Annotated in this window: 91 protein-coding genes and 1 tRNA gene; 52 read left to right on the plus strand and 40 right to left on the minus strand. The window is 71.9% G+C overall.

Going from position 1 to position 88,056, the window contains the following annotated elements:
- The first annotated feature begins 43 nt into the window (after nucleotides 1-43).
- Nucleotides 44-790: an oxidoreductase gene (locus B0E54_RS14915; RefSeq protein ID WP_234584131.1), complete on the plus strand. Its 747-nt coding sequence runs from the start codon at nucleotides 44-46 to the stop codon at nucleotides 788-790.
- A gap of 6 nt (nucleotides 791-796) precedes the next feature.
- On the opposite strand, the gene B0E54_RS14920 is transcribed toward B0E54_RS14915, so the two are convergent.
- The 7 genes from B0E54_RS14920 to B0E54_RS14950 all read right to left on the minus strand — a co-directional run bounded on the left by B0E54_RS14920 (nucleotide 797) and on the right by B0E54_RS14950 (nucleotide 7,585).
- A complete protein-coding gene (locus B0E54_RS14920) occupies nucleotides 797-1,429 on the minus strand; it encodes a TetR/AcrR family transcriptional regulator (protein WP_234584132.1) in 633 nt (210 codons plus the stop codon).
- The gene (locus tag B0E54_RS14925) at nucleotides 1,324-2,688 is read right to left on the minus strand and encodes a methyltransferase (RefSeq protein WP_234584133.1); all 1,365 of its coding nucleotides are present in this window, start codon (nucleotides 2,686-2,688) and stop codon (nucleotides 1,324-1,326) included. The genes B0E54_RS14920 and B0E54_RS14925 overlap by 106 nt, the downstream gene beginning before the upstream one ends.
- Nucleotides 2,685-3,617 carry a hypothetical protein gene (locus B0E54_RS14930; RefSeq protein WP_234584134.1) on the minus strand — a complete coding sequence of 311 codons (933 nt, stop codon included), beginning with the start codon at nucleotides 3,615-3,617 and terminating at the stop codon, nucleotides 2,685-2,687. The genes B0E54_RS14925 and B0E54_RS14930 overlap by 4 nt, the downstream gene beginning before the upstream one ends.
- Nucleotides 3,618-3,807: 190 nt before the next feature.
- Nucleotides 3,808-4,611 carry an HAD family phosphatase gene (locus B0E54_RS14935; RefSeq protein ID WP_234584135.1) on the minus strand — a complete coding sequence of 268 codons (804 nt, stop codon included), beginning with the start codon at nucleotides 4,609-4,611 and terminating at the stop codon, nucleotides 3,808-3,810.
- A gap of 595 nt (nucleotides 4,612-5,206) precedes the next feature.
- Nucleotides 5,207-5,926, minus strand: coding sequence for a hypothetical protein (locus B0E54_RS14940; protein ID WP_234584136.1), 720 nt, complete (start codon nucleotides 5,924-5,926; stop codon nucleotides 5,207-5,209).
- A 208-nt stretch (nucleotides 5,927-6,134) separates the two neighbouring features.
- Complete coding sequence (locus B0E54_RS14945) at nucleotides 6,135-6,671, minus strand: hypothetical protein (protein WP_234584137.1); 537 nt, start codon at nucleotides 6,669-6,671, stop codon at nucleotides 6,135-6,137.
- Nucleotides 6,672-6,877: 206 nt separating this feature from the next.
- On the minus strand, nucleotides 6,878-7,585 hold the full coding sequence (locus B0E54_RS14950; protein WP_234584138.1) for a DUF4240 domain-containing protein: 708 nt from the start codon (nucleotides 7,583-7,585) through the stop codon (nucleotides 6,878-6,880).
- A 303-nt stretch (nucleotides 7,586-7,888) separates the two neighbouring features.
- On the opposite strand from B0E54_RS14950, the gene ssd reads away from it, so the two are divergent.
- The 7 genes from ssd (at nucleotide 7,889) to B0E54_RS14985 (ending at nucleotide 13,128) form a co-directional block, all read left to right on the plus strand.
- Nucleotides 7,889-8,992 (plus strand): septum site-determining protein Ssd, encoded by a 1,104-nt coding sequence (gene ssd, locus B0E54_RS14955; RefSeq protein WP_234584139.1) that lies wholly within the window; start codon nucleotides 7,889-7,891, stop codon nucleotides 8,990-8,992.
- Nucleotides 8,989-10,200, plus strand: a complete 1,212-nt coding sequence (locus B0E54_RS14960; RefSeq protein ID WP_234584140.1) for a TadA family conjugal transfer-associated ATPase — start codon at nucleotides 8,989-8,991, stop codon at nucleotides 10,198-10,200. The genes ssd and B0E54_RS14960 overlap by 4 nt, the downstream gene beginning before the upstream one ends.
- The gene (locus tag B0E54_RS14965) at nucleotides 10,197-11,384 is read left to right on the plus strand and encodes a type II secretion system F family protein (protein WP_234584141.1); all 1,188 of its coding nucleotides are present in this window, start codon (nucleotides 10,197-10,199) and stop codon (nucleotides 11,382-11,384) included. Before B0E54_RS14960 ends, B0E54_RS14965 begins: the two co-directional genes overlap by 4 nt.
- Nucleotides 11,384-12,067, plus strand: a complete 684-nt coding sequence (locus tag B0E54_RS14970) for a type II secretion system F family protein (protein WP_374109274.1) — start codon at nucleotides 11,384-11,386, stop codon at nucleotides 12,065-12,067. The genes B0E54_RS14965 and B0E54_RS14970 overlap by 1 nt, the downstream gene beginning before the upstream one ends.
- A gap of 22 nt (nucleotides 12,068-12,089) precedes the next feature.
- A complete protein-coding gene (locus tag B0E54_RS14975; RefSeq protein WP_234584142.1) occupies nucleotides 12,090-12,257 on the plus strand; it encodes a DUF4244 domain-containing protein in 168 nt (55 codons plus the stop codon).
- A gap of 113 nt (nucleotides 12,258-12,370) precedes the next feature.
- Nucleotides 12,371-12,685 (plus strand): TadE family type IV pilus minor pilin, encoded by a 315-nt coding sequence (locus B0E54_RS14980; protein WP_234584214.1) that lies wholly within the window; start codon nucleotides 12,371-12,373, stop codon nucleotides 12,683-12,685.
- Nucleotides 12,685-13,128, plus strand: coding sequence for an Rv3654c family TadE-like protein (locus B0E54_RS14985; RefSeq protein ID WP_374109275.1), 444 nt, complete (start codon nucleotides 12,685-12,687; stop codon nucleotides 13,126-13,128). Before B0E54_RS14980 ends, B0E54_RS14985 begins: the two co-directional genes overlap by 1 nt.
- A 124-nt stretch (nucleotides 13,129-13,252) precedes the next feature.
- On the opposite strand, the gene B0E54_RS14990 is transcribed toward B0E54_RS14985, so the two are convergent.
- From B0E54_RS14990 to B0E54_RS15000, 3 genes are all read right to left on the minus strand, one after another.
- Entirely contained in the window at nucleotides 13,253-13,831 is a 579-nt protein-coding gene (locus B0E54_RS14990) for a hypothetical protein (protein ID WP_234584144.1), read from the minus strand.
- A 119-nt stretch (nucleotides 13,832-13,950) separates the two neighbouring features.
- Nucleotides 13,951-14,154, minus strand: coding sequence for a hypothetical protein (locus B0E54_RS14995; protein ID WP_234584145.1), 204 nt, complete (start codon nucleotides 14,152-14,154; stop codon nucleotides 13,951-13,953).
- Between the two features lie 99 nt (nucleotides 14,155-14,253).
- Entirely contained in the window at nucleotides 14,254-16,632 is a 2,379-nt protein-coding gene (locus B0E54_RS15000) for a DEAD/DEAH box helicase (protein ID WP_234584215.1), read from the minus strand.
- 188 nt (nucleotides 16,633-16,820) lie between these two features.
- Between B0E54_RS15000 and B0E54_RS15005 the strand changes: the two genes are divergently transcribed.
- The 7 genes from B0E54_RS15005 (at nucleotide 16,821) to B0E54_RS15035 (ending at nucleotide 26,282) form a co-directional block, all read left to right on the plus strand.
- Nucleotides 16,821-17,177, plus strand: a complete 357-nt coding sequence (locus B0E54_RS15005; protein ID WP_007454668.1) for an STAS domain-containing protein — start codon at nucleotides 16,821-16,823, stop codon at nucleotides 17,175-17,177.
- A complete protein-coding gene (locus tag B0E54_RS15010; protein WP_234584146.1) occupies nucleotides 17,177-17,611 on the plus strand; it encodes an ATP-binding protein in 435 nt (144 codons plus the stop codon). Before B0E54_RS15005 ends, B0E54_RS15010 begins: the two co-directional genes overlap by 1 nt.
- Before the next feature lie 338 nt (nucleotides 17,612-17,949).
- Nucleotides 17,950-20,310, plus strand: coding sequence for a sodium-translocating pyrophosphatase (locus B0E54_RS15015; protein ID WP_234584147.1), 2,361 nt, complete (start codon nucleotides 17,950-17,952; stop codon nucleotides 20,308-20,310).
- 102 nt (nucleotides 20,311-20,412) lie between these two features.
- Entirely contained in the window at nucleotides 20,413-20,955 is a 543-nt protein-coding gene (locus B0E54_RS15020) for a hypothetical protein (RefSeq protein WP_234584148.1), read from the plus strand.
- On the plus strand, nucleotides 20,946-21,695 hold the full coding sequence (locus tag B0E54_RS15025) for a hypothetical protein (RefSeq protein ID WP_234584149.1): 750 nt from the start codon (nucleotides 20,946-20,948) through the stop codon (nucleotides 21,693-21,695). Before B0E54_RS15020 ends, B0E54_RS15025 begins: the two co-directional genes overlap by 10 nt.
- A 434-nt stretch (nucleotides 21,696-22,129) precedes the next feature.
- Nucleotides 22,130-24,976: a type I DNA topoisomerase gene (gene topA, locus B0E54_RS15030; RefSeq protein WP_234584150.1), complete on the plus strand. Its 2,847-nt coding sequence runs from the start codon at nucleotides 22,130-22,132 to the stop codon at nucleotides 24,974-24,976.
- Nucleotides 24,977-25,055: 79 nt separating this feature from the next.
- Nucleotides 25,056-26,282 carry a CapA family protein gene (locus B0E54_RS15035; RefSeq protein WP_234584151.1) on the plus strand — a complete coding sequence of 409 codons (1,227 nt, stop codon included), beginning with the start codon at nucleotides 25,056-25,058 and terminating at the stop codon, nucleotides 26,280-26,282.
- A gap of 44 nt (nucleotides 26,283-26,326) precedes the next feature.
- Here the strand turns inward: B0E54_RS15035 and B0E54_RS15040 are convergent, their stop codons facing one another.
- Nucleotides 26,327-27,643, minus strand: coding sequence for a D-arabinono-1,4-lactone oxidase (locus B0E54_RS15040; protein ID WP_234584152.1), 1,317 nt, complete (start codon nucleotides 27,641-27,643; stop codon nucleotides 26,327-26,329).
- A gap of 226 nt (nucleotides 27,644-27,869) precedes the next feature.
- Between B0E54_RS15040 and B0E54_RS15045 the strand changes: the two genes are divergently transcribed.
- A complete protein-coding gene (locus B0E54_RS15045; RefSeq protein ID WP_234584216.1) occupies nucleotides 27,870-28,475 on the plus strand; it encodes a TetR/AcrR family transcriptional regulator in 606 nt (201 codons plus the stop codon).
- A gap of 22 nt (nucleotides 28,476-28,497) precedes the next feature.
- Here the strand turns inward: B0E54_RS15045 and B0E54_RS15050 are convergent, their stop codons facing one another.
- A complete protein-coding gene (locus tag B0E54_RS15050) occupies nucleotides 28,498-29,703 on the minus strand; it encodes an amino acid deaminase/aldolase (protein ID WP_234584153.1) in 1,206 nt (401 codons plus the stop codon).
- Between the two features lie 344 nt (nucleotides 29,704-30,047).
- Here B0E54_RS15050 and tmk point away from each other — a divergent pair, with 344 nt between their 5' ends.
- The 6 genes from tmk (at nucleotide 30,048) to B0E54_RS15080 (ending at nucleotide 35,948) form a co-directional block, all read left to right on the plus strand.
- Entirely contained in the window at nucleotides 30,048-32,111 is a 2,064-nt protein-coding gene (tmk, locus tag B0E54_RS15055) for a dTMP kinase (protein WP_234584217.1), read from the plus strand.
- Nucleotides 32,111-33,385 (plus strand): DNA polymerase III subunit delta', encoded by a 1,275-nt coding sequence (locus B0E54_RS15060; RefSeq protein WP_234584154.1) that lies wholly within the window; start codon nucleotides 32,111-32,113, stop codon nucleotides 33,383-33,385. Before tmk ends, B0E54_RS15060 begins: the two co-directional genes overlap by 1 nt.
- A 122-nt stretch (nucleotides 33,386-33,507) precedes the next feature.
- The gene (locus B0E54_RS15065; RefSeq protein WP_007454690.1) at nucleotides 33,508-33,837 is read left to right on the plus strand and encodes a YbaB/EbfC family nucleoid-associated protein; all 330 of its coding nucleotides are present in this window, start codon (nucleotides 33,508-33,510) and stop codon (nucleotides 33,835-33,837) included.
- Nucleotide 33,838: 1 nt separating this feature from the next.
- Nucleotides 33,839-34,144, plus strand: coding sequence for a hypothetical protein (locus B0E54_RS15070; RefSeq protein WP_234584155.1), 306 nt, complete (start codon nucleotides 33,839-33,841; stop codon nucleotides 34,142-34,144).
- Nucleotides 34,144-34,824: a hypothetical protein gene (locus tag B0E54_RS15075; RefSeq protein ID WP_234584156.1), complete on the plus strand. Its 681-nt coding sequence runs from the start codon at nucleotides 34,144-34,146 to the stop codon at nucleotides 34,822-34,824. The genes B0E54_RS15070 and B0E54_RS15075 overlap by 1 nt, the downstream gene beginning before the upstream one ends.
- A 284-nt stretch (nucleotides 34,825-35,108) precedes the next feature.
- Nucleotides 35,109-35,948 (plus strand): regulatory iron-sulfur-containing complex subunit RicT, encoded by an 840-nt coding sequence (locus B0E54_RS15080; RefSeq protein ID WP_234584157.1) that lies wholly within the window; start codon nucleotides 35,109-35,111, stop codon nucleotides 35,946-35,948.
- Between the two features lie 83 nt (nucleotides 35,949-36,031).
- Here B0E54_RS15080 and B0E54_RS15085 read toward each other — a convergent pair whose 3' ends face one another.
- Nucleotides 36,032-37,768, minus strand: a complete 1,737-nt coding sequence (locus B0E54_RS15085) for a metallophosphoesterase (RefSeq protein WP_234584158.1) — start codon at nucleotides 37,766-37,768, stop codon at nucleotides 36,032-36,034.
- 143 nt (nucleotides 37,769-37,911) lie between these two features.
- On the opposite strand from B0E54_RS15085, the gene B0E54_RS15090 reads away from it, so the two are divergent.
- Nucleotides 37,912-37,988, plus strand: a tRNA-Thr gene (locus B0E54_RS15090).
- 233 nt (nucleotides 37,989-38,221) lie between these two features.
- Here the strand turns inward: B0E54_RS15090 and B0E54_RS15095 are convergent.
- Nucleotides 38,222-39,274 (minus strand): aldo/keto reductase, encoded by a 1,053-nt coding sequence (locus B0E54_RS15095; RefSeq protein ID WP_234584159.1) that lies wholly within the window; start codon nucleotides 39,272-39,274, stop codon nucleotides 38,222-38,224.
- An 89-nt stretch (nucleotides 39,275-39,363) separates the two neighbouring features.
- Here B0E54_RS15095 and B0E54_RS15100 point away from each other — a divergent pair, with 89 nt between their 5' ends.
- Nucleotides 39,364-39,969, plus strand: a complete 606-nt coding sequence (locus tag B0E54_RS15100; RefSeq protein WP_234584160.1) for a TetR/AcrR family transcriptional regulator — start codon at nucleotides 39,364-39,366, stop codon at nucleotides 39,967-39,969.
- Between the two features lie 141 nt (nucleotides 39,970-40,110).
- Here the strand turns inward: B0E54_RS15100 and B0E54_RS15105 are convergent, their stop codons facing one another.
- From B0E54_RS15105 to B0E54_RS15115, 3 genes are all read right to left on the minus strand, one after another.
- On the minus strand, nucleotides 40,111-40,719 hold the full coding sequence (locus tag B0E54_RS15105; RefSeq protein WP_234584161.1) for a nucleotidyltransferase domain-containing protein: 609 nt from the start codon (nucleotides 40,717-40,719) through the stop codon (nucleotides 40,111-40,113).
- Between the two features lie 146 nt (nucleotides 40,720-40,865).
- Complete coding sequence (locus B0E54_RS15110; RefSeq protein WP_234584162.1) at nucleotides 40,866-41,396, minus strand: 2'-5' RNA ligase family protein; 531 nt, start codon at nucleotides 41,394-41,396, stop codon at nucleotides 40,866-40,868.
- 16 nt (nucleotides 41,397-41,412) lie between these two features.
- Nucleotides 41,413-42,228, minus strand: coding sequence for a helix-turn-helix domain-containing protein (locus tag B0E54_RS15115; protein WP_234584163.1), 816 nt, complete (start codon nucleotides 42,226-42,228; stop codon nucleotides 41,413-41,415).
- Between the two features lie 76 nt (nucleotides 42,229-42,304).
- Between B0E54_RS15115 and B0E54_RS15120 the strand changes: the two genes are divergently transcribed.
- Complete coding sequence (locus tag B0E54_RS15120) at nucleotides 42,305-43,510, plus strand: MFS transporter (protein ID WP_234584164.1); 1,206 nt, start codon at nucleotides 42,305-42,307, stop codon at nucleotides 43,508-43,510.
- Entirely contained in the window at nucleotides 43,507-43,701 is a 195-nt protein-coding gene (locus tag B0E54_RS15125) for an ATP-binding cassette domain-containing protein (protein ID WP_234584165.1), read from the plus strand. Before B0E54_RS15120 ends, B0E54_RS15125 begins: the two co-directional genes overlap by 4 nt.
- Here B0E54_RS15125 and B0E54_RS15130 read toward each other — a convergent pair whose 3' ends face one another.
- Together B0E54_RS15130 and B0E54_RS15135 are read right to left on the minus strand one after the other, a co-directional pair.
- Nucleotides 43,702-44,346, minus strand: coding sequence for a class I SAM-dependent methyltransferase (locus tag B0E54_RS15130; protein WP_234584166.1), 645 nt, complete (start codon nucleotides 44,344-44,346; stop codon nucleotides 43,702-43,704). It abuts the gene before it with no gap.
- A gap of 78 nt (nucleotides 44,347-44,424) precedes the next feature.
- The gene (locus tag B0E54_RS15135) at nucleotides 44,425-44,583 is read right to left on the minus strand and encodes a hypothetical protein (RefSeq protein ID WP_234584167.1); all 159 of its coding nucleotides are present in this window, start codon (nucleotides 44,581-44,583) and stop codon (nucleotides 44,425-44,427) included.
- Between the two features lie 108 nt (nucleotides 44,584-44,691).
- Between B0E54_RS15135 and B0E54_RS15140 the strand changes: the two genes are divergently transcribed.
- Genes B0E54_RS15140 through B0E54_RS15150 form a run of 3 tightly spaced genes read left to right on the plus strand, consistent with a single transcriptional unit; the run spans nucleotide 44,692 to nucleotide 46,393 of the window.
- Nucleotides 44,692-45,138, plus strand: a complete 447-nt coding sequence (locus B0E54_RS15140) for a VOC family protein (protein WP_234584168.1) — start codon at nucleotides 44,692-44,694, stop codon at nucleotides 45,136-45,138.
- On the plus strand, nucleotides 45,135-45,983 hold the full coding sequence (locus B0E54_RS15145; RefSeq protein WP_234584169.1) for an SGNH/GDSL hydrolase family protein: 849 nt from the start codon (nucleotides 45,135-45,137) through the stop codon (nucleotides 45,981-45,983). Before B0E54_RS15140 ends, B0E54_RS15145 begins: the two co-directional genes overlap by 4 nt.
- A gap of 53 nt (nucleotides 45,984-46,036) precedes the next feature.
- Complete coding sequence (locus B0E54_RS15150) at nucleotides 46,037-46,393, plus strand: VOC family protein (protein ID WP_234584170.1); 357 nt, start codon at nucleotides 46,037-46,039, stop codon at nucleotides 46,391-46,393.
- 93 nt (nucleotides 46,394-46,486) lie between these two features.
- On the opposite strand, the gene B0E54_RS15155 is transcribed toward B0E54_RS15150, so the two are convergent.
- On the minus strand, nucleotides 46,487-47,341 hold the full coding sequence (locus B0E54_RS15155) for a helix-turn-helix transcriptional regulator (protein WP_234584171.1): 855 nt from the start codon (nucleotides 47,339-47,341) through the stop codon (nucleotides 46,487-46,489).
- A 96-nt stretch (nucleotides 47,342-47,437) separates the two neighbouring features.
- Between B0E54_RS15155 and B0E54_RS15160 the strand changes: the two genes are divergently transcribed.
- A complete protein-coding gene (locus B0E54_RS15160) occupies nucleotides 47,438-48,160 on the plus strand; it encodes an SDR family oxidoreductase (RefSeq protein WP_234584172.1) in 723 nt (240 codons plus the stop codon).
- Between the two features lies 1 nt (nucleotide 48,161).
- Nucleotides 48,162-48,479 (plus strand): Atu4866 domain-containing protein, encoded by a 318-nt coding sequence (locus B0E54_RS15165; RefSeq protein ID WP_234584173.1) that lies wholly within the window; start codon nucleotides 48,162-48,164, stop codon nucleotides 48,477-48,479.
- A gap of 187 nt (nucleotides 48,480-48,666) precedes the next feature.
- Here the strand turns inward: B0E54_RS15165 and B0E54_RS15170 are convergent, their stop codons facing one another.
- Nucleotides 48,667-49,284, minus strand: a complete 618-nt coding sequence (locus B0E54_RS15170; protein ID WP_234584174.1) for a pyridoxamine 5'-phosphate oxidase family protein — start codon at nucleotides 49,282-49,284, stop codon at nucleotides 48,667-48,669.
- A gap of 164 nt (nucleotides 49,285-49,448) precedes the next feature.
- Here B0E54_RS15170 and B0E54_RS15175 point away from each other — a divergent pair, with 164 nt between their 5' ends.
- Genes B0E54_RS15175 through B0E54_RS15185 form a run of 3 tightly spaced genes read left to right on the plus strand, consistent with a single transcriptional unit; the run spans nucleotide 49,449 to nucleotide 51,612 of the window.
- A complete protein-coding gene (locus B0E54_RS15175) occupies nucleotides 49,449-49,949 on the plus strand; it encodes a DUF2231 domain-containing protein (protein ID WP_234584175.1) in 501 nt (166 codons plus the stop codon).
- Nucleotides 49,946-50,497: an Hsp20/alpha crystallin family protein gene (locus tag B0E54_RS15180; RefSeq protein WP_234584176.1), complete on the plus strand. Its 552-nt coding sequence runs from the start codon at nucleotides 49,946-49,948 to the stop codon at nucleotides 50,495-50,497. Before B0E54_RS15175 ends, B0E54_RS15180 begins: the two co-directional genes overlap by 4 nt.
- Nucleotides 50,498-50,505: 8 nt before the next feature.
- Entirely contained in the window at nucleotides 50,506-51,612 is a 1,107-nt protein-coding gene (locus B0E54_RS15185) for a glycosyltransferase family 9 protein (protein ID WP_234584177.1), read from the plus strand.
- Nucleotides 51,613-51,619: 7 nt separating this feature from the next.
- On the opposite strand, the gene B0E54_RS15190 is transcribed toward B0E54_RS15185, so the two are convergent.
- Together B0E54_RS15190 and rfaE2 are read right to left on the minus strand one after the other, a co-directional pair.
- A complete protein-coding gene (locus B0E54_RS15190; RefSeq protein WP_234584178.1) occupies nucleotides 51,620-52,498 on the minus strand; it encodes a glycosyltransferase family 2 protein in 879 nt (292 codons plus the stop codon).
- Complete coding sequence (gene rfaE2, locus B0E54_RS15195; RefSeq protein WP_234584179.1) at nucleotides 52,495-54,291, minus strand: D-glycero-beta-D-manno-heptose 1-phosphate adenylyltransferase; 1,797 nt, start codon at nucleotides 54,289-54,291, stop codon at nucleotides 52,495-52,497. Before rfaE2 ends, B0E54_RS15190 begins: the two co-directional genes overlap by 4 nt.
- 181 nt (nucleotides 54,292-54,472) lie before the next feature.
- Between rfaE2 and B0E54_RS15200 the strand changes: the two genes are divergently transcribed.
- Nucleotides 54,473-55,015, plus strand: a complete 543-nt coding sequence (locus B0E54_RS15200) for a type 1 glutamine amidotransferase domain-containing protein (RefSeq protein ID WP_234584180.1) — start codon at nucleotides 54,473-54,475, stop codon at nucleotides 55,013-55,015.
- A gap of 140 nt (nucleotides 55,016-55,155) precedes the next feature.
- Nucleotides 55,156-56,832 (plus strand): MDR family MFS transporter, encoded by a 1,677-nt coding sequence (locus tag B0E54_RS15205; protein ID WP_234584181.1) that lies wholly within the window; start codon nucleotides 55,156-55,158, stop codon nucleotides 56,830-56,832.
- 62 nt (nucleotides 56,833-56,894) lie between these two features.
- On the opposite strand, the gene B0E54_RS15210 is transcribed toward B0E54_RS15205, so the two are convergent.
- The gene (locus tag B0E54_RS15210) at nucleotides 56,895-57,527 is read right to left on the minus strand and encodes a TetR/AcrR family transcriptional regulator (protein WP_234584182.1); all 633 of its coding nucleotides are present in this window, start codon (nucleotides 57,525-57,527) and stop codon (nucleotides 56,895-56,897) included.
- A 127-nt stretch (nucleotides 57,528-57,654) separates the two neighbouring features.
- On the opposite strand from B0E54_RS15210, the gene B0E54_RS15215 reads away from it, so the two are divergent.
- The gene (locus tag B0E54_RS15215) at nucleotides 57,655-58,689 is read left to right on the plus strand and encodes an aldo/keto reductase (protein WP_234584183.1); all 1,035 of its coding nucleotides are present in this window, start codon (nucleotides 57,655-57,657) and stop codon (nucleotides 58,687-58,689) included.
- A 3-nt stretch (nucleotides 58,690-58,692) separates the two neighbouring features.
- Here the strand turns inward: B0E54_RS15215 and B0E54_RS15220 are convergent, their stop codons facing one another.
- On the minus strand, nucleotides 58,693-59,184 hold the full coding sequence (locus tag B0E54_RS15220; protein WP_234584184.1) for an NUDIX domain-containing protein: 492 nt from the start codon (nucleotides 59,182-59,184) through the stop codon (nucleotides 58,693-58,695).
- Between the two features lie 56 nt (nucleotides 59,185-59,240).
- Here B0E54_RS15220 and B0E54_RS15225 point away from each other — a divergent pair, with 56 nt between their 5' ends.
- Nucleotides 59,241-60,890 (plus strand): fatty acid--CoA ligase, encoded by a 1,650-nt coding sequence (locus B0E54_RS15225; protein WP_234584185.1) that lies wholly within the window; start codon nucleotides 59,241-59,243, stop codon nucleotides 60,888-60,890.
- Between the two features lie 187 nt (nucleotides 60,891-61,077).
- On the opposite strand, the gene B0E54_RS15230 is transcribed toward B0E54_RS15225, so the two are convergent.
- The 6 genes from B0E54_RS15230 to B0E54_RS15255 form a co-directional block, all read right to left on the minus strand.
- Complete coding sequence (locus tag B0E54_RS15230) at nucleotides 61,078-62,088, minus strand: NADPH:quinone reductase (protein WP_234584186.1); 1,011 nt, start codon at nucleotides 62,086-62,088, stop codon at nucleotides 61,078-61,080.
- 28 nt (nucleotides 62,089-62,116) lie between these two features.
- The gene (locus tag B0E54_RS15235; protein WP_255787054.1) at nucleotides 62,117-62,806 is read right to left on the minus strand and encodes an HAD family phosphatase; all 690 of its coding nucleotides are present in this window, start codon (nucleotides 62,804-62,806) and stop codon (nucleotides 62,117-62,119) included.
- Nucleotides 62,803-63,627: a hypothetical protein gene (locus B0E54_RS15240; protein ID WP_234584218.1), complete on the minus strand. Its 825-nt coding sequence runs from the start codon at nucleotides 63,625-63,627 to the stop codon at nucleotides 62,803-62,805. Before B0E54_RS15240 ends, B0E54_RS15235 begins: the two co-directional genes overlap by 4 nt.
- 189 nt (nucleotides 63,628-63,816) lie before the next feature.
- Nucleotides 63,817-64,533: an FKBP-type peptidyl-prolyl cis-trans isomerase gene (locus B0E54_RS15245; protein ID WP_234584188.1), complete on the minus strand. Its 717-nt coding sequence runs from the start codon at nucleotides 64,531-64,533 to the stop codon at nucleotides 63,817-63,819.
- Between the two features lie 100 nt (nucleotides 64,534-64,633).
- Nucleotides 64,634-65,272 (minus strand): DUF4241 domain-containing protein, encoded by a 639-nt coding sequence (locus B0E54_RS15250; protein WP_234584189.1) that lies wholly within the window; start codon nucleotides 65,270-65,272, stop codon nucleotides 64,634-64,636.
- A gap of 74 nt (nucleotides 65,273-65,346) precedes the next feature.
- The gene (locus B0E54_RS15255) at nucleotides 65,347-66,369 is read right to left on the minus strand and encodes a Ku protein (RefSeq protein WP_234584190.1); all 1,023 of its coding nucleotides are present in this window, start codon (nucleotides 66,367-66,369) and stop codon (nucleotides 65,347-65,349) included.
- A gap of 85 nt (nucleotides 66,370-66,454) precedes the next feature.
- On the opposite strand from B0E54_RS15255, the gene ligD (B0E54_RS15260) reads away from it, so the two are divergent.
- The 3 genes from ligD (B0E54_RS15260) (at nucleotide 66,455) to B0E54_RS15270 (ending at nucleotide 69,739) form a co-directional block, all read left to right on the plus strand.
- Nucleotides 66,455-67,396 carry a non-homologous end-joining DNA ligase gene (gene ligD / locus B0E54_RS15260; RefSeq protein ID WP_234584191.1) on the plus strand — a complete coding sequence of 314 codons (942 nt, stop codon included), beginning with the start codon at nucleotides 66,455-66,457 and terminating at the stop codon, nucleotides 67,394-67,396.
- Nucleotides 67,386-68,303 (plus strand): non-homologous end-joining DNA ligase, encoded by a 918-nt coding sequence (gene ligD, locus B0E54_RS15265; RefSeq protein WP_234584192.1) that lies wholly within the window; start codon nucleotides 67,386-67,388, stop codon nucleotides 68,301-68,303. Before ligD (B0E54_RS15260) ends, ligD (B0E54_RS15265) begins: the two co-directional genes overlap by 11 nt.
- Nucleotides 68,304-68,671: 368 nt before the next feature.
- Nucleotides 68,672-69,739 (plus strand): hypothetical protein, encoded by a 1,068-nt coding sequence (locus tag B0E54_RS15270; protein ID WP_234584193.1) that lies wholly within the window; start codon nucleotides 68,672-68,674, stop codon nucleotides 69,737-69,739.
- A gap of 6 nt (nucleotides 69,740-69,745) precedes the next feature.
- On the opposite strand, the gene B0E54_RS15275 is transcribed toward B0E54_RS15270, so the two are convergent.
- Together B0E54_RS15275 and B0E54_RS15280 are read right to left on the minus strand one after the other, a co-directional pair.
- Nucleotides 69,746-70,486, minus strand: coding sequence for a hypothetical protein (locus tag B0E54_RS15275; RefSeq protein ID WP_234584194.1), 741 nt, complete (start codon nucleotides 70,484-70,486; stop codon nucleotides 69,746-69,748).
- Nucleotides 70,487-70,563: 77 nt separating this feature from the next.
- Nucleotides 70,564-71,472, minus strand: a complete 909-nt coding sequence (locus B0E54_RS15280) for an NAD(P)-binding domain-containing protein (RefSeq protein WP_234584195.1) — start codon at nucleotides 71,470-71,472, stop codon at nucleotides 70,564-70,566.
- Nucleotides 71,473-71,530: 58 nt separating this feature from the next.
- Between B0E54_RS15280 and B0E54_RS15285 the strand changes: the two genes are divergently transcribed.
- Nucleotides 71,531-71,929 carry a MerR family transcriptional regulator gene (locus B0E54_RS15285; protein WP_234584196.1) on the plus strand — a complete coding sequence of 133 codons (399 nt, stop codon included), beginning with the start codon at nucleotides 71,531-71,533 and terminating at the stop codon, nucleotides 71,927-71,929.
- Here B0E54_RS15285 and B0E54_RS15290 read toward each other — a convergent pair.
- Entirely contained in the window at nucleotides 71,895-72,929 is a 1,035-nt protein-coding gene (locus B0E54_RS15290) for a hypothetical protein (RefSeq protein ID WP_234584197.1), read from the minus strand. The two genes, B0E54_RS15285 and B0E54_RS15290, sit on opposite strands and share 35 nt — an antisense overlap.
- A gap of 142 nt (nucleotides 72,930-73,071) precedes the next feature.
- Between B0E54_RS15290 and B0E54_RS15295 the strand changes: the two genes are divergently transcribed.
- Complete coding sequence (locus B0E54_RS15295; RefSeq protein ID WP_234584198.1) at nucleotides 73,072-73,824, plus strand: TIGR03089 family protein; 753 nt, start codon at nucleotides 73,072-73,074, stop codon at nucleotides 73,822-73,824.
- Between the two features lie 112 nt (nucleotides 73,825-73,936).
- On the opposite strand, the gene B0E54_RS15300 is transcribed toward B0E54_RS15295, so the two are convergent.
- Complete coding sequence (locus B0E54_RS15300; protein ID WP_234584199.1) at nucleotides 73,937-74,422, minus strand: carboxymuconolactone decarboxylase family protein; 486 nt, start codon at nucleotides 74,420-74,422, stop codon at nucleotides 73,937-73,939.
- A gap of 176 nt (nucleotides 74,423-74,598) precedes the next feature.
- Here B0E54_RS15300 and B0E54_RS15305 point away from each other — a divergent pair, with 176 nt between their 5' ends.
- The 3 genes from B0E54_RS15305 to B0E54_RS15315 all read left to right on the plus strand — a co-directional run bounded on the left by B0E54_RS15305 (nucleotide 74,599) and on the right by B0E54_RS15315 (nucleotide 77,624).
- Nucleotides 74,599-75,504, plus strand: coding sequence for an RNA polymerase sigma-70 factor (locus B0E54_RS15305; RefSeq protein WP_234584200.1), 906 nt, complete (start codon nucleotides 74,599-74,601; stop codon nucleotides 75,502-75,504).
- Nucleotides 75,505-75,670: 166 nt separating this feature from the next.
- Nucleotides 75,671-76,621: a zinc metalloprotease gene (locus B0E54_RS15310; protein WP_234584201.1), complete on the plus strand. Its 951-nt coding sequence runs from the start codon at nucleotides 75,671-75,673 to the stop codon at nucleotides 76,619-76,621.
- A 280-nt stretch (nucleotides 76,622-76,901) separates the two neighbouring features.
- Nucleotides 76,902-77,624 (plus strand): hypothetical protein, encoded by a 723-nt coding sequence (locus B0E54_RS15315; RefSeq protein ID WP_234584202.1) that lies wholly within the window; start codon nucleotides 76,902-76,904, stop codon nucleotides 77,622-77,624.
- A gap of 121 nt (nucleotides 77,625-77,745) precedes the next feature.
- On the opposite strand, the gene B0E54_RS15320 is transcribed toward B0E54_RS15315, so the two are convergent.
- Nucleotides 77,746-78,117 (minus strand): DUF4267 domain-containing protein, encoded by a 372-nt coding sequence (locus tag B0E54_RS15320; protein WP_234584203.1) that lies wholly within the window; start codon nucleotides 78,115-78,117, stop codon nucleotides 77,746-77,748.
- Between the two features lie 87 nt (nucleotides 78,118-78,204).
- Between B0E54_RS15320 and B0E54_RS15325 the strand changes: the two genes are divergently transcribed.
- Nucleotides 78,205-78,777, plus strand: coding sequence for a TetR/AcrR family transcriptional regulator (locus tag B0E54_RS15325; protein WP_234584204.1), 573 nt, complete (start codon nucleotides 78,205-78,207; stop codon nucleotides 78,775-78,777).
- Between the two features lie 60 nt (nucleotides 78,778-78,837).
- Here the strand turns inward: B0E54_RS15325 and B0E54_RS15330 are convergent, their stop codons facing one another.
- Nucleotides 78,838-79,674: an alpha/beta fold hydrolase gene (locus tag B0E54_RS15330; RefSeq protein WP_234584205.1), complete on the minus strand. Its 837-nt coding sequence runs from the start codon at nucleotides 79,672-79,674 to the stop codon at nucleotides 78,838-78,840.
- A 58-nt stretch (nucleotides 79,675-79,732) separates the two neighbouring features.
- On the opposite strand from B0E54_RS15330, the gene B0E54_RS15335 reads away from it, so the two are divergent.
- Nucleotides 79,733-80,431, plus strand: coding sequence for a TetR/AcrR family transcriptional regulator (locus B0E54_RS15335; RefSeq protein ID WP_234584206.1), 699 nt, complete (start codon nucleotides 79,733-79,735; stop codon nucleotides 80,429-80,431).
- A 32-nt stretch (nucleotides 80,432-80,463) separates the two neighbouring features.
- On the opposite strand, the gene B0E54_RS15340 is transcribed toward B0E54_RS15335, so the two are convergent.
- Nucleotides 80,464-82,143 carry a DNA repair helicase XPB gene (locus B0E54_RS15340; RefSeq protein ID WP_234584207.1) on the minus strand — a complete coding sequence of 560 codons (1,680 nt, stop codon included), beginning with the start codon at nucleotides 82,141-82,143 and terminating at the stop codon, nucleotides 80,464-80,466.
- Nucleotides 82,144-82,316: 173 nt separating this feature from the next.
- Here B0E54_RS15340 and B0E54_RS15345 point away from each other — a divergent pair, with 173 nt between their 5' ends.
- The gene (locus tag B0E54_RS15345) at nucleotides 82,317-83,207 is read left to right on the plus strand and encodes a L,D-transpeptidase family protein (protein ID WP_234584208.1); all 891 of its coding nucleotides are present in this window, start codon (nucleotides 82,317-82,319) and stop codon (nucleotides 83,205-83,207) included.
- A 95-nt stretch (nucleotides 83,208-83,302) separates the two neighbouring features.
- Nucleotides 83,303-83,539 (plus strand): hypothetical protein, encoded by a 237-nt coding sequence (locus B0E54_RS15350; RefSeq protein WP_234584209.1) that lies wholly within the window; start codon nucleotides 83,303-83,305, stop codon nucleotides 83,537-83,539.
- Between the two features lie 30 nt (nucleotides 83,540-83,569).
- On the opposite strand, the gene B0E54_RS15355 is transcribed toward B0E54_RS15350, so the two are convergent.
- Nucleotides 83,570-86,053: a helicase-associated domain-containing protein gene (locus B0E54_RS15355; RefSeq protein WP_234584210.1), complete on the minus strand. Its 2,484-nt coding sequence runs from the start codon at nucleotides 86,051-86,053 to the stop codon at nucleotides 83,570-83,572.
- A gap of 84 nt (nucleotides 86,054-86,137) precedes the next feature.
- Here B0E54_RS15355 and B0E54_RS15360 point away from each other — a divergent pair, with 84 nt between their 5' ends.
- Both B0E54_RS15360 and B0E54_RS15365 read left to right on the plus strand, forming a co-directional pair.
- Nucleotides 86,138-86,761, plus strand: coding sequence for an HAD family hydrolase (locus B0E54_RS15360; protein WP_234584211.1), 624 nt, complete (start codon nucleotides 86,138-86,140; stop codon nucleotides 86,759-86,761).
- A 27-nt stretch (nucleotides 86,762-86,788) separates the two neighbouring features.
- Complete coding sequence (locus tag B0E54_RS15365) at nucleotides 86,789-87,175, plus strand: cold-shock protein (RefSeq protein WP_088986676.1); 387 nt, start codon at nucleotides 86,789-86,791, stop codon at nucleotides 87,173-87,175.
- Here B0E54_RS15365 and B0E54_RS15370 read toward each other — a convergent pair.
- Nucleotides 87,136-87,966 (minus strand): 1,4-dihydroxy-6-naphthoate synthase, encoded by an 831-nt coding sequence (locus tag B0E54_RS15370; protein WP_234584212.1) that lies wholly within the window; start codon nucleotides 87,964-87,966, stop codon nucleotides 87,136-87,138. The two genes, B0E54_RS15365 and B0E54_RS15370, sit on opposite strands and share 40 nt — an antisense overlap.
- Between the last annotated feature and the right edge of the window lie 90 nt (nucleotides 87,967-88,056).

Genomic DNA, 88,056 nt, shown 5'->3' on the forward strand with positions numbered 1-88,056 from the left:
GGGTGCGGCCCGCCGGGCCGGGCCGGGTCGCTAGCGTGGCGGGGTGACCACCGACCCGCTCGCCCCGCTGCTCGCGCTCACCGACGTCGCCGCTGCCGTCGACCGGGCCCGTGAGCGCTTCGACCAGGCGCTCGGGCACCGCGCGCTGCGCCGCAACGGTGGCCAGGTCGCGGCCGAGGTCAGCCTGCGGTCGGCGGTGGCCAGCGCCGCGCTCGAAGGCGCCGTCCACGAGCGTGAGGAGGTCCGGGCCGGCACCGTCACCGACCCGGTGCTCCAGGGGGCGCTGCGGGTCGCCGGGGCGCTGCCCGGCCTGAGCGAACTCTGGCCGAAGGCACCCCGGCAGGCACTCGCCCGGCTGCACGTCCTCGCCGCCCGCGACATCGTGGGCGAGGCCGAGCTGGGCCGACCGGTGCCCGACCCGGTGGTCGCCGCCCGCCTCGACGGGCTCGCCGCTCTGGTGGCCGGCGGCACGAAGGTCTCGCCGCTGGTGCTCGCCGCCGTCGTACACGGGGAGTTGCTGAACCTGCGTCCGTTCGCCGGGCCGTCCGGCGTGGTCGCGCGCGGTGCCGCCCGACTGGTGCTGCTCGCCAGCGGCCTCGACCCGCGCGGCCTGCTCGGCGTCGACGTCGGTCACCGGGAACGGGAGCCCGAGTACGTCGGCTCGGCCGGCGCGTTCGCCACCGGCACCCCGGACGGGCTGCGCTCCTGGCTGCGCCACTACATGGCGGCTCTCGAGGTGGGCGCCGACCAGCTCACCGCCATCGGCGACGAGATCCTCGCGGCCGCCTGAGGTCGTTCAGGCCCGTCGTACCGCCCGGTTGACCTTGGCTTGGAGCGCCCGGCGGGCGATGGGCCCGAGGTCGTCGACGACCTCCAGCAGCAGCGCGAGTTGGTCGAGCGCGGCCATCGCCTGGTCGGCGCCGGCCCGGTCCACCCCGTCGTAGAGTTCCAGCCCGATGAACGCGGCCGAGACCGCACGGGCCAGGCCGGGTACGTCGGCGACCTCGGCGAACGGGGAACCGGCGAGCAGCCTGCGCAGGACCGCCTCGATCTCGTCCACCCACAGTTGGAGCGCGCCGGCGGTGGGGGCGGCCATCCGCTGGTCCGCCTGTGCGGCAGCCAGCATCTGGGCCAGGAACGTGACGTTGCCGAGTTGGCGTTCCTCCTCGTGCAGCGCACGCCCGACCGCGAGCAGCTCGCGCAGCGACCCGGCCGAGGCCAGACGGGCGGACCAGTGCTCGACCCGCTTCGCGGTGCTGTCGCGGCAGGCCGCCGCGAGCAGGTCGTCGACAGTGCCGTAGTGGTAGAAGACCAGGGCCTGGTTCACCCCCGCGGCAGCGGCGATGGTCCGTGCGGAGACGCCCGCGATGCCGTGTTCGCGGATGGCGGCGATGGCGCCGTCAAGGAGACGCTGCTTGGTGTCGGACATGGCGCTCCTCGCGGGCGGGCCGGGTGCGGTGGTGCGATCATCGCATCGGTGACCAGTTGGGCGAGCCAGGCGACACCCGGTAGCCGGACGGCCCAGCCGACCACCGCCCAACCGAGGTGCACGTGTTCGAGCGCGCGGGCGACGGCGGCCACCCCCCGTTGCGCGTGACCGTCGCCGCCCACGTACTCCGCCCGCCACAACACACGGTCGTTTTCCCGGGCGGGCCGGATGCGCAGCCCCACCGGGTGGCGCCGGGCCAGCATCCGCCAGATCGCCGCGCAGGGTCCGCAGTCGTCGTCCAGCCAGAGCACCGCGGATGGCCCGGGCGCGTACGGCCGCCACCGGGGCCACCAGTCACGAACCTGCCGCCGGTACGACAGCCAGGAGTCCCCGTACCGGGCTCGCAGGTCGTGTCGCTCGTGCGGCCCGGCCACCGCCGCGCCGAACGCCACCGCCGACACCGCCGCCAGAACGAGCGTGGCGCTGCGCGTCACCGCTGCGGTGAGCAGCAGCAACACCACCGCGCTGAGTTGCATGGGGTTGGCCAGGTAGGCGTACGGGCCGGTGGTGACCAGTCGACGCGGCGGGTCCCACGGGTACGGCGTGCCGCCTCCCCGGGTGGCGAACTCCGCGACGGCGGCCAGCGCCGGGGTGGCCGTCAGGAGGGCCAGTTGCGCCAGCACCAGCAACTCGGTGCGGTTCAGCCCGGTCAGTCGGGCCCACGACCCGTCGCCGAGTTCGAAGGCCAGGCTGGGCAGGAACCAGAGGAGCAGCGCGGTGAAGAGCCCTACCTGCAGGAGCGTCCTGGTGCGCAGGCGCCGCCGGTCGGCGCCGGACCGACCGAGCAGTTGGGCGGGTAGGGCCACCAGGAGCAGCCCGGCCACCTCCCCGACGAGCCAGTGCGGGCCGAGGTGGACAAGCGGGTGCAGCGCCGGCATCGCCACCACGTCGACCCAGAGCAGCAGACCCAGTGCGACAGGCAGGGGCAGCAGGCGGCGCAGCAGCACGGGCAGCGGCCCCCAGAGCACAGCCCAGCCGATCCACAGGTCCACCGGCATCCCCCGGTACGCGCCGTCGACCGGGGCGAACGCGTACCAGCCGGCCGTCCGGGCGACCTCGTGCAGTGCGGCGATGCCGACCCCGGCGGCCACGAACGCCAACAGCGCGGCACCACGGGCGGCGCGGTCCCGCTCCCGCGCGCCGACGGCGAGCACCGCGAGAAGCGGCACCCCCAGGCTTAACCACCTGGCGACTGTCACTTGAGTGCCAGCATGTCGAGCAGGTGGCCGACCCCGGCGCCGAGCAGTGCCTGCTGGATGGGGCCGAAGTACCAGGACGGGTCCAGACCCCGCGTGTAGTCGACCCGGATCTGGACCTCGGTGTGCCCGGCGTCGGTCGCCCGCCAGGTCAGCTGCGCGTGCCGCCAGGTGAACCAGCGCGCGGTGATCGAACTGTCCTCGACGAAGCGGAAATCCACACGTCCCGGCGTTACGTTCTCGACCTCGGCGAGCAGATGGCCGCCCGGGCCGTGCGCGCTGCCGTGGTAGCCGAACATCCACCTGTCGCCGGGATCGAGCCCGTCGCCGCTGACCTGCCCGGGTGTGGGCACGCCCAGCAGGCGCAACGGCGCAGACCGTACGGCGGTCGGGCGTGGACCGGCGGCAAGGCGCTCGGCCACCCGGTCGGCGGGTAGCTCGACGACGCGGGTCACCTCCACCGTCTGCTCCGGACCGAGCCGGGGAGCCATGCCACTGCCCTCCAGGCCGGGCAGGAGCAGCAGTGGCACGGCGACGAGCACGTAGGGCCGGTTGGCCTCCCGCAGGGCGCGGATCAGCGCGGTGGTGCCGTGGGCCACCGCGTACACCAGGGGGGCCGCCAGGATGACGCAGATCGCTCCCTCGTGCAGCGCCACCGCCGCCAGCAGCAGGGCCACGGTGGTGGCGGCGAAGACCTGGCCGTGGGCCGTCCGGCGCGGGGTCAGCGCGAGGGCGGCGGCCAGCAGCACCGGGAGCGCCACGAAGAGTACGGCGCTGTCGGCGCGGCCCTCACGCACCACCGCGACGAAGACCACCAGCCCGAAGAGCGTTATCAGGCCGGCCAGAGTCCAGTGGGCGGCGGTGCGCTGTGGTGGTGGTTCGGTGGTGTTGGTCCATCCGGACGGTTCGGGTGTCTCGTCGACGTCGGCCATGCTGATCTCCCCGTTTTAAGCGATCGCTCAAATCGGAGCGTACGACGATTTGAGCGATCGCTCAAGACGTTGCTGAGGGGAGGTGAGAAGGTGGGGCGGGTGGCTGGGTCCGCCCATGCGGTGGTCGGCTATTGCCGCCCTGCTGTTGCCGGATCGGTCCCCGGTCTGGTCGGGCTGCTGCCTGAGGTGGTCAGGCGGTGGTGGCGGCGCGGGTCCGGCGATGCCTGCCGTACCAGGCGATGCCGATGGCCACCCCGACCCCCACGCCCAGGGCCGCCGCGGCGACCGGAACGGCCGGCCGCTCCCGCAGCCGGCGACCCAGCGGAATCGGGTGCCGGAACTCCAGCACCGGCCAGGCGTTCTCCGAGGCCAGCTTGCGGAGCTGCCGGTCCGGGTTGACCACGCTCGGGTGACCCACGCACTCCAGCAGCGGACGATCGCTGTACGAGTCGGAGTAGGCGTACGAGTCGGCCAGGTCGTAGCCGCGCACGGCGGCCAGCTCGCCAACCGCCTCGACCTTGCTCGGACCGGCCGCGTAGAACTCGACCTCGCCGCTGTACCGGCCGTCCTGCACCGCCATCCGGGTGGCGATCACGTCGGTCACCCCGAGCAGCTCGCCGATCGGCCGGACCATCTCCTCGCCGGACGCGGAGACCAGCACCACGTCCCGCCCGGCTGCCTGGTGCTCCTCGATCAGAGCGGCAGCCTCGGCGTACACATAGGGGTTGATCAGCTCGTGGAGCGTCTCCGCGACGATCTGGCGGACCTGTTCCACCTGCCAGCCCTTGCAGAGCGCGGCCAGGTAGTCCCGTGTTCGGGCCATGGTCTGCTCGTCGGTGCCGCCCAGCCGGAACATCAGCTGCGCGTACGCCGACTTGACCACGTCACGCCGGGTGATCAGCCCGTCCCGGTAGAACGGCCGACCAAACGCCAGGGCGCTCGACTTGGCGATGACGGTCTTGTCCAGATCGAAGAAAGCGGCACTTCGGCCCACGGCGCGAAAGTCTAGCCGGATGGTCTATCGTCGGCGGGTGCCCGGGGTCAGGCCACCCCTCGGACCTGCGGGCGGGTGCCTCCAACTCCGCTGGGCGTGACCGTGCTCACACTCCGCGAGGAGAATTTCGCGCTGAGTGGAGTGAACACCACTCGACGTGACGGTTCCGCTCAGGCAGACTTGTCCGCACGACAAGCTCTCACATCCCCGAAACAGACAGACCCTCAGCGGTTGCACCCCCCGTGACCGCTGAGTGGTTCGGCTCGACCCCCCCGGAGCCGAACCGTCGACGACCCCCGTCTCCCCCCGACGGGGGTCGTCCCTTTGTGGGGAGCGCTCCCGCCCTGGTGTGGAAGCGCCTTAGCCGGCTCGGTCGGGCCCGACGCCGGGCGGAAGTCAGCGAATCGTCAGCGAACGTCAGCCGGACCCGGTCGGCGTAGTCGCTGGGCGTGTGCGTGTACCGGTCCAGCGTCGTCGACGCCTTCTCGTGGCCCGCCACCCGCCGCCGGAAGTTCGACCGCCGTTGCGGCCTACCGTGTCGGTGATGAGGCCAGCGTCCGCAAGGACACGTCCGCAAAGACACGGGGCACCGGATTCAGTGGTCATCAGCGGGCCGAATGGCGGCGAGGTTCGTTCCGTCGGTGGTCTTGGCGATGAGTTCCTTGAACCGGGCCGGGTCGGATTCAGCGATCGCGCGGGCCGCAGCCACCCCGCGGTGCAGGCTCGCCGGATAGTAGGACTCATCCAGAATGAAGCCTCGGGCCAGCCATTCACGTGTGGCGTCGTGATCGCACTCGACGAAGGCGGTGAGACAGGCTGCGCGGTACCACCCGCGCAGGTCAGCAACCTCATCATCGTGGGCTTGGCTACCCGTTGTTGGCTGTCCGCCAGTCAGCGCTCGAGGCGACTCGTACACGAGCACGGCCTGCGACCAATACCAGGCGCGGACTGCGCAGACGCGTTGCAGTAGCGGACCGGAGGTGACGACCGAGATGAGGTACTCCTGGACCCGGCGACGGCCGACCGCCGTCAACACCGGTTCGATGAGTTGACGATTGGCGGCCACATCTTCGTCGCAGACCACTGCGGCCAGGACTCGGCTAGCCAGGGTGGCGGCCAGGTCAGGACGTTCTCGAAGAACGCAGGCAAGCTGCCAGCGCTTGCCGTTCCTCCGGTGGTAGCGACGGAACGACTCGTTACTGGCGAACCTCGGCTGCAGTTCGGGCTCTACCCAGGCTGAGTCCAGCTCGGCTAGGAGGTCATCAAGCTGCCGCTCGAACTCGTCAGCCAGGTCGCCGTCCACCCATGCGTCCATGTCGACATCATCTGCGCCGACCCCCTCCGTCATCGACTGGCCGAACGGATCTTGTAAAGGGCGCGGGACGCAAGTGGTCAAGCATGTCCGGTGACCGGACCACGTCCGCAAGGACACCACTGCCGAAACACCCGGACGAGTGCGGACGCGATGCAGAGAGCTTGTAAGCGAGACGTCGGGTCACTGTCGTTGCTGGCCGACGAAACGCTCACCGCAGCTCCGTCTGAGTAGCCCGGTCGGCTTCCAAGTCATCGTCATGCAAAACCGCTTCTGGGTCTTCTGCGCCGAGTTGGGCGCGGACCGCGCGGTAGAACTCTTGGAGAGCGTCGTTGAGGCGAGCTGTTGGCGACTTGGAGGGGTACTCCGCTGCCCGAGGGTCACGGCCGTCCTCGGCCTGAACCCGCACAGCATAGGCATGGCGAGTTACTACCCGTGCCGCAGTCTGGACCCTCTTGTTGCCCAGTAGCCGAAGCTGCTCGCAGGCTACCCGCATCCCCTGGTGCGCTTCGTCTAGCGCCTTCCGGTGACTGTTCTCATCCTCGCTACGCGAGGGATGCTCTGCCAGGTGGCGCAGGGTGCGCGCCGAAGCGACGAAGGCGCCGCTTCGCTCAAAGAGCGCGCTGTCCCAGCGAGCCCGGACCTCGGCGGCCATCCGCTGGTTGTTCGTCCTCACCACGACATAGGCGGCGACGGACGCCGAGATCAGGCCGCCGACGAACGACAGGACGACGGTCAGCCATTGCATCCACAGAGTGTCGCCTCGATCACGCATGAAATCTAGACAGAGGCAGCGACGAGGCAGCAGACCCTCCCTTGTGGAGTAGCACCAGTTCTCACCTGACGATCCTCCCTACCTGCCAGTCGACACTGTCTGATGAGCACCGACACTGGCCGGCAAGCTGAGACCGCATCCCCCGGCGGGGGTCGTCTGTTCCCGATGGGAGCGCCCCACTAATCCAGCGCGAGTCGGCGGGCGCCGAACAGCTCGAAAAGCCTGGGCAGCCGCTTTCGCCACTCGGCCTCGTCGCTGAGGTCCCAGCGCTCGTCGGCTGGCTCCGGGCTCGGCGGTGGCGCAGTGGCCGCGGACTCCGCTGATTCGACGGCGTCCCAGAAGGCCTCATCGTCGCCGGTCAGCTGCTCGTACGCCTGCTGCGCGGCGAACTGGAGGGCTTCGTCGCCGATCCACAGGTCGCGGCCTTCCGATGCGCTGATCTGCCGTACCGCGGGATGGTCGGCGAGCGAGTCGGGGTCCCGCGCGGCTGACTCGAACGCCACTCTGCCCAGGCCGACCAGCCCTGCCTGGAAATCGGAGAACCCGTCGTCGGAGAGGAACCCGTACTCGACGATCCAGCACGCCGCGCAGAGATCCCAGGTGTCGGCCTGGTCCATCACCTCGTTGAGCGTCTGGTCGAACGCCACGATGTGTGACAACGGGAGTCGCGTCAGCTCCGCGACCAGGGCGTCAGCGACCACATCCGGCTGACCGTCGGGGCGGGGTTGGTCCGCCGCTGCGCCGGCCGCTGCTCGGGCCCGCTCCACGATGCTCCAAAACTCTTCCAGCTCCACGGCCAGGAGTGTCCCCGACGGCTGTGACAGTCGATCTCGGCGGCTTAGTCTCTGCTGATCTTCGATCCGGCGACGGGTGAGCTGCTCGCCCACGAGTTGCTGACGCTGGCTCCGGTGCGGATCAGCGCGTACCAGCTGATCCTGGAAACGACCTGGACCGACCGGATCGGCTGACCGCCGACTTTGTGGGGCCGCTCTCTCGGGAGCGGCCCCACGGTGTTTTCCCGGCAGCCGCCCTAGCTGCGCGGCGACCCGCGCGCATAGCAGATCGACCGTCTCGGCGGGCGTTGTCCACAGGCCCCGGAGTTGTCCACAGGCGAGGCGTCGGGGGGAGTGCGCGAGGCCGATCGCGAGCAGGGTCGGCGGTGCATCCGATCCCGACCGCTGGAGGCCGCGATGGCACCCCGTACCTCCGTTCCGCCGATCCGACGGCTCCCACTGGTCGTCACGGGGGACGGCGACCTGCTCGACGACCTGCTCCGGCTCGCCGCTGCCGGCGGCACCGAGGTGGAGCTCGCCGCCGACCCGGCCGCCGCCCGCACTCGCTGGGGTCCCGCGCCGCTGGTGCTGCTCGGCGCCGATCAGGCGCAGGCGTGCCTGCGCGCCCGACTGCCGAAGCGACCCCGGCTGGTGCTGGTCGGCCGGGCCGGTCAACTCGACCCCGGCTGGCACATCGCCGAGCTGATCGGAGCCGAGCACGTCGCCGCACTGCCCGCCGCCGAGCCCTGGCTGGTGGACCGCCTGGCCGAACAGGGCCCCGACCAGCAGAACGGTCCGGGTGCCCGGGTCGTCGCGCTGTTCGGCGGTCGGGGCGGTGCCGGCGCGAGCGTCCTCGCGGGCGGGCTCGCCGTGACCGCAGCGCGGGCCCGACTGCGCACCCTGCTCATCGACGCCGATCCGCTCGGGGGTGGCCTGGACCTCGTGCTCGGCTGGGAGCAGTTGGAAGGGCTGCGCTGGCCGTCGCTCACCGACGCGGACGGGCGGGTGGACGCGCCCGCGCTTGTCGATGCGCTGCCCAGCCGGGGCGACCTGGTGGTGCTCTCCTGGGACCGCGGCGAGATGCTGGCACTGCCCGCCTCCGCGATGGCCGCGACAGTCGACGCCGCGCACCGTGGCCGAGACTTCGTGGTGATCGACCTGCCCCGACAGTTGGACGACGCCGCCGTGGTCGCGTTGCAGGCAGCCGACCAGGCGTACGTCGTCGTGCCGGCGGAGCTGCGTGCCACCGCGGCCGCCGCCCGGGTGGTGGCCTCGGCCGCACCACACTGCGCCGCGCTCTCGGTGGTGGTGCGTGGGCCCGCCCCGGGCCGCCTGCGCGCCACCGAGGTGGCACGGGCACTCGGGCTTCCTCTCGCTGGCACGCTACGTCCCGAACCCGGGCTCTGCCGCGGGCTCGAACGCGGCGAGGCACCGGCTGCGGCCGGCAAAGGCCCGCTCGCCACGCTCTGCCGACGGATCGTCGCGGACCTCACCGGCGTCCCCGCGACGGGTGCGGCATGAGCGGCCGGCCGGAGGACGGCACCTTCGCGGCCCGGGTGCGCCAGCGGATCGCCGCCGCCACCGACCCCGTCACCCCGGCGGCGATCGTGTCCGCCGTACGCGCCGAGCCCACCGCGGCGGTGTTGGGCGACACCGCAGTACTGCGGATCGCCGACCGGGTGCACGACGACCTGGTGGGCGCCGGGCCGCTGGCCCCGCTGCTGGCCGATCCGGAGGTGACCGACGTCCTGGTCAACGGTGTCCGCGTCTGGGTCGACCGGGGCGCGGGGCTGCACCAGGTAGCGGTCCCGGTGGGCTCGGTCGAGGACGTCCGCCGGCTGGCGCAGCGACTGATCGCCAGCGCCGGGCGGCGGCTCGACGACGGCTCCCCGTACGCCGACGCCCGGCTTCCCGACGGCACCCGCCTGCACGCCGTGCTGCCGCCGGTGGCGACCGAGGGGCCCTACCTGTCCCTGCGGACGTTCCGGCACCGCCCGTTCACCCTCGACGAACTGGTGCGCCAGGGGACGGTGCCGCGACCGGTGGCGCCACTGCTCGCCGCCGTCGTCGCGGCCCGGCTGGCATACCTGGTCACCGGCGGCACCGGCTCGGGCAAGACGACCCTGCTCAACACGTTGCTCGGTTTGGTGCCCGCCACGGAGCGGATCGTCCTGGTGGAGGACGCGGCCGAGTTGCAACCGGGACACCCGCACGTGGTCGGGCTCCAGGCCCGTACCGCCAACGTCGAGGGGACGGGCGTCGTCAGCCTCGGCGACCTGGTCCGGCAGGCGTTGCGGATGCGCCCGGACCGGCTGGTGGTCGGGGAGTGCCGGGGCGCGGAGGTGGTCGACCTGCTGGCCGCGCTGAACACCGGCCACGACGGCGGCGCCGGCACGCTGCACGCCAACACCCCGTCCGACGTGCCGGCCCGGCTGGAGGCGCTCGGCATGCTGGGCGGGCTGCCCCGCTCCGCGCTGCACGCCCAGGTGGTCGCGGCGCTCCAGGTGCTGCTTCAGGTACGCCGAGGGGACCGCGGTCGTGTCCTCGAGTCGATCTGCCTGCTGCTCCCCGAGGGGCCCGAACGACTGGCCACTGTGGTGCCCGCCTGGATACGTGGACGTGGGTTGGGGTTGGCCGCACGTACCTTCGGCACGCTGCTGCGAGACCGGGGCGTGGCGGTGCCGCCGATCCTCCGCGAGCCGTGGCCTGGATCGGCGGGCCCGGCATGACCGGCGGAACGGCGCTCGTGGTGGCGCTCCTGCTGGCCGCCGCGGTCCTGGTGGCCTGGCCGGTGCAGAGCGTCCGGGCACGCCGCCGCCGAGTGCTGGCACCGGGCCCTGGCGCCACCGGCGCTGATCCGGACGACGCTCTGGTGGAATGGATCAGGGGCCTCGCTCGAGCGCGGGGCGGGCCGACCGATGAGCTCGGTGGGTTGCCGGACCCGGTCCACCCGGGTGCCCTCTCGTACCCGCCGGGAGCGTCGACGTCCGTCAGCGGGCGGACGGTTGTCGCCTGGTCCACTCGGGACCTCGATGACAGCCCGAGCCGCCCGAGGGCGACCGGCGGGCCGGGGGGATCCACGCGACCGGCAGGTCCGGCACGGCCGCCGATCCGTCGGGATCCTCGCCGCCCGGCTGCCACTGCTCGACCGGAGACCGAGACCATCGAGGCCGTCGAGCATCCGGGCCACAGCAGGGCCGACCCCGCGGACCATCGCACCGTTGGCCCGCCGGACCAACGCCTCGTTCGCCCGGTGGACCGAACGGCCGGCGCGTCGTACGAGGCCCGTCGGCTACGCGTGCGTCGGTCGCCGAGGCGTGTGCTGCTGCTGGTTGGCCTGGTGGGGGCAGGGGTCGGTGCCGTATCCGCCGGGCCGGTGGCCGCGGTAGCGGTGGCCGGCTACGGCACGCTGGCCGTGCGCGCCCTGCTCCGCTGGAGAGCGGGCCGGCACGCCGACCTGGTACGGCGGCGCGGCCTGGACCTGCTCTGCGGTCTGGCAGCCGACCTCCGGGCGGGCCTGCCCGTCCCGCCAACCCTGGAGATCGCCGCCGTCGAGGGGACGGGTCGATCCGACCGGCTTCGCGAGCTCACCTCGGCCGCCGTGCGGCTGGCGGACCGGACCGGCGCACCGCTGGCCGAACTGATCGAGCGCATCGAGGCGGACGCCCGGGCGACCGACCGGGGCCTGGCCGCCGCGGCGGCACAGGCGGCGGGCGCCCGCGCCACGGCCTGGTTGCTGGCGGCCCTGCCGGTCGGCGGGATCGCGCTCGGCTACGGGATCGGAGTCGACCCCTTGGCGGTGCTCCTGCACAGCACTGTCGGAGGGGTCTGCGCGGTCATCGCGGTCGCCCTGCAGATAGTCGGCCTGTTCTGGGCCGAGCGGTTGGGCGCGGCGTCGGGGCGGGCCGCCTGATGTCCCCGGTGCGCCTGGGCGGCTCGGTCGGTCGGCGCGGCTCGCCGCACCGGGCCGGCTCGGGTGGCGGCGGTGTGGAGAGTCGGCGCCGACCGGACGCGATCCGCCTCGCGGCAGGGATGGCCGGGCTCGCCGTGGCGGTGGTCGTCGGGGGCTGGTTCGGGCTGCTCGGTGCGGTTCCGACCGCAGTCCTGCTGGACGTGCTGCTGCGGCGGATCGAGTCTCCGGCGGCGCGCGTCCGGCGACTTCGGGAGGCCGCCGACCTGCCGCTCGCCGCCGACCTGCTGGCGGCGGCGATGCGGGCGGGTGCGCCGGTGGACCGCTCGGTGCTGGCCGTGGCCGAGGCGCTGGACGGCCCGCTCGCGAGCCGGCTGGCCCGGGTCGGTCGCACCCTGCTCCTCGGCGGTGGCCAGGCCGAGGCGTGGTCGGCGTTGGACGGGGTGCCGGGAGCCGAGCGGATGGCAGCGGCGGCCTTCCGCTCGGCCAACAGCGGCGCCGCGCTGGCCGGTGCGCTGACCCGTCTCGCCGACGACCTGCGGGCCGACCGGGCCACCGCCGCCGAGGCGTCGGCCCGCCGGGCTGGCGTCCTCATCGTGCTGCCGCTGGGGCTGTGCTTCCTGCCCGCGTTCATTCTCGCCGGCCTGGTGCCGGTGATCGTCGCCGTCCTCGGCGACGTGCTCTGACCCATCGAGAAAGGAAAGACGCATGCGCAAACTCATCGCCCGACTCCGCGGCGACGACGGGATGAACACCGCCGAGTACGCCGTGGGCACGCTCGCCGCGGTGGCCTTCGCCGGGATTCTGTTGAAGGTCCTGACCTCCGGCAATGTCCAGTCGGCGCTGACCGCGGTCATCGACCGGGCGCTCAAGTGAGCGGGCGCCGGCAGGTCGGCCATGGTTGGAAACCGGGTACCCCCGGGCGAGCGTGCGACGGCAACCGGTGGGCCCATTTCGTCGGCGGCGACCGGGGCTCCTTCACCGCCGAACTGGCGGCCGGCCTGCCGGCGCTACTCCTGCTGCTGCTCGCCGGCCTGACCGCGGTCAACGCCGTCAGCACCCAGGCGAGCTGTCTGCACACGGCCCGGGAGGTGGCGTTGGCCGCCGCCCGGGGAGCCGACAGCGCGGATGGGGAGCGTGCGGCGCCACCGGGGGCAGAGGTGTCGGTGGCGGTCGACGGCGACCGGGTGCAGGCGACGGTCCGCGCGCCCGTCCGCGCGCTGGGCGGCCAGCTACCGAAGATCACCGTCGTCGCCACCGCCGTCGCAGCCGTGGAACCGGGTGCGGACGAGGGGAGGTGGTGATGCGGCATCCCGACACTCGGTCGCGTGGACACGGCCCGGACGCCGAGCGACACGACGGCGACCGACCGGACGCCGAGCGACACGACGGCGGCCGACCGGACGCGGAGCGAGGTGGTGCAACCGTGCTGCTGCTCGCGTTGGGACTGGTCTTCGTGCTGGTTGGGACGTTCGGCGCCGCTGTCACCGCCGCCGGGATGGCGGCTCAGCGGGCGGCGGTGGCCGCCGATCTCGGTGCGCTGGCCGGGGCTGCCCGGGCGCTTGACGGCGACGCGGTGGCGTGCGCGTCCGCCGCGGACATCGCCCACCGCAACGCTGGCCGGCTGATCGACTGTCTCCTCGACGGGCTGGACGTGCTGGTGACCGTCGAGGTGGCGTTCACTCCGCTTCCGGGCGTGACCCGGGTCGCCGCGTCGACGGCCCGCGCCGGCCCGGTACGCGGCTGAGTCGATGGTCCGCGTGGACCGCGCCGGGCTGTTCGACCGCGGCCGGCTGGCCGGGACAGGCTTGGGGGTCCTGTCCCGGCCAGCGGCCGAGAGGGTGGGTCGCCGGGTGCGAGCCGGGGTTGCGTCAGCGGGACTGGAGCGCGTCGAGGGCGACGGCCATCGCGATGACGAGACGACGGTCGATCTGCGGGTTCTGCACCTCGACGACGTACTTGTCGCGCAGGCCCCACTTCTTCACCACCGAGAAGATCGGCTGACCGCCGGCGGTGAAGTCGAAGTGGTACGGCAGCCAGGACAGCGAGTCGACGAACCGGCGCAGCAGCGCCACCGGCAGGCTGCGCTCCTGACCCGTCACCTGCGGCAGGCCGGCCTGCTCGACGTGCCAGGTGGAGCGGAGCAGCGACTGGGCGAAGTCCTTGCGGAACAGACCGATCGCGTTACCGGCCGCGTCGGTGACGTCGTACGTCGCGCCGAGGTCGATGCGCTGGCGGGCCTTGAAGCCGAGCAGGGGCTGCTGCTTGGAGTCGTCGGTGTAGATCGTCACCTGCTCCTTGAAGGCGAGCCGCTTCTGCTGCGCGAACGCCAGCAGCTCACCCTCGGTGCCGTCCGGCGCGACCGCCCGGACCTCGTACTGGTTGACCATCATCCGCAGCCGCTGGCGGATGTGGAACTGCTGCAGGGCCTGCAAGTTGTCGAGCTGCATGTGTTCTCCTCAGGGGGATGGTGCGCCGGAGTCTCGCACAGCCAGGCAACCACCGTCCGCCCGTGCCCCTGGCGCTCCCACCCCCACCGGTCCGCCCCACGGGACCGGTCCCGCGAAGGTCAGCGACCGTCCACGGTCACGCGCAACGACCAGGTGTTGAGCACCTGGTGGATGCTGCGCAGCCGTTCGTTGATCTGCTCCAGCCGTTCCGCCTGGGCCAGGGCGGCCAGCGCCGCACCGAGCGCGATCTGCTGATCAAGGGTGAGGTGGTCCTGGTCGATGGTGTAGAGCAGGTCGACGGTCTCAGCGATCGTGTCGGCCACGGCTTCTCCTCGGGCGCGGGGGCTAACTGGAACACAAGCATCGATGGAAGCGCTCCCATGCCATTGTGCCCAGTGCCGCCGGGATTCATGCAAGGTGCGTCAGGCGGGCAGATTCTCCAGCACCACGTCGAGCACCCGGATCGCGTCCGGCTTGGAGAGCGGGTTGTTGCCGTTGCCGCATTTCGGCGACTGCACGCAGGACGGGCAGCCGGTCTCGCAGCCGCACTCCGCGATGGCGTCCCGCGTAGCGCGCAGCCACGCCGACGCCGTCCCGTACGCCCGCTCGGAGAAGCCGGCGCCGCCCGGGTGCCCGTCGTAGACGAAGACCGTCGGCGCCTCGGTGTCCGGGTGCAGGGCGGTGGAGAGCCCGCCGATGTCCCACCTGTCGCACGTCGCCATCAGCGGAAGCAGGCCGATCGCGGCGTGTTCGGCAGCGTGCAGCGCACCCGGCACGTCGGCCTGCTGGACCCCTGCGGAGGCCAGCGACCGCGGTGACAGCGTGAACCAGACCGCCACCGTGCGCAGCTCCCGGGTGGGCAGGTCGAGCGGCCGGGTGTCGATCACCTCGCCGGTGGCGATCCGACGCCGCTGGTACGACACGACCTGGCTGGTCACGTCCACCTCGCCGAGGAACATCCCGACCGGCCCGGCGTCCACGTAGGAGCGCACCGACACCACGGACAGGTCCGTGACGTCCCGGGCGTGGGTGGACCAGTCCGGCTCCTCGACGTGCACCAGCGCGCAGCCGTCGGCCAGATCGAGGTCGTCGACCACGTACGAGATGCCCTGGTGCAGGTAGACCGCGCCGGGGTGGAGCAGGAAGTGCGACGAGCCGCCGTCGACGGTGCCGAGCAGCCGGCCCGTGGCGGATTCCACCACGCACACCGGGGCGCCGCCCTCACCGCGCAGGTCCACCTCGGGGCGCTCGCGGTGCCGCCAGTACCAGCCGGTGGGCCGCTGCCGCAGCGCACCGGCCTCGACCAACTGGTCGATGGCCTCCTTCGCCCCGTCGCCGAAGAGCGCCAGGTCGGCCGGGGTGAGCGGCGCCTCGACTGCCGCGCAGGCCAACTGCGGCGCCAGCACGTACGGGTTGGCCGGGTCGAGCACCGTCGCCTCGACGGGCGCACCGAAGATCGCCTCCGGGTGGTGCACCAGGTAGGTGTCCAGCGGGTCGTCCCGCGCCACCAGTACGGCGAGGGCCTCCTGCCCGGATCGCCCGGCACGGCCCGCCTGCTGCCACAGCGACGCCCGGGTGCCCGGATAGCCGCAGATCAGCACGGCGTCCAGACCGACCAGGTCCACGCCCAGCTCCAGCGCGTTGGTGGAGGCGAGACCGAGCAGGTCACCGTGCAGCAGGGCACGTTCCAGCTCGCGCCGCTCCTCGCGCAGGTAGCCGCCCCGGTAGGCGGCGACCCGGTCACCGAGCCCCGGGACCGCGTCGTCCAGGGCCCGGCGCGCGTTGGCCGCCACCACCTCGGCGCCCTTGCGGGATCGCACGAACGCGAGCGTGCGTACGCCCTCGGCGACCGTGTCGGCGAGCAGGTCCGCGGTCTCGCGCAGCGCCGACCGGCGGACCTGGACGAGGTCAGTGGTGGCGTCGTGGTCGCCGGCGGCCTGCGCGGGCACCGCGGGGGTGGCCGAGTCGGGTGGGAGCAGTGGCGGCTCCCAGAGCGCGAAGGTCACCCCGCCGCGCGGTGAGGCGTCCTCGGTGACCGCCGTCACCGGCAGGCCGGTCAGTCGGCCGGCGGCGGTCGCCGGGTCGCCGGACGTCGCCGAGGCGAGCACGAACACCGGGGTGGCGCCGAAGCGGGCGCACTGCCGGCGCAGTCGACGCAGCACGTGCGCCACGTGCGAGCCGAACACGCCCCGGTAGGTGTGGCACTCGTCGATCACCACGTACGCCAGCCGGCGCAGGAAACCGGACCACTGGGCGTGGCCGGGCAGGATGCCGTGGTGCAGCATGTCGGGATTGGTCAGCACGAAACGGGAGTGCCGGCGGATCCACTCCCGTTCGGCGCGCGGCGTGTCCCCGTCGTAGCAGGCGGGGCGTACCCCCTCCAGTTCCAGGCCGGCGACGGCGCGGAGCTGGTCGGCGGCGAGGGCCTTGGTCGGCGCCAGGTAGAGGACTGTGGCCCGGGGGTCGGCGAGCAGGGTGGCCAGCGCCGGGAGCTGGTACGCAAGCGACTTGCCGGACGCGGTGCCGGTGGCGACGATCACGTGGCCGCCGTCGTACGCCAGGGTGGCCGCCTCGGCCTGGTGCTGCCAGGGCGCGACCACGCCGCGACGGGCGAACGCCGCCCGCAGCTCCGGTGGTGCCCACGCCGGCCAGGGTGCGGGCACGCCGACCCGGGCCGGCACCCGCTCGACGTGGGTGACCGGGTCGCCGGCGCCCCGGGCGCGTAGCCGGCGCAGCAGGTCGACCGGCGCTGGTCCGACGTCGTGACCTGCGGATACGGTGGGCGCGGCGGACGACTCCAGGTCACGGCGCGGCGTAGGCCGCGCCGAGAGGAAGTCGTTGGAGGTCACGTCCTGCACTCTCGCACTGGTGTTCGGAGATGAAAAGCCGGGGCCGGGGGTAAGGGGAAGCCTCCGCCGGTGACCGCAGGGTGTCCCGGCGGTAGTGGTTAGATGCCCAGGAGAGTTTACGGCTCTGGCGAGGAGGACCGATGGAGCTGTCGCTGGCGACGCGCACCGTGGGCGAGCACACGGTGCTCGAGGTCGGCGGTGAGGTGGACGTCTACACCGCGCCCCGGCTCCGTGAACGACTCCTCGAGCTGATCGACGGTGGCGCCCGGCACGTGGTCGTCGACCTCGGGCGGGTGGACTTCCTCGACTCCACCGGTCTGGGCGTGCTGGTGGGCGCGCACAAGCGGCTGCGTACGGCCGGCGGCTCGTTCGCCCTGGTCTGTGACAAGGAGCCGCTGCTCAAGATCTTCCGGATCACGGCGCTGGACCAGGTGTTCCCGCTGCACCCCACGGTCGAGGCTGCGGTCGGTGCGGGCCCGACCGGCGCCAACGCGTGATGGCGACGGTCCGGCTCTCCTTCTCTCCGGCGCCGGTGCACGTGCGTACCGCCCGACTGGTCGGCGTCGCCGTCGCCCGGCGTGCCGGTGTCCGCGAGGATCTGCTGGACGAGGTGCGCCTGGCCATCGGTGAGGCCTGCACCCGCGCGGTCGCCCTGCACCGGCAGTACGGCCTGGCCGATCCGGTGCTGGTGGAAATGTCCGACGGCGGCACGTACGCGGTGCGGGTGGTGGACCGTGCGCCGATCGAGGCCGGCATCGGGTTGGCGGCGCTGCCGCCGGACGAGTTGGCCAACGAATCGCTGACCGACGAGGCGCTGACCACTGGCGTCGGGTTCGCCCTGCTGGCGGGCTTCGTCGAGGATCTGCAGGTGCGCCCGGTCGACGAGGGCATCGGCACCGAGGTGCGGATGGTGTGGCCGGTCGGCCGCTGAGCCGAGGAACCGCTCAAGCCCGAGAACCGCCGAAGAAGGCCGTATCCCCGCTGAGGGTGCGGCCTTCTCGTCATGGATCGGGCCCTATATCAGATTTCGTTTCATAACACAGCGACGAAGATCATCGAGACACGGTGCCACCTCGGTGTGACCTCGAACACTGTGGAGGGCTACAGTACCCGGGTTGTCAGCAAGTGATCCAACCCGCAGCCAGCGGGTATGGGTGGTCATCGCTGGTCCGCTGGGGTGGGTTGGCGCGCGCTTGCGAGTCCGCATCCAGGCGTCGACCGGTGCGTCTCCACCCGTCGACGCGAGTGTTCGGTAACAGGAGGACACAGATGTCCGAGACCTTGGCCGCCGATGGCGGCGGGCTTTCCCTTACCGGAAGCAATGTCACATACGTCGTCATCGCCGCGGTCATCGCGCTGGTGGCGCTCGTCTTCGCCGCCGCGCTGACGAAGACGGTGCTGGCAGCCGGCAAGGGCACCACGAACATGCAGGAGATCTCGGAGGCGGTCCAGGAGGGCGCCTCGGCCTACCTGCTCCGCCAGTTCCGCACCTTGGCGATCTTCGTCGTCGTCGCCGTGGTGCTGCTCTTCCTGCTGCCGGTGCACGACACCGACGGCAGCGAGGTGGCCGTGAAGCTCGGCCGCTCGCTCTTCTTCATCGTGGGCGCCGTGTTCAGCGCGTCCATCGGCGGCGCCGGCATGTGGCTGGCGACCCGCGCCAACCTGCGTGTGGCCGCCGCCGCCCGGGAGCGACAGGGTGGCCGCGAGGCGGCCATGAAGATCGCCTTCCGGACCGGCGGCGTGGTCGGCTTCCTCACCGTCGGCCTCGGTCTCTTCGGCGCCGCGCTCGTCGTCCTGGTCTACCGGGGTGACGCGCCGACGGTGCTGGAGGGCTTCGGCTTCGGCGCCGCGCTGCTGGCGATGTTCATGCGGGTCGGCGGCGGCATCTTCACCAAGGCCGCCGACGTCGGCGCCGACCTGGTCGGCAAGGTCGAGCAGGGCATCCCCGAGGACGACCCGCGCAACGCCGCCACCATCGCCGACAACGTGGGCGACAACGTCGGTGACTGCGCCGGCATGGCCGCCGACCTCTTCGAGTCGTACGCGGTGACGCTGGTCGCCGCGCTGATCCTCGGCCGCGCCGCCTTCGGCGAGGACGGTCTGGTCTTCCCACTGATCATCTCCACCATCGGCGTGCTGGTCGCCATCGTCGGCGTCTTCATCACCCGGCTGCGCGCCTCCGACCGCAGCGGCCTCACCGCGATCAACCGAGCCTTCTACATCTCTGCCGTGATCTCCGCGGTGCTGGTGGCGATCGCCGCGTACGCGTACCTGCCGGCGACCTTCGCCGAGCTGGAGGGTGGCCTCACCGACGTCGACCGCAACCCGCGACTGGTGGCCATCGGCGCGGTCGTGATCGGCATCGTGCTGGCCGCGGCGATCCAGGCGCTGACCGGGTACTTCACCGAGACCAACCGTCGGCCCGTGCAGGACATCGGCAAGAGCTCGCAGACCGGCGCCGCCACCGTGATCCTCGCCGGCATCAGCATCGGGCTGGAGTCGGCGGTCTACTCGGCGCTGCTGATCGGCGCCGGCGTGTTCGGGGCGTTCCTGCTCGGCGGCAGCTCCATCACGCTGTCGCTGTTCGCGGTGGCGCTGGCCGGCACCGGCCTGCTCACCACTGTCGGCGTCATCGTCGCCATGGACACCTTCGGGCCGATCTCCGACAACGCCCAGGGCGTGGCGGAGATGTCCGGCGACATCGACGAGCACGGCGCGCGGACGCTGACCGAGCTGGACGCGGTCGGCAACACCACCAAGGCGATCACCAAGGGCATCGCGATCGCCACGGCGGTGCTGGCGGCGACCGCGCTGTTCGGCTCGTACACCGACACCCTGCGCACCTCGTACGCGGACGCCGGTGTGGGCGACGTCGGGACCGAGATCCTCAACTCGCTGAACGTGGCCAACCCGCGCAACCTGGTCGGCCTGATCATCGGTGCGGCTGTCGTCTTCCTCTTCTCCGGGCTGGCCATCAACGCGGTGTCCCGCTCGGCCGGGGCCGTGGTGATGGAGGTGCGCCGGCAGTTCCGTGAGCTGCCCGGCATCATGGACCGCACCCAGCGCCCGGAGTACGGCAAGGTCGTCGACATCTGCACCCGGGACGCGCAGCGCGAGCTGATGACCCCCGGTCTGCTCGCCATCCTGGCGCCGATCGCTGTCGGCTTCGGCCTCGGCCCCGGCGCGCTGGCGGCGTACCTCGCCGGTGCGATCGGCGCCGGCACCCTGATGGCGGTCTTCCTGGCCAACTCGGGTGGCGCGTGGGACAACGCCAAGAAGCTGGTCGAGGACGGCGCGTACGGCGGTAAGGGCTCCGAGGCGCACGCCGCCACGGTCATCGGCGACACCGTCGGCGACCCGTTCAAGGACACCGCCGGCCCGGCGATCAACCCGCTGATCAAGGTGATGAACCTGGTCTCGCTGCTGATCGCGCCCGCCGTGGTGGCGTGGAGCGTCGGCGACGACCGCAACGTCGGCCTGCGGGTGACCATCGCGCTGGTGGCGACGGCGATCATCGTGGCGTCGGTGGTGTTCAGCAAGCGCAAGGGCATCGCGATGGACGACTCCGACGCCGGCGGCAACACCGGCGCGGGCAGCGCCGACCACCGGCCGGAGGCGGTCAACGCCTGAGCGACACCGGCACCGGGGTCCCCGTCCGACGTACCCGTCGGGCGGGGACCCCGGCCATCCGGACCGGTGCCAGGCCTGGCCGCAGGCCGTACGCTGCAACGCATGCGTACGTGCCGGGCGTCTGCCGCCGGAAAGCTCACGGTGGTCCTGGCCACGATCGTCGTCGTCCTCTCCGGTTGCGGTGGTGGGCCCAGCCCGCGGGCCTGGGCGGCGTCGGTCTGCGGCGCGCTCACGCCGTGGCGCTCCGAGATCAGCAAGTTGACCAGCAGCGCCGATCAGCAGATGACGGCGCAGACCACTCCGGCGCAGGCCAAGGAGAACCTGGTGCGGCTCTTCGGCGGTGCGGAGCAGGCCAGTGAGACCGCGCGCCGCAAGGTCGAGCAGGCCGGCGTCCCGGAGACCGACAACGGCGAGGCGATCTCCGCCGGGTTCCGCAGCTCGCTGAGCAAGATGCGGGACGCCTACGGCCGGGCCCGGGACACCATCGAGGGACTGGGCACCGGCGAGCCGGCCGCCTTCTACGACGGCGTGCGGGCCGCCGTCGAGACGCTGAACAAGGAGTACGACGCCAGCGCCCTGGACACCAGCCAGCTCAACTCCGAGGAGTTGAAACAGGCATTCGACGAGGTGCCGGAGTGTCGCTGAAGGGGCTCGGTGACTCTCCGGCGGCGCAGCCGCTGCCGGCGCTGTTCCCCGCACCCGAGCCCGATCCGCCGGACACCGGCGCGGCGACGTCGGGTGCCGGCCGGCGACGCGGCGGCCCGGCCCGACCGGAGTCGAGTCGTCCCGGGCAGCCGCACGCCGACGACGCGGGGCGGCAACTGGTCTTCTTCGGCGCGGATGCCGCCGAACCGGCGGTCGCCGATCTGGCCGGCCTGCTGGCCGGGCCGGGCGAGGTGGTCCGGATGGGCGGCACGGCCCGGCTCGCGGTGCGGGTGGACGCCGCCTGGCGGGTGCACGTGCTCGTCGCCGAACTGGCGCTGCGCGGGCTGGCCGCGAGTTGGGAGCCGACCGAGGACGAGCGACACACCGTCCGGACGTCGTACACCCGGCTGTTGAAGCCGCTCGCGGTCGCGTGGCTGCACGGCTCGGCGAAGCGCCCGCCGGAGGTCTTCCACCTGACCGGCCGGCGGCTGCGGCTCTGGCTCGCCGCCGCCGGGACCCCGGAGCCGCCCGGCGGCTTCCTGCTGCGGCTCGGCGAGGGCGATCAGGAGTCGTGGGACGCGATCGGCGCCGCCCTCGCCGCCGCCGGCCTGGACGGCACGTTGCTCGGCCCCGGCGAGGGCGGCCCGGCGTACCGGATCACCGGCCGACGCCGGTTGGCGCGGCTCGCCGAGCTGGTCGGCGAACCGCCACCGGCCGCACCACCAGACGCCTGGCCCTGACCCGCCGCCCGTGACCCCGCCCCCTCGTTGCCGATCATGGAGTTGTGGTGGTGGACTTTCCTCTCCTTCGGGGCTGAACGCCCACCACAACCCCATGATCGACGCGGGTGGGGGGTATGGGACGGGGTGTCCGGTGGCGGACAGCTGGCGGGCCGATCCAGAGGAAAACAGTCGGGTCGGGCCTCGGCCGAGGGTCCGCCATCGTCACAGTGACCCGCTTCGAGCCCTACTCACGGTGTACGGTGGCGCCGTCCGGCAGTGCCGAGCGCGGCGGGGCGGTGAGCGCCGCGCCGCAGCGGATTGCCGCCCGCGAAACCCGAAACGCGGACGGCGGGTTACGTTGGACATCCGGACCGCCGGTGCCACGGCGGGGTCGAGAGCGGTCGCTGTCCGGGCGCCGGAAGGCCACGAGCAGGAGTGAGGTCGACAGAGACGTGCCGAGCAAAGCTGGAACCACCCGTCTGGTCATCGTCGAGTCACCGGCGAAGGCCAAGACGATCTCGGGCTACCTCGGCCCGGGGTACGTCGTGGAGGCCAGCTTCGGTCACGTCCGCGACCTGCCGCGCAACGCCGCCGACGTGCCGGCCAAGTACAAGGGCGAGTCCTGGGCCCGCCTCGGGGTGGACGTGGACAACGGGTTCCACGCGCTCTACGTCGTCTCCGCCGACCGCCGCCAGCAGATCAGCAAGCTGGTGAAGCTGGCCAAGGAGGTCGACGAGATCTTCCTGGCCACGGATGAGGACCGCGAGGGCGAGGCGATCGCCTGGCACCTGGTGGAGACGCTCAAGCCCAAGGTGCCGGTCAAGCGGATGGTCTTTCACGAGATCACCAAGCCGGCGATCCAGGCGGCGGTGGCCAACCCCCGGGAGATCGACCGCGACCTGGTCGACGCCCAGGAGGCCCGGCGGATCCTCGACCGCCTCTACGGCTACGAGGTCTCCCCGGTGCTGTGGAAGAAGGTCATGCCGAAGCTCTCGGCCGGCCGGGTGCAGTCCGTGGCGACCCGGATCGTGGTCGAGCGGGAGCGGCAGCGGATGGCCTTCCGCACCGCCGAATACTGGGACATCCTGGCCACCCTCGCCGTGGCGAACGCCGGTGAGGGGCCCCGGGCCTTCAACGCCACCCTGATCGCGTTGAACGGCGACCGGATCGCCACCGGTAAGGACTTCGAGCCGACCACGGGTCGGGTCCGGGCCGGCGCCGGCGTCGTCCACCTGGACGAGGGCGGTGCCCGAGGGCTCGCGGCCCGCCTCGAGGGCCGGCCGTTCACCGTCACCCGCGTCGAGGAGAAGCCCTACCGTCGCCGCCCGTACGCGCCGTTCATCACCTCGACGCTCCAGCAGGAGGCGGCCCGCAAGCTGCGTCTGTCCTCGCAGCAGACGATGCGTACCGCGCAGCGGCTCTACGAGAACGGCTACATCACCTATATGCGTACCGACTCGGTGAACCTGTCGGAGACCGCCATCTCGGCGGCCCGCCGGCAGATCGTCGAGCTGTACGGCGAGCGCAGCGTTCCGCCGGAGCCGCGCCGCTACACCGGCAAGGTGAAGAACGCGCAGGAGGCGCACGAGGCGATCCGCCCGGCGGGGGACAACTTCCGTACCCCGGGCGAGGTGGCCAAGGAGCTGTCCGCCGAGGAGTTCAAGCTCTACGAGCTGATCTGGCGGCGGACGATCGCCTCGCAGATGACCGACGCGGTTGGTTCCAGTGTGTCGGTGCGCATCCGGGCGGTCTCCACCTCGCAGGAGGAGGCCGACTTCGGCGCGACCGGCAAGACCATCACCGACCCGGGCTTCCTGCGCGCGTACGTCGAGTCCAGCGACGACGAGAACGCCGAGGCCGAGGACGCCGAGCGTCGGCTGCCCACCCTGGTCAAGGACCAGCCGCTGACCGCCGACGAGCTGGCCGCGCAGGGTCACCACACCCAGCCGCCGTCGCGCTACACCGAGGCGTCACTGGTCAAGGCCCTGGAAGAGCTGGGCATCGGCCGTCCGTCGACCTACGCGTCGATCATGCAGACGATCCAGGACCGGGGGTACGTCACCAAGCGCGGCCAGGCGATGATCCCGACGTTCCTGGCCTTCGCGGTGATCGGGCTGATGGAGCGGCACTACCCCCGCCTCATCGACTACGACTTCACCGCCAGCATGGAGAACGAGCTGGACGAGATCGCCGGCGGTGACCACGCGGCCGTCGACTTCCTCACCGCGTTCTACTTCGGCAGCTCCAACGGTGCCGGTGACCAGGACATCGCCCGCTCCGGCGGGTTGAAGAAGCTGGTCACCGAGAACCTCAGCGACATCGACGCGCGCAGCGTCAACTCCATCCCGCTCTTCACCGACGAGGACGGCCGCGAGGTCGTCGTCCGGGTCGGCCGGTACGGGCCGTACCTCCAGCGGGAACTGCCCGGCGGTGAGCAGCCGACGCCGGCCGCCACGGGTGAGGGCGAGGAGAGCGGCCCCCAGGGCGACCGGGCGCCGATCCCCGAGGGCCTCGCCCCGGACGAGCTGACCCCGGAGAAGGTGCACGAGCTGTTCCTCGGTGGCAGCGGCGAGCGCAAGCTCGGCGACGACCCCGCCACCGGCGAGCCGATCGTGCTGAAGTCCGGCCGCTTCGGCCCGTACGTGTCCAGTGGCGAGCGCAAGTCGTCGCTGCTGCGGTCGCAGACTCCGGATTCGCTGTCCCTGGAGGAGGCGCTGCGGCTGCTCAGCCTGCCCCGGTTGGTGGGCGTGGCGCCCGACGGCGTCGAGGTGTTCGCCAACAACGGTCGCTACGGCCCGTACGTGAAGCGGGGCGAGGAGTTCCGCTCGCTGGAGTCCGAAGAGCAGATGTTCACGGTCAGCCTGGATGACGCGTTGGCCCTGCTGGCCGCGCCGAAGACCCGGGGCCGGCGGGCCGCCGCGCCGCCACTGCGCGAGATGGGCGTCGACCCGCTGACCGAGAAGCCGCTCGTGATCAAGGACGGGCGTTTCGGTCCGTACGTCACCGACGGCGAGTTCAACGCGTCCCTGCGGCGCGGGCAGACCCCGGAGGCGTTGAGCCTCGAGGAAGCCTCGGAGATGCTGGCCGACAAGCGTGCCAAGGGTCCGGCGCCGCGCAAGAAGGCGGCGGCGAAGAAGGCCCCCGCGAAGAAGGCGACGGCCACCAAGAAGACGGCCGCCGCCAGCAAGTCCACTGCCGCGAAGAAGACCACCACCGCCAAGGCGACGGCGGCCAGGAAGGCTGCCCCGGCGAAGAAGGCGGCCCCGAAGAAGGCCACCGCCAGCCCCGCCGAGGAGTGACAGCCAGCACGCCGCCCCTAATGGGTTAAATGTCCGATTCGGCGGCGGGGCTCTGGTGTGGACTGCCTAACGTGAGGGGATGTTCGCAGCCCCGGTCCCGCGCCGCCGCGTGCTCGTCGGTGCTGCGGCGGGTGCGCTGCTGCTCGCCGTGGCCGCGGTCGGCATCCGGACGATGGACGCCGACAGCCCCTCGCCGGCCGGCGCCACCGCGTCGCACGCTTCCCCGCAGACCGTCGCCCCCGGGTCGTCCACCGGGCCGACCCGGGATCCCGCCAACCGGCGGACCGTGCGACTGGTCGCCGCGGGTGACGTTCTGATCCATCCAGCGGTGACCGAGCAGGCACGCCGGGACGCTGCCCGTGCCGGCGGCATGGACTTCGCCCCGATGTTCGCCGGGGTCGCCCCGGCGGTCCGCGGCGCCGACCTGGCGCTGTGCCACCTCGAGACGCCACTGGCCGATCCCGCCGGCCCGTTCGCCGGCTACCCGTCGTTCAACGCGCCCCCGCAGGTGCTCGACGGGCTGCGCGCCACCGGCTTCGACGGCTGCTCGACCGCCTCCAACCACACGCTCGACCAGGGCGCCGACGGGGTGGCCCGGACAATCCGCGCACTCGACGCCGCCGGGCTGAGGCACACCGGCAGCGCCCGCAGCGCCGCCGAAGCGGCCCGGCCCCGGATCTACCAGGTCGGCGACGTCCGCGTCGCCCACCTGGCGTACAGCCTGAACTTCAACGGGCTCAGCCGCCCCCCGGGCCAGCCGTGGCTGGCCAACCTGATCGATCCGCCCGCGATCCTCGCCGCCGCCCACAAGGCGCGCGCCGCCGGCGCCGACATCGTCGTGCTCAGCCTGCACTGGGGTACGGAGTATCAGCACCTGCCGGACGCCGACCAGCGGGCCTGGGCCCAGCAGTTGATCTCCTCGCCCGACGTGGACCTCATCCTGGGCCATCACGCCCACGCGGTGCAGCCGTTCCAGCGCTTCGGCGACAAGTGGGTGGTCTTCGGCATGGGCAACGAACTGGCCCGGCACGAAGAGCCGATCAACGACAACCGCGAGGGTGTGATGGCCCGGGCGACCTTCACCGAGACCGCCCCGGGGCGCTGGACGGTGACCCGGATGGAGGCACTGCCAACCTGGACCGACCTGGCACCGGCCCTCCGGCTGGTTGACCTGACCGCGGCACTTGCCGACCCGGGCACCCCGCCAGGTCTGCGGGGCGACTACCGGGCGGCGTGCCGGCGGGTGCTCGGCTACGTCCGGGCCCTGGGTGCCGGCGCGGACCAGGTGGTGGCGTCGGGCGGCTGAGCGCCGCCACCGAGGACGCGGTCGCGACGCCGGTCTGCGGAATCTCAGACCCCGAGGACGTGGGTCAGGTGGGGGCTGGTGAAGACCCGGTTCGGGTCCAGGCGGTCGCGGACGGCCTGGAAGTCGGCGAAGCGGGGGTACGCCGTGGCGAGTGACGCGGCGTCGCGGTAGTGCAGCTTGCCCCAGTGCGGGCGGCCACCCAACCCGGCGGCGACCTTCTCGAAGGCCTGGAAGTACGGCTCGTACGGCATGCCGACGTACTGGTGCACGGCGACGTACGCGTTGTCCCGGCCGTAGCCGTGCGACAGCCAGATGTCGTCGGCGGCGGTGAAGCGCACCTCGACCGGGAAGAGGACCTTGAACGGCAGCCCGTCCACGATCCGTCGCAGCGCGGCGAGCGCCTCGGGCAGCGCCTCGCGGGGCAGGCCGTACTCCATCTCGACGAAACGGACCCGGCGCGGGGTGCAGAACACCCGGTCGGAGCGCCCGGTGTACTGCCGTTCGGTGAGCGCGCGGGCGGAGACGGCGCTGATGCCCGGTGCCAGCGCCGGCACGGCTCGGCCGAGACGGCAGGCGCCGGCGAAGACCGTGTTGGACAGGAAGTCGTCGTCCAGCCAGCCGCGCCAGCGGGGCAGCGGCCGATCGTTGGCGGGCGCCCGGTTGTTGGTCTTGACCTGGACCCGGGACGTGTAGGGGAACCAGTAGAACTCGACGTGGTCGTGGCCGCCGATCAGCGTGGGCAGGTCGCCGAGCACGTCGGCCAGCGCGGCGGGGCGTTCGTGGGCGTGCAGGACGAAGGCGTCCACGCAGCGCAGGGTCACCTCGACCAGGACGCCGAGCGCGCCGAGCGCGACCCGGGCGGCGGCGAAGACGTCGGGATGCTCGTCGGCGGAGCAGCGCAGCACCTCGCCGGTGCCGGTGACCAGGGTGAGGGCCTCGACGAAGGTGGACAGGCAGCCGAAGCCGGCGCCGGTGCCGTGGGTGCCGGTGGAGATCGCGCCGGCGACTGTCTGCGCGTCGATGTCACCGAGGTTGGGCAGTGCGAGGCCGTGCCGGGCGAGCAGCCCGTTGAGCGTGTGCAGCGTCATTCCCGCCGGTACCGTGACGAGTCGGCGCGCGACGTCGACACTGACACCGGTGTCCAACTCGGACAGCTCCATCCGCCGGTCGTCGGCCAGGGCGACAGCGGTGAAGGAGTGGCCGCTGCCGGCGACGCGGATCCGGCCTCCGGCGGCGGCGGTGGCGCGTACGGCTTCGGCGACGTCGTCCGGCGAGCCGGGGCGCAGGATCGCGGTGGCGCTGCCACGCTGGTTGCCGGCCCAGTTGGACCAGCGGGCGGTGAGCGGTGCGGTGCCGACCATGCGCGCTCCTCGTTCATGAATATGAACTGACTTCATATCAGGAACGTTGTACCTGGTAAATACCGCAATTGCGATCCGCTCGTTGTACCGGTAGTCACGGACTCGTGACGTGGAGATATGTTCATCCGTCGAAGGGGGGTGGCGCCGAGTGTCCACACCAGCCGCCACGACCGGGCCGCTGCGCCGCGTACCGGTGCAGGGTCGAAGTGTCGCGCGGGTACAGCGCATGTTGGATGCCTGCGCCGAACTCGTCGACGAGGTGGGGTACGAGGGTCTGACGACGACCCTGCTCGCCGAGCGGGCCGAAGTGGCGATCGGGTCGGTCTATCAGTTCTTCCCGGACAAGCGGGCGATCGTGCAGGCGTTGACCCTGCGCACGATGGAGTCCTACCTGCAGCGGCTCGACGAGCGCTTCGCCTCCGACGAGATGACCCACTGGTGGGACGGCGTCGACGCGGGCATCGACGAGTACATCACGATGCACCGCACCGTCCCCGGCTTCCGTACTCTGCACTTCGGCGACGTGGTCGACCTGCACCTGCTCGATGAGCAGCGGGACAACAACGGCGTGATCGCCGACCAGTTGGCGCGGGTGCTCACCGAGCGCTTCGGGCTCACGGACGTGCCGAAACTGCGCTTCGTCCTGGAGATCGCGGTGGAGGCCGCCGACGCGTTGATCAAGCTCGCGTTCCGGCGGAAGTCCGACGGCGACGAGCGGGTGCTGCTCGAGGCGAAGGCGCTGATCCGGGAGTACCTGCATCGCCAGGTCGACGGGCGCGACAGCGGTCGACCCGCCGCCGAGCAGCAGGCCGAGGCCGTCCAGCACGCCTGAGCCGGCGCGCGGGGGCGGCCCGTCAGAGGAACGCGTGGCCCTCGCCCCGGTAGGTGGGCACGGTCGCCACGATCGCGTCCCCCTCGACCAGGTGCAGCTCGTTGACCCGTTCGCACAGCTCACCGGCCTTGGCGTGCCGGAACCACACCCGGTCGCCGACCTTCAGGGTGGCCGCCGCCGCGCCGGACAGCGGAGTCTGCACCTCGCCGGCGCCCTCCGTGGCGACGAGCTTCAGGCCGGCCGGCAGCCACGGCCGGGGCAACCGGCTGTCGGCGGCCTGGCCGGAGGCGATCCAGCCCCCGCCCAGCACCGTCGCCAGCTCCGGCGTCGGCCGGCGGACCACCGCGCAGGCGAAGAACGCCGCAGGGGTGGGCCGCCAGGCGCGGTACGCGTCGAACAGCGTCGGCCCGTACAGGCCCGATCCCGCGGTGACCTCGGTGACCGCGGGATCGGCGCTTGTCGCGGCCACGCTGCCGGTGCCGCCGCCGTTGACGAACTCCAGGTCGGCGTGCTCGCGTACCGCCGCCACCGCCGCGCCCCGGCGGGCCAGCAACTCGCGGTACGACCCGCGCTGGGCCAGCCGGATCGCGCCGGCCAGCAGCGTCCGCCCCGGCGGAGCGTCGCCCAGGCCGGCGATCTGCGCCTCGTACGACATGAGCCCGACCAGCCGGAAGCCGGCGCGGCCGGCGACGGCGGCGGCGAGCGCGCCGGCAGCCCGGGCGCTGTGCACCGGCGAGCGGCGGACGCCGACGTGCACCCCGCGCAGTGGTCGCCAGGAGGCGTCCAGGTCCAGGCAGAGCCGCAGCTCGGCGCGCTGCCCCGGGGCGCGGACGGCGTCGATGAAGTCCAGCTGCCCGGTGCCGTCGATCATCAGGGTGATCGCGGCGGCGAGCGTCGGGTCGGCGGCCAGCTCGGCAAGGGCCGTCCGGTCGGCGCTCGGGTACGCGACCAGCACGTCGTCGCTCATGCCGGCGCGGACCAGCCAGATCGCCTCGGGCACTGTGAACGCCATGACGCCGTGCCAGCCGGGTCGGGCGAGTGCCCGGCCGATCAGCTCCCGGCTGCGCACCGACTTGCTGGCCAGCCGGAGCGGTTTGCCGGCGGCGCGGTCGGTCAGGGCCGCCGAGTTGGCGTCGAAGGCGGTGAGATCCACCACGGCGTACGGGGGGTCGAGATGGGCGGTCGCCCGGTCCAGGCGGTCGCGCAGTTTGTCGCTTTCGATGGCCACGTGTGCACGCTAACTGTCCGACGGTGAATGCGAAATACCCTCGCGTACGTCCCGGGCTGCGGTCGGTGCCTTTGGCGGCCTAGGCTCAGCGAGCAGGAGAATGTCGCCGGTGGGGCGGCCCCCACCGGGTCTAGAGTGTTCCACCGGGGGTGCCCAGCGATGGGCCGGCACGTGGAGGTACGGCCATCGAAAGCCAGAACAGCGGCGAGTCGCCCGGCGTGTCGCGCGCGGGTGACCAGTCGGGCAACGCCGCCAACCAGTCCAGCTCCGGTCAGGTCGATCCGTCCGGCTACGCCGCGATCCGCTCGGTTCTGCGGATCAGGCCGTTCCGGCGGCTCTGGATCGTGCTCGGTGCGGCCTCCTTCGGCGACTGGCTCGGTCTGCTGGCCACCGCTCTCTTCGCCGCCTCCCAGGTGCAGGGCAGCACCGCCCAGGGCGCCGCGTTCGGCGGTGTGACAGCGATCCGGCTGCTGCCCGCGCTGGTGCTCGGCCCGGTGGCCGGCGTCTTCGCCGACCGGTTCGACAGGCGCTGGACGATGGTCATCTGTGACCTCCTGCGCTTCGTCCTCTTCGCGTCCATCCCGCTCTACGCCCTCACCGGCGCGGCGGGCGGTCTGGTGGTCGGCTGGGCGCTGATCGCCACCTTCCTGATCGAGTCGATCACCCTGCTCTGGATCCCGGCCAAGGAGGCCGCGGTTCCCAACCTCATCCCGCGGGCCCGGCTGGAGGCGGCGAACCAGCTCACCCTGATCACCACGTACGGCCTCACCCCGGTCGCCGCCGCCATCGGCCTGGCCGTGCTCGACCGTGGCGTCCGTGGTGCCGTCGGTGGCGACCTGCCCTCCTGGGCCGAGCCGGCACAGCTCGCGCTCTGGTTCAACTCCTTCTCCCGGCTCGCCACCGCGCTGGTGGTCGCCTTCGGGATCAAGGAGATCAGCGAGGCGCAACGCGGTGAGGCCGAACGCTCCGAGCAGAGCATGTTCCGGCAGTTCTCCGAGGGCTGGAAGTACATCGGCAAGACCCCGCTCGTGCGTGGTCTGGTGCTGGGCATCTTCGGGGCGTTCGCCGGTGGCGGCATCGTGGTCGGCACGGCCAAGTTCTTCGCCAACTCGCTGGGCGCCGGCGACGCCGCGTTCTCGCTGCTCTTCGGCGCCATCTTCGTCGGCCTGGCCCTCGGCATCGGCCTCGGTCCGATGATCGTCAAGGAGATGTCCCGGCGTCGGTGGTTCGGCATGAGCATCGTGCTGGCCAGCGCCGCCGTGATGACCCTCGCCTTCGCCATCCACCTGTCCATGGCGATCGTCGGAGCGGTCCTGGTCGGCGCCGGCGCCGGGATGGCCTTCCTGGCCGGCACCACACTGCTGGGCGGCGAGGTGGCCGACGAGGTGCGGGGCCGGGTCTTCGCGGTGGTGCAGATCGGCACCCGGCTGGTGCTGATCCTGGCCATCGGGCTCAGCAGCGTGCTGGTCGGCGTCGGCGGCTCCCGCAAACTGACCATCGCCGACCTCGGCATCTCCATCTCCTCCACCCGCCTGCTGCTGCTCGCCGCCGGCGCCGCCGGCATCTTCGCCGGGATCAGCGCCTTCGGCCAGATGGACGACAAGAAGGGCGTCCCCGTCCTCGCCGACCTCTGGGGCTCGATCCGTGGTCGCCCGCTGATGCCCTCCGAGCCGTTCGTCTCCGCCGGGCTCTTCGTGGTGTTCGAGGGCGGCGAGGGCGCCGGCAAGTCCACCCAGCTCACCGCGCTCGCCGAGCGGCTGCGCGGTCAGGGGCACGACGTCCTGGTCACCCGCGAGCCGGGGGCCACGGCGGTCGGCCAGCGGATCCGGTCGCTGGTGCTGGACACCTCCGGCGACGAGGCGCCCTCCCCGCGCGCCGAGGCGCTGCTCTACGCCGCTGACCGGGCACACCACGTGGCCGCAGTGGTCCGGCCCGCGCTGGTCCGTGGCGGTGTGGTGATCAGTGACCGGTACGTCGACTCGTCACTCGCGTACCAGGGCGCCGGGCGGACGCTTCCGGTCGACGAGGTCTCCTGGCTCTCCTCCTGGGCCACCGGAGGGCTCAAGCCGGACCTGGTGGTGCTGCTCGACGTCGAGCCCCGGACCGGCCTGTCCCGGGTGGCCTCGCGCAACGCGGGCGCCGACCGGCTCGAGGCGGAGTCGATCGCCTTCCACGAGCGCGTCCGCTACGCGTTCCTGGACCTCGCCGCCGCCGACCCGAAGCGCTACCTGGTGCTCGACGCGTCCCGACCGGCCGACGAGATCACCGGCCTGGTGGTCCGGCGCGTGCAGGAGATGCTGGGTAAGCCGGGCGGCATCGTGCACCCCCGCCCCGCGCAGGGCCCGGACACCTCGGTGCAGCCCGAGTTATCCGACGCGGAGCTGGTGACGATGGAGCACAAGACCTGATGCCGGACGTCTTCGCCGATCTGGTCGGCCAGGACGAGGCGGTCGCCGAACTGCGCCGGGCCGCCGGCGCGGCGGCGGCCGTGCTGCGCGCCGGCGTGGCCGACCGGGCACCCGCGCTGATCGCCGCAGGCGCGGCCGGCGAGACCGCTCCCGGGACCGGCGACACCGAGCCCGGCGCGCTGGACCCGTCCACCGGGATGACGCACGCCTGGATCTTCACCGGGCCACCCGGTTCCGGTCGCTCGGTCGCCGCCCGCGCCTTCGCCGCAGCCCTTCAGTGCACGTACGGCACCGGCTGCGGCGAGTGCCCCGGCTGCCACACCACGATGGGCGGCACCAACGCCGACGTCCGGATGGTGGTGCCGGAAGGGCTCTCCATCGGCGTCGGCGAGATGCGGGCGCTGGTGTTGCGCGCGGCCAGCACCCCGTCCGGCGGGCGGTGGCAGGTGGTGGTCATCGAGGATGCCGACCGGCTCACCGAGGCGGCCGGCAACGCGCTGCTCAAGGCCATCGAGGAGCCGCCACCGCGTACGGTCTTCCTGCTCTGCGCCCCGTCCACCCACCCTGACGACATCTCGGTGACCATCCGGTCGCGCTGTCGTGTCGTACCCCTGCGGCAGCCGCCGGCCGCCGCGGTGGCCGAGGTGCTGGTCCGTCGGGACGGCATCGCGCCCGACGTGGCGCAGTGGGCGGCGGCTGCCGCGCAGGGGCACGTGGGTCGGGCCCGCCGGCTGGCCCGCGATCCGGAGGCCCGCAAGCGGCGTGAGGCGGTCCTCGCCGTGCCGCGCCGGCTGACCGGCGTCGGCGCGGCGTTCGACGCGGCGTCCGCGCTGATCGAGGCGGCCGAGGCGGAGGCCGAGGCGTCGGTGTCCGAGTCGGACGCGACGGAACGGGCCGCGCTGGAGACCGCGCTCGGCGCGGGCGGCACCGGCCGGGGTGCGGCCGGCGCGATGCGCGGTGCCGCCGGGCAGCTCAAGGAGTTGGAGAAGCGGCAGAAGTCGCGGGCCACCAGGGCTCAGCGGGACGCGCTGGACCGGGCGCTCGTCGACCTGGCCGGCTTCTACCGGGACGCGCTCACCATGGCGCTGCGGGCCCCGGTCGATCCCGTGCACACCGACACCGCCGCGCTCGCCGGCGCGGGGGCCCAGAAGTGGGACGCCGAGGGTTCGCTGCGCCGGTTGGAGGCCGTTCTCGCCTGCCGGGCGGCGATCGAGGCGAACGTCAAGCCACGGATCGCGGTGGAGGCGATGATGCTCGCCCTCTGGAAGGGCTGACCCGCAGCTCCAGCCGGTTGTCCACAGCCATCGACACGCGCGATTGCGGTGCGGTACGGTCCGGTGTGCCGTGGTGACGGTGACGGCACGCTCAGTGAGGGGCCATCCGGGAGGAGTCGCCGATGCCGCGGGGGGAGATCGACGAGGCCTGGATCGAGGAGGCGGTGCGGCGCTACCGCCGCATCGAATCGCTGCAGGCCGAGTTCGACCAGGCCGTCTCGACAGTCGAGGTCACCGTCCGGTCGCCGGACGGGCTGGTCGAGGTGGTGGTCACCGCCGGCGGGCGGATCACCGACGTCCGGTTCCTCGGGCCGCTGCACACCCGCAGCCCACGAGACGTGGCGGGCTCGGTGCAGGCCGCCGTCACCGCGGCCGCCGACGCCGCCGAGTGGGCCCGGGAGAAGCTGCACAACGAGACGTTCGCCGCCTACCGACCGCTCGCGGGGGCCTGACATGGACACACTGCGCGCGCTCTCCGCGCGGCTCGACGAGGCGAGCGCCATCCTGACCACGCTGTCCCACACCGTCACCGCCAGCGACCCGGCCCAGGCCGCGTTCGGCGCGGACGCCCCGGGCCGTCCCGGCGAGATCGGTCGCGCGCTGCACCGACAGTGGACCGCCGCCACCGACGATCGGGCCCGCGAGGCGCGCGCCGCCGCCGCCCGGCTCGCCGCCGCCTCCTCGGCGGTCCGCGAGGCCGCCGACCGGTACGCCGAGGTCGACCGCGCCGCCCGCCGCCGGATCATCGGGGAGCCGTGATGGACCCGCTGGACCGGCTCGCCGAACCGGGTCTCAACCTGCTCTACCGGGTGGACGCGTTGCTCGCGGCCGGCGTTCCCGAGGGGCACCGCGTCTGGCCTCTGCTGCGCCGGATGCAGGTGCTGCCGGGTGACGCCGTCCGGGGCTTCCTCGACCTGCACCCGGCGCCGCTGGCCAGCGCCGGGCACGCGGTGCGCCGGCTGGTCCGGGGGTACGACGACGTCGGCGCGGCGCTCACCGACCCGGTGCTCTGGTCCGGTCCGGCCGCCTCGGCGTACGGGCAGGAGCGCGCCGCGCTGCTGCGTCATCTCGACGAGGGCCCGGAGAGCCTGGTCGGGCGACTGGAATCCACCGCCGGGTACGCGGACGCCCTCGCCGACTGGGTGGAGGGCAGCCGCCTCGCACTGGCCCGGACGTTGGCCGACGTGCTGCGCTCGGCCGAGGCGGTGGCCGTGGTCGCCGCCACCGCCACCGGCCCGCCGACCCGCCTGACGCCGGTCGGGCCGGGTGTCGCCGACGCGGCCGAGATCGCCGCGCGGGTGCTGGCGGTGCTGTGCGTCGCGTACGACGGTGCCGAGACACTGCTGCGCCAGTGGGCGCCGAGCCTGGCCGAGTCCACCTGGCGGTCGTCGATGGACGGCCGTCCCCGCTACGACCAGCCCACCCGGGTCGGCTGGTAGCCGGTCGTCGCGTCCCCGGACAGGCCACGGCGTCGCTCGCGGGCGCCCGAGCAGAGTCGGCGCCCACGGCGACGCCGTGGTCTTCCCCCTGCACCCCCCGCAGGTCTGCCTCCACTCAACGCCGCCCGGAGACGTTTGTCCCGCACCCGCGGCCGGAATCAACCGTCCGGGCGAGGGTCAACGGCACGACGGGTGGCCCGGCTATAGGTCGAGTCGACGGTCATGGATGCGGTGCGGGGGTCGGCCGCTGCGTCCTTTGCGGTGATGCGTCGTAAGGTGGGGGGATGGGCATGCTCTGCGCGGTCAGCTTCAACCGGTACGGGCGCCTCTACTACCTCGACCCGGGGGAGTTGCGTCCGCAGGTGGGCGACCGGGTGCTGGTGCCGACCGACGACGGGCCCGAGGTGGCCGAGTGCGTGTGGGCCGCCCAGTGGGTGACCGAGGAGACCGACGGCTTCCCCCGGCTGGTCGGGCTGGCCGGTGACGACGACCTGGCCCGGGACGAGGCGCTGCGCCGTCGTAAGGCCGAGGCGAAGGTGGCGGCGAAGCGGTTGATCCGTGCGCACGGCCTCCCGATGAAGGTGGTGGCCGTCGACCACGTCCTCGGCTCGGGCGACGGCGGCGGCGAGCGCAGCACCGTCTACTTCACCGCCCCGCACCGGGTGGACTTCCGGTCCCTGGTCCGCGACCTGGGCGCCACCCTGCACTGCCGGGTCGAGCTGCGGCAGCTCTCGGCACGGGACTCGGCGCGCGTCCAGGGCGGCATCGGCTCGTGTGGCCGGGACCTGTGTTGCGCGACGTTCCTGACCGACTTCGAGCCGGTGACGATCCGGATGGCCAAGGACCAGGATCTGCCGTTGAACCCGCTGCGCATCTCGGGGGCGTGTGGCCGGTTGATGTGCTGCCTGAAGTACGAGCACCCGCTGTACCAGCGCTTCCAGGAGACCGCGCCGGCCGTCGGCAGCCGTGTCTCCACCCCCGAGGGCGACGGTCGGGTGGTCGGCCACAGCGTTCCGCGAGACGCGGTCACCGTCCGCCTGGACGCCGACGGTTCCCGCTGCTCCTGCTCCCGCGCCTCCGTCTGCGCCCCCCGCCAAGCCCACGACCAGCACTACACCCCCTAACCCCCGGGGTCATCTTGTTGATCAAGAGCTTTGCGTCATTCGGAGCCCGAATTCTGACGCAAAGCTCTTGATCAACAGGTGGGTCAGGAGAGGACGATGGGGGGTTCGGTCAGGTGGGGGGTTAGCGGGGCGCGGGGGGTCAGCCAGCTGGCTGTGGGGGACTGGTCGGGGTTCACCTGCCAGTCGCGGGACACCCGGTCCACCCCGAGCGGGTAGACCGTCAGGGTGCCGTCCGGGTCGATGCGCAACCGCAGGAACGACTTGGAGTCCTCGATGCCCTGCCCGGCGAACAGTTCGTTGACGTTCACCCCGAACGCACCGGCGGCCAGCAGGTACGCCGCCACCAGCTGACTGGCCACCAGGCCGATGACCGGGCCGTACAGCACCGCCGCGGCGACCGCCGGCAACGGCCACGGCCAGTCGTAGAACGGCAGCGCCAACCAGACCCAGGTGCCGCCGGCGGCCAGCGCCACCTGGGCCACGCCGTGGCTGACGCCGAGAATCCAGTGCCGGACATGCCGCTTGCCACTGGCGCTGGGCGGCTTGGCGAACAGCACCGCCGCCACCACCGTCACGAGCACCATCAGCACCAGCGGGACGCTGAACAGTCGCTGGTTGGTGCTGTCGGCCCAGTTCGCCGTCGCGCCGGCCATGGCCAGCATCAGCAGGGTGTGCAGGGTGCCGAGCAGCGTGGCGAAGCCGGGGTTGCGGAACGGCAGCCGGGCGAAGATGCCCCAGCCGTAGCGCCGGGAGCGGGCCGCGTCCGGATAGCGGGCCACCAGGTCGTACGGCTCTGTGCGGCTGGCCCGTCGGGTCGGCGTGTCCCGGGGCGGCACCTCGATGCGCTCCGGGAGCTTGTGCGTCGGGTACAGGTACGCGCCGCCGCCACCACAGGTGATCAGCTGCCGGTCCGGGCCGGCATAGCGGGCGTAGTGGTGCAGGTCGCCGGAGAGCAGCAGACGCACCTGCGCCCCGGTCGGATCGATGATGGTCCGGATGAAGTAGTCGATCGAGTCGTACGCCGTGGGGACGTCGGCGGCCTTGACCCACGTCGGCGACGGCGCCGCGATGATCACCTTCGACTCGGGGGTGAGTCGCCGGGCCACCTCGTCGAAGTACGCCAACTGTGGGTCGTCCAGGTATGAGCCGGACTGGTCGTCGACGCCCAGCAGCCACCAGCCGGCCGGCAACTCCACGGCGAAGTACGACCGCGACTGCCCGGTGCGCCAGCCGGCGAAGTTACGGTCCCGGGAGCGGACGAACAGCCGTAGGAAGGCGGTCAGGCCGTCGTACCAGTCGTGGTTGCCCGGCACCGCGAACAGCGTGGGACCCTCGGGCGGGGTCGCCGGCAGCGCGGCCTGGTACGGCCCCTTGCACCGGTTCTCGTACTCCGCGTAGGCCGCCGACGGGTACACCTGGTCCCCGCCCATCACCAGGGTCTGCCCACGGGGCAGCCGGTGCCCGTCCACGGTCAGCTCCGGCTGCGCCAGCAGGTACGCGACGGAGTAGGTGGCGTGGAAGCCGTCACCGAGGTCGGCCACGTAGTCGAGCCAGAGCCCGCCGTCCGGCCCCGCCTGGCGGAAGATGCCGTCGCCGAAGGCGTTCTGCAGCTCGCGCTTGTCCAGGTACGCCCCGAAGAGGATCGCCAACAGTGTCCGGATGCCGGTGCTGATCAGCAGGAACGGCGCCAGCCAGGGCACCGGCTTGCGGGGGGTGAAACCCAACTCCAGGGGGTCGGTGGAGCGCGGCCGGCGAGGGGCCCGCTCCCCGTCGGGTTGCTCGCCCGCCGGGGTCTGGTGATCGTCGCGTTCGTCACTCACGCGCCGCAGCGTAGTACCGGTCCCGCCGAGGCGCTGTCCGGTAATTAGCCAGATGGCGGTGGTTGTCCGGTTGGTGCCGGCGGTGGCGCGGGGGTATCCCGCTCGGTCCGGAGCCGGGGGGTGCCGTACACTTGCTGATCGTTGCCGCCTTAGCTCAGTCGGCTAGAGCGACGCACTCGTAATGCGTAGGTCGACGGTTCGATTCCGTCAGGCGGCTCCACGGAAAGGCCCAGGTCACCGGCTTCATCGCCGATCATGACCTGGGCCTTTCGCTGTGCCGCCAAGGAGGCCAGAGCCGGTCCAAGGAGGGCAGCCACCTGCTCTGTCGTCGGCAGCTCGCCAGCCACGCACTCGATGAAGGACTCCGCGATCTCCCAGAGCGGTCTGTCGATTGGGCTCCGAGGTAGACGAGGGTGGCAAGACGCTCTTCGTCTTCGACGGGGGGCGTGCTGATCAGGCGGCGCCACGCTCGCTGACCGGCCGGCGGCGCAGGTTCGGGTTCAGCAGGGCCGGGGGCAGGTAGGCCTGGTCGAGCCGGGTGACATCGGTGCCGGGCGCGACGATCTCGTCGATCCGGTCGAGGATCTCGTCGGTGAGCGTGACGTCGACGCCAGCGAGCAGGTTGTCGAGGTGCTCCATCGTGCGCGGGCCGAGGATTGCGCTGGTCACGCCCGGGTGTGCGATGGCGAATGCCATGGCGAGGTGGGTCAACGGCATGCCTGCCTCGTTGGCGAGCGGGATGAGCTGTTCGACGACGTCGATCCGGAGCTCGTCGGTGAGGTGCCTGGAGAAGCGGGCGCGGCGCAGGTCGTTCTGCTCGCCCTTGCGGACCCGGCCGGTGAGCATTCCCTGCCCGAGTGGGCCCCACACCAGCGTGCCCATCCCGTAGCGCTGCGCGGCCGGCAGCACCTCGCTCTCGATGCTGCGGTTGAGGATCGAGTAGGGCGGCTGCTCGGTGTGGAAACGTTCCAGTCCGCGCCGCTCGGCGACCCACTGGGCCTCGATGATGTCGGATGCGGGCATCGTGGACGACCCGATCGCCCGGACCTTGCCACTGCGGATCAGGTCGGAGAGCGCGGAGAGCGTCTCCTCGATGTCGGTGTCGGGGTCCGGGCGCTGGATCTGGTAGAGGTCGATGTGGTCGGTCTGCAGGCGGCGCAGCGAGTCCTCGACCGCGCTCATGATCCAGCGGCGGGAGGCGCCTCGCTGGTTGGGGTCGGTGGCCGTGCCCGGCGTCCGGGGCAGCGCGTTCAGCCTGGGAAGGCCCACCTTGGTCGCGAGGATGACCTTGTCGCGGCGCCCCTTGAGGGCCTTGCCCACGATCTCCTCCGAGTCGCCGTAGGCATCGGCGGTGTCGACGAGGTTGATCCCCGCGTCCAACGCCCTGTGGATGACCTTGATCGAGTCGTCAGGGTCGGGGTTCCCGATCACCGTGGCGAACATCAGCGTGCCGAGCGCGTACGGGCTGACCTTGATGCCCGTCCGGCCCAGGGTGCGGTACTGCATGAGCGTCTCCCTGCGGTATCGTCGTTATCTGGAAACTCTTTCCGGAACTATACGGAAAGCCTTTCCGGAACAGCAAGGGAGGCGCAGCCATGTCCGACAACACGGCAGATTTCGGTGTTCGCGATCGCGCCCCGCGCCGGCTGCGCACCGACGCGCGCCGCAACATCGAGTCCCTGCTCGAAGCGGCGAAGACGGTCTTCAGCACCGCCGGCGTCGACGCCCCCGCCAAAGAGATCACCGATCTGGCCGGCGTCGGCGTCGGCACGCTCTACCGGCACTTCCCGCAGCGCTCGGACCTGATCAAGGCCGTCATCGAGCGCGAGATCGACGCCTGCGCCGATGCGGCCCCGGCTCTGGCCGCCGCGCACGAGCCGGGGGTCGCCCTCGCGAAGTGGCTCGACCGGTTCACCGCGTTCGTCGCGACCAAACGCGGATTTGCCGCAGCCCTGCACTCCGGCGATCCGGCGTTCGACGGCCTGCCCGGATATCTCATGCAGAAGCTGGGACCGGCCCTCGAGTCCCTGCTCGACGCCGCGACGGCCAGCGGCGAGGTCCGGGCCCGGGTCGGTGCCCAGGATCTGCTGTACGCCGTTGCGAAGCTGTGTGCGCCCATGCCGGACGAGGAACCCGACTACGGGCGGCGCATGGTCGCGCTCCTCGTCGACGGACTGCGGTCCGGCGAATCCCCGCACTGAGACACCAGTCGACTCGCGCGGAGTTGAACGAACAGACGTCGGGCGGTGCGGCAGCACGAGCATCGGCGCGGGTCGGCCCTGAAGGTCATTCGATTCCGTCAGGCAGCTCCGCTCGAACCGGGTCTCAGTTCCGCGCCGACATCAGCCGCGCGCCGGGGGGTCGTTGGCCCACGGCGAGTGCGGGTGTGCGGTACGGATCGCCATCCGCAACCACCGGCGTTGCTCGGGGAGTAACAGGCGGTCGGCGATGCTCAGGTCATGCTCGTCCTGCGGGCGTGGGTCTCGCGCCTTCCACAGGAGTTGAGTGGCCAGCGTTCCGGTCGGTACGCCACGGACAGTCGCGACGGCCGAACTCCACCCAAGCCTGATCCGTGGATCTCTGCGGTACCGCCAGACCGACTCGTCGCCGTCCTCCACGTTGACCTGAAGGACGAAACGATCGCGGTTCTCGTCGTGTATCCAGATGTTGCGCAGCTCGGGGTCGTCGAGGTGCTCCCGCAACGGGAGAAGACGCCCGCTCATGGCCGCGATCGGCCGCAGCTGGGCGGGCATGCTGCCGAGCAGGGCCGGGAGCCCCGGCCGGAGGGTGCTGACGTCGATGTCGCCGTGCTGGCGGCTGACCGCGCCCAACCAGTGGTCGATGGCCCATCCACCGGAGAGCCACCAGCGGGCCGGACAGCGGCCGAGCAGCGAGCAGACGTCGGTGATGGAGAGCGCCGCCCAGACGTGCCGTTGAGGGTCGTACCGCACGCCCCCAGGCTGGCACCGACTCAGACCGGACGCCAGACTCCGCACCCGGGCCTGCTGGTAGCGCAGGTGCCGACCCACCGGGGACGCCTGCGGTAGCGCCTCTGACAGAGGGGCTGGCCCGGTACGCGGAGGACTGCCGAACGTACTCAGCGATCCGCCCCCAGCGGAAACTCGCAGACGGTACGCCATGGGCTCAGGCCCGGCGTTCCGGCGATGAGTCGCACCATGTCGACGGCCGCGTTGATCGGCAGCTGCGCGGAGACCGTCTCGGCGGCGTGGCTCAGGGTGGGCTCGGGGGCGTCGCTACCGATGGTCAGGTGCGGCACCACCTCGGTGTGCGCCCCGGCATAGGGGGCGGTCTCGGGAAACCGCTGCCACACCGCTGTGGTGAGGTTCCGGAACGGACGGTCGGGCTGCGGTGCGAGCCATACGACCGTGTCGCCGAACCAGCCGATGTGAGTCAGCGCAACGTCGAACCGCGGTATGCCGGCAATGGCCTTGCGCAGTACTGCCAGGACCTGGTCGCTGATCTGCTGCGGAGGCAGGAACGGGTAGAGGACTGTCACGTGTGCCGGCACGCCCCAGGAGGCAGCGGGGTCGAGGGATTCCCGAAACCGGCCCACCGCTTCCTCGGCCTCGGGTATCGGCACGATGAGCGCCGTCTGGGTCGGTTCCATCCCGGCAGTTTGCCGATCATGGCCGGTGCTGGTCCACGGAGTTTCGCCACCGGTGCTGCGTAGCGCCCGTCGGAGAAGAATCGCGCCCCTGCCGGCTCCGGCAGTACTCGCCCGGCGTCATCCCGAAGTAGGCCCGGAACGCCTGAATGAAGGCGCTGGGGCCGCTGTAACCACTGGCCGCGGCGGTCGTGGTCACCGATTCGCCCACGGCGATCAACGTGAGCGAGTGATGCAACCGCAGCTGCGTCCGCCAGTGCGGGAACGACATCCCGGTCTGCTCCCGGAACAGCCGGCTGAGGGTACGCGCGCCGGCTCCCACGGCAGTGCCCAGCTCGCCGAGGGTGCGACGGTCGGTGGGGTCCTCGAGCAGGATCTCGGCAAGATCCCGCAGCCGGGAATCGGCCGGGTACGGCAGGCGAAGGCGCAATGTGGTCGCGCGTCGTAGCTGGTCGAGCGCCACGCGTTCGAGGTTGTCCCGTTCGTCGTCGGTCAGCTCCTCGCCGTCGGTGAGGCTGACGATCACCTCGCGCAGCAGCGGCGAGACGGCCAGGGCGGTCGGTTGATCCACGCCCATCGGATTCAGTGGGCGATCGAACATGATCGCGCGCATGTCGGTGGGCCCGTACGCCCGATGGGCGTGGGCGACCCCGGCCGGAATCCACACCGCCCGGTCCGGTGGCACCGTCCACATTCCCGTCGGCGTCGACACGGCCAGCACTCCGTTGCGGGGGCAGACAAGCTGGTGGCGTGCATGGTGGTGCCAGTCGATCCGGTCACGGTCGGCCAGGGGTACCCGGGCGGGCCCGTCCACATCTTGGCTGCTTGGCGACATAAGTCGGCAGGATATCGATAGCCGGCAACTGGGACGCTCGGGCATTCTTCCTCCGACACCCGCAACGAGAGAGCTGATGGTGGCGGAGACAAGCAGCCGAGCGAACCGGGCCAACCCCCAGTCGGTGCGGGCACTGGCCGAGGAGCTGGACAGGCAACCGTCGGCGTGGCGGCGGATGCGACTGTGGGGCGCGGCCCACGCGGTCGACGACCTTTACCAGGGTCTGGTGCCGGCCTGCGTCCCGTATTTCGTACTGGACCGCCATTACAGCTACGTCGCCGCGGGTGGGCTCACGCTCGCCGCGACCCTGGGCAGCTCGGTTCCGCAGCCCTTCATCGGTGTCGCCGTCGACCGTTATCGGCTGGACTGGCTGGCCGGGGCGGGAGTAACGCTCGCCGGAGTCGGGCTCGGCCTGTCCGGTCTCGTGGACAGTTACGTGGCGGTCTGGCTCCTGCTCTGCGTGTCGGGATTCGGCGTGGCGATGTTCCACCCGGCCGCCGGAAAGTCGGCACGGGTGGCGGCGGGCGACAGCGCGACAGCGATGAGCATCTTCGCCGCCGGGGGCAGTGTCGGGTTCTTTCTGGCGCCGGTGCTTGCCACTCCCGCACTGATCGCGATGGGCGTCGGAGCGACCGCGCTCTTCATCCCGCCGGCCGTGCTCATGGGGTTCCTGCTGTACCGGAACCGGCTGCGGCGACCGGCCGCGCGCACCGTCTCGCACAACGGCCGGGACCGCTGGGCCCCCTTCCTGGTGCTGACCTGCATCGAGACCGTCAGGTCGGTCGCCTTCTTCGGCGCGATCACCTTCATCGAGTTGTTCTGGATACGCCATCTGGGAGCGGGCAAGAGTCTCGCCGGGGCGGCGCTGGCGTGCTTCCTGATCGGCGGAGTGGCCGGGACTCTGCTGGGGGGTCGGATCGCCGACCGCGTCGGGATGGTCCGCACCGTGCAGTTCGGCGCGATCGTCGCCGTCCCCGCACTCGTCGGCCTGCGGCTCACGCCCGGGGAGTACCCGCCGCTCGTCTTCGCCGTGCTCGCTGGCATCGCCCTGAACATCCCGTTCGCCGTGCTGGTCAAGCTGGGCCAGGACTATCTGCCGTCGCGGCCCGGCACGGCGGCGGGCGTGACCCTCGGGCTCGCCGTGAGCATCGGCGGCCTCCTCGCGCCCGTCCTCGGTGTGGCGGCGGAAGCCTGGGGTCCGCAGGGCGTGTTCACCATCATCTGCCTGATCCCCCTGGTGGCGCTGGCCCTCGGCGTGTTCCTCACCGAGCCGCAGAAATGACGGGATACGCCGACCCGGGCGACACGGTGATCGAGGCCCGGGACGTCGATGTCGTGCGGGAGGGTCGCCTGCTGCTCGTGGATGTCAGCGTCACGATCCGCGCCGGGGAGCACTGGACACTGATCGGGCCCAACGGTGCGGGCAAGAGCACGCTGCTCAGCGTGCTCGGCGCCGACCGGATCCGCGGGTGATCAGGGCTCTCGTCGACCGAAGGTGATGCCGCCGAGCTTGCTCTCGGGCGAGATGACTGTCATCTCGGCCTCGACCGCGAACCCGTTGTCGCGCAGCCAGGCCGCGACCTGCGCCGGCCGGCGACGGTGCACGCGGATCCTCATCGGGTGACCGCCGTACCCCTCGGTCTTGAGGGTCGTCTCGTCGCCCACGTGGTAGCCGACCAGCAGCGGGCCTCCGGGGCGCACCACCCGCCGGAAGTGCGCGAGGACCTGACCGAGCCGCTCGTCGGGAATGTGGATGAGCGAGTACCAGGCGACCAGGCCGGCCACCGAGCCGTCGGGCAGGTCGAGATCGGTCATGGAGCCGACCTCGAATCTCAGGTCGGGGTGCTCGTGGCGGGCCACCGCGATCATTCCGGGGGAGAGGTCGATGCCGAAGGCGGCGATGCCCAGCTCGTTCAGGTGCGCCGTGATGCGACCCGGTCCGCAGCCCACGTCGGCGACCGGGCCACCGCCTGCGGCGCGTACGTGGTCGGCGAACAACGCCAGAGCCGCCCGCTCATAGGGTGCCTGTGCCAGGAAGTCGCGGACCAGGTGCGCGTAACTGACCGCGACCGTGTCGTAGGAAGTGCGGGTGTCTGCCAACCAGCCGTCGACACTCATGGCGGCCACGCTAGAGGAGTGGGCGGTCAGCGCGTCGGTCCGGCCGGCGGGTGAACCGCCCCGGCCGGGCCTTTCCCCTCAGAGCGCCATCGCCGGTGCGCCGATGACCAGCACCAGCAGCACCGTCGGAAGCCCGAGCGACAGAAATCGTCGTAACGCGTGCATCGCGCTCCCCGTTGTCGGGTGGCCGGCGGTGGTGCCACGCGTGGGCGGGGCGGCACGCCACTCTCGCGGCATCCAGCGCCACCGGTTGTCGACGCGTTACGAGTGTCGGTCCCGCTGCCCATACTGGGAACGCGGTCCGACCCGGTGGCCGTTCCCGCTCGATTTGTGGAGGTGCCGCCCATGCCCGCTGCGCCGTTGATCATCAGCCTGCCGATCGCCGATCGCCCGACCTCGTACCGCTTCTACCGCGACGGTCTCGGCCTCGAAGCGGTGGGTGAGCTGGCCGATGACGGCATCCCGGAGCCGTTGCAGTTCGTGGTCAACGACGGCCTGCGCCTGATGCTCATCCCGACCGGCGGCTTCGGTTGGGTGGTCGGCGGACGCGAAGTCGCCCCGCGGGGGCAGAGCGAGTGCCTGCTCGGCCTGGGCGCCGCCACCGAGGCCGAGGCGGACGCGGTCGTCGAGCGGGTGCGCGCCGTCGGCGGCCAGGTCGTCACAGCGCCGACCACACAGCCGTGGGGATACTCGGGCGTGTTCGCCGACCCGGACGGCCACCTGTGGATGGTGTCCGCTCCCCGGACGAGTCTCCAGCAGGCCACGGGCTCAATGCTGGGGGAGCGTCGATGAACCTTCGTCCGGTGTTGTTGTGGGGTGCCGTCGCTCTCGCTCTCGCGGCGGCCGAACTGCCCGTGCCTGCGGGCGCACCCGTAACCGCCCAGGCCGCAGCCGCCGCCTGTCCGGCGCCGACGCGACCAACGATGAAGATCCTGACCGTGGGCGACTCGATCACCGAGGGCGCGACGATGGCCGGCTCCGTGAGCGCCGCCTATCGCGCGGAGTTGGGGCGACTGCTCAACGAGAACTGCGTCCCCCACACCTTCGCCGTCGCGGCGCTGGGCGGCACGACCTGCAACTACTGGACGTCGCGGATGGCGGGCTTGGTCAGCACGCAGCGACCCGACCTGATCCTGGTGAACTGCGGGACCAACAACAACCTGTCGACCGCCACCGAGACGCAGCTCTCCGCCTTCGAGGGCACCTACCGGACACTCTTCGACACGGCGCTGGACATGGACCCGGACGTCGTCATGTACCCGGCCTGGGTCCAGTACAGCGCCGGTCATGGCACGACTGGCTGCACGACGCCACCGGGCCCGAGCCCGGCCTGGCTCCCGGCGAGCGAAGCCCGGGTCAATGACGCGATCTATCGAAGCATCAAGGTCATCGACGAGTTCGGCGATCGCGTACCAACCTGGATCGACTACCAGTCCATCCCCGAAGGCTATCTGGACCAGTGTGGAGTCCACCCCACGCCGGCTGGTTACGACGTGATGGGCAGGCTGGCCTACAACACGATCGCCCCCCGGTTGGGTGTCCCGCTGGTGCCGCTGCCGTGTGGGCTGGTCGGCCGTCGGCCCGGCTACCCGGTCGGTGACTGGACCCCCTGCGCGACGATGAACCTCAACCCGTGAGGCCACAGCTCGCCGGGAACGCCGCGGCGAGCCTGCGCCGTTAGGGTGACCTGGTGACGGTACGGGGACTGCGGCGGATCATCGTGTCGGTGGCGGATCGGGAGCGCGCGCTGGCGCTCTACCGGGATGCGTTGGGGCTGACCGAGAAGTACGGCGCCGGCGAGATGGTGGCCCTGGCCGTTCCGGGTTCCGGGGTCGAGCTTCTGCTGCACGAACGCCCACCCACGCCCGGCTTGGCCGGCGTCGCGGTGAGCTTCCTCGTCTCGGACGTCGACGCGGCGACCGCTGCGGCGGTGGAGGCGGGTGCCCAGGTCGTTGACGCGCCAGCTGATCAGCCCTGGGGCGAACGACAGTCGGTGCTCACCGATCCGGACGGCCATGTCCTCTGCCTGGTGACGCCAGCGGCCTGACCGGTGCCCCTTGACGACCGACCAGGAAGCACGGTGAGGCATTACGCGACGCACGAGCCCAGGTCACCGACCTGGGCTTCGCCGTTTCCGAGGTCACTCCACTGCCGCTGGTGATGGTGCGGGCAGTTCGGCGGCCACCGTTCCCAGCAGCGCCAGGGCCTGCGCCGAGCGGCTGCCGGCCTCGGCCTGATAGATGATCAGCTGCTGGCCCGCTGCGCCGTCGACAGTGAGGGAATCGTAGTTGAGGGTCAACTCGCCGACCTCGTGATGGTTGAACAACTTCGCATCGTGAGTCTTTCCCCGTACGTCGTGACGAGCCCACAGACGGCGGAACTCCGGACTCTTCAGGGAAAGCTCCCCGACGAGATCGGTGAGTCGGGCGTCGTTCAGCAGGTCGCCGGCGGCGGCGCGCAGGGCGCCGAGGCTGGACTGCGCGACCTGACCCCAGTGGGGGTAGAAGGAAGGAGCCTCGGGGTTGAGAAAGACGAACCGGACGAGATTGGGCTCGCCGGCCTCGAAAACCTTGGCGAACAGGGCACGGCCCAGCCGGTTGCCGGCCAACACGTCCATCCTGCGGTCGATGATCAGCGCGGGGGTGTGCAGCCAGCCGTCCATCAGGCGCAGCAGGCTCGGCCGGACGGTCTCGCGGTGCCCCCTGCGGACGGGACCGCGGCTGGCCCTGGTCAGCAGGTGCAGGTGCGCCGTCTCCTCGTGATCGAGTCCCAGGGTGCGGGCCAGGGCGTCCAGCACCTGGTCGGACGGGCGCTGTTCCCGCCCCTGCTCAAAGCGGGTGTAGTAGTCGGTGCTGACCCCGGACAGCTGGGCGACTTCCTCCCGCCGCAGGCCCGGCGTCCGGCGCCGGCCCGAGTAGCTGATTCCGGCCTCTCCCGGGCTTGTCATTTCACGCCGGGCACGCAGAAAGTCGCCGAGTGGATTGGTGCCGTCCATGCACCCAAGATAACCGCGGATCGCCGCAGGCCAGGACGGTAAGCCGGGGTGTGACGCACCCTGGTTGACGGCCGCCGGACGCCGGAAGGTGGATTTATGGAATCCACAAGCAAGGTCGTTCTGGTGACCGGCGCGAGCAGCGGAATCGGCGAGGCGGTAGCACTGCGCTTGGCCGGCGAGGGGCATGACGTGGTCGCGGGCGCCCGGCGGCAAGATCGGCTCGCAGTGCTCGCCGAACTCCACGACAACATCCGGGTACGCCGGCTCGACGTGACAGACCGCAGCGATGTCGCGGCGTTCGTCGACAGTGCGGTCGCCGAGTTCGGGCGGGTCGACGTGATCGTCAACAACGCGGGCCTGATGCCGTTGTCCCGGCTCGACGCCCTGCTGGTGGATGAGTGGGACCGGATGCTGGATGTCAACGTACGTGGCCTGCTGCACGGACTCGCCGCTGTCCTGCCGGTCTTCCAGCGGCAGGGCAACGGCCATCTGATCACCGTCGCCTCCGTCGGCGCCCACGAGGTGGTGCCGACCTCCGCGGTGTACTCGGCGACGAAGTTCGCGGCCTGGGCGATCACCGAGGGTCTGCGTCTGGAGGCTGACCCGAGCCTGCGAGTCACCACGATCACCCCCGGCGTCGTCGAATCCGAGCTGGCCGAGACGATCAGCGACCCGGCCGCCCGTGAGGCGATGAGGGAGTACCGCAGGAACTCGATTTCGCCGGATGCCATCGCCCGGGCCATCTCGTTCGCCATCGATCAGCCTGCGGACGTCGACGTCAACGAAATCATCATCCGTCCGACCCGGCAGCGAGGCTGACATGTCCGGCATTGATCAAAGCAAGGCCACCCACCCGTACGTCGGGATGTGGGTGACCGCCGACAACCACATCCGGCAGGAGTTGCTGGCCAACGGTCGATACGACGAGGCGCGTGGCCGTCGGGACAGTGCCTACACCGGCCGGTACGAGGTGACTGGCGACCACATCGACTATTGGGATGACAGCGGCTTCACCGCCGATGGCCGTTTCGAGGGCGATGTTCTGGACCACGGCGGCTACCTGTTCTATCGCGAGGGCAGCGCGGCCCACCGGCGGGCTGTTGCCACGCGTCAAGGCACCGCACATTCTCCCTCGTAGGCCCGCGCGGAACGCCATCGTCGAGCGGGCGCGCGCGGGTTGGCGGTTGGCGTTGGCCGCAGACCGGCTCCGGCATCTCCCGGGAGTCGTTCGGCAACCCGTTGGCTGGTCGACCTGACGGCACGACGGCCGTCAGCGTCAGCGCGCGGGTGGCAGCCCGGGAGGGCATGCTGCCCGGGTGTCCGCGTCAGTTGTAGATCTTCTTGGCGTACTCCGGGCCGTAGTGCCTCTCCAGGTCCTCCAGGCTCTCGGGCGGCGCCTCGACCTCCTTGATCAGGCGTGCGCGGGTCGGCAGCACGTCGGGCTGCCAGGTCTCCGGCTGCCACAGCGCGGACCGCAGGAACGCCTTCGCGCAGTGGTAGAAGATCTGCTCGATCTCCACCACCACGGCGAGCACCGGCCGGTGCCCCTTGACGACCATGTCGTCGAACCAGGGCGCGTCGCGTACCAGTCGGGCCCGCCCGTTGATGCGCAGCGTGTCGGTGCGACCGGGGATCAGAAAGAGCAGCCCGACGTGCGGGTTGTCCAGGATGTTGCGGTAGCCGTCGGCCCGCTTGTTACCCGGCCGCTCCGGCAGCGCGATTGTCGTGTCGTCCAGCACCAGCGCGAACCCGGCCGGGTCGCCCTTGGGCGAGACGTCGCAGGTGCCGTCCGCGCCCGCCGTCGCCACCAGGCAGAACGGCGACGCGGCGAGCCACTGCCGGTCCCGCTCGTGCAGGCGGGCACGGTCCTTGGTGGCGGCGCGCACACCCGGCGTCCCGAGCAGCTCACGTAGTTCCTCGTGCGAGGTGATCTCCACCGTCACGCGATCCTCCCCCAGCCGTTGACCCGGGTGGCGGCGCCACCGTCGCCAGCCTAGGCCCGCGTGGCCAGCGCGAGGTTTGCCCCCGGTCGCCCGGGGTACGGCCTCACCCGACACGCCCGCCGCTCATACCGTCCGCAGGAAAGCCGACCAGTGGAGGCCGGGAGATGGAGAGCCGACTCAAGGTACTGGGTCATCCAGTCCATCCGATGCTGGTCATGTTCCCGGTCGCGCTGCTGGTCACCGCGGTGCTCTTCGACATCATCGACACGGTCGGCGGGCCCGACTTCCTCGGCGAGGTCGCGTACTGGAACATCACCGTCGGCCTGATCGGCGGCCTGCTGGCCGCGGCGGCCGGCTCGTTCGACCTGCTGGCGATCCCGACCGGCACCCGCGCGAAGCGGGTGGGTCTGCTGCACGCGGGCGCCAACCTCGCGGTGATCCTGCTCTTCGCCGCCGTGTGGGCGGTCCGGCTCAACGCCGATTCGCGGGCCGCCGGTGGCGCGCTGATCGCCATCGAGGTGGTCGCGGTGGCGATCCTCGGCATCAGCGCCTGGCTCGGTGGCGAGCTGGTCGACCGGCTCGGTGTGGGCGTCGACCGCGACGCCGGTCTGGATGCGCCCAGCTCACTGCGGCCCACCACCCACCGGATCGGAGACGTGCGATGAGCGAGCAGCAGCAGCCCGGCGGTTTCGGCCGGGGGTGGCGTGGCCGGCAACAGGGCTGGGACCCGATGGGCGAGTTGCAGTCGCTGCGCGCCGAGCTGAGCAGACTGGTCGGCGGTCGGGCCGGGTCGTCCGACGTCGAACTGACCGAGACGTCGGACGGCTGGCAGGTCGTCGTCCGGCTGCCGGGCGTCGCGCCCGAGGAGGTGGCCGTCGAGTTGGACGACCGCGAGCTGTGCGTGCGGGCCCGCTCCGAGGCGGAGGTCAACGCCGAGCAGGGCATTCCCGGTGGCTTCGAGACGCGCGGTTTCGAGTACCGCATCGACCTGCCGTCCCGGGTCGACCCGGACGGCATCGACGCGGTCATGGACCACGGGCTGCTGCGCGTCCGCCTGCCGCGGGCGGCGCGGCCCACCGCGCGCACCATCACCGTCGGCCGCACCGGGCCGCGCTCGGCCGGCCCCTCCGCTGGTACGCCGATGCCGGCCGATCCCGCCGCGGACCGGGAGCTGCACCACCCGGACACCGTCGGCGAGATCGACCGGTCGTAGCGCGCCACGTGGTCACCCCGTCCCTGCTCGGCCCGACGGCCGGGCGAGTCGAAGACGTGCGCCGGATCGCGGTGCTGCGTGCCAACGCCCTCGGCGACTTCATCTTCGTTCTGCCGGCGTTGGACGCGTTGCGCGCCGCGTACCCCTCGGCGGAGATCGTGCTGCTCGGGGCGCCGTGGCACGCGAAGCTCTGGCGCGACCGGCCGGGCCCGGTGGACCGGGTGCTGGTGGTGCCGCCGGGCCCCGGCATCCGGGAGCCGGAGGCCGGTGAGTCGGCGTCCACGATGGACGAGTTCGTGGCGGCGGCCAGCGGCGAGGGTTTCGATCTGGCGGTGCAGGTCCACGGCGGGGGCGCCAACTCCAACCCGTTGGTCAGCCGCCTCGGCGCCCGCGTGACTGTCGGGTTGCGCGCCGACGACGCGCCGCCGCTGGACCGGTGGATCCGTTACGTGTACTACCAGCACGAGGTGATCCGCTATCTGGAGACGGTGGCCCTGGTGGGCGCTCCGGCGACCACCATCGTGCCGACGCTCGCGGTCACCGACGCGGATCGGGCGGAGGCCGAGCGGGTGCTCGGCCCGCCGGCCCGCCCTCGGGTGGCGCTGCATCCGGGCGCCACCGACACCCGGCGTCGCTGGCCGGCCGAGCGGTTCGCCGAGGTGGCCCGTGCGCTGCACGGCGACGGGTACGAGGTGCTGGTGACCGGTACGCCCTCCGAGCGGGAGGTGGTGGACCAGGTGGTCGCGGCGGCGGGGGTGCCGGTCCGGCCGCAGGTGGGCACGCTCAGCCTCGGCGGGCTGGCCGGCTGCTACGCCGGTTGCGCGCTGGTCGTCTCCAACGACACCGGCCCGCTGCACCTGGCCGCCGCGGTGGGCACGTCGACGGTGGGCATCTTCTGGGTCGGCAACCTGATCAACACGGCGACGCCGCTGCGGGGCCGGCACCGGCCGATCAGCTCCTGGATGGTGCACTGCCCGGTCTGCGGCGTGGACTGCACGCCCGGCATCTATCCGCACCGGCCGGGGGACGGCGAGTGCCCGCACCGCGACTCGTTCGTCACCGACGTGCCGGTGGTCGAGGTGTTGGAATCGGCCCGCGAACTGCTTAACCCGTAGGCGACGCTCAGGCCGGCTGAGGGGTGTCCTCGTCGGCGAGGACCACCTCCCACGCCTCCACGTCCCGCTCGGTGACAGTGGTGGGGGTCTCCAGGTGGTAGGCGCCGCTGGGCAGGATGCCCGCCCCGCCGTGGCGGGCCAGCACCGCGAGCTGGGCGGCCACGTCCTCGCCCTGGTGCCGCTCGTGCACCCGCCGCCAGAAGTCGAAGCCCCCGGAGTCGACGAGCTTGGCCCGGTCGTAGAGCACGCACCCGCCGATCCAGGACACCTTGTACGCCCGCCACGCACCCGGCGGCAGTGCCAGCTCGGCGGTGACGTGCAGCAGGTTGGCCGCCGAGTGGATGCGGGCGCGGTCCCACTCGGGGGTGCCCGGCCGGATCCGCTCCGGGACGGGCCGACCGGCCCACTCCTCGTAGTGCCGGTGCGTGTCCGGTCGTACGTCCTCGGTGTAGGACAGGCCGTGCACGCCGTTGCCGACGAACCCGCAGCCCAGCTCCTCGATCGCGGCGACCAGCCGGTGCAGCGCCCCGGGTTCCAGCCAGACGTCGTCGTCGAGGTTGAGCACGTACCGGGCCGATGACGCGGCGAGCAGATAGGCGCGGTGCTCGGCCAACCCGCGGCGCGGCAGCCGGCGGGTCAACAGCACCGGGTGGCCCGCGTGCCGCAGCGCCCGGACCATGGTGGCCGCGGCGGGATGGGCGTACGCCGGATCGTTGTCGGACTGGTCGCTGACCACCACGCCGAATCCGGGAACCCCGCCCTGGGCGGCGAGCCCGGCCAGGGTGACGGCCAGTTCGGCGGGCCGGTTACGGGTCGGGATCAACACGTCGACCAGCCGGTCGGCACGGAACTCCGCCGGGGCGCCGAGGGCGAGGGGTCGGTTCACGACGCCTGGGTGCGCGGGCTCAGCGACGGGTCGGTGGCGTGCGACGACGGGTCCTGGCTGTGTGACCGGATCCGGTCGATGATCGCCGAGGTGGACCGGTCCGGTACGTACCCCAGCGTGCGCACCTGACCGCCGAGTCGGCGCACCAGCGGCGCCTCCGGCACCAGCTCCGGCGGATAGTCGCCGCCCTTGACGTACACGTCGGGCCGGACCGCCTCGATGAGCGCGGCGGGCGAGTCCTCCTCGAACACCACCACGTGGTCCACGCAGGAGAGCGCGGCCAGCAGGGTGCCCCGGTCCTCGACCGGGTTGACCGGCCGGTCCGGCCCCTTGAGCCGGCGTACGCTGCCGTCCGAGTTGACCGCCACGATGAGCAGGTCGCCCAGGGCGCGGGCCTGTTCCAGGTAGCGCACGTGCCCGGGGTGCAGCACGTCGAAGCAGCCGTTGGTGAACACCACCGACCGACCCGCCTCGCGGTGCTCGGCGACGATCGCGTCCAACTCGTCGGTGCCGACCACCGCCGGGTGCCCGGCGGTCTCCGGTGGCATGTCGAGGGCGGCGAGCAGGTCGTTGCGCAGGCACACGCAGGTGCCGGTGTCCGACACGGTGATCGTGGCGGCGAGCTGGGCGAGTTGCGCGGCGGTGGGCAGCGGCGCGTCGGCGGCCAGGGCCAGCGTCATCGCCGCCAGGTACGCGTCTCCCGCACCCACCGCATGGCTCGCGGGGACCGGGGTGCTGTGGCTGCGCCGCCGTTCCCCGTCCGCGCCGCCGACCACCGCGCCGTCGGTGTCCAGGGTCACCGCGACCACGTCCGCGCCGGTGTGCGCGCGCAGCTCGGCGAGGCGCGACTCGGCCAGTACGGCCCGGTCCACGCCCGCTCCGGCCTCGGTGTTCACGGTGACGCCGGTGCCGGTGACGCTGAGCCCGTCGCCGGTGAGGGCCACCCGCCCCTCGCTCGGGGTGGGCTCGCCGACCGGGCCGGGCCGGTCGTCGGCGCGGGCCCCGCCCGGGGCGGCGCCGACGCTCAGCTCGGACGGCCCGTCGGCCGGATCGTTGTCGGGGTGTTCCAGGTGCAGGTCGGTGCCGGCGGTCGAGCGGTTCGCGCCACCGGCACGGGCCAGCAACCGGGTCGCCTCGGCGAAGCTGGGGGTGACCACAGTCGGCGCGAGCCCTCGCCAGTCGGCGAGGTCGTGGGCGTCCAGCGCGACAGTGGCGTACCGCTCGCGCTGCTCGACCAGCCACGCGCGGACCGGCGCGGGCAGCGCGCCCAGGCCGTAGTCGCAGACCACCAGGGTCGGCGCCTCTCCGCCGGCGGCGGCGCGCAGTTCCTCGGTGGCGCAGTCCAGCGCCGTGAGCAGCCGGTCCACCCCCTCCGGGTCGAGCGCGTCGTCCGCGTCGCCGGAGTCCTCCCGGAGCAGGATCTGGTTGCCGGCGAGCATCCGCCGCTTCACGGGGGTGGGCCGACCGGGCTGGTTGACCGTACGGTCCCAGACGCCGGCCCGGTCCAGACAGTCGTGCAGTTCGTCGCCGGCCACGTCGGCGCCGACCGGTGCCACCAGCACGGCCCGACCGCCGAGGGTGGCGACGTTGACCGCGGTGTTCGCGGCCCCACCGGCGGCGGAGATTCGTCGACGGAGGGTGAGGACCGGGGCGGGCGCCTCCCGGCAGAGCCGGTCGGAGTCGGCGAACCGCCACTCGTCCAGCATGGCGTCGCCGATGATCAGGACCGGGCGCCCGAGCCAGCTCTCCACGACGGTGGCGAGCCGGCGCTGTTCCGCTGCTGCTCCTGCCATGCCTCCCCGGGTCCCCAGCGGCCCTCGGGACAAACCTGCGCCGGGACCGAGCTGCGCCGCAGGTCGGCGGCCTTTCGTCCCACAGTCGTCGACGGGGTGCCCGTCGTTACCGCCGTGGGGTGTTTCGGGCGTTGGTGGTCGGGAAGGGAGTTGAGGTACCCCGGAAAGGAGATGTACCGAGATGGCAGCGACACTGCAGGGCAAGAGGATCGCCTTCCTGGCCGCCGACGGCGTGGAGGAGGTCGAGTACGTCCAGCCGCGCGAGGCGGTCGAGAACGCCGGCGCGACGGCCGAGCTGGTCTCGCTCAAGCCCGGTTCCATCCAGTCCTTCAACCACCTGGACCAGTCCAAGACGTACGACGTGGACGTCACCGCGGACAAGGCGGACGCCGCCGGGTACGACGCGCTGGTGCTGCCGGGCGGGGTGGCGAACCCGGACTTCCTGCGGTCCGACCCGGACGCGGTGCGGTTCGTGAAGGCGTTCTTCGACGCCGGCAAGCCGGTCGGGGTGATCTGTCACGGCCCGTGGACGCTGATCGAGGCGGACGTGGTGCGTGGCCGGCGGATCACCTCCTGGCCCAGCCTGCGCACCGACCTGACCAACGCCGGCGCGACCTGGGTCGACGAGGAGTGCGTGACGGACGGCAACCTGACCAGCAGCCGCAAGCCCGACGACCTCCCTGCCTTCTGCACAAAGATCACCCAAACCTTCGCCGCCTCCTGACCCCGCCCTCCCGAGTTGATCAAGAGGTTTGCGTCATCCCACCCGGCGTGTCGTGACGCGAACCTCTTGATCAACCTTGGGAGGCTCGCGGTTTTTTGGGGTGTGGGGCATGTTCTCCGGTGGTCGGGAAAGAGGGCTTGATGACCACCGAAGCCTCTGCCGCGCCGGTACTGAATCGCCAGCAGATCCGGCTGCTCATGCTGGGCCTGATGACCGGCATGCTGCTGGCCGCCCTCGACCAGACCATCGTCGGCACGGCCCTGCCGACCATCGTCGGTGAGCTGGGTGGGATCAACCACTACTCGTGGGTGGTCACGGCGTACCTGCTCGCCTCGACCGCGTCGACCCCGCTGTACGGCAAGATGGCCGACCTGTACGGGCGTCGCCCGGTCTTCCTCTTCTCGATCGGCACGTTCCTGGTCGGGTCGCTGCTGGCCGGCCTGTCGCAGAACATGACCCAGCTGATCGTCACGCGGGGCATCCAGGGTCTCGGCGCCGGTGGTCTGCTGACGCTGGCGTTCACGATCATCTCGGACGTGGTCTCACCCCGGGAGAGAGGCCGCTACCAGGGTCTGTTCGGGGCGGTGTTCGGCATCGCGTCGGTGGCCGGTCCGCTGGTCGGTGGATACTTCGCCGAGACCGACTGGCGGTGGATCTTCTACATCAACGTGCCGCTGGCGATCCTGGCCATCGTGGTCTGCTACCACGTGATGCGGCTGATCCCGTTCGAGCGCCGGAACCACGCGATCGACTGGCTCGGCGCGGGCCTGCTGGTGGCCGGGGTGAGTTGCCTCCTGCTCGCGCTGAGCTGGGGCGGCAACGAGTACCCGTGGGGTTCCGGGCTGATCATCGGCCTCTTCGTCGTCGGTGCGGTGCTGGCGGTGCTCTTCGTGCTCCAGGAGGCGCGGGTCGCCGAGCCGATCCTGCCGCTGCGGCTGTTCCGCAGCGCCACGTTCGCGCTGGCCAACTCCGCGGGCTTCGTGCTCGGTCTGGTGATGTTCGGGTCGATCATCTTCATCCCGCTATACCTCCAGATCGTCAAGGGCGCCTCGCCGACCCGCAGCGGTCTGCTGATGCTGCCGATGATGGCCGGCATCATCGTGACCTCGATCCTCACCGGACGGGCGATGAGCCGGATCGGCAGGTACAAGTGGTTCCCGGTGGCCGGGGCGGCCACCCTGGTGCTCGGCATGCTGCTGTTCACGCGGTTGCAGGTGGGCACGTCGCTCTGGATGGCGTTCGGCTTCATGGTGGTGATCGGCGTCGGCCTCGGTCTGTGCATGCAGTCGCTCGTCCTCGCGGTGCAGAACGCGGTCTCCATCCGCGACCTGGGCGCCGGTACCTCGTCGGCGACGTTCTTCCGGTCGCTGGGCGGCTCGTTCGGGGTGGCGATCCTCGGCACGGTGCTCTCGTCGCGGCTCAACTCGCAGCTCGCCGACCGGCTGCCCGGTGCGATCGCCCAGCTTCCACCGGAGCAGCGGGCCGCTGTCGCGGCGAGTGGCGGCACGAACATCTCGATCAACGACCCGGCGACCATCATGGCCCTGCCCGGCGCCGTCCGGGCCGCCATCCAGGCGTCGTTCGTGGAGTCGCTGCACCTGGTCTTCCTGACCACCGGGCTCGTCGCCATCGTCGCGGTGCTGGTCACCCTGGCGCTGCCCAACAACGAGCTACGCGGTGCCGGCCCGCAGGGCGCCAAGGGCGGTGCCGACCCGCTCGGCGGAGAGGCGCCGGCACCGGGCGGGAAGCCGCTGACCAAGGAATCGAAGGATGAGGCCGCGGCGGACATGGAGGCCAAGTCCCAGACGATGATTTGACCACGCCCGGTCGCCCTGCCAGCCGACGAGCCGGCTGGCAGGGCGAATTCGAGCGGAATTGATCAAGCCGGGCGGCGATACGCGCCGTACCACCAGGTCGCCGCAAGTTCCCGCGCTGCCGCCGCGTCGGTCCCGGCGTCGGCCGTGGTCGTGCTGACGTGGTCGGCGAGGAAGCGGTCGCCGCCGATCACGATCAAGCGGCTGGCGGCCGTGACGTCCAGGTCGGCGGGGGTACGCCCGGCCTGCTGCTCGGCGCGGAGGGCATCCGCCGTGCGCCTCACGAACCGTTCCAGCCCCGCTGCCCAGTACTCCCGGACCACCTCGTCGTACGCGGCGACCTCGCTGACCGCCGCAAGCACCGGGGCGTACGTCCGGTAGATCCGGATCACGTCGGCGAAGACCTCGGTCAGCCGCGCGAGCGGGTCGCCGGGCCCGCCCGGGTCCCAGCCGCTGGTGCGGTCGAAGGAACTCTCCCGCATGGTGCCGGCGAGGCGCATGAGCAGCTCGCTCTTGTCCCGGAAGTGGGTGTAGAAGGTCGACCGGGCCACCCCGGCCTCGGCGGCGATCCGCTGCACGCCGAGGTCGGTGAAGCGGGCGCCCTCCTGGAGCAGTCGCTCCGTGGCCGCCAGCACCCGTGCCTCGACGGCCGCCCGCCCGTCCGGGTTGGGCGGGCGACGTCGGGTGATCGAGGGCATGGTCGAGATCCTAGGTGGCCGGGGGCGCGACCGACGACGTACGCTCGCTGCCGGACACAGTGTCCGACATAGTGACCGACGGAGCGCCGACGTGGCCTCCGACCCCCCACCACGAGGAGCAACACAGGTGAAGTACCGACTGCTGGGCACCACCGGGGTGTACGTCTCGGAGATCTCGCTCGGCGCGATGACGTTCGGTGGCAGCGGGCACCCGCTCTGGGGAACCCTCGGCGGACTGGCGCTGCCCGAGGCGCAGCGGATGGTCGACACGGCGCTGGACGCGGGCGTGAACTTCGTCGACACCGCCGACGGCTACAGCGACGGGGAGAGCGAGGAACTGCTCGGCCAGGCGCTCGGCAAGCGGCGTCGCGACGTCGTGCTGGCCACCAAGGTGCACTCGCGCACCGGCCCCGGCCCGAACGACGTCGGCACCTCCCGGCTGCACATCATGCAGAACCTGGAGGACAGCCTGCGCCGGCTGGGCACCGATCACATCGACCTGTACCAGATCCACAACTTCGACCAGGTCACGCCGATGGAGGAGATGCTGCGCGCGCTCGACGACGCGGTCCGACAGGGCAAGGTCCGCTACATCGGCTGCGCCAACTTCGCCGCCTGGCAGATCTCCAAGGCGCTCGGCATCTCCGCCCGGGAGAAGCTGGCCGGCTTCGTCTCCGTGCAGGAGTACTACTCCCTGCTGGGTCGGGACGTGGAGCGCGACGTGGTGCCGATGGCGCTCGACGCGGGCGTCGGCCTGACCGTGTGGAGCCCTCTCGCCGGTGGATTCCTCTCCGGCAAGGTCGGCCGGGACGGCGCCGTCGCCGACAGCGGCGCCCGCAGCGCCCAGCCCGGCTACTCCAGCTTCACGCCGTTCGAACCCGAGCACGCCTTCGCAGTGGTCGACGTGCTCAAGGGCGTCGCCGAGCGGCACGAGGTCAGCCCGGCCCGGGTGGCCGTCGCCTGGCTGCTGTCCCGGCCGGCGGTGACCAGCGTGATCGTCGGAGCCCGCAAGCACGAGCAGTTGGTGGACAACATCGCCGCCTCGGACCTCACGCTGACCGAGCAGGACCTCACCGAGCTGGACGAGGCCACCAAGCTGCCGGTCGCGTACCCGAACTGGATCCAGGAGGGGTTCTTCGCCGAGATGCGCTACCCGCAGTAGGACCTACTTGAGGATCAGCCGGTTCGTCTGGTTGAAGACGTCCAGGTCGGCCAGGGTTTCCAACACCGAGCCGGAGAGTGGGGTCGGGAAGCGGTCGCGGGGGAAGAAGCCGGCGTCGGTGGTCTCGTCGGTGACCCGGGTCAGCTGCCCGTCCCACTCCTCGACCTTGAACGCGGTGGTGAAGACCTGGTACGTGTGCCCGTACATGTTGGTGCTGGTGCGGTCCGGGCCGGTGTAGAGGGCGAACGCGCAGACCCGCAGCGCCCGCAGCCCGGTCTCCTCACGGACCTCGCGGACTGCGCAGTCGGCGATCGACTCGCCCAGTTCCATGGCACCGGCGGGCATGGCCCACTGACCGTTGTCCGAGCGTTGGATGAGCAGGATGCGCCCCGCGTTGTCGCTGACCACGGCTCGGGCGCCGACGAACATCAGCGTCCGGTCCCCGGCGAGCGCGCGCAACTGCCCCACGTACGAGTCGGCCCAGGAGATGCTCACCTGCGACAATTTACGGGGGTTCCCAACGTGTGACCGCCGACACTAGCTTGTTACCCATGCGTAGCACGATGATGGACGCCCCCCTGCAGGTCTCCCGGATCCTCGACCACGGCGCAGGGGTGCACGGCACCGCCGAGGTGGTCACCTGGACGGGCGGCGAGCCCCGCCGGATGACGTACGCCGAGGTGGGTCGCACCGCCGCCCGGCTGGCCCACGCGCTGCGCGACGAGTGCGGGGTGACCGGCGACGAGCGGGTCGCCACCTTCATGTGGAACAACAACGAGCACCTGGTGGCCTACTTCGCGGTGCCGAGCATGGGCGCGGTGCTGCACACCCTCAACCTCCGGCTCTTTCCTGACCAGGTCGCCTACATCGCCAACCACGCGCAGGACCGGGTGGTGCTCGTCGACACCACGCTCATCCCGCTGCTGGCCAGGGTGATCGGTGAGCTGAGCACGGTGCGGCACGTGGTGGTGGTCGGCGGTGGCGACCCGGCCCCGCTGGTGGCCGCCGCCGGCGACCGGATCACCGTGCACCACTGGGACGCGCTGCTGGCCGACCGGCCCGACGTGTACGACTGGCCGGAGGTGGACGAGCGGGACGCCGCCGCACTCTGCTACACGTCGGGCACCACCGGCAACCCGAAGGGCGTCGCCTACTCGCACCGGTCCATCTACCTGCACTCGTTGCAGGTCTGCATGCCGGAGGGCTTCGGTCTCGGGCCGACCGACCGGGAGCTGGCCATCGTGCCGATGTTCCACGCCATGTCGTGGGGTCTGCCGTACGCGGCGTTCCTCTCCGGCGCGTCACTGATCATGCCGGACCGGTTCCTCCAGGCCGCGCCGATCGCCGAGATGATCGCCGCCGAGCGGCCCACCCTGGCCGGCGCGGTGCCGACCATCTGGACCGACCTGCTGGCCTACCTGGACAGCCACGACGTGGACACGTCGTCGCTCACCGAGGTGATCGTCGGCGGCTCGGCGTGCCCGCCGGCGTTGATGCACGCGTTCGACGAGCGGCACGGGATCGACGTCATCCACGCCTGGGGGATGACCGAGATGTCGCCGCTGGGGTCGGTCTCCCGGCCGCCGGCGGGGGCGACCGGCGAGCAGGCCTGGCGCTACCGCTACACGCAGGGTCGCGTGCCGGCCGGGGTGCAGGCGCGCATCGTCGGGCCGCTGGGCGAGCCGCTGCCCGCCGACGGCACGGCCGTGGGCGAGTTGGAGGTCCGTGGGCCGTGGGTGACCGCGCGGTACGTCGGTGACGACGCCCCGGACGAGGAGAAGTTCCGCGACGGCTGGCTGCGTACCGGCGACGTGGGCATGCTCTCCTCGGACGGGTACATCACGCTCACCGACCGGGCGAAGGACGTGATCAAGTCCGGCGGCGAGTGGATCTCGTCGGTGGAGCTGGAGAACGCGCTGATGGCGCACCCGGCCGTGCTGGAGGCGTGCGTGGTGGGCGTGCCGGACGAGCGCTGGGACGAGCGGCCGCTGGCGACCGTGGTGGTCCGCGAGGGCGCGTCGGTGACCGCCGAGGAGCTGCGGGACTTCCTGGCCGGTTCGATCGCCAGGTGGCAGCTGCCCGAGCGGTGGGCGTTCATCGACACGGTGCCGAAGACCAGCGTCGGCAAGTTCGACAAGAAGGTCGTCCGTTCGCGGTACGCCGACGGTGAGCTGACTGTCCGGGAGCTGACAGCACCGTAACGTTTTACCGGGCACTGTCGCCTGTTGGGCAGAGGAGTTCTCCTGACATTCCTCCCCAGGGGCGGCCCCGACGTTCGCACCGCGCCGGGGCCGCCCGCTCCACGCGGGGTTATCCCGCACCGTCATTGTTGCGAAAATTGTTCGTGTCTGTCCTGATGACGGGGAAATCGGGTGTCGCGCGATCCGTTCAGGCGTCGCTGGTGGTGATCAGCACCTTGCCCACCGCCGAGTCCTCGACCGCCTGGTGGGCCGCCGCCGTGTCGGCCAGCGGATAGTGGTGCAGCGGCAGACCGGCGTCCGCGCCGACCCGGATACCACCCTGGTTGGCCGCCGCCGCCACGTCGATCACACCCTGCGCCTTGGCCGCCTTCGGCTCCGTGTAGACCAGCACGAACTGCCAGCGGGCGTTCACCACGTACAGCGGGCGGATCGGGAGCGTCACCTCGGTGCCGCCGTTGTCGGCGTACACGCAGACCGCGCCGCCCTGCCGGATCATCTGCACGTCTGCCGCCGCGTTCGCGGCCGGCGCGACCTCCACGATCGTGTGGACGCCGTGCGGAGCGATCCTGCCGACCTCCTCGACCACGTCCTGCTCGCGATAGTTGATCACATGGGAGGCGCCGGCCGCCGCCGCGAGCTGCGCCTTCTCCGCGCTGCTCACCGTGGCGATCACCGTCGCGTCGGCCCAGCGGGCGAGCTGGATCGCCGCGTTGCCTACCGCGCCCGCCCCGCCCTGCACCAGCACCGTGTGATCGGCAAGCGCACCGGCGCGCAGCGCGTCGGGCATGAACTCGCCGGCCGTCAGACAGCGGTGCGCGGTGAGGAACGGGATGCCCAGGCTGGCTCCCAGCTCGAACGAGGCGTCGCCCAGGGGAACCGCCTGGCGCACCGGCACCAGCGTGTACTCCGCGGAGGTGCCCCACGGCCGCTGCCAGGCCGCCTCCCAGATCCAGACCCGCTGGCCGATCAGCTCACGGTCGACCCCCTCGCCGACCGCCTCCACCACGCCCGCGCCGTCCTGCCCGGGGATCTGCCACCCGTCCGGCGGGAAGGCCCGCCGCGACTTCCAGTCCGTCGGGTTCACCCCGGACACCGCCAGCCGGACCAGCACCTCGCCCGCACCCGGCTCCGGCACCGGCCGGTCGACCAGCTCCAGCACGGAAGGGTCGCCGGTGCGCTCGTACACGATGGCTTTCATTCGGTGTTCCTTCCCCAGTCTGCCCGCGTCAACCCAGCCCCTGCACCAGCTCCGGCGTCAACTCACCGATCGACCCCAGCGTCACGACCGCGAGCCCGGCCGCGTCCGGGTCGAGGGGGTACGACAGGTGCGGCACCGCCACCACCCGCATCCCCGCCGCCGCGGCCGACCGCACGCCGTTGGACGAATCCTCCACTGCGGCGCACCGGGTCGGGTCGACGCCGAGACGCCGCGCGACGTCCAGGTAGACGTCCGGTGCCGGCTTGCCCCGCTCGGTCTCCTCGGTGGAGAGGGTCGCGCCGAACGCGCCGGTCAGGCCGGTGGCGTCCAGCGCCGCCGCGATCAGCCGGGTCGGTGACGAGCTGGCCAACCCCAGCGGCCAGCGTGCGGCCAGCCGCCGTACGACCTCGTCGGCGCCGTCGATGAGCGGCACGTGCTCGGTGTAGCGCCGGGCCATCTCCCGCACCACCTCGTCGGCGACCTGCCCGGCGCTGCGGCGCACGCCCAGCTCACCGCTGAGGTAGTGGGCCCACTCACCGGTGCTCATGCCCATCAGCCGGCGCTGGGTGTCCGGCTGCCACGACCCACCGTGTGCCGCCACGTACGCCCGCCGGACCTCCTCCCAGACCGGTTCGGAATCCACGATCACGCCGTCCAGGTCGAAAACCACCGCATCCACCACGGGCCCATCCTGCCCGAGAGGCGGACCGCCGGTCAGCCGGGCAGCGCGGGCAGCCCGATCGGGCTGTTCGGCGGGATCACCGTGTGACACGACCGGGCCATCGGCTCCAGCAGCTCACGCAGGCGGTCGGTGTCGTCCGGGCCGAGGGCCAGCCACGGATGCGCGGCGGCCCGGTCGGTGGCGTCCTCGATCGCCTGGAACCCGGCGTGACCGACGTCCGTGGCCGTGCCGTCGCCGGTCAGCCAGCCGCGCTGTGCCAGCCGCTCGCGGGCGGCCCGCCACTGCTCCTCGGACCAGCCCCGGCCGAGCAGGTTCTCCGCCGGCATGTCCACGGCGACCCGCCAGGCCAGCGTCTCCACCGGGTCCAGGCCGGCGGCCACCAGGGCGGCGTTGTGCCCGTCGCCCCGCAGCTCCCGCAGCGTGGTGGCGGCCTGCCAGAGACGGGCGAGGGGGTATTCCCCGACCGGCAGCGCCGCGTTGGCCGCGCCGAGCACCCGACCGGCGGTCTGCGCCGCCGAGGCGGCCCGTTCCAGCAGATCGGCGGCCTCGGCCAGGTGCGCCTCGGGCAGCTCGTAGGTCAGCTCGGCGAGGGCCTGCACGGCGCCGGTCAGCCGGGCGCGCAGGGCCTCCTGCGGGGTGGCAAGCCGCCAGACCGCCGGCAGGGCCCGGCTCACCATGGGTGGTGCGAAGTTGAAGAACGCGGCGATGACCGGGGCGGCCTCGGCGGCGCCCAGCGGGGCGGTCCGGCCGGCGAAGTAGCCGCGCCAGTAGCCGCGCAGCCCGACCGCCTCGTGCGCGGCCCGGGCCCGAGGGTGGAAGTAGGTGACCGCGTGCACCGGCTCGAAGTGCGTCCACATCAGCCGGGCGGTCCGCCCGGGCTCGTCCAGCGCCGTCACGTGCACCTCCGCGTCCCCGGTCCGCCTGGTCACCCCGGACGGCGGGCCGCCCGGGGTGACGCCGAACCTACTGCCGGAGGGTGACGGGCAGGAAGCCCCATGTGAACAAGTCCATCGCGCCGGGGTGACAACCGGGGCGATCCGGACGGGTCACTGGGCGGCGAGCACGTCCACCACGAAGCGCAGCGGACCGGTCGGACGCCCGTTCGCGTTCGCCTCGTCGTTGCCGTACGCCAGCTCGCCCGGGATGTCGAGCTGCACCCGGCTGCCCACCGTCACACCCACCAGGCCCTGGTCCCAGCCGGGGATGACCTGGCCCACGCCGATGGGGAAGGTGGCCGGCTGGCCGGCGTTCCAGGACGAGTCGAACTCCTTGCCGTCCTTGTAGAAGACGCCCACGTAGTTGGTGGTGATGGTCTGGCCCTTCTTCACGGCCGGGCCGCTGCCTTTGATCACCGGGGTGACGGTGAGCTTCTTCAGCTCACCCTTGCCCGCCGTCACCTTCGGCTTGGTGCCCAGCGCCGGGTCGGAGCCCGCGGGCAGCTGCGGAGCCGGGGGCGCGGTGGGGGCGTCCGCGGCCGGGGCGGAGGCGGACGGGGTCGCGCCTGCCTGGTTGGCGGGCTTGTCGTCGCTCCGGTTCTTGTCGATCCACACGAAACCGCCGATCAGCAGCGCCATCACGGCGACGCCGGCGAGGCCGCCCGCCCACGCCTGGCGGCGGCGCTTCGCCTCGGCGGCCTTCTGCGCGGCCAACTGGGCGGCGAGCCGCCGCCCCGCCTTCGTCGCCGGGCTCTGGCCCTCCGACCGGTTCTCCTGCGTGCGCTCGCTCACGTCGTCGACTCCCTGCTGCGAAGGTGTGGCCGGCACCCGGTGCCGGGGGGAAAGCCGACGCACACGGTACCCGCCCGGCGGCCTGCCGTGCCCGCCCCGGATGCCTCGGATCGCCCAGCGACGCCCTAGCGGGACGTTATTTCGGGATCACCATGAAGTCGGTCACGAACGACGTCACGCCTCCGTCGGCCGCGCGCCCGATCCAGGTGCCGTAGCAGCCGTCCCCCCAACCCGTGGCCACGGTGACGACATTGGCGCCGGTGGCCTCGTCGAGGACTGCGGTAATCAGGCCCCGGACCGGCGACACGGGCAGCTCGTCGGGGATGAACACCTCCTGGACCTGGTCGTGGTCCCAGCCGTCGAGGACGGCGAGCGCCGTCGGGTCGGCGAGCGTGCCGGCGCCCGCGTCCACCCCGTACCCGAAGTAGTCGTCCGGGCCGAGCGCGGCGACGTCCTGGTCGCCCGCGACGGCCGGCTCCCAACGGGTCGCCGGCTCGTCGGAGACCACCAGTTGCAGCGCGGCCACCCGACGGTCCACCTCCGCGCCCTCCCGCAGCACCACGGCCACCCAGGCGCGGGCGGGATACCGCCCCGGCGCCACGGTCACCGTGTACGGCTCGGCCTCCGGGCAGACCAGCGGGTCGCATCCGACCACCCGGCCGGTGGGCAGCACGACGTCGTCCACGGGGTGGGCCTCGATCAGGTACGCGCCGTACTCGTCGGTGAAGCGGGCACCGGGCGCCAACAACCGGTCCAGATCAGGGGTGTACGGCATGGGGGCTCCTCCGGTGGCCAACGGCCGGCGGAGCGTACCCGGTCCGGCGGACACCCTTCGTCGCCGCCGTACGGTCAGGCGCTCTTGCGGGGTGCGGTCTTGCGCGCGGCCGTCTTCTTCGCCGGCTCGGCCTTCTTCGCTGCTGTCTTCTTCGCCGGCTCGGCCTTCTTGGCGGCGGTCTTCTTCTCCGCCGTCTTCTTCGCCGCGGTCTTCTTCGCGGGCGCCTTGGCGGCCTTCTTCTCGGCCGCCTTCTGGGCCGAGCGGGCCGACGAGATGGGCGTCGGCTCGCCGCCGCCCCCACCGCGCGCGGGCTGTTCGCCGCGTGCCGCACGGGCCCGGTCCACCGATGCCTTCAGCGCGGCCATCAGGTCCACCGCCGCGGCCGGCGCCTCCTCGGCCTCCTCCGGCTGGACGACCTCCCGACCCTCCACCTTGGCGTCGATGACCTCCTGCAACGCGGCCCGGTAGTCGTCGGTGAAGACGTCCGGCTCGAACTCGCCGGTCATCGAGTCGATCAGGGAACTGGCCATGGCCAGCTCCGGTGGGCGCACCTTCAGGTCCTCGTCGAGGAAACCGAAGTCCGGCTTACGGATCTCGTCCGGCCAGAGCATCGTGTTGAGCAGCAGCACACCCTCGCGGACCCGCAGGGTGGCGAGCTGTTCACGTTGGCGCAGCGCCACCTTGACGATGGCCACCCGCTCCGAGTCGGTCAGGGCGTCGCGCAGCAGCACGTACGGTTTGGTGGCCGTGCCCTCCGGCTCCAGGAAGTACGCCTTGTTGTACAGGATCGGGTCGACCTGGTCGGCGGGCACGAACTCCAGCACGTCGATCGCCCGCGAGCTGGTCAGCGGCAGGTCGGCGAAGTCCTCGTCGGTGAGGATGACCATCTCGCCGCCGCCGATGTCGTAGCCCTTGGCGATGTCGTCGTAGGTGACCTCCTCGCCGCAGACCGAGCAGGTGCGCTTGTAGCGGATCCGGCCGCCGTCCTCGCGGTGCACCTGGTGGAACCGGATGTCCTTCTCCTCGGTCGCCGAGTAGAGCTTCACCCCGATCGAGACGAGCCCGAACGACACGGCTCCCTTCCAGATGGCACGCATCCTGCGCTCCCTTCCCCGGTATCGACCATGCTCGCATCCGAAGGAACTCGACGCGAGGTGTTCGGCCTGCTACTACAGTCGGGTCGTGCCCGGCGTGCCGCTCAAGCCGATGCTCGCGATGACCGGGCCGCTCCCGGCGGGTGACGGCTGGGCGTACGAGTTCAAGTGGGACGGGGTCCGCGCGCTCGCCGACATCTCCGGCGGCGTCCAGCACCTGTACGCCCGTTCCGGCGTGGAGATCACCGCCGCGTACCCCGAGCTGGCCACCCTCCCCGAGCAGGTCGACGACGTGTTGCTCGACGGCGAGGTGGTGCTGCTCGGCCAGGGCGGGCAGCCGTCGTTCACGGCCCTCGCTGAGCGGATGCACGTCCGGGATCGCAACAAGGCGGCCCGGCTGGCGGCGGTCATGCCGGTCACGTACATGATCTTCGACCTGTTGCGCCGCGACGGCGACGACCTGACCGGCTGGCCGTACGAGCGCCGCCGGGAGGCACTTGACGCGCTCGGCCTCGGCGGCGCCCGATGGGCAGTGCCGCCGGTGTTCACCGACGGCCCGGCGACCTACGAGGCGGCCGGCGAACACGGCCTGGAGGGCGTGATGGCCAAGCGGGTCGGCGCCGTCTACCGCCCCGGCGTGCGCTCCCCGGACTGGGTGAAGGTCAAGCTGGAGGTGACCGGGGACTTTGTCGTGGGGGGCTGGCGGCCGGGCGCGCGCCGCATCGGTGGACTGCTGGTCGGGGTGCCCGGCCCGGACGGCCGGTTGATCTACCGGGGTCGGGTCGGCGGCGGGATCGGGGCGGCCATCGAACGGCAGCTCCTCGCCGAGCTGGAGCCGCTGCGCTCCCGCGTGTCACCGTTCGCGCCGGGCGTGCCGCGCGAGGATGCCCGGGGTGCCATCTGGGTAGAACCCCGGGTGGTGGTGGAGGTGAAGTACGGCCAACGCACCCCCGACGGCCGGCTGCGCTTCCCCCGGGTGCTGCGGTTGCGCCCGGACAAGCCGCCGGAGGAGGTCGACGATGCCGGCTGAGAAGCTGCGGGTGGACGTCGAGGGCCGCCCACTGGAGCTGTCGAACCTGGACAAGGTCCTCTATCCGGCGGTCGGCTTCACCAAGGGCGAGGTGATCGACTACTACACCCGGATCTCTCCGGTACTGCTGCCGCACCTGTCGGACCGCCCGGTCACCCGGATCCGCTTTCCCAACGGGGTGGACGACAAGTCCTTCTTCGAGAAGAACAAGCCAGCCGCGACCCCGGACTGGGTGCGGGTGGAGACGTTGCCCGCGCCCGGGTCGACGAAGGGTCGGGAGACCATCGACTACGTGGTCGCCGACGACCTGCCCACCCTGGTCTGGCTGGCCAACCTCGCCGCGTTGGAGCTGCACACACCGCAGTGGAAGGTCGGCGAGGACCCGGACATGATGGTCGTCGACCTGGACCCGGGGCCGCCCGCCGGGCTCGCCGAGTGCTGCCCGGTGGCGGTGCTGATGCGCGACCGGCTCGCCGACGACGGCATCGACTCGTACCCGAAGACGTCCGGCAAGAAGGGCATGCAGTTGTGCTGCCCGATCGCCGGCACCCAGTCCGCCGACGACGTCTCCGCCTACGCGCGCCGGATCGCCCAGGAGCTGGAGAAGGCGCACCCCAAGCTGATCGTGTCGAAGATGGCGAAGAACCTGCGCCCCGGCAAGGTCTTCATCGACTGGAGTCAGAACAACGCGGCGAAGACCACAGTGGCGCCGTACTCGCTGCGCGCCCAGCGCACGCCCTCGGCCTCGACGCCGTTGACCTGGGACGAGGTCGAGGCCGGCGCCCGCGGCAGGAAGCCTGCCGTCCGCCAGTTCACCGCCGCCGAGGTCCTGGAACGGGTCGAGGAGTACGGCGACCTGCTGGCCGCCCTGCTCGACGGCGGCCCGGAACTGCCCGGCGGACGCTAGCCCGGCCCGGTCATTCGGGTCGCCCACGTAACGGTGGGTGCGTGACCGGTGCCATCGCCACCTGTCGCTCAGTGTGACTGCCCCGCCGCCCCCGTTCGAACCGCTCAGCCCCTTTGCTCTGCTTCAACCGAGGAAACACCGGGATCTACCTGCTGTTCTGTCTTCAGGAGAGATGAGCGGCCAGGTGCGGCCTGCACGGAGCGTGTGTGTTTCCTTGGTTGAAGCAGAGCAAAGGGCGCGGAGGTGGAGGCGACCCAGGCCGTGCAGGTTGCGGTGTGTGACTGGCCGACGGCCCGACCGTGGGGTTGGACGCCACATTGAACGTCCCGGATGAGACCGGTCTGGCCGACAGCCGCTAGAGTGCGTCGATGCTTCAGAGTGAAGTCGTCGACGCGTTGAGTGAACTTCGCGCGCTACGGGTCGAGCAGGACGGACCCGCCCTGCTCGTCACGGTGCCGGCGATCGACGTGAGCCTGCGGCTCTACCCCGAGACGGTGGTGTGGCTCAACCACCTGACGTTGCCGCAGGGTGAGCCGATCCTCCAGGTGGTGGTCCGCCAGCACGGCCAGGATCTGCGGATGATCCTGCTGAACGACGACGTCGCCTGGGAGCCGGCCGACCTCGACTCCCTGCTCGACTCCCCGATCCCGGTGCGTCTGACGGACATGCCGGAGCTGGTGGCGTACACCGAACTGGAACGGAATTCCATCGGCGCCCTGCGGGCCTACGACGAGCCGAGGGCGAACCTGGCGGCGCTCGCGGGATCGCTGCAACTGCACCGGTGTGTCCTCGTCGCCGCCATGCGGCTCGGTCTTCGACCCCTCAACGCGGTACGGCTGTGGCACGAGCTGTGGTGCCGCGTCGGCGAGTTCGCACCGGCCCCGTACTGGCCCGACCCGGACTTCGACCGGCTCCTGGTCGAGGCGGGAGTGCCGTTGACGCCGTACGAGGAGGTCCGAGCCGCGGATCGACCGGTCGAGATCGAGGCGTTGACAGTGGCCGACCTGCGGGCGGCGGAACCGGCGCTGACGGTCGGCCGGGCGGACGAGGCCGCGCTCGCCGCCTGGCGACAGTGGATGAAGCTGACGCCGAGGCAGTTCCACGAGGTGTTGACGGCGGAGTTGCCCGAGGCGCGGGTCGAGGTCTCGCTCTACGCCGACGGCGGTGCAGCGGTCTCGCTGCGCATCGCGCCGTCCGACGTCCTGCGGGTCCTGCTCGAACTGCGGCTCTCCTTTCCGCGCCGGATGGCGATGCTGGACGAGATCCGCATCACCGAGGAGGCCACCGACACCGGGCTCTTCCAGCGCATCATGTCCAACCTGGAAAGGCTCACCCGGTCGCTGGGCTTGAAAGCGATAAAGGTGTACGCCACCGGGGACGGCAGCGTCGCGTTCGCCCGCGCCGGCTTCGACTGGGACCGGGATCCGGGCGACTGATTCCGCTCAGCGGTGCTGCTGTCGGGGCGTCAGCGTCCGCCGGATCCGGGCGGTGGCCGCCGGACCGATGGCCTCCTGGGTCGCCGTGAGCAGTCGCGCGCACAGCGCCCGGGCGGCGGCCAGATCGGCACGGGCCCGGCCCGCGTCCCGCAGCAGCGTCGCGCGCTCGTCGTCCGCGACGGCTCGGATGTCCGCCACCTCCCGTCGGCGCACGCTGCGTACCTCGTCCGCCATCACCAGCACGAAGTCCGTCCGGTTCCGGTCGAGTGCGGTGGCGGTCGAGGCGGCCGGGCTGGCGGCCACCACCCGGGTGACCGCCTCGGCGGGCAGGAAGAACAGCGTCGTGGTGGAGTACCGACTGAGGGCCGCCTGCTGTTGCCAGCGGGTGAGCAGCCCCGACTTGCCGTCGAGGAAGGGTGCCATCGCGAACGCGAAGTCCACGTCGACGGTGGCGAGCAGCGCGCGGGAGTCGTCGATGCCGCGCCGGAGCTGGTTGATCAGCACGGACTGGCGGTGCAGCAGGGCGGCGAACTCCGCCTGGTCGTCGGCCCGCGGCTCCGCGCCGGAGATCATGGTGTCGGCCAGGCTCAGGAGACGGTCGCCGTTGAGGCACAACTCCTGCAACGTGAGGACCACGTCCAGCAGGTGGGCGCCGACCTCGGCGTCCTGGGAAACCGCCCGCCGATCCAGCAGCCTGGTGACGTACGAGTTGAGGATCTGAACCACAGTCGACAGCAGTTCACCCACTGCGCCGCCCCCTCCACGTGGTGTGGGGGCGAGTGTAATCGCCCAGGTCGCGACAGTCGGTCCAGTGCCGACCGTGATCAGCGTGCCGCCTCCGCCGGATCGGCGGGTACGAGCGACTGGGCCAGTCTGGCGTAGCTGTCGCCTCCGTGCCCCGCCGCGATGGCCCGTTCGATGATCGAGTGCACGGCCTGTAGCGGCGCGGGGTCGACACCGCGCGCGGCGGCGGCATCGCGGACGTGGGCGACCGCCGAGCCCGCCGACGCGATGGTGGACACGTCTGCGGCGAAGGTTCCGGACGTGAGTTGATCGGCGAACCGGTCGGCCATGTCGGGCAACAGGCCGCCGATTCCTCGGGCGAAGCGGGCGAACGCGGTAGGGGAGATGCCCTCGGTGACGGCCAGGGCGAAGGCGTGCGCGAGCCCGCCGACGGACATGGTGAACAGGTCGAGCAACGCCATCTCGTACGCCGCCGCCGTGCCGGCGTCCGCGCCGAGGTAGGCGTTGGTGCCACCAAGGCTCTCCAGCCAGAGAAGGCTGTCGTCGAAGAGGGCCCGCGGACCGCTGTAGAGGATCGTCGCGGCAGGTGTCCCGATGGTCGGCGCGGGCGTCAGGATCGCGCCGTCGAGATAGTTGACGCCCCGCTGCGCCGCCCAACCCGCCATGTCCCGTGCCTCGGCGGCGTGCCCGCTGCTGAGGTTGACGAACGTTCCTCTCGGCGGGCGTTCGAGCCCCGACAGGACGGCGCGGACCGCCCGGTAGTTGATGACGCAGACGATGACGACCGATGCCCGGTGTGCCGCATCGGCAACCGTCGGAGCGAGCACCGCCCCCTGGGCCACCAGCGCGGACGCCTTGCCCGGTGAGCGGTTCCAGAGCACGGTGGGGTGGCCGGCGGCGAGCGACGCGGCGGCCAGGGCCCGGCCCATCGGGCCGAGTCCCAGGACGGCGACGGCTGCGGATTGATTGTCATGGCTGCGGTGAGTCACAGCGACGACGCTAAACCTTCACGTTGACGTGAAGGTCAAGCCCTGATCTGCTGTCGGTGTGCGGATCAGCGAACTGGCGCGGGAGGCGGGCACCACCCCGCGCGCCCTGCGCTACTACGAGGAGCAGGGCCTGTTGCGACCCGCCCGTCTCGCCAGCGGCTACCGTCACTACGACCCGCAGGCGGTGGGCACGGTGCGGCACATCCAACTGTTGCTGTCCGCCGGCTTGAACACCGCGGCGATCGCCGAGATCCTTCCCTGCATCCCGGACGACGTGACCGTGCTGGCCCCCACCTGCCCGGAGCTCCTCGACGCTCTGGCCGTGGAGCGCGCCCGCATCACGGCGTCCATGGATCGGCTCGGCGCCGCTCGCGATGTCCTGGATCGGCTCATCCAGGCCGGCCCTGCTGCCAGCGAGAGCGTCACCTTGCGGCGACGGGAACAGCGGCCGAGCTAGGGCGGCCCAGACGCCACCAGGCGCCAACGACCAGTGCCACGGTGATGACGGTGACCGCGACGTCACCGGCGAGGGCCGCCGCCGGGCTCGCCGGGGAGTACGGCGGCACCAGGTACGCGAACGCGGCGGCGCTGACCACGCTCGCCGAGCCCGCGGCGAGCACGTGCCGCTGCCCCCAGCGCGCGCCCGCCGACAGGTACGCGAGCACGGCCCCGACGGTGGCGGCGAGCGCCAGCGCGATGACCACTCCCGCCCAGCCGGGTGCCAGGTCGGTGCCGAAGTGGACGAGGACGACAAGCAGACCGACCCAGAGCGGGTGCGGCACCCGGCGGACGCGGCGCGGGTGCGGGCGACGCCAGCGGGGCAGCAGGGCCGTCGCGACCAGGGTGAGGACCACCGCCGTGGCGAAGGCCAGTTGAAGCGGGCTGGCCAGGAAGTTCTTCCGACCCTCGGGAGAGGCGAAGATCAGCAGGCTGCCGAGCAGGTAGACCACAGCGACCACCGCCAGCCCCTGTCGTCCGAGCCACGGCGAAAGCCGCCGCTTTGCACCGAGGAAGGACTCGACGAACACGATCGGCGCGCAGATGGTCAGCACGATGTGGTTGCCCACGTAGTCGAACGCCTGCCGGAGGCTGAATCCGAGCCCCGGCACCAGCGACGCCTCGGCGGCGGCCCGGGTGTCGGCGTACTGCGTGTCATTCAGGTAGCCGGGGTTGAACAGGGACTGGTCCACCAGGCCGGCCTGGAGCACACCGAAGGCGGCGGCGAGCAGCACGATCGCCGGCCAGCCCGCGCCGAGGTGTCGGGCGGTCTCCCGGATCAGGATCGCCGCCCCGCCGTACATCGGAGCCAGGCCGATCACCACCGGGAGGAAGCCGTCGATGGCGAAGCCACCCCACGAACACTCGGCCGCCCAGGGCGCGAGCAGCAGCAACGCCACGACCGGCACGAGCCGGCGGCGCAACGGGGGACGGTCGGCGGGGTCGGACTCGGTAGGCATGGGCACTCCTCGATGGCGCTGCGGGGTCGCCCGTAGCGTCAGTGGGCCACCCGGCCAGCCGCTACGGCCATCGGCCGACGAGGGGTACGACCAAAGTCGTTGCGTAGGGTGGTACCGACGTCGCCACCCGGGGAGCGCCCAGATGCAGCCACACGCCACGGCCGACCTGTCGGACCCGTACACCGCCACGGAGATTCCGCTGCTCAGCTACCGCGACGAGGCGACCGGCGAGCGCGTCGACCTGACCGCCCAGCAGGTCGGCGCCTGGGCGGCGCGCAGCGCCAGCCTCCTGCGGGACGGGTGCGGGCTCGGCCCCGGCAGCCGCGTAGCGGTGCTGCTGCCGCCGCACTGGCGTACCGCAGCGGTGTTGTTGGGGGCTTGGGCGTGCGGCCTGGCGGTGTCGTTCCGACCGCGCGCCACGGCGGGCCTGGCAGTGCTGGAGCCCGGCGGCGACCGGCCGTTCGACGCGGTCTTCGTGACCCCCGAACGCCAGGACGACTGGTTGGAGGACGTGCCGGACGCCCCGCACCGCTACCTCGTCGGTACCGGGCCGGGCCGCCTGGCCGACGTGCCGCTGGGTTGGTTGGACTGGTCCGCCGAGGTGCTCCGCCACTCGGACGTCACACCCGACCACACCGCCATCCGCCCGTCGGATCCGGCGAGCGCGGACGGCACGACCTACGGCCAGTGGGGAGCGCTCGCCCGGGAGGTCGCCGGGATGCTGGACCTGCGCGCCGGTGACCGGCTGCTGGTCGACGCCGCCGAGCACGAGCAGCCGTTGAAGTGGTTGCTCGCGCCGCTGTCGGCGGGCGCGTCCGTGGTCATCAGTGCCAACCTCGACCCGGCGCGACGGGATGCCATCGTCGCTGCCGAGCGGGTGACCCGGATCCTCTGAGCCAGGTGCCGTTCCCGGGGCCGAGCAGCGCACGCGCCGACCGAGGTTTCCGCTTCCGGCGTGCCCCCCGGCCCGGGACATCGGCTGATCCCGGGCCGGGTCCGTTGCCGATTCAGCCGAAAGCGGCGGCCAACGTGCCGGGCTCGTAGGAACCGCCCCGCTGGTGCACGATCACGGCAAGCCGGTTGGCCGCGTTGATCAGAGCGACCAGGGCGACCAGCGCGGCGACCTGGTCATCGTCGTAGTGCTTGCGCACCTGAGCCCAGGTCTCGTCGGACACGCCCTGGTAGGCGTCGGCGAGCCGGGTGCCCTCCTCGGCGAGCGCGAGCGCCGCCTGCTCGGCCTCCGTGAAGACCGTGGACTCGCGCCAGGCAGCGACCAGGCTGAGCCGAACCGCACTCTCGCCGGCCGCAGCGGCCTCCTTGGCGTGCGTGTCGATGCACCATCCGCAGCCGTTGATCTGGCTCGCCCGCAGCGACACCAGTTCCTGCGTGGACTTCGGCAGCGGCGACTGCTGCAGCACCATGCCGGCGTTCGCGAACCGCTTGAAGAACTTCATGGCGAACTCGTTCTCGAACATGTTGAACCTGGCGTCCATCGTTCCGTCCTTAACTCTGGTGTTGGATCGGACGACCATGAGATGCCGGCGAGCGCAGCCCTGTGACGGCCGGGCAGGGTGACGACCGCCACAGGCCGGAAGGTGTCACAGAACGGCCGGCTCCGGCATCTGGTGGGTGACGCAGTCGACAGCGAACAGGAGTCACGCTGGTGGGCATGCCGCAGACCGCACCCGACGACCGGCCGGACCAAGCCACCGAGGCTTTCCTCGCCCACCGCAACCTGCTCTTCACCGTCGCGTACGAGATGCTCGGCTCGGCCGCCGACGCGGAGGACGTACTCCAGGACACCTGGCTGCGGTGGGCGGGCGTCGACCTGGGAGCGGTCCACGACCAGCGCGCCTACCTGGTGCGCATCACCACCCGCCAGGCGCTCACCCGGCTGCGGACGCTCGGTCGCCGCAAGGAGTCCTACGTCGGATCCTGGTTGCCCGAGCCGCTGCTCACCGCGCCCGACGTGGCCGAGGACGTCGCGCTGGCCGACAGCGTCTCGATGGCCATGCTGCTGGTGCTGGAGACGCTCGCGCCTACCGAACGGGCGGTGTTCGTGCTGCGCGAGGTGTTCGACCTCGAGTACGACGAGATCGCCGAAGCCGTCGACAAGAGCCCCGCTGCCGTCCGCCAGATCGCGCACCGGGCCCGGGCACACGTCTCGGCCCGCAGGCCCCGCCAGGTCGTCTCCGCGGCGGAGGCCCGGTGCGCGCTCGACGCGTTCCAGCGAGCGGTCGACATGGGCGATCTGCAGGGCCTGCTCGACGTCCTCGCGCCGGACGTGGTGTTTCTCGGCGACGGCGGCGGGATCAAGCAGGCCGTCCCGCGGCCGATCCTCGGTGCCGACAAGGTGGCCCGCGCCCTGGCATCTTTCTGGGGCAAGGTCCCGGCCAGCACGTCGTGGCGGCCGGCGCAGGTCAACGGCTACCCGGCGCTGATCGTCCACGTCGAGGGCGAACTGGACACCGTCGTGGCCGTGCGCATCGACGGCGGCCTCATCACCGGGATCTACGCCGTCCGCAATCCCGAGAAGCTGTCCCACATGCAGCGGGAGAATGCCCTGAGCCGCTGACGCCAGGCGATAACAGCGCCCGTCGTGCCCCTGCCGTTACACCCCACATCAGGGCCGTACGCAGGTCTTTTGCTGCTGCCGTGGACGTGGTCTCATACCCGGAGACGACGTCGTCGAGCAGGTCATGACGACCCCGCGCCGTCTCCATCCCCCGAGAGGTGCACCGATGCACAGGAGACCAATTTTCCGACTGGCAGTCCTCACCGCCACCGCTGCGACGTTCCTGGCCTCCGGCGGCGCCTCCGGGGCGCTCGCCACGGCCGCCCCCGCGACCGCCTCCCCGGGTGTTGCGGCGTGCGACCCGGGCACCGCGGCGCGGGCCGCCGAGGGCGCCACCGCACAGGAGCCGGCGCTGTACTCCAAGAACGAGGCCAACGCCTACGGCGTGATCAAGGACGCGCCGCGCCTGCCTAACGGCAGCATCACCGTGCCGACGGTCTTCCACATGGTCTCCGACCACCCGCTCACCGCCGCCGAGACGACCAGGTGGAACACCCTGATCGCGGCACAGATGAGGGTGCTCAACGACTCGTACGCGGGCCGTACGGCAGCCAACGCCTCCGACACGCCGTTCCGGTTCTCGCTCGTCGACACCACGTACACGGTGAACAGCGCCTGGTACACGGTCGAGCCGGGCAAGAACGAGCGCGACATGAAGAAGGCGCTCTACACCGGCGACTCCCGCACGCTGAACGTGTACGCGGCCAACATCGGCGGCGGCCTGCTCGGCTGGGCGTACTTCCCGAAGGGCTACAACAACGGCCGCGACTACATTGACGGCGTGGTGATGCTCGACGAGTCGATGCCGGGCGGCACGGCCGGCAAGTACGCCCTCGGTGACACGCTGACGCACGAGGTCGGGCACTGGCTGATGCTGGAGCACACCTTCGCGCACGGCTGCTCCGCGTCCGGCGACTTCGTCGCGGACACCCCGCGCGAGGCGGCACCCCAGTTCGACTGCCCGATCGGCGCGGACACCTGCACCGCACCGGGGCTGGACCCGATCCACAACTTCATGGACTACACGCAGGACTCCTGCATGGACATGTTCACCGCCGGCCAGGCCGACCGGATGAGCGACGCCTGGGTGGCGTTCCGCGCCGGCGGCGCCGGCTGACGCTGCCCCCTGTGCGTTCCTCCCACCACCGGGCGGCTTGAGTGCGTTGATCAAGAGGTTTGCGTCACCGGAAAGCTGATCGGTGACGCAAACCTCTTGATCATTTCTGGGCGGGCGCGTGCGCCGGCGGTTGGGCCAGGCGCGCGCTGGGAGCAGGGCGCGTCACCCGACCGGTGGAGCGGCAAGGTTCCGCCGGCTTTCACATTTTTCCTGCTCATACGCTTCGCCGAAGGCGGGACCGCTGTCGAAGCTCCCGCCCTCGCACACCGGCGGAGGGCAGATGGCTTCGAGGCGTACCCATCGGATGGTGGTGTCGGCCGTTGCCGGCGGGCTGTTCGCCCTCGGCGTGGTCGCGCCGGGTCCGGCGGCGGCGCCGCTGCCCCGCGCGGCCCGGGCGGACGGTCCTACGGCCCCTGACACGCGCGAGCCGCGGCCGCCGCTGCTGCCGGCGGACTTCCACGGCACCGGCCGGTACATCGTGCGGGACCTCGGCATCGACGTCCCGTTCACCTGGCAGGGCCGCGACGGCAACAGCCAGATGGTCGCCGGCGGACCGGAGCACCCGATCTGGTTCACGAACCTGATCTACGAGAACACCCTCTACACGCTGACCTACAAGTGGCCCAACATCCCGCTGTTCCCGCCGCGTCCGTGCAGCAAGGTGCCGGGGTTCTTCAACCGGCAGATCTTCAACGACAAGCTGAAGACCGCCCGCTATGTCGGCCCGGAGATCCTGCAGGGAGAGAAGGACCGGCACGTGGACCACTGGCGGGTGGGCGTGGTCGGGGGTTCCACAGTGCCGGGGGAGTTCTTCCGGTTCCCGCTCGCGCTCGGCGACATCTACGTCGACCAGCACGACTCGACCCGGTGGTGGCAGGTGTTGCAGTTCGGCCTGCAGAACCTCTTCGACCCGGAACTCGACGAGTGGTTCACGATGGACAGCTTCGACCTGCGCCCCGGCGAGGTCCACCTCCCCGACCGCTGCCCACCCCCCACCTCCTGACCTCCGGCCCCCGGCCCGGCCCGGCCCCGGCCCCGGCTGCGGTGATCAAGAGGTTTGCGTCACCGATCGGCCCGTCGGTGACGCAAACCTCTTGATCAACCCCGGGAAGGGTGGGGGTTGGTTACAGGGCGAACAGCAGGGCGGCGTCGAGGAGGACTACCGCGGCCGTCGCGAAGTGGATGCCGAAGGCCACGGCCTTCGTTCCGCCGTTGCGCAGCACGATGAGGGTGTCGCCCAGCGGGACGAGCGCGACGATCAGCATGAACCACGCGACCGCCTCGGCAGTGGTGAAGGCGATCAGGGCGAGTCCGATGAGCCCGAAGGTGAGGTCCTTGAGCCCTTTGACCGTCAGGTAGGCCGGATCGCCGTCCGGCCGGGCCGGCACGCCGTACCCGGCGGCTGCGGCCTGCGGCACCAGCAGGAACCGCGCACCGATGAAGGCGACGAAGAGGCTGAGCACGACTGCGAGTCCGTAGGCGAGGGGTGACAACATGATCCGCTCCAATTGCTAGCGCCGCTAGATGTAAGAGCGACGCTAGCAGAGCGACGACAGCAACGCTAGCAGTGCTAGGGTTTTGTCATGTCGACTCAGACGCGCCGGGAGCGCGAGCGGGCGGAACGGGAACGGGCCATCGTCGCCGCCGCCCGCGACCTGGCCCTGGCCGAGGGCTGGGACGCGGTGACCACCCGGAGGCTCGCCGCTGAGATCGAATACAGCCAGCCCGTCCTCTACAGCCACTTCAAGGGCAAGGACGCCATCATGGCGGCGGTCGCCGTCGAGGGCTTCGCCGAGCTGGCCACCGCCCTGGCCGCGGCCCGAACCTCGGCCGCCGACCCCCGGCAGGCGATCGCCGACGTCGCCGAGGCGTACACCACCTTCGCCGAACAGCGGCCCGCCCTCTACGACGCGATGTTCACCCTCGCCGTGGACCTGCCGTTCGCCAGCCAGGACGTTCCGACCGACCTGGCCCGGGGGTTCGCCGAGCTGGCCGACGCGGTGCGTCCGATCGCCGGTGACGACGACCTGGAGGCGGTCACCGAGACGTTCTGGAGTGGCCTGCACGGTCTGGTCACGCTGATGCGCAGCGGCCGGCTCCGCCGCGCCGACCATGACCGGCGACTGGCGGTGCTGGTGAACCGCTTCTCTCGCTGAGCGTCGCCGCGCACGGCTGGCAGGGCCGTCGACCGGGTGGGTTGGTTGGTGCCGGGGGGCTCAGAGCTGGTTTGCCCGCTCCGGGCTCACCGGGGCCCCGAAGAATGCTGCGATCGGCTCGATGATCCTGCTCGGCGCCCGGTTCAGGCCGTCGTGGCCGCTGCGCGGGATCGGCAGGACCCTCGCTCGTGGGAGGGCGCGAGCCAGCTTCCCGTTGAGGTCGGCGTAGTAGGGCGGCCCCGCGGCCCCGTAGGCCAGCAGCACGTCCGCGCTCACCCCCGACCACGCCTCGGCCGGGCCGCCGCGCAGTCGGATCTGGTTCGTCTCGTCGAGGGTCATCGGCAGCAGGTCGGCCATCGTCCGGCCGATCGGCGTACGCAGGAACGCCCGGACCAGCGCGACGCGGACCCGCAGCGGAAGTCTGGTGGCCGGGTTGTGGGTGTTGATGCCGGCGTCGGTGATGGCCATCGCGCGGGCGATGTCACCGTCGCGCGCCGCCTGTCGTGCCTCGTCGAGCCATGCCGTGGGGAAGCCCCCGTCGATGTCGATCGCGATGTCGTAGAGCGCGAGCCGGTCGATCGGCAGCCGCACCGCGGCCTGCAGGGCGATGAAACCGCCGGAACTCTGCCCGATGACGTTGCGGGTGCCGGTGTGCTTCAGCACCGCGGCGAGGTCGTCGATGTCCTGGTCGAAGGTGTACGGCTGAGCGCGGGGGGCGGCGTCCGCCCGCCCTCGCCGGTTGTAGAGGTGCACCGTGAAGCGGTCGGCCAGCCGTTGGGCGAGCCGCCGGTAGACGTCGATGGTGATCCCGCCGCCGTGCACCACAACGATGCCCGGTCCGGCTCCTGTCGAGTGCAGCACGATCGACGCGCCGTCGTGTGCCGTGATCCGTTCCATGCGTGCCCACCCCCGATGGATGAAACTGCGAACACTGTACGCAGTTTACAGTGGATCGGTGAGCGACGCACCTACGAATTCCGACCCGGGCGGCGCCGACCGGCAGTCGATCTGGGCCCGGCCCGTACGCGGCAGCCGCGGCCCCACCCCGACCCACAACCGGGGCGCCATCGTCACCGCCGCCATCGCCCTGGCTGACGCCGAGGGAATCGCGGCGGTGTCGATGCGCGCCGTCGCCACCGCGCTGGGTGCCAGCGCCGGCGCGCTCTACCGCCACCTGTCGTCCCGCGACGACCTGCTGGACCTGATGACCGACCGGGTCGTCGGCGAACTACGGCCGTACCCGGAGCCGAACGCCGACTGGCTCGACGGCATGCTCCTGCTGGCCGGCCGGCAACGGGCGCTCTTCCGGCACCACCCTTGGCTGCTCGACACGATCAACCGGATGTCCGCGCCCGGCCCGGAGAGCCTGGCCTGGTTCGACGCCTGCCTGGGGGTTCTGGAGCCGGTCGACAGCGCGGTGACTGCCAAGTTCGAGGCCATCGGCATGATGACCGGCGTGGTGAGCCTCTTCGCCCGCAGCGAGGCCAGCTCCCGCTCGGTCAGCTTCGCCGAGGTGGACGTCGCGGCCTACCCGCACCTCGCCGCGGCGTTCAGTCGACCCGCGCGGCTGCCCGCCGAGCGCGATCTCTTCGACACGACCCTGCGGATCCTGCTGACCGGACTGCTCGACGCCGACCCGCCGGCCCGACCCTGAAACCCGCCCCGGCTTACCGCCGCCGCCCGCGTTCAGTCGACAGTCGGCAGCTTCGGGCCGAGGACGTCGTCGGCGTCGACGATCGTGTACGCGTACCCCTGCTCAGCCAGGAAGCGCTGGCGGTGCGCCGCGTACTCGGTGTCGATCGTGTCCCGGGAGACCACCGTGTAGAAGTGCGCCTGCCGGCCGTCGGCCTTCGGGCGGAGCACCCGACCCAGCCGCTGCGCCTCCTCCTGGCGCGACCCGAACGTGCCGGACACCTGGATCGCCACCGCCGCCTCGGGCAGGTCGATGGAGAAGTTGCCGACCTTCGAGATCACCAGCGTGCGGATCTCCCCGGTGCGGAACGCGTCGAACAGCCGCTCCCGCTCCTTGTTCGTGGTCGAACCCTGCACGATCGGCGCGTCGAGGTACTCGCCGATCTGGTGCAACTGGTCGATGTACGCGCCGATCACCAGGACCTGGTCCTCCGGGTGCCGGTCGACGAGCGCCTTGACCACCGGCAGCTTGGTACGGGCGGTCGCCGCCATCCGGTACCGCTCCTCGGCCTCCGCCGTCGCGTACGACATCCGCTCCGCGTCGGTCAGGGTCACCCGGACCTCGACGCACTCGGCCGGGGCGATCCAGCCCTGCGACTCGATGTCCTTCCACGGCGCGTCGTACCGCTTCGGGCCGATCAGGCTGAACACGTCGCCCTCGCGGCCGTCCTCGCGTACCAGAGTGGCAGTGAGACCCAGCCGGCGGCGGGCCTGGAGGTCCGCGGTGAACCGGAAGATCGGCGCGGGCAGCAGGTGCACCTCGTCGTAGACGACCAGGCCCCAGTCGCGGGCGCCGAACAGGTCCAGGTGGGTGAACGCGCCACCGCGCCGCGAGGTGAGCACCTGGTACGTGGCGATGGTGACCGGGCGGATCTCCTTGCGCTCGCCGGAGTACTCGCCGATCTCCTCCTCGGTCAGCGACGTGCGGGCGATCAGCTCCCGCTTCCACTGCCGGCCGGCGACGGTGTTGGTGACGAGGATCAGCGTGGTCGCCTTCGCCTCGGCCATCGCCGCCGCCCCGACCAGGGTCTTGCCGGCCCCACACGGCAGCACCACCACGCCCGACCCGCCGGCCCAGAACGCCTCGACGGCCTCCCGCTGGTACGACCGCAGCGTCCACGGCTTGCGCCCGTCCTTGCCGGCCTCGGCCAGCTCGATCGGGTGCGCCTCACCGTCGACGTAACCGGCCAGGTCCTCCGCCGGCCAGCCCAGCTTGAGCAGCGCCTGCTTGAGCCGGCCCCGCTCGGACGGGTGGACCCGGATCGTGTCGTCGTCGATCTTGTCGCCGAGCATCCCGGCGAGCTTCTTGCTCTTGGCCACCTCGATCAGCACCAGCCGGTCGAGCGCGCGCAGCACCAGCCCGTGCGCCGGGTCGTTGGCGAGCTGGAGCCGGCCGTACCGGTCCATCGTCTCGGCCACGTCCACCAGCAGGGCGTGCGGCACCGGGTAGCGGGAGTACTTGATCAGCGAGTCGACGACACCCTCGGCGTCGTGCCCCGCGGCGCGGGCGTTCCACAGACCCAGCGGGGTCAGGCGGTAGGTGTGCACGTGCTCCGGCGAGCGTTCCAGCTCCGCGAACGGCGCGATCGCCATCCGGCAGGCCTGCGCGTCGGGGTGGTCGATCTCCAGCAGCAGGGTCTTGTCCGACTGCACGATCAGGGGTCCACCACTCACGCCAGCGTCCTCTCCTCGGTTGGCCGTCCGGCCGGAACGGGTCGCATACCCGCCGCTGGCCGACCATCCAGTGTTGCACGGCGGAGAACGTCGAAAGAAAGATGAGCACCGGGTGCAACCAGGACGGCACTCACGAACGTCTAGGAAAGGGACGACTGTCCAGGGGAGGTGCCATGAGGCGTGTCCGGAGCACTTCCCGGCTGGTTGCCCTGGCGGTGGTCGTGCTGGTCGGTGCCGGCGCGTGCACGTTCGATCCGCAGTCCGGTGGGAGTGGTGGCGGGGGAGCCGCCCCGGTCGGTGCGGCGGAACAGGCAACGGGGGCGAGCGGCACGTCCGGGCCGGGCCAGCGCGGCCGGCCCACGCCGGCCGCGCCCACCCCGAAACCCTCCCGGAAACCCACGCCGAAGCCGACCCGCACGGCGTCGACCCCGACCCCGACCCCAACCCCGAGCACCGGTACGCCGACAGTCGCCGGTTGCCCGCAGGGCCAGCACCAGCGAGCCGTGGAGACGTACCTCGCCCGGCTGGGCGGGTTCGGGGCCGTCACGGTCGACGGTCGGCAGTCCGCCGCCGACTGCGCCGCCATCAAGAAGTTCCAGAAGAGGTACGGCATTCGCCCCGTCGAGGGACGCGCCGGACCGACCACCCTGGACGTGGCCCAGCGACTCGCCACCACCGACACGAAGAGCTGCAAGGCCGGCACCGGCACCACCTTCTGCGTGGACCTGACCCGGCAGACCGTGTGGGCGGTCCGGGGCGGCAAGGTGATCATGGCGCCGACGGTGACGCGCACCGGCATGTCCGGCTACCGCACCCCGTCCGGCACCTACACCGTCAACTACCGCAATCCAAAGGAGTGGTCCAACCCGTACGAGGTGTGGCTGCCGTACTGGCAGCACTTCACCCAGGGCATGGGGTTCCACGAGACCACTACCTACCTGCACGACAAGTCGATCGGCTCGCACGGCTGCGTCAACCTGCTGCACGCCGACGCCGTCCGGATGTGGGAGCTGGGCAAGGTCGGCACCCGGGTGGTGCTGATCGGCCGCCGCCCCGGCACCTGAACATCCCGCCCGACTCGGGGTTTATCCCCTGTCACAGCCGTCCCGGGAGTGACACTCTTGGGAGTCCAGGGCCGCACCGGGCGGGGAGGCTGGGCATGACGGTCGACCGTGACGTGATCGCAGAGCATGAACACGCGCCACCCGACGAGGTGTCCCGCGCGACAGTGGTCGCGTACGCCCTCGCCGCGGCGCTCCTCGTCGGGTGGTTCCTCTTCGGCTGGCTGGTGCTGCGGCAGGGCTTCGTCGACTCGGTCGGTGAGTCCGCCGGCGCCGGCTTCGCCCTGTTGCTGGCCGTCTCGGTGGTCGGCACCTTTCGGCGCAGCCGCCGCTGAGCTGGCACACCAGCGGCGGCTGAGCCCTGTTCAGTCCGCCAGCACCGCCGCCGTGATCCGGTGCAGCGCGAAGGTGTGCAGCATCTCGGTCCGCTCGTCCTCGGCCCGCAGGTAGCCGGCGCCGATCGACACCGGCTTGACCAGCCGGGACGCGGTCGCCCCGTGTGCGTCGACGTACCCGACCCAGACCAGCGCCTTGTCGCGGACCGCCTGCTGGAGCACGGCAAGTGCCTCGCTGTGCGTGTGCGCGGGCACCGGGCCACCGCCCAGCCCTGCCGCCCCGCCCCGGACGACGGCAGGCGCCCGGCGGGCCGCCCGCGCCGCAGCGTCGCCCCGCCGGATGTGCTCCACCACCCCGAGCAGCCGGGGCATCGGCAGCTTCGGGGCGGCCAGCGGATCGAGCGTCCTGGTGGTCACCGCGACCCGTGCCGGCGCACGCCGGATCCGGGGTCGGGACAACATCGTTCCGCCCGTGCCGTCCTCCTGCACCGGCGCGTACCCGGCGTCCCGCAGTGCGCCCAGCAGCCGGCTGACCTGGTACGGCGTGCTCAGCACCGTCGGCGCCAGCCGCCGCAGCGTCAACGACTCCAACCGCCGGTCGGCCAGCACCTCGGTGAGCAGCGCCTCGTCGTCGCTGCGCAGGTACGCCCCGGCCGACCCGACCCGCAGCCCACCGTGCTTACGGGCCACGTCGTCCACCAGGTAGCTGAGCCCCTGCGGCACCGGGGTACGCGACCGTCGCCGGAACAGTTCGTGCAGGTCGTCGGCCGTGTAACCGGCGTCCAGCGCCCTCCGCACGCTCGCCGTGGTGACCCGGTGCACACTCGCCCCACCGGCCGACTCGGGTTCGGTGGTCGCCTCCAACTCGGCGGCCAGCGCCGGCTCGGGCGGCCCCGGCACCACCACGGTCAGGTCGGCCTGCACCAGGAAGTGATCGACCGGGGCGGGCAGCAGCGCGTCCAACGCCCGCGCGGCACTGGACGGATCGCCGCTCTCCGCGTCCACGTGCAACCCCAGTGGGTCGCCGCCCGGCTCGTCGGCCGACGTCAGCTCGCCCAGCAACAACCGCCCGTACGAGGTGAGCGCCCCCAGGCCGGTCACGCCGAGCTGCGCCGCCTCGGCCAGCACCTCCCGGTGGGCGGCCTCCCGACCCCGGCTGCGCCGCGGCGCCCGCCAGTCCAGCAGGGCCTGCACCTCCTCGGCGGTGGGCGCGGTCGCCGGCTCCAGGTCGGCGAGCACACCGAGCACCGCTCGCCGGGTGGCCGGAGCACCGGCCCGCTCGGCTTCGGCGGACAGCGCGGTGATCGGCCGGTCCCGGTCGTCACGCCTACCGACCAGGCCGACCTGCCGGGTCATCGTCAGCCAGGCGTGGGCCAGGTGCTCCCACCGTTGGGCCAGCGAGGCGGCCCGCCACACCTCGTACCCGCCGGTCGGCAGCACCTGCTGATCCGCCCCGTACCGGCCGGTGGTCGAACCGGGCATCTCCAGCTCACCGGCGAGCCCCGCCGCGTACGCCACCTCCAGCAGCAGCGCGGTGGTCGGCTCGTCCAGGCCGGCGGTGCGCGCCAGCCGGCGCAGGTCCCGGACGCCGATGCCGCCGGAGCGCAGCACCGGTGCGGGTTCGGCGGCGAGCTGCTCCAAGAGCCCCTCGGTGTGCCGGACCACCTCCATCGTCTGCCCGGCGCCGGCCGAGTCGACCGCCTTGGGCTCGCGGGGTGCGGTGGCCACCGGCGGCGGGCTGGTGCGCAGCGGCCCGAGTGGACCACTGTCGCGGCGCAGCAGGAGCCCCACCTCGCGGGGCAGCTCGACCGTGCCGCTGGCCGTCGACGAGCCGGCCGAGACGCTGACCAGCAACCGGTTGTCCACCAGCCAGCGCACCGGCGAGCCGGTCGGCGCACCACCGTTGGTCGGGTCGGCGAGGACAGCGTCTTGCGCGCCGATCGGCGGTGCCTGCAACGCGCCCGGGGGCACGCTGCCCACGGGTGGCCCGGCCGCCAACCGGTCCAGGATCGCCCGGGCCGACGGGGGTGCGGCGAGCAGCGTCCGGCGCAGTTTCGCCGGGTCCGCGCAGAGCGCGGCCGTGCGCGGGTCCAGCTCCGCGGCGGGTCGGCCGAGGCCGGCGGGGTACGGGGAGACCTCGTCGACGGCCGGCACGACGTGCAGGGCGTGTTCGGGGCCGTACAGCAGGAAGAGCGCCCTCAGCCGGTTGACGGCGGCGCGGACGGCCGTCGGCGCCGGCGGGTGCGGCCCGGTGGTCGCCATGGCGAGCACGGCGTCGGTGGCCGTGGTGCCCTCGTCCGGGTGCCGGGTGAGCCGGGCGGCGTCGAGGATTCCGAGGGTGAACTGGTCCAGCCCGTCCAGGGCCCGGGCCACCGAGACCCGGGACTGGGCGCGGATGGCCAGGGCGGAGACGTCGGCCGGCACGGGCACGACGAGGTCCGGCCGGAGCTGGAGGAGCGCGGCCAGCGACTCGTCGGGCAGCGACCGCAGGTGGTCGGCGAGTGAGGTGGTCATCGTCTTTCCACGCTAGCCCGGGGTGGGGCTGTCGCGCCCCTCGGACGTCCGGCCGGTAGGCGGTCGCCCGGTAGGTTTCTCGACATGCGCGCGCTGACCGTCGGATTCGATCTCGACATGACCCTGGTTGACTCCCGGCCCGGCATCGCCGCGGCCTATCGCGCGCTGACCGCCAGGACGGGCGTACCGGTGGACGCTGACCTGGCCGTGTCCCGGCTCGGCCCGCCGCTGCGCACCGAGATCGCGCACTGGTTCCCGCCGGAGCAGGTCGAGGCGGCCGTGCTGGTGTACCGGGAGCTGTATCCGGCGTACGCCATCACACCGACGGTGCCGCTGCCCGGGGCGCGGGAGGCGATCGACGCGATCCGTGCCCGGGGCGGGAGGGTGCTCGTCGTCACGTCCAAGATTGGCCGACTGGCCCGGTTGCACCTGGATCACCTCGGCCTCGTGGTGGACGAGCTGGCCGGTGACCTGTTCGCCGAGCAGAAGGCGACCGCGCTGCGCGAGCACGGCGCGACCCACTACGTCGGTGACCACGTGGCGGACATGGTGGCGGCGGGTGTGGCGGGGGTGCCGGGAATCGCTGTCGCGACCGGGCCGTGCTCCCCGGATGAGCTGCGTGCGGCGGGGGCGAGCGTGGTGCTGGACGATCTCACCGGATTCCCAGCGGCGCTCGACGGCATGATCCAGCTAGCCTGGGAGCAGTAGCGGCTCAAGTGAAGCAGGGGTTTTCAGGTGCCTACGGGTCGAGTGAAGTGGTACGACACGGCCAAGGGATACGGCTTCGTCACCAGTGACGAGGGCGGCGACGTGTTTCTGCCCAAGGGTGCTCTGCCGGCGGGCGTCACCGACCTCAAGGGTGGTCAGCGGGTCGACTTCAGCGTGGTGGACAGCCGCCGGGGCGCGCAGGCCATGGGCGTAAAGCTGCTGGACGCACCGCCGTCGATGGCGGAGCTGCGACGTCGGCCGGCCGAGGAGCTGCACGGTCTCGTCGAGGACATGATCAAGGTGCTGGAGGCGAAGGTCCAGCCGGACCTGCGCCGGGGCCGTTACCCGGACAAGAAGACGGCGCAGAAGATCGCTCAGCTGGTCCACGCGGTGGCGCGCGAGCTGGAGGTCTGAGGCACCAGGCCGGCGGTGGCGGCGCGGTCGAGGAGCGCCGTCACCGCGGCGAAGCCGGCCTCGCCCAGGTCGGCGGTGAACTCGTTGACGTAGAGGCCGATGTGCCGGTCCACCACGTCGAGTTCCATCTCCTGGGCGTGCGCGAGCACGTACTCCCGGCTGGCCGCCGGATCCGCCCAGGCCTGCCGGACGGACTCGCGAATCCATCCGGCCGCTTCCACCGGGTCCACGGCGCCGCGCCGGGCCAGGATCGCGCCGAGAGGGATGGGCAGCCCTGTGTCGGCCTCCCACCACTCGCCGAGGTCGACGAGCGCGGTCAGGCCGTGCCGATGGTAGGTGAACCGCGCCTCGTGGATGACCAGCCCAGCGTCGTAGCGACCAGCCGCGACGCCCGGCATGATCTCGTGGAACGGCACCACCTCGATCCGGGCCGGTGCCTGCCCGGCTGACCAGAGCCGGAACAGCAGGTACGCGGTCGTCCGATCACCGGGCACCGCCACCGTGGCGCCGGTCAGGTCGGCGCGGTCACCCCTGGTGAGAACCAGCGGCCCGCACCCGCGACCGAGCGCGCCCCCGCAGGGCAGCAGGTGGTAGTCGTCGAGCAGCCAGGGCAGCGCCGCGTAGCTGACCTTCACCAGGTCGAACGCGCCCCGCTCGGCCGCCGTGTTGGTGACGTCCACGTCGGCGTACGTCACCTCGACCGGCGGCGCACCGGGCACCCGCCCGTGCACGAGGGCGTCGAAGACGAACGTGTCGTTGGGGCAGGGCGAGATCGCAAGGGAGAGCGCCACGCCCTCACGTTAGCCCCGCCCCCGGCCAGCAGCCCGCGCACACCCCGCCCACTGTGATCCACGACGGCCCGCCCCGCCCGGGCCCGGCCC

It is taken from the genome of Micromonospora sp. MH99, assembly GCF_021442385.1.
In the GTDB taxonomy this organism is placed as follows: domain Bacteria; phylum Actinomycetota; class Actinomycetes; order Mycobacteriales; family Micromonosporaceae; genus Micromonospora.

Coding starts and splice junctions, on each gene's coding strand:
- B0E54_RS14920 (WP_234584132.1), bottom strand. CDS start 1,429: ATGTCCGACACCAAGCAGCGTCTCCTTGACGGCGCCATCGCCGCCATC.
- B0E54_RS14930 (WP_234584134.1), bottom strand. CDS start 3,617: ATGGCCGACGTCGACGAGACACCCGAACCGTCCGGATGGACCAACACC.
- B0E54_RS14940 (WP_234584136.1), bottom strand. CDS start 5,926: ATGGACGCATGGGTGGACGGCGACCTGGCTGACGAGTTCGAGCGGCAG.
- B0E54_RS14945 (WP_234584137.1), bottom strand. CDS start 6,671: ATGCAATGGCTGACCGTCGTCCTGTCGTTCGTCGGCGGCCTGATCTCG.
- ssd (WP_234584139.1), top strand. CDS start 7,889: ATGGCACCCCGTACCTCCGTTCCGCCGATCCGACGGCTCCCACTGGTC.
- B0E54_RS14960 (WP_234584140.1), top strand. CDS start 8,989: ATGAGCGGCCGGCCGGAGGACGGCACCTTCGCGGCCCGGGTGCGCCAG.
- B0E54_RS14965 (WP_234584141.1), top strand. CDS start 10,197: ATGACCGGCGGAACGGCGCTCGTGGTGGCGCTCCTGCTGGCCGCCGCG.
- B0E54_RS14970 (WP_374109274.1), top strand. CDS start 11,384: ATGTCCCCGGTGCGCCTGGGCGGCTCGGTCGGTCGGCGCGGCTCGCCG.
- B0E54_RS14975 (WP_234584142.1), top strand. CDS start 12,090: ATGCGCAAACTCATCGCCCGACTCCGCGGCGACGACGGGATGAACACC.
- B0E54_RS14985 (WP_374109275.1), top strand. CDS start 12,685: ATGCGGCATCCCGACACTCGGTCGCGTGGACACGGCCCGGACGCCGAG.
- B0E54_RS14990 (WP_234584144.1), bottom strand. CDS start 13,831: ATGCAGCTCGACAACTTGCAGGCCCTGCAGCAGTTCCACATCCGCCAG.
- B0E54_RS15005 (WP_007454668.1), top strand. CDS start 16,821: ATGGAGCTGTCGCTGGCGACGCGCACCGTGGGCGAGCACACGGTGCTC.
- B0E54_RS15010 (WP_234584146.1), top strand. CDS start 17,177: ATGGCGACGGTCCGGCTCTCCTTCTCTCCGGCGCCGGTGCACGTGCGT.
- B0E54_RS15015 (WP_234584147.1), top strand. CDS start 17,950: ATGTCCGAGACCTTGGCCGCCGATGGCGGCGGGCTTTCCCTTACCGGA.
- B0E54_RS15020 (WP_234584148.1), top strand. CDS start 20,413: ATGCGTACGTGCCGGGCGTCTGCCGCCGGAAAGCTCACGGTGGTCCTG.
- B0E54_RS15035 (WP_234584151.1), top strand. CDS start 25,056: ATGTTCGCAGCCCCGGTCCCGCGCCGCCGCGTGCTCGTCGGTGCTGCG.
- B0E54_RS15040 (WP_234584152.1), bottom strand. CDS start 27,643: ATGGTCGGCACCGCACCGCTCACCGCCCGCTGGTCCAACTGGGCCGGC.
- B0E54_RS15045 (WP_234584216.1), top strand. CDS start 27,870: ATGTTGGATGCCTGCGCCGAACTCGTCGACGAGGTGGGGTACGAGGGT.
- B0E54_RS15060 (WP_234584154.1), top strand. CDS start 32,111: ATGCCGGACGTCTTCGCCGATCTGGTCGGCCAGGACGAGGCGGTCGCC.
- B0E54_RS15065 (WP_007454690.1), top strand. CDS start 33,508: ATGCCGCGGGGGGAGATCGACGAGGCCTGGATCGAGGAGGCGGTGCGG.
- B0E54_RS15070 (WP_234584155.1), top strand. CDS start 33,839: ATGGACACACTGCGCGCGCTCTCCGCGCGGCTCGACGAGGCGAGCGCC.
- B0E54_RS15075 (WP_234584156.1), top strand. CDS start 34,144: ATGGACCCGCTGGACCGGCTCGCCGAACCGGGTCTCAACCTGCTCTAC.
- B0E54_RS15080 (WP_234584157.1), top strand. CDS start 35,109: ATGGGCATGCTCTGCGCGGTCAGCTTCAACCGGTACGGGCGCCTCTAC.
- B0E54_RS15095 (WP_234584159.1), bottom strand. CDS start 39,274: ATGCAGTACCGCACCCTGGGCCGGACGGGCATCAAGGTCAGCCCGTAC.
- B0E54_RS15100 (WP_234584160.1), top strand. CDS start 39,364: ATGTCCGACAACACGGCAGATTTCGGTGTTCGCGATCGCGCCCCGCGC.
- B0E54_RS15110 (WP_234584162.1), bottom strand. CDS start 41,396: ATGGAACCGACCCAGACGGCGCTCATCGTGCCGATACCCGAGGCCGAG.
- B0E54_RS15115 (WP_234584163.1), bottom strand. CDS start 42,228: ATGTCGCCAAGCAGCCAAGATGTGGACGGGCCCGCCCGGGTACCCCTG.
- B0E54_RS15120 (WP_234584164.1), top strand. CDS start 42,305: ATGGTGGCGGAGACAAGCAGCCGAGCGAACCGGGCCAACCCCCAGTCG.
- B0E54_RS15125 (WP_234584165.1), top strand. CDS start 43,507: ATGACGGGATACGCCGACCCGGGCGACACGGTGATCGAGGCCCGGGAC.
- B0E54_RS15130 (WP_234584166.1), bottom strand. CDS start 44,346: ATGAGTGTCGACGGCTGGTTGGCAGACACCCGCACTTCCTACGACACG.
- B0E54_RS15135 (WP_234584167.1), bottom strand. CDS start 44,583: ATGCCGCGAGAGTGGCGTGCCGCCCCGCCCACGCGTGGCACCACCGCC.
- B0E54_RS15140 (WP_234584168.1), top strand. CDS start 44,692: ATGCCCGCTGCGCCGTTGATCATCAGCCTGCCGATCGCCGATCGCCCG.
- B0E54_RS15145 (WP_234584169.1), top strand. CDS start 45,135: ATGAACCTTCGTCCGGTGTTGTTGTGGGGTGCCGTCGCTCTCGCTCTC.
- B0E54_RS15155 (WP_234584171.1), bottom strand. CDS start 47,341: ATGGACGGCACCAATCCACTCGGCGACTTTCTGCGTGCCCGGCGTGAA.
- B0E54_RS15160 (WP_234584172.1), top strand. CDS start 47,438: ATGGAATCCACAAGCAAGGTCGTTCTGGTGACCGGCGCGAGCAGCGGA.
- B0E54_RS15165 (WP_234584173.1), top strand. CDS start 48,162: ATGTCCGGCATTGATCAAAGCAAGGCCACCCACCCGTACGTCGGGATG.
- B0E54_RS15175 (WP_234584175.1), top strand. CDS start 49,449: ATGGAGAGCCGACTCAAGGTACTGGGTCATCCAGTCCATCCGATGCTG.
- B0E54_RS15180 (WP_234584176.1), top strand. CDS start 49,946: ATGAGCGAGCAGCAGCAGCCCGGCGGTTTCGGCCGGGGGTGGCGTGGC.
- rfaE2 (WP_234584179.1), bottom strand. CDS start 54,291: ATGGCAGGAGCAGCAGCGGAACAGCGCCGGCTCGCCACCGTCGTGGAG.
- B0E54_RS15200 (WP_234584180.1), top strand. CDS start 54,473: ATGGCAGCGACACTGCAGGGCAAGAGGATCGCCTTCCTGGCCGCCGAC.
- B0E54_RS15205 (WP_234584181.1), top strand. CDS start 55,156: ATGACCACCGAAGCCTCTGCCGCGCCGGTACTGAATCGCCAGCAGATC.
- B0E54_RS15210 (WP_234584182.1), bottom strand. CDS start 57,527: ATGCCCTCGATCACCCGACGTCGCCCGCCCAACCCGGACGGGCGGGCG.
- B0E54_RS15225 (WP_234584185.1), top strand. CDS start 59,241: ATGCGTAGCACGATGATGGACGCCCCCCTGCAGGTCTCCCGGATCCTC.
- B0E54_RS15230 (WP_234584186.1), bottom strand. CDS start 62,088: ATGAAAGCCATCGTGTACGAGCGCACCGGCGACCCTTCCGTGCTGGAG.
- B0E54_RS15240 (WP_234584218.1), bottom strand. CDS start 63,627: ATGTGGACGCACTTCGAGCCGGTGCACGCGGTCACCTACTTCCACCCT.
- B0E54_RS15250 (WP_234584189.1), bottom strand. CDS start 65,272: ATGCCGTACACCCCTGATCTGGACCGGTTGTTGGCGCCCGGTGCCCGC.
- B0E54_RS15255 (WP_234584190.1), bottom strand. CDS start 66,369: ATGCGTGCCATCTGGAAGGGAGCCGTGTCGTTCGGGCTCGTCTCGATC.
- ligD (WP_234584192.1), top strand. CDS start 67,386: ATGCCGGCTGAGAAGCTGCGGGTGGACGTCGAGGGCCGCCCACTGGAG.
- B0E54_RS15270 (WP_234584193.1), top strand. CDS start 68,672: ATGCTTCAGAGTGAAGTCGTCGACGCGTTGAGTGAACTTCGCGCGCTA.
- B0E54_RS15290 (WP_234584197.1), bottom strand. CDS start 72,929: ATGCCTACCGAGTCCGACCCCGCCGACCGTCCCCCGTTGCGCCGCCGG.
- B0E54_RS15295 (WP_234584198.1), top strand. CDS start 73,072: ATGCAGCCACACGCCACGGCCGACCTGTCGGACCCGTACACCGCCACG.
- B0E54_RS15300 (WP_234584199.1), bottom strand. CDS start 74,422: ATGGACGCCAGGTTCAACATGTTCGAGAACGAGTTCGCCATGAAGTTC.
- B0E54_RS15305 (WP_234584200.1), top strand. CDS start 74,599: ATGCCGCAGACCGCACCCGACGACCGGCCGGACCAAGCCACCGAGGCT.
- B0E54_RS15310 (WP_234584201.1), top strand. CDS start 75,671: ATGCACAGGAGACCAATTTTCCGACTGGCAGTCCTCACCGCCACCGCT.
- B0E54_RS15315 (WP_234584202.1), top strand. CDS start 76,902: ATGGCTTCGAGGCGTACCCATCGGATGGTGGTGTCGGCCGTTGCCGGC.
- B0E54_RS15320 (WP_234584203.1), bottom strand. CDS start 78,117: ATGTTGTCACCCCTCGCCTACGGACTCGCAGTCGTGCTCAGCCTCTTC.
- B0E54_RS15325 (WP_234584204.1), top strand. CDS start 78,205: ATGTCGACTCAGACGCGCCGGGAGCGCGAGCGGGCGGAACGGGAACGG.
- B0E54_RS15330 (WP_234584205.1), bottom strand. CDS start 79,674: ATGGAACGGATCACGGCACACGACGGCGCGTCGATCGTGCTGCACTCG.
- B0E54_RS15345 (WP_234584208.1), top strand. CDS start 82,317: ATGAGGCGTGTCCGGAGCACTTCCCGGCTGGTTGCCCTGGCGGTGGTC.
- B0E54_RS15350 (WP_234584209.1), top strand. CDS start 83,303: ATGACGGTCGACCGTGACGTGATCGCAGAGCATGAACACGCGCCACCC.
- B0E54_RS15355 (WP_234584210.1), bottom strand. CDS start 86,053: ATGACCACCTCACTCGCCGACCACCTGCGGTCGCTGCCCGACGAGTCG.
- B0E54_RS15360 (WP_234584211.1), top strand. CDS start 86,138: ATGCGCGCGCTGACCGTCGGATTCGATCTCGACATGACCCTGGTTGAC.